Genomic DNA, 115,343 nt, shown 5'->3' on the forward strand with positions numbered 1-115,343 from the left:
GTGTCCTTCTCAACAGATTGGCTGAGCAAGTTTTCAGACCCTTATGCCGTATTGGGTGTCTCAGTGTCTGCTGATGAAAGACGAATTGCGAAACGCTATCGGGCCGTTGCTAAACAGCTCCATCCTGACCGCTATCTCAATCAAGATCCAGACATTCGCGAGTTTGCGATTCAGCTATTAACGAAACTGATCAATCCGACCTACCAAAAGGTCAAGCAGGACAAAGGGCGGGCAGAGCACTTGGCCATGCTGCGATTTCAGGTGCGACGGTCGGTGCGTCAACAGTCACTTCAGCCTAAGACTAAGCTCGCAATCAAGCTGCTTAACGTACCGCAAACGGAAGCGGATGTGTTCTATGAGCAGGCCGTCACTCAGCTCGCTAGTCAGCAATATGAGGACTTCGACCAGTTTGAAGTCGTTACTCACGCTTTGGCCGAACTGAATCTGGTCTATCTCAAGGTCAAAATGGGCGATCCGATTATTCGCCCCAAGCGCTCTGGCCTGATAGCGAGTCCACAAACTACCCTGTCAGGTATTCAAGCTGAGGATAAGCCCACTGACGAAAAGCCGCTTGAAGATTACGCTAAACGCCACTATGAACGCGCTGTTGTCTATGCTAAAGGCCAAAACTGGTCAATGGTGGTGCAAGAGTTACGAGATGCGATTCGACTTGAACCGAAGCGCAGTTCCTATCACGCGCTGCTAGGAGTCGCTTATCTTAAACAGCGGTTAGATGGTATGGCCAAGGTTCATCTGCGGCAAGCCCTCAAGCTTGATCCATCGGATCGGCTGGCCCGTAAATATGCACCGATGGTGGATTTAAAGCCGGAGGCAATCGTAAACAATCAAACTAATCCAGCCTCAAATGGTTCAGCCAAGTCATCATCCACAACGCAATCTAGCCAGGTTCAGCCTCAGGAGAAGAAGTCTAAAGGTGGATTTTTCAGCAATCTGTTTGCCCGATTATCGAAGTAGGTTTCCCCTTGTTTCCTTACCCTTACCCGATTAGGTAGGGATATCTCGCCTTGGTGAATGGGCCGGAAATTCGTACATTATTAGAAAGACAGAAGCTGCGATCGCACTATTTTAAGAAACACACGAGATAGCAATGGGATTCTTCGACTCTGAAATTGTCCAACAGGAAGCCAAACAGCTTTTTGAAGATTATCAATCCCTTGTGACCCTAGGGGAAGACTACGGTAAGTTTGACCGTGAGGGCAAAATACTCTTCATCGAGCGCATGGAAGACGTGATGGAACGCTATCGCGTTTTTATGAAGCGGTTTGAACTGTCAGAAGACTTTACGGCAAAGATGACCGTGGAGCAGCTCAAAACTCAGCTCGGACAGTTTGGCATGACACCACAGCAAATGTTTGACCAAATGAACCTCACGCTTGAACGCATGAAAGCTGAAATTGAATAGTAATCTGTCAAATTTGTGTATAACGCCTAGGAAAAGCGCTTTTTTCCTGATAAACGACCCCGTCTGCTTGCAGCGGGGTCGTTTATTGAAAGAGCACCGCATCGGATGTTCTTTGGGATGGTTCTGTTGGTGATTCGAGTGGCGTAGATGGATGAGAAACTGCGGATTGAGAGGATTCTACGGTTGAGACAGTTCGATCCGAAGTTGAAGCGGTAGGAACTTTAAGACCCAGCAGCACTAGGTCTCGCTGCACCCCATCCAGTTCGGCCACTTGCGGTAGATTGCCCCACTGTTCAAAACCAAGCCGCTGGAATAGCTTGAGGCTGGGCTGATTATGACCAAAGATAAAGCTGAGCAGCGTCGTAATCCCCAGCTTGGGACACTGTGCGATCGCATATTCAGCTAGTTTGCGACCGATTCCCTGGCCCTGATGATCCGGTGAGACATATAGGCTAATTTCCGTTGTCGCTCGATACGCGGGGCGACCGTAGAACATCTGCAAGCTCAACCAGCCGACTACCTGATCCTGATATTCCATCACCCAAATCGGGTACTCATGAGGCTGATGAGCGTGGAACCACTGCTGGCGGCTGGCAACCGAAATTGGCTCCAAGTCTGCGGTGGCTAGGCGGCTGGGAATGGCGGCATTGTAAATTGCGACAATCTGGGGCAGATCGGCTTCAACGGCATAGCGGATCTTCATAGACGACCACACTGGTTTTAGTTTGACGTTTCTACTCTAGTGTTACGAGTTTGGGACCAGTTTGATGTTGCCAATGTTGCCAATCGATCGGCTGTACATCAAATCTATCGATAAGCATTGAGAGCAATAGCGTGAAAAGCTTGCACTGCAAGCCTTTCACGCTAGTAAACTATTCCATCCGTAGGGACACGGCATTGCCGTGTCCTACCGCAAAGATTTCACCTGATTCGATCCGCGTTCCTTAGCCAAGATTAGCCAAAGGTTGAGCCATTCCAACCCCACATAGCACCGTCCGCATCGGCAAACTCAATGTAAATGCGGTTGGTTGGAACGCCCAATTTCTGGCCAATGAGATCGCAAAAATCTTGGCTCATCGCCTTCGTTTTGGCCGAACCCATCGTGCCAACGCTTTTAATTTCCACGTAGCAAACGGGATCGGTTGTGCCTGCAAACGTCATGGCAACATCGGGTTCAAACGCCGTCATAATATAAGATTCCGGCTTACCCAAGTGCTTTGACAAACTAGCTGACAGCTCTTTCAGCATGGCTTCAACGTCTGCTTTGGCTGGCGAAGAAGCTGAAGTTTGAACTTTAATCAGTGGCATAGTCCTGCAATCCTCTTAATATCAAGTCTGCGGATAAGACCTCAGTTTACTTTTTGGAGAAACGCTTGCTTAGCAAGCGTTTCTCCAAAAAGTAAATCATGGGTTTTCAGCCGGACTTCATATAGCCTACCCACCATATTGCCAGCCCGTGCTTTCTAAGAGAAGGGGATCGCCCTCACGATGCACGCCTGCTGCAATTACTTCACCGACAAAGACGGTGTGATCGCCGTGTTCAACCGAACCGACAACGCGGCATTCCACATAGCCGAGCGAGTCTTTAATGATGGGGCACCCTGTCTCGTTGGTATAAAACTCGATGTCCTCAAACTTGTTGCCCACGCGGCGTAATGGCTTGAAGAAGTTCTGTGCGACTTCTTTTTGGCCTTCTTCCAAAACACTGAGCGCAAATACACCACTGGCCTTGACCATCTCGTGCGATCGCGAATCGTTCTTGATGCAGTTCACAACCAGCGGCGGCTGAAAGGATGCCTGCATCACCCAACTAGCGGTAAACCCGTTTACCTCATCGCCATCTTTCACGCCGCAGATATAAAGGCCGTGGGGAATTTTGCGTAATATTGTTTTCTTTGCCTGTTCGTCTAGCACGGTTTTCTCTCGTTATTGTCTCTACAGGGATAGTTTATTACAGCTTTTAAGTTCGATTTATCTGTCCTAAAGCGGGGAAGCTCGGAAATCCCGTATTTAAACCGAAAAGCCGCACGTTTACGCGCGGCTTTTGGTTCAGTGGTAAAACGCTACTCTATTGGACTGAACTAAGCACCTTTTCTTCAGAAGCCTCTGGATTAGTCAATGCCGAATCCGCTTCGGATGGTGGGACGACTTGCCAGAACTTGGTCTTGTAGTCTGACCAGTTGGCCAGAATCCGCTTCGCTTTTTCGCTGCCCGTGCGCTCGGCGTGAGCTTCAATCAGCGACTTGAGCTGCTGTTCACCTGCGTCAGTGATCACCCGCTGCACATTGACGATTTCGGGGTTGACGTGAGTTGGGAATGAGCCATCTTCGTCGAGGAAGTAGGCTAGTCCGCCCGTCATACCTGCGCCGACGTTGCGGCCCACTCGACCGAGCACGACGACAACGCCGCCAGTCATATATTCACAACAGTGGTCGCCTGCACCTTCAATTACGGCCTGCGCCTTAGAATTGCGGACAGCAAAGCGTTCGCCAGCCTGTCCTAAAGCAAACAGTGTGCCGCCCGTCGCGCCATAGAGACAGGTATTGCCAATAATTACGTTTTGGGACGGATCAAAGGTGGCAGAAGCGAGGGGTTTGACGATGATCTCGCCACCGTGCATACCCTTACCAACATAGTCATTGGCGTCGCCTTCTAGACGCAGAATCACATTGGGCAAGTTGAAGGCCCCAAAACTCTGACCAATACTGCCCGTGAAGTTGAGGTTGATTTGGCCCTCAAAGCCCGTGTTGCCATACTGCTTCGCAATGACGCCAGCTAGCCGTGCGCCAACCGTCCGATCGGTATTGACGACAGCATAGGATTTCGTCACCGTACCGTGATTCTGAATCGCGGCTTGAATATCGGCATCAGCCAAAATTTCGTCATCGAGAACGGGGCCGTTGCTGTGAACATCGCCGTGATTCAACCAGTTGCGGTCTGTGCGAGTATCCGGTAGCTGGGTCAGGCAGTCGAGATTGAGACCAACAGTCTTAGTGAGCTGAGCGCCTGCCCGATGGGTCAGCAAATCAGCCCGACCGATTACCTCATTCAGCGACCGATAGCCCAGGTGAGCCAACAGCGATCGCACTTCTTCAGCAATGAAGTAGAAGAAGTTGACCACGTTGTCAGGAATGCCGGAGAACCGCTTACGCAGCTCTTCGCGCTGGGTGGCAACGCCCACGGGACAGTTGTTGGTGTGGCAAATGCGGGCCATGATGCAGCCCTCGGCAATCATGGCGATGGAGCCAAAGCCAAATTCCTCAGCCCCCATCAGTGCCCCCATCAGCACATCCCAGCCAGACTTGAGGCCACCATCGACCCGCAGAATCACGCGATCGCGCAGTTCGTTTACCAGCAGCGCCCGATGAACTTCAGTTAGACCGAGTTCCCAAGGACTGCCCGCGTGCTTAATGGAGCTGAGCGGCGATGCACCCGTACCGCCATCGTGACCGGAGATTTGGATGATATCGGCGTTGGCCTTGGCCACACCCGCCGCAATCGTGCCGATGCCAATTTCGGCAACCAGCTTGACGGAAACGGCGGCTTGAGGATTGATCTGGTGCAGGTCAAAAATCAGCTGTGACAGATCCTCAATCGAGTAAATGTCGTGGTGCGGCGGCGGCGAAATCAGGGTTACACCGGGCTTCGAGCGACGCAGCATAGCAATGTACGGACTGACTTTCTTGCCGGGAAGCTGACCGCCCTCACCGGGCTTTGCGCCTTGAGCCATCTTGATCTCAAGCTGTTTGCCACTCATCAGGTACTCAGGCGTTACGCCAAAGCGCCCGGATGCGACCTGCTTAATGGCTGAGTTGGCAGTGTCGCCGTTCTTCAAACCGTGCAGGTGTGGCAGCGTGGGTGAGTTACCGTTCTCGTCCACATCATTCAACACCTCAAAGCGGACGGGATCTTCGCCGCCTTCACCGGAGTTGGACTTGCCGCCGATCCGGTTCATTGCGATCGCAAGTGTCTCATGTGCCTCACGGGACAGTGCGCCTAACGACATACCGCCCGTGCAGAACCGCTTCATGATCGACTCAACGGGTTCAACTTCGTCCAGAGAAATCGAGTTGCGATCGCTCTTGAAGTCGAGTAAATCCCGCAGTGCCGTAATTGGCCGCTCAGCCAAATGGCGCTTGTAGACCTCGTAGTGGTCATATTGACGATTATCGACCGCTTTATGTAGCGCTTTCGCCATCTCAGGGCTGTTCATGTGGTACTCGCCACCGGGACGGTACTGCACGAAGCCCATGTTTTCTAGCTTCTTGCCCGACAGTTCCGGAAACGCTTTGCGAATAAACGAGACGGTTTCCTGCGCCAAATCTGTCAGCGTCAGACCGCCTAAGCGAGAGGTGGTGCCTCGGAAGCCCGTTTCAAGCAGATCGACACCGATACCAATCGCTTCAAAGATCTGCGCGCCCTGATAGCTAGATAGGAGTGAAATGCCCATCTTGGACAGGATCTTTAGCAGACCCGCCTCAATCGCCTTGCGATAGTTTTCCTGCGCTCCATTCAGCGTAGACAGCGGAATGCGGCCCCGCTCCATCAGCTTCTGAGTCTTGGAATCGTTCCACCAGTGACGTACCGTTTCCAGCGTCAGATAGGGACAAACGGCACTGGCACCGTAGCCCAGTAGGCAGGCAAAGTGATGCGTACTCCAGCACTGGGCGGTGTCTACGACCAGTGACGCCTTCATGCGGATTTGCTCGCGGATCAGGTGATGGTGAACTGCACCCACGGCTAGCATCGGCGGAATGTAGGTTTGTCCTGCCTTCAGCGTGGTGGTGTTGCCGTTAGCATCGACGCGATCGCTCAGTACCAAAATCTTGGCACCGGATTTCACCGCAGCCGTGGCCTGCTCACAGAGAGTTGCGATCGCAGTCTTCAATCCTTCTGGGCCTGCTTCGAGGTCAAACAGCGTAGACAGCTTCGTTGCTTTGAGAGAAGACTGGCAGATCAGATCCAGTTCCGGTTCATTCAGCACCGGGGACTTCAGCTTGATCAGATGAGCATACTCCGGATGCGCTTCGAGCAGATTGCCCCGCTCACCCAACTGCATACTGAGAGACATGACCAGCCGCTCCCGCAGCGGGTCGATGGGGGGATTCGTGACCTGAGCAAACCGCTGCTTGAAGTAGTTGTAGAGTAGGTGTGACTTCTCGGATAGAACCGCCAGCGGAATGTCGTCGCCCATGCAGAAGGTCGGCTCTTTCCCCTGCATCGCCATTTCCTGGATGATCATCTCCACATCTTCGGCGGTATAGCCAAACGCCGTTTGATGCACCAGCAAATCCTGCGATTCTAGAACAGTGGCCTCACTGAAAAGCTGAGGTTCTAGATCGTGGCGGTACTCCTTCAGCCAGTCGCCGTAGGGCTGAGCTTGAGCCACCTTTTGCTTGATATCCCAGTTTTTCAGGACTTCTAGGGTTTCGAGATTGAAGGCAATGGTTTGACCGGGGCCAAGCCGACCTTTTTCGATAATCTCAGCTTCGGGCAAATCAACTACGCCTGCCTCAGAGGAGACAACGAAGTAACCGTCACGGGTAACGCTGTAGCGAGCCGGACGCAAGCCATTCCGATCTAGCGCGGCACCGACGATCTTGCCGTCGCTGAAGGAGATCAATGCGGGGCCATCCCAAGGCTCCTGCAAACCGCTGTAGTACTCGTAGAAGTCAACGATTTCAGGATGATCGGCCAAATCGGGCTGGTTGCCGTAGGCTTCAGGTACCAGAATCATCAGCGCCGACAGCGGACTGCGCCCAGAGCGAGTCAGCAGCTCCATCACGTTGTCTAGGTTGGCCGAATCGCTGTTTTCCGGATTGACGACGGGCTTGATGTCCTCTAAGCGATCGCCCCATAGCGGATGCGCTAAATCAGCTTCCCGCGCCACCATCCAGTTGATGTTGCCGAGCAGGGTGTTGATTTCACCGTTGTGGCCCAGTAGTCGCATTGGTTGAGCCAGCGGCCACTTGGGCATGGTGTTGGTGCTAAAGCGGCGGTGATAGATGGCAAAAACGCTAGTGTAGTCAGGATTTTGGAAATCCAAGTAAAACGTGCCCAGAACCGCTGAGCGAACCATGCCTTTATAGATGATGGTGCGGCAAGAGAGGGAACAAATGTAGGTATCTTCCCGTAATCGACCTGAGCCATCCGCAGACTGCACAACTGCTTTCTCGATTTGCTTGCGGACGAGGAAAAGCTGCCGCTCCAGTTCATCTTTGTCAGTCGTTGTGCTGCGGACGAAAATTTGTTCAACTAGCGGCTGGTACTGCTTGGCCTGTACGCCCAATACATCCGGTGCAACGGGCACCGAGCGCCAGCCTAAAAAGTCCAAACCTGCATCGCTGATTTTTTGCTCAATGATGCTGCGAGCCTGCGCTGCGATCGCATCATCCATCGGCAAAAACACCATGCCCACAGCCAGCGTTTGAGTCTCGTCAGTCAGACTCACATTGCGTTCAGCTAACCATGACTGAAACAGCGACCACGGAATTGCCGTCATTACGCCTGCGCCATCTCCAGAATCGCGATCGGCGCTACAGGCTCCACGATGCTCCAAACAGGTCAACGCTGACAGCGCCTTCTGCACCAAATCATGACTGGCTCGGCCCTGCTGATCGGCAATAAACCCCACTCCACAGGCATCTCGCTCTTCCACCAACCATTTCTGGCCGGAGTAGCCTGCCTCCACCGACTGGGATATTACTGAATTGTGGTTTACGCTCGTGTTGTTCATGGAGTAGCTCATTTTATTTATCACGCTCTGCAATTATCTAGAGCCGTCTGATGGTTACAGAACAGCTCAATTGCTGTGTCCAGCTTGGGTATGGGTCATGTTCAGCATTGTTTTGCTCAACCTACACGTTCTGACAACCGCACCAGCAGGTGCTCGTCATGCTTAAGAAAGCAGTATGAAAGCAGTGTTTTAGCCTTGATGTCACTTATCCTGTTGATCAACAGCTCACTATGGATCTTTTCCTTGGAGGTTTAACAGTGAGAACCTCGCTGAGAAGAGACAAGCTTAGACCTGCACAGATGAACTCCGCAGGTTTTTCGGCTTTTTGCAGTTGGCTGTAATGTCGGTTTCTAAGGCTTGTACTGGCTAGCTCTACGATCAGTAGCTTAGAGATCTTATATAAATTGCACAGTGCTGGCAATCTATGGCTCAGTCCTCTAGCACTATGAGGACGAAACCATATTTCTATCTGTCTTGGTGTAGCTATTCAGACAGGCAGACTCACGTACAGCATTGAAACAAATGGAACTTGATTGTTGAGACTGCTGCGGATCGAGAAACCTATGGCCAGATTACTCAGATAAAAATTGTCTGGAGGAGCCACCAAGAATTGATCGAGTAGACCTCTTAATACTCTTTTTACATTATGCAACGTTTCGTTTAATTAGAAGTCATTATTTCTTGATGGGTGTTACGGTCGCTACCAATTTTCCATGTTCTGAATCACGATTTGAATAACTGCCACATAGCGGCACATTTTGCGATCGCGCACGTCTGAATTCATTAAATCCTGAGAACCATTTTCCGTGTGTTAGGAGCAAGTTTGTGGACTGGAATTTTCGTTTTGGACGCTCAAATCGTCTCACCTCATCCAAGAGTTATCGCTGGCTGGCCAATCTGTTAATCCGATTACTGTCGTTTAAGCTCACTCGGCAGCGCCAGCTTGGCTTGTTTAGCCTAGCGTTGCTCCTAACCGTACTGAGTGCAGCCGGACGTCCGGCATCCATCAACGGTGACGGGCTTAGCCGCTTACTGCCGGGACAGATTTCGCCGGGAGTTGCCCAATTGTCACTAACATCAGCCGATCCAGTCGATTCATCGCAAATCAGCCAAGTTCCGCCCGCTTCAAACCAAGGGAACCGAATTGTACTGAATGGGCAGACTTTGATCGGTAACTGGATACAGCGGGATCAGCAGTTAGGCATCTCAGATGCGGCCCTCATGCAGGTGATGGGCGTGGAACTGCTGAATAGCCAGCGTTACGACCAGCAGCCGCTACAGTGGTATTCGGATTTTGCCGATACGTCTTTATCAGCCACGACCTGGTTTGGCTCCGGCTTGCGCTACGTTGATGTTGCTTCTCTTGTGCAGCGATATGGCTGGCAAGTGCAGTCCCAGGGCAATCTATTGGCGATTCAAACGGCACCCGCCCAAATTTCAGCCGTTCGTCAAGGCCGACAAGATTGGGGCGATCGCATTGTGATCGATTTGAGCCAACCCGCCCCCTGGCAAATCGACGAGCTGCGCGGTGAAGCGACGATTACGCTAGATGCGATCGCAAATCCTCAGGTACTCAGCACCTTTGAAACCCGGCCCGGTAATTTACTCTCTAGCCTGCGCCTCTCTAGTCAGTCAGGCCGTACTCAAATTTCGCTACAGTTCCCAGCTACCGTCCGGCCCCGCCTCTGGACATTGCCCAATCCCAACCGACTGGTGATTGATGTGCGATCGGACGCCATGATTGAGCGCGATTTAGCTTGGGCACCCGGCATCCGCTGGCAGCAGAAATGGATAGCGGTTGGTTCGGCTCAGTTTCCAGTGACAATGCTGACGCTTGATCCCCAAGATCCCCATATTGAGATTCGTCCCATCCGCAGTAATCCCACTGCGGCTGAAGGGATTAGTCCACTGGTGACAATGGCCCAATCCTCTGGAGCCGTGGCTGCGATTAATGGAGGATTTTTTAATCGCAATAACCAGCTACCCTTGGGAGTTGTTCGAGACAATAATCGCTGGCTGTCTGGCCCGATTTTGAATCGCGGTGCGATCGCATGGAACGAACAGCATCAGGCGGTGGTTGATCGCTTGTCACTGTTAGAGGAAATCGCCACCTCAACTGGACAGCGCTTTCCGATTAGTCATTTGAACAGTGGCTATGTCGAAGCTGGCATTGCTCGCTATACGCCGGAATGGGGCAGTTCCTATAAAACGATGACTGATAGCGAAGTGGTTGTCACCGTGCAGCAAGGGCAGGTCACCAACAATCAATCCGCAACCGCTGCCGGGCAGGCCGTTCCGATTCCGCAGGATGGTTATTTGTTAGTCGTGCGTTCTAACGCTGCCGCTGCCCAAGCGCTGCCGATTGGCGCAACTGTGACCCCGACAACCCGCACGTATCCCGATGCGCTCGTGCAGTCACCGAATTTGATGGGAGGTGGCCCCCTGCTGGTCAAAAATGGCCGGATTGTTTTGGACGCCCCGGCTGAACAGTTCAGCACGGCCTTTATTCAACAAGCGGCTCCTCGCAGTGCAATCGGCGTTGTCAACAATCAACTGATCCTGGTTGCCGTTCACAATCGAGTCGGTGGCGCAGGCCCGACCTTAAGTGAAATGGCGCGACTGATGCAGCAGCTTGGCGCGACGGAGGCACTTAATTTAGATGGCGGCAGTTCCACATCGCTTTACTTGGGCGGCAGATTGATCGATCGATCAGCCCGAACCGCAGCCAGAGTGAATAACGGTATCGGCGTTTTTCTCCGTGATCTGCCATAGAAATAGGCGTACAAACATTACAGCCATACTGAAATCTAATGAAGCAACTGTTAAAACAGCCGCCAACCTGTGAAAACTTATTGTAGATGTGCGTTCATGTAGGAACTTAACCCCCTAGAACCTGTTCGGTGTTGCTATATTGCACTTGTCATATTAATCAGCCAATCAAATAAAAAACGATCGTGGCGCACTACCCAAAAACTGTACGTACACAACTGCCCATATACAGTTAATGTTCTAAGGAGAAATCTGTGGCTAAACCTCAAACTGTTGCTCAAAACCAGATGCCTTTGCCCGATTCTGCGATCGCAAGAAGTGTTGCAGCAACTGAACTCCGTCCTTGGGGATCTTTCACTGTCCTTGAAGAAGGCCGCGGCTATAAAATTAAGCGAATTGAGGTCAAGCCCAATCATCGGCTCAGCCTCCAGATGCATCACCATCGGAGTGAACACTGGATCGTTGTATCCGGAACGGCCAAGGTAACCTGCGCTGAAAAAGAAACTCTGTTATCTACTAATCAATCGACCTACGTGCCGCCCTGCACCGCCCACCGTCTTGAAAACCCCGGTGTAATTCCTTTAGTTTTGATCGAAGTGCAAAACGGGGAATATCTGGGCGAGGACGATATCGTTCGCTTCCAAGATGACTACGCTCGTACTAACTCTTAGATTATTTTTAGGCTCTTAAGCGGTTTGGAAGACGAGTTCGGCGCTATCACAGTACCGGACTCGTCTTTTTGGTATGAACCTGTGCCAGACAACCGCTACTTTGCTTTAAGATGGAAAAACAGTGACTTCAAAGCTGACACAAAATGTTGAAATGATCGAAATTAGCCAAACTGCCATCCAAGAGATTAATCGTTTACGCCAAAAACAAGCCCCCAACTCGGTTGTTCACATCGGTTTGTGCTCCGGTGGATGCCTGGAATGGCTGTATACGCTTGAATTTACTGAGCATGTCTCTTCAGAGGATAACAACGTTGTCGAATGCGCTAATGGCATTCGTGTTCAAATTGCCAAACAAGCCCAACCATATCTGGAGGGGCTCAAACTCGACTATTCTGAAGATCTGATGGGGGGTAGCTTTCGCTTCCACAACCCCAATGCGACTCAGCATTGCGGATGCGGTAACTCCTTTGCGATTGCACCTGTCGCTTCGAATACAGGTACCATAGACATCGATTACTCAATCTGAGCGTTACCGTCGCTACCATCGCTAGAATTGCTCTGGCTTGCTCTTTCAAAACTCCAAGCTAAGGAACAAGATTGACTTATGTTCGGTATGCTTGACAGTTTTTTTAATAAATCGCTAGAATCAACATTTGTGTATACATCTAAGCTAATTCACTTGAGGTAAACCGCACCACACTCATGCCTACTATTCAACAGCTCATTCGTGACGAGCGTCGCAAAGCGAAAAAGAAAACAAAATCCCCAGCCCTAAAAAGCTGCCCTCAGCGCCGTGGAGTATGTACCAGGGTTTATACCACTACTCCGAAAAAGCCCAACTCTGCGTTGAGAAAGGTCGCTAGGGTTCGTCTAACATCTGGATTCGAAGTGACTGCTTACATTCCGGGAATTGGTCATAACTTGCAAGAGCACTCTGTTGTGATGATTCGGGGTGGTCGTGTTAAAGATTTACCTGGTGTCCGCTATCACATCATTCGCGGCACGCTTGATACAGCCGGAGTCAAAGATCGGCGTCAAGGCCGCTCTAAATATGGTGCAAAGCGTCCTGGCTAACTTGAAGTGCAGAGGCTAACGTTACATCTGTCTTGAGCTTTATTGAACGGGACGACCCTTGAGTAAAAATCTTGAGCAAGAACTAAGTCAGGTTTTATTGATGCCTTGATAATAATTTGTTTTGCGCTATTTACTTGAGACGATGTCCTAAGGGGGTAAGCAAATTCGGTAAAGCTCAAAACAGCGCTTTCTGAGCCCAAAAACGAGTTGTTTAGCCCGACAGAATAGGAAGCTTAGCCGAAGCACTCAGTTGCATTGTTGGTTTCCCAAAAGTTTTGTTGTTAATTTTCTGACGAGTTAGTTTTAAGGTACGCCTATGTCCCGCCGTATTACCGTTCAAAAAAGAGAAGTTCCGCCCGATTCTGTTTACAACAGTCGCCTTGTTAGCATGATGGTGCGGCGGATCATGAGAGATGGCAAGAAGTCACTGGCTTCTCGTCTTATCTATGATGCTTTCAAAATCATTGAGGAACGGACTAATTCTGATCCGTTAGAGGTTTTTGAGCAAGCTGTCCGCAACGCTACTCCGCTAGTTGAGGTGAAGGCCCGCCGCGTAGGTGGTGCAACTTACCAAGTCCCGATGGAAGTTCGTTCCGATCGGGGTACTGCGTTGGCGCTACGTTGGCTAACACAGTTTTCTCGTCAGCGTCCAGGCCGAACGATGGCTAGTAAATTAGCGAATGAGCTGATGGATGCAGCCAACGAAACTGGCAACACCATCAGAAAGCGCGAAGAAACTCACCGCATGGCTGAAGCCAACAAAGCCTTTGCTCATTATCGTTACTAAACGTCGTCATCTAAATCTAGAGACTGCTTGCTCACATTGACTGAAAATTGATCATTGAGATCGATGGCTGATTGGGAAATCGTTCATTTGAACATGCCCTCAGATGTATATCTGCATGCAGCCTCAAGTAGTTAGATTGAGGACTTAAGCGTTAGGATCCTGTTGCGGCGTAGGCAAAGGAGGTAGTGTGGTGCAAAACGTCCCACTTTCACAGACTAGAAATATTGGCATCGCGGCCCATATTGATGCAGGTAAAACGACCACTACGGAACGGATTTTGTTCTATTCCGGCATCGTGCACAAAATGGGTGAGGTTCATGAGGGTACGGCTGTAACCGACTGGATGGCTCAGGAACGAGAACGAGGCATCACCATTACGGCTGCGGCGATTAGTACCCAGTGGCGCGATCACAAGATCAATATCATTGATACCCCTGGACACGTTGATTTCACCATTGAAGTCGAACGGTCGATGCGCGTATTGGATGGCGTGATTACTGTTCTTTGCTCTGTTGGTGGGGTTCAACCTCAGACGGAAACGGTTTGGCGTCAAGCTGACCGCTACAATGTGCCGCGCATCATCTTTGTTAATAAGATGGATCGCACAGGAGCAAACTTCTACAAAGTCTATGAGCAGGTTTGCGATCGCTTACGGGCTAATGCCATTCCAATTCAGCTACCAATTGGTAGTGAAGATCAGTTTGACGGAGTTGTAGACTTAGTCAGCATGACGGCTCGGATTTACAATGATGATCTGGGCCAAGATATGGTGGACACTGATATTCCTGATGAGATGCAGGATTTGGTCAAGCAGTATCGTGGCAAGCTGATTGAAGCTGTTGCGGAAACGGATGATGCTTTGACTGAAAAGTACTTGGAAGGAGAAACGTTTACCGAGGACGAAATTCGAACCGCAATTCGTAAAAGTACAATTGCTGGCAAGATGGTTCCAATGTTGTGTGGCTCCGCTTTCAAGAATAAGGGCGTCCAGCTCTTGCTAGATGCCGTTGTTGACTACTTACCTGCTCCAATTGATGTTCCACCCATTCAAGGTCTTTTGCCGAGTGGTGAAACAGCTTCGCGTCCGGCAGATGTCAATGCGCCTTTAGCCGCATTGGCCTTTAAGGTCATGTCTGACCCATATGGACGGTTGACATTTTTGCGGGTTTACTCCGGTTCTCTGAACAAAGGTAGCTACGTTTATAACGCGACCAAGCAAAAGAAGGAGCGTATCTCTCGTCTGATTGTCCTCAAAGCGGATGATCGGATTGAAGTTGATGAGCTGCGGGCGGGAGATCTAGGCGCGGCTTTAGGATTAAAGGATACGACTACCGGGGATACAATCTGTGACGATCAAGATCCGATTGTTTTAGAGTCCCTGTATATTCCGGAGCCAGTTATTTCGGTTGCGATTGAACCGAAAACCAAGCAGGATATGGAGAAGCTGTCAAAAGCACTTCAGTCTCTCTCTGATGAAGATCCAACCTTTCGAGTGTCAACAAACCCAGAAACGAACCAAACTGTGATCGCAGGTATGGGAGAGTTGCACTTGGAAATTCTCGTGGATCGAATGCTGCGAGAATTTAAAGTCGAAGCGAATGTTGGTGCTCCCCAAGTCGCTTATCGAGAAACAATTCGCAAATCTGTTCAAGTTGAAAGCCGATTTATTCGGCAAAGCGGTGGTAAAGGTCAGTATGGTCACGTCGTCATTGAGCTTGAACCCGGCGAAGCTGGCAGCGGATTTGAGTTTGTTTCTAAAATTGTTGGAGGTGTAATTCCAAAAGAGTATATTCCTTCTGCAGAACAAGGCATGAAGGAGGCTTGCGAATCTGGTATCCTAGCAGGGTACCCTGTGATTGATGTTAAAGCCACTCTAATTGACGGTTCATACCATGAGGTTGATTCCTCGGAAATGGCCTTCAAAATTGCCGGCTCAATCGCCATGAAAGATGGGGTTATGAAGGCAGCTCCTGTGCTGCTTGAGCCTGTAATGAAGGTTGAAGTTGAGGTTCCCGAAGACTTCTTGGGAGATGTTATGGGAGACCTCAATTCACGCCGAGGTCATATTGAAGGTATGAACACGGAAGAAGGTCTTGCCAAGGTTATCTCTAAGGTGCCTTTGGCAGAGATGTTTGGGTATGCTACCGACATTCGGTCTAAGACCCAGGGTCGGGGCATTTTCTCAATGGAGTTTAGCGACTACGAAGAGGTGCCTCGCAATGTGGCTGAGGCAATCATCGCTAAGAGTAAAGGGAACGCATAAGAAGAAAGGAAGGCACAATTCATGGCACGCGAAAAGTTTGAGCGGAAAAAACCCCACGTTAACATTGGCACCATTGGTCACGTTGACCACGGTAAAACAACTCTGACTGCAGCAATTACCACTGCTTTGTCAGTTGGTGGCTTTGCAAAAGCTCGTAAGTATGACGAGATTGATGCTGCGCCTGAAGAGAAGGCACGTGGTATTACGATCAACACAGCTCACGTTGAGTATGAGACTGATAATCGTCACTATGCTCACGTTGACTGCCCTGGGCACGCAGACTATGTGAAGAACATGATCACGGGTGCTGCCCAGATGGACGGTGCAATCCTGGTGGTTTCTGCAGCAGACGGTCCTATGCCTCAAACCCGTGAGCACATTCTGCTAGCAAAGCAGGTTGGTGTACCAAATATCGTTGTTTTCTTGAATAAGCAAGATCAAGTTGATGACGAAGAACTGCTAGAGCTGGTTGAGCTGGAAGTCCGCGAACTGCTGAGTTCTTACGATTTTCCTGGTGATGATATTCCCATCACTGCTGGTTCTGCGCTATTGGCTCTAGAAAAGCTGGCTGAGAATCCTAACACTGCCCGTGGTGAAAATGAGTGGGTTGACAAGATCTATGCTCTGATGGATTCCGTTGATGACTACATCCCAACTCCTGAGCGTGACGTGGATAAGCCTTTCTTGATGGCGGTTGAAGACGTTTTCTCGATTACTGGTCGGGGTACCGTTGCAACTGGCCGGATTGAGCGGGGTAAAGTCAAGGTTGGTGAGGAAGTTGAGTTAGTTGGTATCCGCGATACCCGCAAGACTACCGTAACCGGTGTTGAAATGTTCCAGAAGATTCTTGAAGAAGGAATGGCTGGAGATAACGTTGGCGTTCTGCTGCGTGGTATCCAGAAGGCTGACATTGAGCGCGGTATGGTGCTTGCTAAGCCTGGTTCCATTACGCCTCACACCAAATTTGAGTCTGAGGTTTACGTTCTGAAGAAGGAAGAGGGTGGTCGTCACACTCCTTTCTTCCCAGGTTATCGTCCTCAGTTCTACGTTCGGACAACCGACGTAACTGGCACGATCGAAACTTTTACCGCAGACGACGGCAGCGCAGCTGAAATGGTTATGCCTGGTGATCGCATCAAGATGACCGTTGAGTTGATTAACCCGATCGCAATTGAGCAGGGAATGCGTTTCGCAATCCGTGAAGGTGGCCGTACGGTTGGTGCTGGAGTCGTTTCTAAGATTCTAAAGTAACGCTTTAGTTTCCCAGATTGACTCAAAGCTAACATTTGTATGCGTATGAGGGGCACAGTCCAGTCTGTAGCCCCTCTTCGCTCCTCAATTGGGTCGGCTATTAATCAGCGGAATTGGCAAAAATAATCTCTGTACCTGGACAATTTAAGGTTTAACGTCATGGCTACTGTACAACAGCAAAAGATCAGGATTCGTCTGAAGGCATTTGATCGCCGTTTGTTAGATACCTCTTGCGACAAAATTGTTGATACGGCAAATCGCACCAACGCTACTGCAATTGGTCCTATTCCTTTACCTACAAAGCGCCGGATTTACTGCTTGCTTCGTTCTCCTCACGTAGATAAGGATTCTCGGGAGCACTTTGAAACCAGAACTCATCGCCGCATTATTGATATCTACCAGCCATCCTCTAAGACGATTGATGCACTAATGAAGCTTGACTTGCCCGCTGGGGTCGACATTGAAGTTAAGCTCTAAGTCAATTTAAGGATTAGTTACTTTGGTATTTGAGAGCCGCTACACTAGTGCGGCTCTTATTGTTTATAAGGATTATTGGTGAAGACTTCATATGGCTCTTCGTGAGATTATTTGTGCTGTTGATCAGCATCTGAGCAATGTAAAGCGCGATCGCACTTTCTATCATCAGGTCATGTAGCGGAATGTAGCCCTAGATAAGCCTTATAAGCTAAGCTATATAACAAGTAACATTTCATAACAACGTATTAATCTAATTGGGGTCTGAATTGCAACAACTGTTGTTGACCCAGCACGCATTGGCAGATTTTTAACTCAGCAATTAGGAGAATGATGGCTTTTTCATCGTCTATTGCAGTGCGAGAGCTACCAATCTTTCCTCTGCCTGAATTAGTTCTTTTTCCAGGACGGCGACTCCCACTTCATATTTTCGAGTTTCGTTATCGAATCATGATGAATACGATTCTCCAGGGAGACTGTCGGTTTGGGGTTGTCATGCTCGATCCGCAGACAGGACAGCCAGTTTCCGTGGGATGTTGTGCGGAGGTGATTCATTGCCATCGTTTACCCGACGACCGGATGAAAATCTCAACGATTGGGCAACAGCGATTTCGCATTCTGAACTATGTCAGAGAAAAGCCCTATCGAGTTGGCCTAGTTGAGTGGATTGAAGACCATCCAAGCTCTCAGAATTTACAGCCGCTTGCTGACGAAGTAGATCAGTTGCTGAGAGATGTAGTTCATCTCTCGGCCAAATTGACGGGTCAGGATATTGAACTACCCGACAATATTCCTGATTTACCGACTGAATTGTCCTATTGGGTAGCTGGTAATCTACATGGTGTTGCGAGTGAGCAACAATCACTGCTAGAGATGCAGGATACATCCGCTCGTCTGGAGCGCGAGGCAGAAATTCTAAGTTCTACTCGTAATCATTTGGCGGCTCGAACTGCACTCAAGGATGCCTTTGATTAATATGGCTACTTTGTAAGCTAATCTGTTTGGGTAGCCGGAGTTCTTGCTAGGGAAAATTAGCTGTCAAACGAGTTAGATTATGTTGGGATAACGCTGTAGCTGCCGAAAATCTTAAGGGTTTCCGTATATTGCTCCAGAATATCAAGCGTTTCTTTTACTCTCGGTTCCGTCATGTCAGCTTCGAAGTCAATAAAGAATAGATACTCACCAAGCGAGCGCTTAGTTGGGCGGGACTCGATTCGACTAAGATTGATGTGATGCTGAGCAAACATCTGTAGAACGGTAACCAATGCACCGGGTTTGTTTGCAGGTAGCGTAAACGCAATAGACGTATAGCTACCGTGATGAAAATGGTCGCGACCAATAATCCAAAAACGGGTGCAGTTATCAACGCGATCGTTGATTGGATGTGCCAAGATGGGTAGCTGATACAGCTCAGCAGCTCGTTGAGAGGAAATGGCTGCGGTTGTTGGTGCTCCAGCCAAGCGGCTCAATACTTCAGTCGTGGAATTGGCAGGGATTAATTTAGCCGATGGTAAATGCTGTTCCAGCCACTTTTGGCATTGCGCGAGCGCTTGGGGATGAGAATAGACGGTTTGGATAGCTTCAATCTGCTGAGCTTCAGAAACGAGCGCATGGGAAATGGGCAAAACCAAGGCGTGCTGAATTTTGAGATCGTCGAGTTCCCACAGTGTATCTAGCGTAAAGCTGACGCTGCCTTCAATGGAGTTTTCCACGGGGACGACCGCTAATTGAGTATCGTGTTTTGCGATCGCAGAAATAGATTGCGGAATACTAGGATACGCCTTAAGAACAAACTCTGTTTCCTCGCTAGATTGCTGTTTTAGCCAGTTAACGTACGTGATAGCTGCTGTTTCGGCATAGGTACCAGCAGGTCCCAAATGGGCAATCATAATGTGTTGATGCGAAGATGACATAGTTAGTTGGTGGTGGATTAATATTTTGTTTCAAATAATTGCCAATCTGGGTATTTCATTACGGCTTCTCATCATATTGGTTTAACGAATTGCCAGCTAATCCATGTCAAAAACCAGCTGTAGTTCAATTGCATGAGCTGCTCAAATTTTAATCAGTGGAATATGAATGATGCTTTGCACAATGCCATGCCTTTTCGTTAACAGCCTCTAGTAACGAAATCAGCTGGCTAAGCTCTATAAAGACAATAAAATGTTTGAATGCTTCACTGTGCTTCACCGTATTAATGCGGAATAGCCATTCATGCATAAATTTGGATCTTTGGTTGGAAAACAAATCAAAGCACAAAAAAGTTTTCAATCCCAAGAGCGTGCCTGTTTTCTGAGATAATTGTTAAATTTAGTTTAGCTGTCTGCGGTATTTTCACCTAATTTTCTATGTCAATTCAATTTTTTGCCTCACAATCTGTGGAGATGGGTGTTGCCCAAGAGACTATCCCTATCCAGCATTATTTGCGTCAGCCCCAACGCCTGGTTAATGCGCTCGTTGACCCATCACGGACTGAAGTACTTGGTGCCAATCAGTTTCGGCTGAAGATGCGCCCCATTCAGTTCATGATGCTCAAAATTCAGCCTACGGTCGATATGGAAGTGCAGGTGGATGCCAATGGGGTTGTACACCTGCGCTCCATCGACTGTGAAATCAGAGGGGTTGAATATATCAACCAACGCTTTAGATTGAATTTAGCAGGTCGATTGGTGCCCCATGTTCGTTCCGATCAGCATGTGGCGTTAATTGGCAAAGCAGATTTACAAGTATCCGTGGACTTGCCTCCTGCTTTTCAGTTTACGCCGCGCCCAATTTTAGAAACTACAGGAAACGGATTGCTGCGCGGCGTTTTGATGACGATTAAGCAGCGCCTGATGAATAATTTAGTGAGTGATTATCGTCGCTGGGTGCGGGTTCAGCATGAAAATTCTGGCCAAGCGGTTGCCGCTGCTGCACTGCCATCTCGTGAAGCTGGCTAAAGGCTGCTTAGCGAGGTTTCTGGATGCTGATCTTCAATCAATAAATTGAATTCACTAAATAATTAAATTATTGACAAGGCTTGAAAGAGTGGCGATGTTGCTTTGATGCGCCATAGGCTAGTAGAGCCTGACGGTGAGCTGCACTGCCATATCCCTTGTTCTGGGCAAGATGGTAGTGAGGATATCGAGTTGAAAGCCTGACAATTAAGCGATCGCGCCATACTTTAGCCAGGATGCTGGCAGATGCGATCGCAATTGAGCGTTGATCACCTTTTATCCAAGCTTCCTGAGGAATCGCCAAATTTGGTACGAGCTGGTTACCATCAATTAGGCAAACATCAGGCGCTGGCTGTAATCGCGAAATTGCCCGCTTCATTGCTAATAAGGATGCCTGCAGGATATTTATGCGATCGATTTCCCAGACGGACGCCAGCCCGATCTGGCAATCAATGGCAGCCTGCTTAATTTCCTCCACTAATGCTTCTCGCTTAGCAGGAGTAAGTTTTTTGCTATCCGTTACGCCCAAATCCATCAAACGCTGAGAATGGCAGGGCTGAAGAATAACAGCCGCTGCCACTACAGGCCCAAATAGTGCACCACGGCCAACCTCATCAACGCCTGCGAGTAGGCTATTATCTCGCAGGCGATTTGTCTCATTCATCTGTTCCCGTTGCATCAGCCCTAGTAGTTCCAGTTGCTCTGGCATTGGCTACATTTCTGCATAGTGCTCTGCAAGTTCAACCTATCCTTCTCGGCTAGCTGCCGTTTCAGTCGCCGACGAACGCCGCCGCCGCCGCCGTGTTGTTCTAGACGACGAACTGCTGCTTTCAGCTGCTTCCGGTGGCTCATCTTCACTACTGTCTAAACCGAATTCGTTTATCTCAGACGAATCTACTGTCATGTCTGAGTCGGTTAGGTTTGGCAAATCCGGTTCTGGATTTGAGGCGGATGTTTCCTCCTCTCCGTCTGCTAGTCTCGATGACGTAACATCTTCTTTAGTTTCAGCAGCGTTTATAGCAGGGGTGTTTTGTCCATTTGCCGCTGCCGGCCCATCGGTGGTGGGTGTTGCTTCACCGGGGAGTACGACGGAGACAATGGCTGACTTAGTATCAGTTGGTGTGCGCTCGCTCAAGACTAGGGGTGAAATGCCGAGCATTGCATAGACTTCCTGTTCCTCAGGCGTCATTTCAACCACAATGACTTCTGGCTCAACTCCAGCATTGCGATCGCGGCGACCGTTGCGGGAGCGACCGTTGCGTTCCGAACGGGATCTGGAACTTTGAGAAGTCTCTCGTGGTTCACGTTCTTCAACCGATTCTCTATCCCGGTCTTTTTCACGATTGGCAAACGATGGTGTAGCGCTGCTATCCTTTCCACCTCGTCCTGGTGGACTGGTCTCGCGACGGCGGCGGCGGCGGCTACTCCGATGTCCGCTGGTACTACGCTCTTGATAGCTAGGATGGTGTATCAGCTCCAATGCTTGTGGATCTTGCGTTGGATCCAATTCTAAATCATCATTCGGCTGAGTAATGGTTTCACGCATTGATACCGGGCGAGGCTCTGCTGATGGTAGCTCACGCGGCACAGCTAGTGGATCGACCACCTGAGGTTCTTCGCCGGGTAAATGAGCGATATGGCCAAGCCCACCGCAGCTCGGACAGGTTTGACCAAACAATTCGTAAATATTTTGCCCTTGGCGCTTACGGGTGAGTTCAACTAAGCCCAATTCAGACAGCTGCGCAATTTGCGGTCTAGCTTTGTCAGCGCGCAGTGCTTTGTTGAAGTGTTCGAGCACCTGGAGCTGATCGCGGCGGGAATCCATGTCGATGAAATCGACGATAATCACACCCGCGACGTTGCGTAAACGAAGCTGACGGGCAATTTCTGTGGCCGCTTCACAGTTTGTCCACAACACGGTTTCACGGGCCGTAGCGGAGCGGGTAAACGAACCGGAGTTGACGTCAATTACCGTTAATGCTTCAGTTGGCTCAATAATGATGTAACCGCCGGAGGGCAGGTCAACCCGCGGCTTGAGTGCTTCTCGAATGGCCGCATTGACCCGGAAGTATTCGAGGATAGGAACCCGTTCGCGGTGCTGATCAATCAAAACACCTTGAGGAGGGCGACCACCGTTCCAGTTGGCCAGATGCTGCTTAATTCGCTTAACGCCAGTGTGGGAATCAACCACAATACGATTTACGCCAGCGCTGTAGACATCTCGTAACACTCGCTGAACAAAATCATCATCCCGGTTTAGCAGACTGGGTGGGCGGGTAGACAAGGCTTCTTGCTGAATGCTTTCCCACTGGCGCTGTAGAAATTCCAAATCTTCAATGATGGCTTCTTCGGCTACCCCTTCGGCTTCAGTGCGCACCAGCAGCCCCATGCCAGCAGGCTTAACCAAAACGGCCAACGCACGTAGGCGACTACGTTCTGCTTCATTCCGAATCCGGCGGGACAGATTAACGCCTCGGCCAAACGGCATGAGTACCAGATAGCGTCCGGGCAAGGTAATGTTGCCAGTAAGCCGAGGGCCTTTGTTGCCCGTTGGCTCCTTCATGATCTGCACCAAAACTTTTTGTTGAGGTGCGAGCAATTCTGTGATGGATGCGGCTGAACGCTTGAGTCGTAATGGCCCTAAGTCGGTAACGTGGATAAAGCCATTGCGTTCACTATCGCCGATATTCACAAAAGCGGCATCAATGCCAGGAAGAACATTTTCTACGACACCGAGATAAATATCGCTGACTTGATGGCTTCCTTTGGCAACAATGAGTTCTTGTATTTGGTCTTCGGAGAATACAGCCGCGATTCGATGCTGCTCCGCAATAATAATTTGCTTAGGCATTCAATTTCCTCGAAATCTGATGATGAGCATCTGAACCGTGCTGCTCATGACTGCGTGTTAAGGGGGACATAATTCTTTGGCAGATAGGGGTTCAATCTAGGGGTTAAATCAATAGTGGTAAACACGCCCGATACGAACCGGAATGCACCAGTTGTGCATAGAATTTAAGTTTTCCAGCGATTCGCTATCGAGGCATTAACCCGATACTGTAACAACCTCAATCACCCCTAGAGTTTGACAACTCAGCATTGTTTCAACGTTGTTTTAAAGCTGGCGATGCATATAACCTTTTTGCCGCGAGTCAATATACGGCAAAACCAGCCTGCACGATTACCGACTTGGCAATGCCAGACACTCGTGAATCAGTGCTGAAAGCAGAAAATGTTTGCGGTTGACAGCTTTTCGTCTACAAGCGTTGCCTTATAAATCCTTTGCATACCTCAAAGGATTAAAGGTATCTAAAATAACTGGAAAGTCTGACAGAAGCTAATTTGATCCAGCACTCGCTGCGAACTGAATGTCTGACAACCTTATGACAGTTTTCGGCCTATTAGCAGCTTCTGTTTAGAGCATTATAGCGCTTGTTGTGCAACAAACAACCCTATTAATGGAATTTTCTATATTTGTTAAGCCCAGTTAGAGCGTGAGCATGAGGAGAGAGGAAGCTGGATTGAAATGTGTGCCTAAATTATTGCGTACAGCACTGTACGCAATAATTTAGGCACACATTTAAGCTCTTGAACAATTTGCGAAAGCTGCGCCAACTTGTACCGCAATGTGAGGAAATGCTCACATTGCGGAATCAATAAAATTTTGGTGTCTATTCGAGAATTAAGCGATTGCGATGGATATGCAGAAGCTGTAGCTCAATGCTAGCGGCATTTTGCAGCATATTAACCAGGGTTTCTGGTCGCAGCATCGTGCCGTCATTGCGGCAGCTACCGATGTAGCGAATCTTGACCGCATTGCGCTGAGATGCATCGCTAGCAGATTCCGAACTGGGAGACTCTAGCTGCAGATCAAATAACAGTTCCCGCAGGTTGAGAATTTTGGTTTTACCGGACTTAGTCTTCTTCTCATGTGGGATGTCCTCTGCCGCCAGAATCGATGTGATCCAGTCTGGCCAGGGTAGCGTTTCAGCGGACACAGGTTCAGCATCTTCGGTCAGCACTGGCGCAACGGTCAGCACATACTCAGCGCGGTGGAGCTGTTTGGTGGCAGAGGGTTCGCTCAAGTCAATTGACTCGACTCGATAGATGGGGATTTCATGTGGTAGTTGAGCGGCTAACTGCGATCGCACTTCTTCTGGATCACGGCATTCTGTCAGTTCGAAATCAGCGATTTCGCCCGTACTGGTTGCGCCAAGCGGTAACGCATTCGCAGGTGAAATACGGGGGCCAGGATGGAATCCGCCAGTAAACGTGATTGGAATCCCGGCTCGGCGGACGGCGCGGTCGAAGAGGCGCATCAGGTCTAAGTGCCCAATGTAGGTCATGTCCCCATGCTTGCCAAAGTAGACCCGTAGGCGTTGCGATCGCGTCTGGTTGGGGACAAAATGACCCTCAAATTTAGGAATCGGTAACGGTGGCACGACAATGTTGTGCCCAAAATCCGGGCCACAGATACCGCAGTGGGAGCAGCCTTCAAAGGAGCAGTCGGGGACAGTTGCCGCTTCTAGTGCCCGTAGCAGATCATCTTTGAGCCATTGTTTGCTAATGCCCGTATCCAGGTGATCCCAAGGCAGAGGTGCATCAATCTGGGCAAGTTGGTTAGAACTTTCTGACACTGGATCAGCAGATGCCGATTCAGGGTTGAACTCGGTATTGGACTTGGTACCGATGGGCATCAAGTTCCATTCACCCGCTTCGACTTGGCGATATTTCCAGGTTAGCCCCGCCGCATCGATAGCCTGAGCCCAAGCATCAAAGGCGCGATCGAGGCTTTCCCACCAGGAATCCATGCCTGCACCGAGTTCCCAAGCGTGGCGAACAACGGCAGACAATCTGCGATCGCCCCGTCCGACAAAATCTTCCATTGCAGAAATGCGGACATCGGTGAAATTGGCCTTGACGCCCCGCAGTTGGCGAAATTCTTCACGCAGTAGCGCTTGTTTCCGCAAAAACTCACTGGTGGAAACCGTATGCCACTGAAACGGCGTGTGGGGTTTCGGTGTGAAGTTGGAAATTGTGATGTTGAAGTCTAAGCGGCGGCGCTTGGGTAGCTGACACTCCTGCCGCAGCCAGCGCACGGTTTCAGCAATGCCAATCACATCGACATCCGTTTCACCGGGCAGGCCAATCATGAAGTAGAGTTTAACTTTGCTCCAGCCCTGCTCGTAAGCCGTTTTTACGCCGCGTAGCAGTTCTTCGTTGGTCAGACCTTTATTAATGATGTCGCGCATCCGCTGGGTGCCCGCTTCTGGCGCGAAAGTCAGCCCCGTTTGCCGTGTACCGCCGACGACATTAGCGATATCTTCATCGAAGCGATCCACCCGCTGGCTAGGTAGGGAAACCGAAATATTTTGGTGCTTCAGACGGTTTTTGATTTCCATGCCGACAGCAGGCAGTGCGAGATAGTCCGAGCAACTGAGGGAGAGCAGCGAAAACTCGTTATATCCGGTTGCCCGCATACCCTGCTCAATGGTGTCCACAACCTGATCCGGATCAACATCACGGGCGGGTCGCGTCAGCATTCCCGGCTGGCAGAACCGACAGCCACGGGTGCAGCCCCGGCGAATTTCTACCGTCAACCGATCGTGTACGGTTTGCACATAGGGCACTAATCCAATCGAGTAGGCAGGCATTGGATCGGAGACCCGCCGCAGAACACGCGCAGGCACGTCGGGCCGATTGGGATGAACCGAGCCATCTTCGGCCATGTCGTAGAACTGAGGAACGTAAACGCCGGGGACTTGCGCTAAATCGAGTAACAGTTCCTCACGACTGAGACCTGCCGCTTTACCCTGTTCTAGAACGAGACCAATTTCCGGCAGCAGTTCTTCGCCGTCACCTAACGCAATGAAGTCAAAAAAGTCGGCGTAAGGTTCTGGATTTGACGTTGCGGTCTGCCCCCCCGCAAAAATCAGCGGATAGCTGCCCGATTCCACATGCCAGCGATCGCAACTTTGTCGCTCTTTCCATGTCAGTGGAATACCAGCCAAATCCAGCATTTCTAAAATATTGGTCGCCCCTAGCTCATAGCTGAGACTAAAGCCCAGAATGTCAAACTCTTTGAGATCGCGGCGCGATTCAACGGCGAACAGCGGCGTGTTGGTTTGCCGCAGTTTGGTAGCTAGATCCGGCGCGGGCAGATAAGCGCGATCGCACAATTGGCGCGGCTGAGCATTGAGGATGCTGTAGAGAATGATGTGACCGAGGTTGGATGCACCAACTTCATAAATTTCGGGATAGGTCAGCACCCAACGCACGGCGGCACTATCCCACGGACGATGCACGGCTCCCAACTCGTTACCCAAGTAACGAGCGGGCTGCATAATCTCAGATGTCAACAGGTTCTCAACAGCAACTGTCACCAAATACTCTCCTTCACTTAACGCTCAATCAACAGACCAATCCCTATCTTAACGATTGGTTGCAGGTCTAGAAATGAGCGGTCTGGGTTTCCCGAATCGAATGATTGGCTTGGATTTGCTGGATAGAGTGATACGGAACAGAGAACGATGGCTGTCGTTAAGTTTACAGGTTCTACGTAAAAACTCGGATGGAGTCCGATGTCGTTATTACTGCCTGAATTCACCTATGAATCAGGAATTTGAATTCCGGATGCTGTGTAGGCATTGGGGCAAATCCTTAATAAAGAGCGGTAATATATGTAACTTGTCTAAAGCCAAGGCACTTTGTCGGGACATTCACGGTTTCGTTAGCCAGATTAGAAAGGTATATGATGCCAACTGGAGGTTAACTGTGGCTGTTTCAAAAGGTTTAGCAGTTGGATTGGTGGCCTTGGCCACCGTGCTATCCGCACCCTCTGCCCTTGCCGCTGGATTTTCACCAATTGAACAAGAAGGTGAAATTGATGTCGGTTTGGGGTGTATAGATAGCCAGCAATGCTTTTCGTCCAGTTCGCTCCCATTCATCGAAAGCATTATTTCGCTGACGGATGCTTCTACCGGATCTCGGAGTCGCCTGTTTATTGATACGTTATCGACAAAGAATCAGTATGGATCGTCTGTGAAGCTACAAAAGAAGGATGCTGGCACCAATCATCAGGGTTTTTGGTTCCGACCCTCTGAATACAACGAGGCAACGGGTCAGTCTGAAGAGAAAGGTCAGTTGGAAGTGGGTACGTTCACCTTCCTGTTTGAGGATCTGTTGTCAAACTTGACCATTGACTTTTTTGATACCGAATTCCTGAATTCGACAGGTGTTCTGGCGATTAACGGAGTCAACCTATCCACTCCCGATTGGATTGCGAAAGGGCCGAATGGCAACATTGGAAGTCTGACTTACCAAAACGTTCAGTCAATTACCCTGAAATTGGGTAATGATACCGTCAAAGGGACAGGCGATGGAGTCAACTTCCGGTTTTCAAATATTGAAGTGGCGGATGTTCCAGAACCCGCTACGCTGATTGGTTTGATGGGAGTTGGTGCATTGGGAACTTTGGTGACCAAGCGCCGTACCAATGCGGCTTAAATTGCGATAAGGCAGTACAGCCCCAATTAAAGCCAACGCAAAACGAAAAAATCGGTGGACTTAACCCACCGATTTTTTCGTTTTCTTAACAATTCAGCGATTTAATCGGGATGGACAATCAACGTTAGTGTAATTGACAGGTGTAATTGGTTGCGATCGCAGTTAGTCGGAACACGGATGCCGTTTTCTGCGTCGCTTGCCAAGATGTGCGGTAAAGATTTGTGAAGATAGATCTAGACCCCATCGCCTGCTGACTCAGCAAATAAGGAGGCTTATGCACGTTGTTCAACTTCTCCAACGCGCCATCTGGCCTTTCATTCAGCTATTAATGCCGTTTGGCTGTCCTGGCCAACTTAGCCAACTCAGTGGTGGACTATTCAAATGGTGGAAACGCCGACTTGCGATCGCAAGTGGATTTCTACTGGGCGTTTATCTAATTTTGGGAGCCGTTTTTCCGGCACAAAGTCAAGCTTTCATCCATTATGGGCCGTCTCAACCCGTTATCGTCGCTCAAGCTGAGGGTATGCTTCCCGTTCCCAATGCGGATGAGTCGGACGATGAGGCTGATGCAACCTCAGCAGAATCGGCTGATGCGGAGGAAGTACCGGATACAATCAACAGCCCAATCGCAGATATCAGAGAAGAAATTGGCAACTTTTTGCCGCCGACGCCTCAGGTTAGTCAGGGTGTCATTCGCTTTGATGGTCATACAGACATTATTGTGGGCGTTTCCGCTGCCTCTGAAGGGCAAAACAGACTGGCGCTTCAGCAGCGAATTCGGGAAATTCGGCAGCGTCTGTATCAAATTGCCCGCACGAATTTTGATCCAGATCAGCTAGACGTTATCGTGGCAGGCGACTCGCAAACAGGCCGGAATCCAATTGTTTATGTGAACAGCCCGGTCTTTGACGGGCCACAGTATCTAATGACGGTGACCAGTGCCGATGCCAAAGTGCTGGGTGTGGATGATCCTTGGCAGCGGGCTGATGATATTCGAGCTGAAGTTGAGCGAGGGCTGATTCGCTTCAAACAAGAGCGGCAACCGGACATGGTGCTGCGCCAAAGTGCAATGGCCGGTGGATTGCTGTTGCTGCTGGCTTTTGGGAGTTGGGGCATTGTCCGGCTGCAGCGTCGAGTGATGCGAGAACGAGCGCGGCTGAAATCGGAGAGTAAGACCCAGTCATCTCCGACTGGCCCACCCGATGTTGAAGTCGATGGCAATGGTGATGTTGCGATCGCAACTCCGAACCCATCAATAACTGGCAGCAGTAGCACCACAACTCCAGGTGAACCCCATCGGCTTACCACGGCCCTGCGGCAGCAGATGGCAACTCAGCAGCGGCGCACCGTGTTGGATATTCTGCGCCCCATTCTGCAGGTGATTCAGGTTGTACTTTGGGGGGCTGGACTCTATTTCGTTTTGGGCTTAATTCCCTATACGCGCTGGATTCAGCCGATTTTGGTTACGATTATGCCACTGCCGCTCCAGTTGCTGGCGCTGTTTTGGGGAACCAATGTGCTGATTCGTCTGAGTGCGGCCTTAGTGGATCGGTCACTTTTGGCGCTGCAAGACCGGATGGTGCTGTCCCCTGAAGCGAGTCAGCGGATGGCGCTGCGGTTTTCGACCTTTTCCCAGGTAATGCGCAGCGTAATTGCATTTTTCCTATGGGCGATCGCAACATTGATTGGCTTGTCGATTGTCGGCATCCAGGTTGCGCCCCTGATTGCGGGTGCTGGACTTTTAGGTTTGGGAATTTCCTTTGCCTCTCAGAACTTAATTAAAGATGTGATCAACGGCTTCTTTATTCTGGTGGAAGACCAGTATGGGGTTGGCGATGTCGTGGTGATTGGCGATGTGGCTGGATTTGTCGAAAATATGAATCTGCGGATTACACAGCTACGGAATGAAGAGGGACGGCTGATTACCATTCCTAACAATACGATCACGGTGGTGCAAAACCTGTCGAAGGAATGGTCGCGAGTTGACTTGATGATTGACGTGGCCCATTCTGCTGACATCGACCAAGCACTGCTGCTGATTAAAGAAACGGCTTATGAGATGACTGAAGATCGGCAGTGGCGATCGCTGATTCTCGAACCACCATCATTACTTGGCGTTGATCGGTTGGACTATCGCGGTGCAACGGTGCGGATTTGGATTAAAACCCAACCGCTGAAGCAGTGGGAAGTCGCCCGTGAATATCGCCGCCGCTTGAAAATTGCCTTTGACCAAGCCGGAATTGAAATCGCTGCACCACAGCAGTGGATTACATTCCAAAATATGCTGAATACTCACTCGCCTCGCTCAGATGATCAATCCCACACCAACGGCCATCATCAGTTGCCATCTGATGCCCAATCCGGTAGTCAAGTTCCAGACTAGTGTTCAGTCAATTAATAATTGACGGGTAAAGTCTATGTAATTTAACCCTGGCATCGGCTGTTGTAAACCGCCAATCAATCCAGGTTTCTTCGTGATTACGATTGTCCTGCCAGGCATCAACCTCGGATTTGAGCGTCTCCAAATCAGGAATACGACGATCTAAACATTGACGACTGAGAATACTCAATTCGATTTCTGCCATATTCAACCAACTTCCATGCTTGGGCGTATGACAAAAGTCCAACCGACTCAAGATTCGCTGTGCTTCTTGTGGCTCAAACGCTTTGTAGAGCGATGCGGGCGAATGGGTATTGAGATTATCTTGAATCACAATCAGTTTCTCTGCCTGAACATAATCTGAATCAACCAACGTTTTGAGCAAGTGAGCATAATCGAGTGCCGTGCGGTGCTGCGTCACTTCCACCCGCCGCCATCCCACCATTGGCTCACAAATCATAAACAGATTCGCTGTACCATTGCGTTCATATTCATAATTGAAGCGTTTGGGGTGTCCCCGTTCAGCAGGAATGGGAACCAGGGTTTCTTTGACTAATTGTTTGGTTGCCTCATCAATGCAAATCACAGGAATCTTGGGATTGTAAGCTGTTTGATACACCTCCAACACGCATTCCATGCGCCAGACAAACTCGGCTGATTGTTCAGGCGGAATTACCCAGCACTCTTGTCGCCAGGGTTGCAGTTCGTTTTTTTCAGCACTTGTCGCACACTCTCATGGCTCAGTTGCTCAACATAGTTCAACTCGACCATCTGATCTGCTAGCAACCGCAATGTCCATCGCCCCTTTCCCTTCGGAACCTCGCTACAGCGCAATGCAATCAAATGCGCCTCAACCTCGCCATTTAATTTCCGTTTTCGACCGCCACCGGGACGGCACTTCAGCGCCGCTTCCAGTCCTTCCTCGACAAATTGCTGACGCACCCGCTCAATCGTTCTGATACTCATGCCAAAGGCATCTTTAATCTCCTGGTCACGCCAACTCCCACTTGGTTGATTGCAATCTGCTTTCAGGAGAATCCGGGCATGATTGATCGTATAAGCCGCTCGTTTGCCCGTTTTAACCATTTGTTCGAGTTCTTGTCGTTCTGCTTCGCTTAAGCTTACGATGTACTTTTTGACCATGTCAGCACCTTGATTGCACTGACTTCATCTTACTCTTTTACCCGTCATCCTTTTATTGACTGACCACTAGTCGTCTGTCAAAGTAGAGATGAGGGTTGAATAACGCTAAATCGCTAAATACTGATGCCGAGGATGCTTGAATTTGCCCGATCCGTCAATCAATGCGCTCAATCATTCCGGTAGACGTTAGAGTAGACAGTAGAGAAATACGCAAATCCTCAAAAAGTGGAACCGTGGAACAAGAAGTTATCACCCTGCTATCCAGTCGTGAAATTGAAAAGATGCGGCAGGCCGGACGCTTGGCGGCTGAATTGCTCGATTATCTGGAACCTATGGTTAAACCTGGGGTCAGCACTCTTGAGCTAAATGATGCGGCTGAAGCCTGGACACATGAACATGGTGCGATTAGCGCTCCGCTTGGCTACCACGGTTTCCCGAAGTCAATTTGCACTAGCATTAACGAAGTGGTCTGCCACGGTATTCCCAGCGCCAAGGAAATCCTGCAAGATGGCGACATCATTAATATTGACGTGACGCCGATTGTCGATGGCTACCACGGGGATACGTCAAAGACCTTTTTCGTGGGCGAGCCGTCACCCGTGGCGAAAAAGCTAGTGCAGGTAACAGAGGAATGTTTGCGACGTGCAATTTCGGTGGTCAAACCGGGCGCTCGCGTCGGTGACATTGGTGCTGCCATTCAGCAGTATGCCGAAGCACAGGGATTTTCGGTCGTGCGTGATTTTGTCGGTCATGGGGTGAATCGCACGTTCCACACTGCACCACAGATTCCCCACTATGGTAAGAAAGGCACGGGGCGTAAGCTTCGCAAGGGCATGGTATTTACCATTGAGCCGATGATTAACGAAGGCACCTACGAAGTTGAAGTCTTAGATGATGGCTGGACGGCTAAGACAAAAGACCGTAAGCTGTCGGCTCAGTTTGAACATACGATCGCAGTGACGAATGATGGGGTTGAAATCTTGACTTTGGCACCTGCAAGCGTTGCCGCCTAATTCAGCACCAATCGTTGCGCGCTAGTACTTACAAGTACTCAATAAGACTTGAGTAGAGGGATTTACACCTGCGATGCGGGCTTAAATCCCTCTTTTGGATTTGTATTCAATCCTAATTAGCCCACACTGGGCACTACTTCTGGGCTGACCAGGGGAAGTTGCAATCCCTGGACTTCGGCAGCATCGCAAACGGCGGCATCGCGAATTTGTTCGCGCAGATCGGGCATGACAGCTAACGCTCTTGTCCAGTCGGGAATCTGAGCACCGTAGGGATTGGAGAAATAGCGTTCTCCGGCGTCAACAATCACCTTTTCAAACAGTTCAATCGTCACCTCTTCTTGGTGACGGTCGTAGCGCAGGTGGTTGAAGGATGCGTCTACAAAGTATTGCCGGGTAAAGTCTTGCGCCTCGCGGCGATACTTGACCCGCAGGGTATGAATGTGATCCATTGACACCACCACCTGCTCGGTTTCCGTCAGGGTGCGTAGAATTGACTGGAAAATGTCGCGGCACATTTTCTGCAAGCCATCATCGGTGCTCTGGCCGAGGGACTGGTGCTTATGCTCAAAGAAGCCTAAATCGACTTGAGCAATCCGCTTCTGCGCCACGCCGCGATAGACTTCCGCCAAGAGGCCAATTTCGAGGCCCCAGTTGCCGGGAATACGGATATTCAGCGCCAAATCGCTGGTCATGGCAAACTCGCCCGACAGCGGATAGCGGAACGCGCTCAGATAGCGTAGGTAGTTCCGATAGCCAAAGCTATCAATTAGAGCATCGAGGAGCGGAATCACAAACAGCCGCACCACCCGACCATGCATACTGCGGGGTTGATCGTCACTAATGCGGGCGTAGTATGCCTTGTTGAAGGCAATACCAAATTCCTGCTCCAGCAGCGGAAACAGCAATTTTAAGGGATAAGAACGGTCATAGGTGACGATGTCCGCATCATGAAGTGCGATCGCATCGGCCTGCAACGACGCTACGCCTAAACCCAGCCAAACGGCGCGACCTTTGCCTTTAAATTTGAGCAGATCCAAACCGCGATCGCGCAGATTTTCCAAAATGTGAGTGATACGCGGCCCATTTTCCCAAATAACTACTACGGTCTGCGGCATCGAGTCGAAGAACTGAACCGCATGGGTATACTGCTCAACCGTTTCGGCATAGAGACAAATAACGACCGTATGCACAAACTGACACTGGCTTAGCTGATCCCGGATTTTTTGCAGAGCTGGACGCTCTAATTCCTCATATAGAGCCGGAATCAGTACAGCCGTTGGTGATCGCTCACTCAGCTTGGTGACTTGAGCCTCAAGCAAGTCCAAATCACAACCTAAATCATGAATCGTTGTAATTAATTCCTGTTTATAATCCATCCACTCGCTCCGGTGCAGAACTGATAATGAATCCGCGTGTGAGAACGTGATTTTCGGCAAACTGCGATCGCTAGCCTTGCGTCAAAAGCCATATTGGGATTTTATTGCTCGATCTCGCATGTCGTTGCCGAAAATCAACCATAAACCTACTTTTTAAGAAAATATAAAACCTTTGAAATTGAAAGCTCAAATGATACAGAAGCATAAAACTGCATCAGATTTAGCGCCATCCTCTTAGAAAAACTGATAGAACAGCCAACAATAAGGGGTTGCTAGGATCGAGTAAATGGCTACAAGCCTTATGCTGCAAACTGAGCAGCTTATTTTCTGCATTTGCTCACCCTGTATTCACCATTTGTTTACCACTAGGACTTACGCACTTCAATCTACTAAAGATGCTGGTTCTAGACGATTTTTGGAGCGCGAAGCGCTCCAAAAATCGTCCAACTGCGTAAGCTCTAACCACACTGTTTAACGCTCCCAATTTGAGGTCTTATGACAAAGTCTATCCAGCCACAAACTGAAACCGTCGAACGCTATAACGCTTTTGCAATGAAGGTTCGCCCCTTTCTTGAACGGCTTTATGATGCCGCGATTGTCGATGATGTCACCCATCGCCTGTATGTCCTATTTCAAGAACATGTTTCTGTTGCTGTTGAAGAAGACTTAAATAAATGGAGCAACAACAACATTTTGCTGATTACTTACGGTGACAGCATTATCCACCCTGGTGAACAACCGCTAAAGACACTGGGTACCTTTCTCAAGGAACATCTAGATGATGTTATTACAGGCGTTCATATCCTGCCGTTCTTCCCGTACAGTTCGGACGATGGATTTGCGGTGATTGACTATCTTCAGGTCAACCCAGAATTAGGCGATTGGTCAGACATCAAACAGATTTCGGAAGATTTCAACCTGATGTTTGATCTGGTCATTAACCATGTTTCGAGTCAACACGCCTGGTTTCAGCAGTTTAAACGGGGTGAAAAACCAGGCTGTGATTATTTCATCACCATTGATCCAACTGATCCAACGATTGATGTGTCGCAGGTGGTTCGCCCCCGCAGTTCACAACTGTTGGCTAAAGTCGATACGGTTAACGGTGAGAGGCATGTCTGGGCGACATTTAGCCCCGATCAGGTTGATGTCAATTTTGCTAATCCTGATGTCTTGGTTGAATTTTTCAAAATCATCCTGTTCTACGTCCAGGCGGGCGCACGCTACATTCGCCTGGACGCAGTGGGCTTTTTGTGGAAAAAACTGGGCACGCCCTGCATTCATCTAGTGGAAACCCACATGGCCATTCGGCTGATGCGGGAGCTGCTGCAAATGATCGATCCGGGCATCGCCATCATTACCGAAACCAACGTGCCGAATCGGGAAAATCTCAGCTACTTCGGCAACCGCAACGAAGCCCACATGATCTACAACTTCAGCCTGCCGCCGCTGGTGCTGAATGCGCTGATGCAGGGGCGCTCTGACCACCTGAAAACCTGGATGATGAGTATGCCGCCTGCTCCAGTAGGCTGTGCCTATTTCAACTTCACGGCTTCTCATGATGGCATTGGGCTACGACCGACGGAAGGACTGCTGGATGAGAAGGAATATGTTGAACTGCTAGCCACGATGAGAAAATTTGGTGGTCGGATCAGCATGCGGAGCAAACCGGACGGCAGCGAAAGCCCTTATGAAATCAATATTTCACTGTTCGATGCCATGAAGGGCACAGTGAAGGGAGAAGACGAATGGCAAATTCAGCGCTTCCTCTGCTCTCAAACCATCATGATGTCGGTCGAGGGCATTCCGGCATTTTACATTCATAGTTTGCTGGCGACGCCAAATTTCACAGAGGGCATTGAACAAACGGGAATTAACCGCACAATTAACCGCTACAAATGGAACTACGAAAACCTAGAGCAAAAGCTGAGTGACCCAACCACACCACAGGCGATCGTGCTGAAGGAACTGAGCCGATTAATCAAAATTCGGCGTCAGCAAGGAGCCTTCCATCCCAATGCGACGCAGTATACGCTGCATCCGGGTAATCCAGCGCTTTTTGCCTTTTGGCGGCAGAGCATGTCTCGCGATCAGAGCATTTTCTCGGTGCATAACCTGTCGGATCAGGTGCAAGAACTGCGGCTGTCTGACCTGAATTTGGTTTGTATTGACCCCTGGTGCGATTTGATTAGCGGCGAGTGTTTTGATGATATTTATGCTGTGATTCACCTACAGCCCTATCAGTCGATGTGGATTACCAACAAGTTTGAACTATCCAGTGATTTGACCTAATTCAGAACTTGGACTGGTGGGCGATGCCCCATTCTACAGATGACTACCAGTAAAAAGAGGAGGATTTGTCGCTGTCATGCAGCGACAAATCCTCCTCTTTTTGATTTATCAGTCAAAAAATCTGATTCTGCTAATTGGACTTCGTAGACAGTATCAATAGTTGACATATATCCCACGACCGGATGATCGTTTGGGGGACAGGTTATACTACGTCACAGCATGATCACTTAGCAGGAGAGTGTATGCGAGCACTGCTAGTTTATCCACAGTTTCCAAAGACCTTCTGGTCTTATGAGAAGATTCTCGAATTGGTAAATCGTAAGGTGCTTCTACCTCCCCTGGGTTTGATTACGGTGGCAGCTATTCTGCCCCAAACCTGGGAGTTCAACCTAGTTGACCGCAATATTCGCGCCGTTACAGAGGACGAATGGCAGTGGGCCGATATTGTGATTATGTCCGGCATGATTGTCCAGAAAGCGGACATGATCGACCAAATTGCGATCGCAAAACGCTACGGTAAGCGCGTGGCAGTCGGTGGTCCTTACCCCACGTCAATGCCGCAGGACATGGAAGCGGCTGGGGTTGATTATCTAATTTTGGACGAGGGTGAGATTACCCTGCCCATGTTCGTAGATGCGATCGCGCGGGGCGAAACTAGCGGACGCTTCACCTCTGGCGGTGAAAAGCCAGATGTCACTAGCACCCCCATTCCCCGCTATGACCTGCTGGAGATGAGCGCGTATGATTCGATGTCCGTCCAGTTTTCGCGCGGCTGTCCCTTCCAGTGCGAATTCTGCGACATTATTGTCCTCTATGGACGCAAGCCGCGCACCAAAACTCCCGAACAGCTTCTGGCTGAACTGAACTATCTCTATGAACTCGGCTGGCGCGGCGGCGTGTTCATGGTAGATGACAACTTTATTGGCAACAAGCGCAACGTCAAGCAGCTTCTCGTTCAATTAAAAGACTGGCAAGCTGAGCGTCAGTATCCTTTCCGGTTTGATACCGAAGCCTCGCTGGATCTGGCCGAAGATGACGAGATGATTGATCTGATGCTGGAGTGTAACTTTGCTGCCGTGTTTATGGGCATTGAAACGCCTGACACCGACAGCCTCCAGTTGACCAAGAAATTTCAAAATATGCGATCGCCCCTGCTGGAGTCCATCGACAAGGTGACACATGCCGGTTTACGAGTGATTGCCGGATTCATTATCGGCTTTGATGGCGAAAAGCCTGGTGCCGGACAGCGGATTGTCGAATTTGCCGAGATTACGGGCATTCCCACGACTACCTTTGCCATGCTGCAAGCCCTGCCCAATACAGCGCTGTGGTATCGGCTGGAGCGGGAAGGTCGGCTGCGCGCTCAAGATGGCAACATCAATCAGACTACGCTGATGAACTTTGTGCCGACTCGCCCGGTCGAAGACATCGCTCGTGAGTACGTCAGCGCCTTCCGCCAGCTTTATGAACCAACTCAGTATCTCAACCGGGTCTATCGCTATTTCCTGAAGCTGGGTGCGCCTAGAGTTCGTCCCGCGTTTAGCTGGCCCGAATGGGTTGTTGTGCGAGCATTAACTCTCGTTTGCTGGCGACAGGGCGTTGTCCGCTCTACCCGCTGGTTGTTCTGGCATCACCTCTTCCACATTTTGATTAAGAACCCCGGTGTAGCTGAGCAGTACATCACCGTCTGCGCTCACAACGAGCATTTCCTGGAATACCGCGACATTGTGCAGCAGCAAATTGAAAGCCAACTGGCTGAGTTTGCGGCCCAAGGCGGCGATCAGCAGCCAGCGGAGCGGGATGAGTTGGTATCTGCTTAGAGGTTTGGCTGTTCGTAGTTTGGGGTCTATTGCGAAAACCCCGTTTGTGGGGGCGGCTTGCCCCCCGCCCCCGCTGGGAGACGGTTGCGTCCCCCAGACCCCCTCCAAAAAAGCTAACGTGTTGAGTGCCAACAGATGCCTGTTGGGGGTAATAGGTTTGGCGGAACGCCAAACCAAAGATAGTCTTCACAAGTAACGCCCGATCCACCCCGGCAAAGCGAAGCGATTTAGTCTCACTCACCGATCACTTCGTCCGGGGGGGCCTGGGGCGTCGGAACGCACCAGTGGGGGAGCCTGAGGGGGCTAGTCCCCTCAGAACCACCCTTTCCAACCAACAACCCCAAAACCACCTCACCGCTCACCCTTCAAAACCATCTAACAATCCATCAAAACCATTCAGAAAATAATCCAAAACCATTACTCTGGTTACAGAGTACACAACCGCCCATGCCATCTAAACCATGACCCAAACCACCACAAAATCCATCATTACCGTCGAACTTCCCCAAAACCCCTACGACGTAGTGATTGCCAATGACAGCGTTCAACAGCTGGGTCACTGGTTATCCCAACCCCAACTGCGCCTGGGCAAAAAGATCCTGCTTGTCTCCAACCCCATGATCTTTAAGCACTATGGAGAAACTGCGATCGCATCTCTCAAACAAGCTGGCTTTGACGTCATTCACCACCTCATTCCCCCTGGCGAGCGCTACAAAACCGTCAGCTCCATCCAAAAAATTTACGATATTGCGCTGGAACATCGGCTGGAGCGCTCCTCAGCAATGGTTGCTCTTGGTGGTGGTGTCGTTGGTGATATGACCGGATTCGCTGCCGCCACCTGGATGCGGGGCCTCGCCGTCGTCCAAGTTCCCACCTCCCTGCTGGCAATGGTTGATGCCTCCATTGGCGGCAAAACGGGTGTTAACCACCCTCGTGGTAAGAACCTGATCGGAGCCTTCCACCAGCCGCGACTGGTGCTGATTGACCCGCACGTTCTCACCACACTCCCTGCACGAGAATTTCGGGCTGGCATGGCCGAGGTGATTAAGTATGGCATTATCTGGGATGCTGACCTGTTTGAGCAAATGGAGCAGACGAAGCGATTAGATCAGCGACGCTATGTTCCCGATAGCCTGATTCAGGAAATCCTCACTCGCTCCTGCCAAGCTAAGGCTGATGTGGTGGCTCAGGATGAAAAAGAAGGCGGTCTGCGCGCCATTTTGAACTACGGTCACACCATCGGTCACGCCGTTGAAAGTTTGACGGGCTACCGCGTGGTGAATCACGGTGAAGCCGTCGCCATAGGGATGGTTGCGGCGGGTCAAATTGCTGTCGAACTCAATATGTGGCAGCAGGCCGACGCTGATCGCCAGTATGAGCTGATTAAAAAAACGGGCTTACCGACCGAAGTGCCCGCCATGCTCGATATTGACGACATTCTAGACAGCCTCAAATCCGACAAAAAAGTCAAAGATGGCCGCGTTCGCTTTGTCCTACCCACCCAGATTGGCGCAGTTACCATTACCGATGAAGTCCCGGAGACGGTGATTCGGGACGTTTTGAAAGTGATCCAAACCCAGTAATATTTCGTCAGCGTCCAGAAGCGTCAGCGTCCAAGAAATGGATTTTTATTTGTGAAAGTCTTGCTATGGGGGCTTTTACAAAAACTGATGGATTTTTAATTTAACGTGATAGAACTCCACTCATTTTTAGACAGGAGCAAGCGCCATGAGTGAGCGCGTCATTATTACCAACGATGAACTGTTGAAGTTTCAGGCTCAGGTCGCGGAGCTGCCAGGTGCGATCGCAGTTTTTGAAACTCTCGCCGATTGCGAAGGCGACCTGGAAGATGCTGCCATTTCCGTGGCGCTCCAGGTTGGCCAAGAACCCGATCATTCCGATGGCTGGCTGAACGATACCGCCAAGAGTTGGCGACATGTTCTGTGTCAGCCTGATGTGCGATCGCACTTGGCTCAAAACGAAATTAAGCTGCCCGTGGAGACTCTGATTGAACAGTCTACGCTGCCTGCTCGTTTGGCGATGCTGGTGGCCGTCCATGCGGTCAAGCTGGACTTACCTGACTTTTGCCAAGCCTTTGAGCAAGCGGAGTGATAGAGACGGGGTGGGGCGATGGCCGCATGTATCAGGAGCGTGGGAGAACGGGAGCGGAGGAGCAGGATAACGGCGAAGTAGTGTGAATTTATGTAAACTATAGGCGGAAACGGCTCCATCGCCTGTTTTCTCAGTTGCTATTACATTGATTCATTAATCTATGGTTTCTCGTCGCCGTTTGCTTCAGGCTGTTTTAGCCCTTTGCTTCAGTGTTTTCAGTTTTGGGATGGCATCACCCGCCTATGCGCTGGGTGGTGAGCAGCTTCCCCTCGGTTCTCCTGCACCAGATTTTACGCTGCCGACCAGTACCGGAGATGGCACGGAGAGCCTGTCTGACTATCGGGGACAGTGGGTGGTGCTGTACTTCTACCCCAAGGATTTTACGTCCGGCTGCACCCTAGAAGCCCAGCGCTTCCAGCGAGATTTGCCGAAGTATATGGAGCGAAATGCTCAAATTCTGGGCGTCAGCGCTGACGATGTGGATTCCCATAAAGAGTTTTGCGATGCCGAGGGCCTACGATTCCCGCTGCTGGCCGACACCGATGGAGCCGTCAGCAAAGCCTATCGCTCCTGGATGGGCTATGTGTCGCTGCGTCATACCTATATCATTGACCCTGAGGGCAATCTGCAAGCCCGCTTTTTGGGTGTACGGCCTGCCATTCATAGCACTGAAGTTCTGGCCAAGCTAGACGAATTGCAGTCTGCTTAACGGAAACAGCGCCAAAGTAACACGAATAAAAAGAGAACGTCCCGCTCACCGATTGAGCGGGACGTTCTCTTTCTAAGGATTAACAACGGTTTTTACTGAAAACCTGCCAGCACCAAAAATCCACCACAAACCAGCGCCAGGATGGAGAGTACTAAACCTGCATTCCAGCTTCCTTTCCAAGAATAATTTTTCTCTGGCATACGTATCACCTGGTTACATCTATGTGACGCATTGTTACATATGGCATTAGTTTGTGCATTATCCGTAAGTCAGAGGTCAAAGATGCTAGGTCTTCGTGCTCATGGAAAAGTTTTCCACAGGCTGATTGGGGAAACGATACTCGAACCTGCATAAAAAGGTGCATACAAAGTTTTCCACAGGCTGGCTGTATTTTTCCGTGCTGAATTGAGCGCGACATGGAACAGCGCTCAATGTCGCGTTTTGATGTTTTCTACTCCAAACGACCAGCAACCAGCACCAGAAAAGTGACCCCTACTCAAGCAGTTTGCTTGGGGACAAAGTAGGGAAAATGCATGGCAGGCAGGCGATTGACTCTGCTCAACCTAAAAATTAGCAGATGCAAATACACACAAGATTTAACAAAACCCATAGGTTTTCGCAAAATTTGCAATTCTTATCTTTTGCCAGGTTTTTCCCCACGAATTCCACATCTTTTCCACAGTACTCCCCAAAGTTTTCCACAGTTTTCCACAGGTTTTCCACAGGCGAGAACGGAGTGATGCCTACTTGCTCAATTCCTGGGGATTACTAGATTACATTCCAAGTCATCTGAAAAAACGCTGATTTTGTTAAGTAGTGTAACAAAATAAAGGCTGAAACCCTTGATTTCTCGTTGGGGTCTTTTCGAATAGAACAGCTTCTTAAAATTTTGCAATATTGACATTTGCCTGAGAGATTCCGAGAATGATGCGACCTGCTTTGTTAGGCAGGCATCCAAATTGGCAACTCAACCTGTGCATTTTGTCTCGGGGTCACGTTGGATTTTCTGGTCAATTGAGCACCTTGTGTGTGAATGGGGCCGGTTGAATGCAACGCAATGGCCTGCGACGGCAGACAAACCGTACTGGGTCGAGTCAGTTTGGTGTGTATTGGGCTGCAAATTTGCAGATTGAGGCAAATCGAAATTGCTCGAAAACTGCTGAAAATCATGTGATCATTTGCGCCCAGATGGTCTAACCTGTGTCCATCATCTTGTCAATCGAGGCGTTTCTTCCTACAAACCTATGAAATTTCTGCATTATCCAAACTTAGGTAGGCCCATCAAACGCACTTGGCGCATCTGACGCGTTTGGCACTGGGCCACAATCCGTAAAGTCTTGTAAATTCCACGTTCAACTCAGCAATTGATTTAAGCAAGAGGTGTCCTAATGAACGCAACCGTGAGCATTTTGGCTGAAATTCCTGAAGAACTACATGATTCCCTGCGCAGCTTTTTGGAGAGCCATCCCACTTGGGATCAAGACCGCGTTTTCTCGGCTGCTCTGTCTCTGTTCCTGCTGCAAAATGGCGAATGCGATCGCAGGGCGTCGCGCGTCTACCTAGACAGCTTGTTTAAGCATGCGGTTTAACGGGTAAGCCCGTAAATCCAGGTTTTGGTACGGTAAGTGGAACATTACTGCTTCCGGCCAGAATCTGGGTTCTGTGAAGGATGTAGAGGGCTGTGAGGGTTATAAGGGCTGTAAAGGGCTATAGAGGATTTTGAAGGGGACTGATTTTGCGATTGCGCTTGTCTGTCATCAGCATGATCAACTTATACAGGCGTACACATTCCCTCAGCCTTATTTTGAGCAATATGCGGATTGCGCTGATATTGTGCGATCGCAACAAGCGTAAACAACAAAAAAAGGGACAATCATCGATTGCCCCTAGAGAACCAGTTTTACCCGGACGGAAAAGTTACTTATGCGGCTTGCTTCGCCGCTTCGAGCTGTTCAGATACAAATGACCAGTTGACGAGATTATTCAAAAACGTGTCAGCATAATTGGCCCGACCGTTTTGGTAATCAAGATAATAAGCGTGCTCCCAGACATCCATTGTTAGTAACGGCGTTTGACCGTCCACGATGGGGTTCACGGCGTTGGGCGTGTTGACCACCTTCAGCTTGCCGCCGTCTAGCACCAGCCAGGCGTAACCGCTGCCGAATTGGCCCGTGCCAGCAGATTTGAACGCTTCTTTGAACTGATCAAAGCTGCCAAAGTCGGACTTGATTTTATCGGCTAGTTCACCTGAAGGCGTGCCGCCGCCGTTGGGACTCATGCAGTTCCAGTAAAACGTGTGGTTCCAGGCTTGCGCGGCGTTATTGTGCAGCCCCGTCATTTTGGGATTGTTGTAAGCGGCTTTGATCACCTCTTCTATGGATCTATCCGCCATGCCTGCGTCCTGAACCATGCTGTTGTAGTTGTTGACATACTTGGCATGGTGCTTATCGTGGTGAAATTCCAGCGTTCGGGATGAAATATGCGGCTCTAGCGCATCGTAGCTGTAGGGCAGATCGGGAAGTTGGTAAGCCATAATTGCTGTCCTCTCTTGATCTAATGTCTCTTGCACATATGCCTTTTGCAGGCGTGAATTGTTATGCGGCTAGGTTGCACAGTAATTCACACAAGAGTTCTTACTCATAGGGTGAGAGATTTGGGCTATTCATCCCCCCTTCAGAAGAAAGAGATTGGCAGTTCTTTGTTCAAGTCTATTGATGGATGGAAGAACCGCGATTGGCTATCAAGCGCATTTAGCGTGGCTTGATGAAATGTGCCAGGCGCTGAATTCGGCAACTAATATTTCAACTTAATCCGCCTAAATCTGTAGCTTTTACTACAACGGACAGCAAAACCGGAGCAGTATACCAGAACGAAACAGAGTAGTGGTATGTAGGCCATGTTCTGGTAAATCCACGCTTTGCGTGTCATCTACCAAAGGTCAGAATTGGTCTTCATGAACCGATTCTGGAGCGATACGCACCAGATCGGTTGTGTTGAGTTATATCGAGTCCGTGTATAGGAACCCTGTTTATTTTTTTGGAAATGCTTGCTCACCAATCATTTCTCAAAGAATAAACAATGGGTTTTTAACCGGATTTCTATATTGGACGCCATTGAGCAAGGTTGAACGAAGTATGTCTACGCCAGATCCGGTTATGTCTGCGGTTGAGCCAGAAATATCTGAAAACGCTGAAGGTTGGCACGTGAAGCCGAGTGCCGTGTTTTCCGTTGAAGAATTGGCCGAGCTGAATGCGAAGTGCGATCGCAAAGGCTGGCAGCAGTTGATCACTCATCTCAGCGTGATGGCGATTAGCGGTGTCGCCTGGAGCTGGAGTTTGAGCCAGGGGTTCTGGTGGCTGTCGGTTCCGGCGGTAGTGGTTTACGGCTTTAGCTTGGCTTCCATGTTTGCCCCAGTGCATGAGTGCGTACATCGGACGGCATTCGCCAATCAGCGGGTGAACGATGTCGTGGCCTGGTTGGCGGGCATTCTGTCGTTATACAACAGCACGTTTTATCGCCGCTATCACAAGTGGCATCACCGCTACACCCGCGTGTTGGGTAAAGATCCTGAATACGAAGATCTGCCGCCGACCAATTGGGTGTCTTACCTCTGGATTCTGAGCGGCATTCCCTGGTGGATGGGCAAGGTGCAGGGACACTGGCGGATGGCAACGGGCAACTTTGAGGGCTGTCCCTATATCTCCGAGGCGGCAAAAGGGGAAGTGATCCGCTCGACTCGCTGGCAATTGGCTTTGTATGGAGTTGCGATCGCACTTTCTCTAGTTTTCCAACAGCCTTGGTTTCTGCTCTACTGGCTGCTGCCGCTGGCGGTGGGTCAACCGATTCTGCGGTTTATTCTGCTGGCCGAGCATACAGGCTGCACCCAGGACAATAATCCCTTGACCAATACCCGCACAACGCTGACGCTGTGGCCGTTACGGCTGCTGATGTGGAACATGCCCTTTCACGCCGAGCATCATCTCTATGCGTCGATTCCGTTTCACGCATTGCCCCAGGCACATACGAAGCTGGCTGGAAAGCTGACCCATGTGGCACCGGGCTACGTGGCCGTGAATCGTCAGATCGCCAGTCAGTTCGGCAACTCGCTGGGTACGGCGGCATGAGCAGTTCCGCAGGCGTTTGGATCGCGCCAGACTTCCCGCTCCAGTGCGGCGTGACACTGCCGCAGGTGCGCGTGGTGTATCAAACCTACGGCGAATTAAACTGCGATCGCACCAATGTCATCCTCTACCCTACTTCCTACGGGGCACAACACACTGACATTGACTGGCTGATTCAACCGGACGGCATTCTCGACCCAACTCAGTGGTTTATCATCATCCCCAATATGTTCGGCAATGGCCTCTCCAGTTCGCCCAGTAACGGTGATGTGGACGGTGTCGCCGAGCAGGGCATTTACTTTATGCACTGGGATAACGTCACGGCCCAAGAGCGACTGCTGCGGGAGGTGTTTGGCATTGAGCAACTGGCGCTGGTCTACGGCTGGTCAATGGGAGCGCAGCAAGCCTATCACTGGGGCGCGCTCTACCCGGAGCGCGTGCAGCGAATCGCGGCTTTGTGTGGCACGGCGCGAACCACGGATCATAATCGGATTTTCCTCGACAGTTTGCGATCGGCGTTGACTGCTGATCCAGCTTGGAATGGTCAGAGCTTTGACGGTGTACCGGAAAAGGGATTTCGCACCTTTGCCCGCATTTATGCCAGTTGGGCAGCATCACAAGCCTACTACCGGGAGGGCATCTACTACCAACTGGGCTACGAGTCGCTGGACGACTACCTCTGGCAAGCCTGGGAAATGAACTACCGCAAACGCGATCCGCGCAACCTAATCGCCATGCTCGATACCTGGCTGCGCTGCGATGTCGGCAACAATCCGGTTTATCAGGGGGATTATGAACGAGCGATGCAATCCATTCAGGCCAAAACGCTGGTCATGCCCGCCACCACCGATCTGTATTTCACACCGGAAGACTGTGCAGCCGAGGCCAAACTAATTCCCAATGCCACCTATCGACCAATTCCCTCGATCTGGGGACATCGCGCAGGCAACCCCTACCAAAATCCCGAAGATGCCGCTTTTATTCGACAGGCTGTGCAGGAATTACTAAGAGATTAACTACTTCTTTACGCTTCGTGATTTGGTGTGTTGTCTTAACAGCAATATGTCTTACAAGAACCACGATTCAAGTTATAAGTTATTATGTACCACTCAAGTCGAGATGAGCGCGCCAGAATAAATTATGGGAGTTCGATATCACAACATTGTGCTTCAAGGTGTTACCCAGCAGGAACTAGCCGATTATTTAGCTCAATTCTCCTTTGATTGCTACATCTCACCACCATTTAACGGGTATACGGCTTTATATGAGATGGCAATGTATGAGAATTACTCATTTGGCCTTTCCCACATATTTGCTACTTCTCGACAGTTACCAAAGCTGATTAAAAAAGCAGGTCAGCTAGATCGCTTGATACATCAGTATAATGAGCCGCATCTTGCTACATTGGCTTGCTTAACATCTCATCTTTCTGCTCGATTTTCATGCTCTGCACTTGCTGTTCTAGCAGATGGAGATTGGGCATTTTTTTGGTATCACTTGTCCAGAAACGGAATAATGCTAGATGAATATACAACTCGTTCTGGTTCAGATTGGCGACCTGGTCGAGGAATCAAAGATTTTTCAAAGGATCTTTCAGTTGATACACCTAAAGGTGGAGATGCCCACAAGCTATGCAGCGCCTTTGGTCGAGAACATTGTGTGCAAGATGTACATACTATTTTGCAAAAGCCTCCAGATTATGAAAGTTTTTGGCGAGAAGAGGAAAGAGAAGATCGATATTTAGCTTTGTTAAAAATGGATCGCTATGACTGTTCATTACGTCATGAAGCACTTGCGAGAGCGTTAGGAATGCGACCTTGTTGGGTGGTTGGTATGGACTATTTATGTTGTGAAGGTGGCGGTGACTTTTGGGCTGTCTATACAGATGTAGCAGAAGACATCGATCCATCCGAAGAAGATGCACTTGATATGGTTAAGCACTTGCCATAATTTTTAGATAGAAGAGATAGCCTCTACAGCCCTCTATTCTGCCTTCTCGGTGCGTTTTGCTTCATTCAACACACTCTACTGATTGCTAAAATGTTCTTCTACTTCTTGTCTTAAAATATCATCTGTTCGACTTGCAAGATAGTTATAGATATTGGGTTTACCCTGATCAGCAGCCCAAAATAGCGCCGTTTCTCCTTGAGTAGTCTGTGCATTAATATCAGCTCCAGCATCAATAAGAAGCTTAACAATATCAAGTTGATCAGTACAGGCTGCGTACATCAAAGGCGTCCAATCGTCTTCATCTTTTTCATTGACATCTATTCCAGCATTAATCAGTAATTGGACAATCTGGACATCTTCAGTATCGATAGCATCTGCTAAGTATCCACGTCCTAATAGTGCCTCATGAGCATTACCTTTGTGAGATAGATACTCTAGAAGCTCAGCAATTTTTTCTAAATCTCTTGACTCAATTGCATTTTCTATGTCTCTATGAAAAGACATTTTCTTCTCCTTTTATTAAAGAGGTTGATTTTAAGTGCGATCGCAGTTTTGTAGTATACGCTTCTATCAGAAAAACCACCGTTAAATATTCTGATTAATATCACCAGTAAATATTGGGAGCAGACGAATGCAAAATTGATTTCTCGATTCCCTCTATAGCCCTTTACAGCCTTACCTATCCACCCATCCAACCCATCCACTCATCCACCCCAAACCCATGACCCAACCCCTCTCCCACCTCGCCCGCGAAAAAAATATCCGCTACTTCCTGATCTCCTTCACCGATCTGTTTGGTACCCAACGCGCCAAGCTTGTCCCTGCTGCCGCAATTGACGAGATGGCCGCTAGCGGAGCAGGATTTGCCGGATTTGCCACCTGGCTAGACATGACGCCTGCCGATGCCGATATGTTTGCGGTGCCCGACACCACCAGCCTGTTTCAACTGCCCTGGAAACCCGATGTCGCCTGGATGCCAGCGGATTTGTTTACACCGAGGATGGATGCGATCGCACAAACGCCGCGCATGGTGCTTCAGCGAGTCCTCCAGCAGGCGCGAGACATGGGCTACAGCGTCAAAACGGGAGTGGAATGCGAGTATTTTCTGCTGTCACCGGATGGCGAAGCGCTATCTGATCCCCACGATCGTCAAGTGAAACCCTGCTATGACCAGCAGGCGCTGATGCGGCGGTTTGATGTGATTGCGGAAATCTGTGATGCCATGTTGGCGCTGGGTTGGGGAGCCTACCAGAACGATCACGAAGACGCCAACGGTCAGTTTGAGATGAACTGGATGTATGCCGATGCGCTGGTCACGGCGGATCGGCATGCGTTCTTTAAGTACATGGTCAAGTCCATTGCCGAAAAGCATGGTCTGCGAGCCACGTTCATGCCCAAGCCGTTCGCGCACCTGACCGGGAATGGCTGCCACACTCACCTCTCAGTGTGGGACACCAGCGGCACAACGAATCTATTTCACGATCCAGAAGGCGAACTAGGTCTGTCGTCACTGGCCTACAACTTCATTGGCGGCGTACTGCATTCAGCATCAGCGCTTTGCGCCTTTACCAATCCAACCATTAACTCCTACAAGCGGATTAATGCGCCCACCACCCTGTCCGGGGCAACCTGGTCGCCCAATACCGCCAGCTACAGCGGCAACAATCGCACCCATGCGATTCGGATTCCTGATGCGGGACGGTTTGAGCTGCGGCTGGCTGATGGTGCGGCTAATCCCTATTTACTCGCAGCGGCGCTGATTGCGGCAGGACTGGACGGCATCGCCCAGAAGCGCGACCCTGGCCCCCGCTGTGACAACAACAACTACACCGAGCCGCTACCACAAGGTTCAGCTCAACCTCTGCCTGCCAATCTATTAGATGCCTTGCGGCAGTTGGAGCAAAATACCATCTTCCAGGATGCGATGGGAGCAGAGTTTGTACAGTCTTATCTCAAGCTCAAGCATCAGGAATGGAACAGCTACCACGCTCAAATTACGCCTTGGGAACGGGAAACGACGCTGGATTGTTAGAGAGGTTAGGTATAGCTCTACGGGCATGGCTCGCTAAGGCGCTAGGGTAACCCAACAAAACTGTTGCTGGTGTTGGGTTTCACGTTGTTTGACCCAACCTGCCGAGGAACTGAAGATTCAGCGTTTTACGCTGTAATAAAGCAGCAGTACACCGTTGGGATAAATTTTGCTGTCGGTCAGATCTAACGCCGTTTGCGGAATCACGTCAGCGAATAGCGGGATGCCTGCACCCATCAGAAAGGGATTCAGTTTGAGAATGAGCTGATCAATGAGATGGTTAGCAAACAAGGTGCTGGCCAGATTTGCGCCACCGCAGAGCCAAATGTCCTTGCCATCTTCCGCTTTTAGCTGTCGCACCACCTCAATGGCCTGATCTGAAACCAGTTCAACGTTGGCGTCTGGACTTTCCGGCACGCTGCGAGAAAAGAGGTACTGCCGCAGATGCGCATAGGGACTGGTGACGCCTTCCTTGAGACCAACTTCATAGGTTTTGCGCCCCATCAGCACCGTATCAAACCGCTGATTGTCGCCGTCAACGCCCATCACCTCACGCAGATGGGAGGGAACCGTTTCAGGAAAAGTGGCAAATAAATCAGCAAAATAGTCCTGATCCTGCGAAAATCCATCATGGGAGCCATCGGTATGCGCAATGAAGCCATCTACGCTGCAAGCGACGTAATAAATCAGGTTTCGCATTTGGCCCTCCCTCACTACACAAGCTTGAGCAGCCACTTGATATTACTGCTTGTCGTGGTGTTGAATATCAAATCTGTGTATAGGAACCCAATTTATTTTTTGTGAAACGTTTGCGGAGCAAATGTTTCACAAAAAATAAATCATGGGTTTTCAACCCGACTTGGATATAAGCCATGATTTTGGATGGACTACCGACTATTTTTGAACGGCTGTGAAACCACCATCTACGACTAAATTGTGGCCCGTCACGAAGGCTGCGCCATCGGAGCAGAGCCAAACGACGGCCTCGGCGATGTCTTCGGGTGCGCCAATTCGCTGGAGCGGGATGCCAGCAGCCACCTGATCCAGCATTTCAGGCGGTGCGCCTGCCCACAAGTCTGTTTTCACTGCGCCAGGGCTGACCGTGTTAATCCGAATTCGATCAGCCGAGTACTCAGCGGCGGCGGCACGGGAAAGGGCAATCACGCCAGCTTTGGCGGCTCCGTAGGCTCCGTATCCGGCAACTCCCAACAGTGCGCCTTGCGAAGACGTGTTGACGATCGCACCTGCGCCTGACTGCTGCATGACCGGAATCTCGTACTTCATGGACAGCCAAACCGACTTGAGATTCACGTTCATCTCAAAATCCCAGTCGGCTTCCGATAGCTCTGTGATGTTGCCAGAGGTGCCAGAACCCGCATTATTAAAGGCATAGTCCAGCCGACCATAGGCGGCAACGGTCTGCTGAATCATCTTCTCCACATCCGCTGCTTGGGTAACATCGGCTGGCACAAATATGGCATTGCCACCCGCTGCCTGCACCAGTTGAACCGTTTCTTCTCCCTGGTTCACGCGGCGGGCGACGACGACAACGCTTGCGCCTGCTTGGCCAAATGCGATTGCAGTTGCCCGACCAATTCCCGAACTTGCCCCAGTTACAATTGCAACTTTGCCAGCCATTGAAGTCATACTGTTTGTCCTTAACCCACAGATGATTGCAGAGATAATTCGGTAAGAGTATTACTAAAAGCTGAATAGTGATTGTTGTATTTCATACGAAATAAGTATGAATAAAATTAGAGTATGAATAAAATCAAAGCCCAATAAAATTGGGAAGAACTACAATTTTTAGATTTAGTTCATTTGATTAATATTCGTACACCCACCTATAGCAGCATGCGATCGCAGAAAGGACTCTGTCTTATGCAGGTGTAAATACGAAAATATTCTTCATAGCCTTAGTAAAGCATCTATCAATATGAGCGTCGAATTACTAAGGATCAGATATGAATGACATTCACCCAATAAAACTCAAACAAGCTGGGCTTCTAGGTATTATGGGCGGCAGCTTATTAGCTGGATTTTCTGTTTTTGCTCCTCAAGCCTCGGCTCAAATTAACCCCTGTCCGGGCATCTATTACGAAGAGCCTTACAGCTTATATGTAGCTAGCCCAGAAGGATGTCCACCCAATGCGCGGGCCGAAATGCTTCAGGCTCAACCAGGTCAAGGCGGTACCTATCCGTCTCAGGACGATACGATGTTGGGAACCGGCTCTAATCCGATGATTCGCCAGCCCAACATGCAGAACTATCCTTATGAGCAGGACTGGACCACTACTGCATCTCCAATTGCTCGCGTAGAGCCAACGAACGGTACGGTTAATATTCAGTTGATGAATTCAACTAATATTCCCATTTATTACGAGGTGACTGGAGAAACTGGGCGTCGCATCATTGCCGCTCAAGATGAAGTCTATCTGCAAAATATTTCTTTGCCAGCAACTATCACGGCTGTCCGAACTGATGATGGTCTATTACAAGTCATTCCAGAACGGAATGATGAGGGTATCTTAGAGCTTTCACTAGAGGAAGATCCCACGTTTGATGACACCCAAGGCGTGATTCGCATCCAATCGGATGGACAAGTATTTGTGAACTAAGCCGTTTTTTCGTTTGAAGCTTAGGACGATCTGAAGCCTACAGCCATCTTAAATTGATGATGAACAGGCCGCCCCAACGGGGTGGCCTGTTCATCATCAATTTAGTTCATCAGCTATTTAACTTGATATCACCTAGAAGATAGATTTAATTTATATTCTGTCTGACTACAATCCCTTCGGTCATCGCAGTTGAGTTATGACGTGTGATTGTGACTTGAGAATTGCGATCGCATCATGCCATTCGATGTCACTTAATGAGGTGAAATAGGCTTTATGCGGGATATGCCAAGCGATCGAAGCATAGACAGCACGTTAGCATTAGCATCGGAGGGATACTGTTTCATCTCTAATCGCTGCGATCGCTATCAGTCTGAGATTTTTCAAACGCGGCTGCTGTTGCAAAAAGCGATTTGCTTCCGAGGAGAAGAAGCGGCCAAAGTTTTTTACGATACCAGTAAATTTTCACGCCAGAATGCCGCGCCAAAGCGAATTCAGAAAACGCTGCTGGGTAAGGGTGGTGTTCAGGGTTTAGACGGTGAAACCCATCGACAGCGCAAGCAGATCTTCATGTCGCTGATGACGCCGGAGCACATGGCTGAACTGACGGAACTGACGCAGCAACAGTGGCAGGCTGCGGCTCAAGCCTGGGAAACGTGCGATCGCATTGTGCTGTTTTATGAGGCCCATAAAGTTCTCTGCCGTGCGATTTGTGCTTGGTCAGGTGTGCCGCTGCCTGAAGCAGACGTTGAGCAACGATCAGCCGATGTGGCGGCCATGATCGACGGATCGGCTGGTTTTGGGCTGCGCCACTGGCGAGCTAGGCAGGGGCGTGAAAAGTCCGAACAGTGGATTAAAAAGCTGCTGGAGCAGATCCGCGCCCGTGAACTAGACGTGCCGGAAAACAGCGCCGCCTACGCGTTTGCTTGGCATCGTGACACCAACGGCAATTTGCTCGATAAACATGCGGCAGCCGTTGATTTATTAAATGTTTTGCGCCCCGTTGTTGCGATTTCGCGCTACGTTGTCTTCGCGGCTCTGGCACTCCATCAACATCCAGAATGCAACACTAAACTGCAAACTGAGGACGATTACATAGAGCTATTTACGCAAGAAGTTCGCCGCTATTATCCATTTTTTCCATTCGCCAGGGCTTACACTCGCCACGCTTTTGACTGGCATGATTATCATTTCCCCGCAGGAACACAGGTTTTACTGGATTTATACGGCACCAATCATGACCCCACTATATGGGAAGATCCAGAAAAATTTCAGCCAGAACGCTTTCGACACTGGAATGGCAGCGCCTTTAATTTCATCCCGCAAGGTGGTGGTGATCACTACGTCAATCATCGCTGTGCTGGCGAGTGGATCACGATTCAAATTATGAAAATGACCCTAGATTTTCTGGTTAATTCCATCACTTACGACGTACCCGAACAAAACTTAGATATTTCTTTATCACGGCTACCTGCTCTACCGAAAAGCCGATTTGTCATGACGAATGTGAAACGAAAACTTGCAACTTGATTGATCTGCCCACAAATTCCTAAGTTTTCAGTAAAACACGTAAGCCCCCCTGGGAGAAACCAGAGAGGCTTAGTCGGTGCATTCGAAGTTGTTTTGAAATGCGTGGGTGAAAGGTTGTAAACGAGAGAGTTAAGCGCCTGCGGGAGCAGTAGGAGCGTCGAGTTGGGCCAGAGCATAACGTGCGATCGCAAGACTGAGTTGGGCCTTTTCCACGCCAGAGAGTTCTGTCCAAGCCGCGAACCGAACGGAGCGCAGCGCCACTTCCATTTTGGCTTCAGACTCTTGACTCCGCATGGCAAATGCCATCGGACGAGCCATAATCTGTAGGTCATCCAGATCCCACTGAGGCAGAATTGACTGTACGCAATGCGCCAGTTGTTCTTCCAGTGGACGAGCCGATTCAACCAGATCGTGAACCCGCTGGGCAATAGTTTGCAGAAGCGTCTGCGGCATCCGCTCAGCAAATTGTTTTTGGAGCGCTTCTTCCAGCCATGATGCCTCAATTTTGGCTGAGAGAGCATGCCACTGCTGAGACAATTCTGTTGCAGATAATTCTTCGCAGAGATAATCTAACTCTGCATCCAAATCTGCAAAATAATTATCAGCTTCTGGTGCATTCGGCAACCAAGGATAAGAGCGATCGGCTGTAAATAGACGTTCAATTAGCGCCTTTTCAGCTTCAGTTTGGACGTTGTTGGAATCAGAGGTGTAGTTGTAAGTCATGTTGCTTCTCCTGAATGCACCGACTAGATCTAACTGTTAATTAATGACCAAGTGACAAAAATAAAAAGAGCGAGATCTGATCAGAAACCCAATACGTATTTGTTAGTGGAAGGTTCCGGTTGGAACTTAACCGTGTGTTGTATGTCTGTAACTACATCTAGGTTAAGCAGCGTTCCGTAAATAATCAGCTAAGAAACTCCGATTTTTGTTTATGGCCTAATTTGAGCCATAGCATAGCGTGTCCGAGCCAGTTGGTAAATCGTCTACTCAGACGAGTCTATGTTGATCCTGAAGAGGATATTGTTCCCAACCTTACTCTTCCTCAACGACGAATTCCCAGACTTTGCCTTGGGAACTGCCGAATTTGAGCTGAGAGCCAGAGGGCAACATCACTTCCTGCCGATGGATACGCTGCCATCCTTTGGCGCTACGGATATAGGTACCGTAGTTGGAAAAGTCGCGGATGAAGTAGGTGGCCTGACCCTGCGCATTGGTGTTGTTATGGCGGTAAAAGATTTCAGCATGCTGGCGTGACACCCACTGCTCATCGTCAATCACCAGATCGTTTTCCGGACGCCGCCCAATTTGCATTTGGCCACCGTAAACCGTCCAGACTTTATTGCGATTACCCACCAAGCGCACCCAGGCGCGGCTTGGGCGATGGTTGATCGAGGTCGGCGAATCGATCGGAATACGGGTAGGCTCGTCCGCTCGTGTAGCTGGCACAACGAGCTGCCCATCAAATTCTGGATGCATGTAAAGAACGGGCAGCGTCCAAGCAGGGTGATTAAAGCGGTATAAGGTCAACAAATGCTGACGGGCAATCGCCATTGCCTGATCGACGGTGTGTCGTTTGGCCAGCGATTGGGCAAACACCTGAATAAAGCTGAGTGCTTCTTGATCTGCGATCGCATCTCGCATGCCAACAACCGCTGGCACGCCCTGATGGATTAGCACCTCGGCCAAGCTACTGCGCGGAATAGCCTGCTGATTCTCATGACTGCGATCGGGAATCGCTCCCCAGCAGGCGTTAAACACTGCCAGCTTTACCTGACAGCGGGTGAGTACCTGCGCCAGTTCTGTGCCGTTCAGCGTGGAATTAGCCTGGAGAAACAGCAAGCCGCCATCCGCAGCGGGCATGCCATGTCCAGCGTAGAAAAAGATGTTGTATCGGCCCCGCTCCAGGTATTCCGTTAGCTTAGCCGCTGAGGGTTCAACCAGCGTATCGACCTGGCAGGGCACGGCATTGGTGAAGAACGACTCGCCGGGAATTTGGGTGTGATGTTCCAGCAGTTGCTTCAGCATGGAAGCCTCTTGATCCAGGCTGAGCACTGCCGACTGCTGCGCCGTTACGTCTTGATCATGCCCTAGCACGAGCAGAATCCGCAGTTCTCGGTCAAGCGGACGCGTTTGCAGCGGATCAACGGCACTGGTCAAGCGGCTAAACAGGGTGTTCTGGCTGAGAGAAACGGCTTGCACACCCGCTTGCGCCTGCATAATCTCCCAGGGCAGAGCGGTCAAATGCGGATCGCGAATATCCAGCCGCAGCCGCATGGGCATTGACTGGCCAAAAGCAATACCCTGGCTCTTGGCTAAACTATTTTGAATTTCGCCGCTGAAAATCCACTTCCACAGATGAATGCCCAGATTTTGCATCAGCCGCCCTGTGTAGTTGAGCTGCGGCCCTTCTGCGGCCTCGCTATTGGGCGTTGTTGCCATCACCACCTGCGGCACAAAGGAGGATGGAATGTGAGGCACCTTGGGCAACTCACGGGTCGTGAAGATTTCTTGCCATGCCTGCACGGCCTGCATGAGTTCATCGGTCAAGGTGCAGTCGCGCAGCGCATAGCAGTCGCTAAAAGGTGCTTGAGTGACCCAAATGGCGTAGCGATTTGGCTCACCATCGGTTTGGTGGGAGAGGCAGTCAATGGCTAATTCCAACGTAGGAAAGTCAGTTGGAGACATTTGGGCGAATAGCTAATATGAGAATACTGGGCTGATGAGATGGTAGATGACAGTGCTCTATGACAATGCTCTATCAGTGTATCGGGTTCAGTTGTGGGTTGAACGCGCGATCGCAGAATTACACTGCTCAGATTGCCCAAATTCCCAAATTTATCTACATCTATGCTGTGTGTCAAACAGGAGTTGAATCACGCTTCAGACACAGTCGCAACTTGGCCAATATCCTCCGGATGTAAATCTGCATGAACCACTTGCCCGTCGCGGAACCAGACAATGCGCTGGGTAAGCCGTGCCACTTCTGGTTCGTGGGTCACCATCACCACCGTCATGCCGCTGTGGTTGAGTTCGGCAAAGATATCCATCACTTCCTGGGTGGTCTGGGTATCCAGCGCACCCGTTGGTTCATCGGCCAATAAGAGAACGGGGCGGTTGACAATGGCACGCGCGATCGCAACTCGCTGCTGCTGTCCACCGGAAAGCTGGCTCGGTTTGTTATCGAGGCGATTGCCGAGGCCAACTCGGGTGAGGGCTTCAGCAGCGCGTTCTTGCCGTTCGGAGCGAGGCACCCCGGCATAAACCATTGGCAGCATCACGTTTTCGATGGCTGTGAGCTGGGGCAGCAAGTGAAACTGCTGGAAGACGAAGCCAATTTTTTGATTGCGAATATGCGCCAGTTCCTGGTCGTCCAACTGCGCCACGTCAACGCCGTCCAGGAAGTAGCGTCCCGCACTGGGTCGATCCAGGCAACCGATTACGTTCATGGCCGTGGACTTACCGGAACCGGACGGCCCCATGATTGAGCAGTATTCGCCCGCCGAAACCACTAAGTTGACGTGGAAGAGGGCGCGCACTTCGGTGTTGCCAGAGCCGTAGATCTTTGAGATATCTTCGAGGGAGATGATGGTTTGAGGCATGGGAACGTGAAACGCTATATTTTGCAGGTGGTGTTGCTGTTGGCAACGGTTGTGCCAGGCACGGTCGGCATGGTTATCTTTGGCTACTATGCCCTGGTGGATTGGGATGCGTTGCAGGCGGCTTATGTCAACTTCAGCGATGCGGTGCAGAGTTCCTCAACGTTTGAGACGATTTTTGCAGCAGAGGCTCAGCAAAATATTCATCGCGTTAATCTATTTGCCGATGGCGTATGGACGCTGCTGAGTGCCATTCTAGCCGCCATTGGCTGGCTGGGACTTTACCTAGGTGCTGTGGGTTTGCCTCGAAAGCGCGATCGCAGATCAATCCATTAATCGATGGGTTCGAGATCTGTAAGGGCGGGTTTAGCCGTCAAGTGATGGGTCTCAATCGAAATGGATCAACAAAACCCGCCCTTACGGGGTGTGAATCACAGAATCGGGATGTGAATCACGGGATATCGACCACCAATTATGCACTTCTCAGCGCCACAATCGGGTCGAGTTTAGCGGCCTGCTGTGCTGGGACAACACCAAAGAAGAGGCCGATGCCGCCAGAGACAACAACCGCAACCGCGATCGCATTGGTGGAAACTCCGGGATTGAACGGTGTCGCCACGCCAATGGCCAAACTGCCGCCCACGCCGATGAAGGTACCCATCAGGCCACCCACGGCAGAGAGAATCACTGCCTCGATCAGAAACTGCACCAAAATATCCTGGCTGGATGCCCCAATCGCTTTGCGGAGGCCAATTTCCTGAGTCCGTTCCCGCACGGAAACTAGCATAATGTTCATGATGCCGATGCCGCCGACCAGCAGCGAGATACCTGCGATCGCAGCTAGCATAGCGGTCAATGCACCCGTAATCGTCCCCGTAAACTCCAGGAGGTCTTTCTGGCTGCGGACGGAAAAATCATCTTCATCGGTGATGTTGTGGCGCAGGCGCAGCAGGTTCGTAATCTGGAATTCAGCAGCGCCCATCTTGCTTTCTTCGGCGACGGAAACGGCCAGATAGGTCAGCTCAACACCATAGGGTGACGTGCGGCCCACAATCCGCTCCGAGAGCGTGGTCAGCGGCACCAACACGGTATCGTCATAGTTGACGCCGCCCAGAGATGAGCCTTTTTCTTCTAGAACGCCGATTACTTCAAAGCTGACGTTTTTCACGCGAATTCGCTGACCGACGGCTTCCTGTTCCTGGAATAGGCGTTCTGCGAGGGAGGAACCCAGAACGGCAACGGGCGCACTGCGGCGCATATCGTCTTCGGTGATGAACTGGCCTCGCTCAACGACAGTGTTGCGGACGACCGGAAAGCCAGGGGTGGTGCCGACAATGGTTTCAGTGGCGCTGCGGTTACGGTAGGTGATTAGCCCCCGGTCGTTATACTCGGGCGCAACGCCGCGTATGGAAGCGACCTGGTCTTCAATTGCGATCGCATCTGCTAGCACCAGGGTTTTCGGCACGTTGAACGTGGCTCGCTGGGTTTCCTGATTACCGGGCACGACAAACAGCACATTGGGGCCGAGGCTTTCAATTTCCTGTGCCACAAAGTCCTGCGCCCCTTTCCCAATGCCGACCATCGCAATCACGGATGCGTTGCCGATGATGATGCCCAGCATGGTCAGGGTGCTGCGGAGCTTATTGGCGGTGAGGGTCTTGACCGCCATGTTGAGACTTTCGCGGAGATCCATAGTTGGGGGAGAGTGAGTGACTTGAACAGTTGGTGAGAGATATAGGTAGAGTACTGTAGCGTCAGCGTCATGCACCGTCGCCCAGCTTATTCCTCTGCTGCATCGTCAGCCGGACGGGTACCAAATTTAAGGTTTTCCAAATCCTGGCCGGGGGGCAAATCGATTAAAACGCGATCGCCCGCTGCCACACCTTCAAGAATCTGAGTTTGACCATCTACCGTTTGTCCGGTCACAATCGGCTGAAAGCGAATATCTGTCTCATCTTCATTCGGCACCAGTACGCCTTTCTCGCCGTCAATCGTGACGATGGCAACCGACGGCACCAGCAGCGCCTCGTCTACCGGATCGCCTAAGAACGTCACGTCCACGTTCATGCCGGAGCGGAGCTGATCTTGGCCTGTCAGTAAGTCCACCCGCACCTGAAACAGCGTCACGGTTTGCCGCACAATCGCTTCCGGAGCCACTAGGTGAACTTCACCCGTGAACACTGCATCAGGAAAGGCATCGGCAATAATTTCTACTTTCTGCCCTGGCTGAATCTGGCCAATATCTTCTTCGGGCACTTCGGCAATAATTTCCAGTCCCTGCGCGATCGCAACCACTGCCGTAGAGGTAGCCGAACTTGCCTCTGATGCAGAGGTGGTGGGCGTTACAAATGCCCCTTCAGTGGCGTATTTCTGAGTGATAATGCCGTCAAAGGGAGCGCGAATGTAGGAATCTTCAAGTTGTACTTCTACGGCCTGCTGGCGGGCTTGGGCTTCAGCCAGTTGGGCTTCATTACGGCGAATAGTTTCTTCCCGGCTGCCGCTCTGGACTAAATCCAGCCGCTCTTGGGCATCTCGCAGCGTCGCTTGGGCCTGAGCGAGACTGGCGCGGGCGCTGTCCGCTTCGTTACGAGCCGCGTCCAGATCATCCTGTGCGATCGCACCTTCGTTCACCAGATACTGACTGCGATTCAGCCGCGATTCAGCTAATTGCACACGGGATTGGGCAGATTCTACCTGCCCTTGCGCCTGACGCACCCCTGCTTCGGCCTGCGCTACTTCTTGAGGACGGCTACCGGATCGGGCTTCGTCTAACTGGGCCTGGGCTTGGGCCACAGATGCTTCCGCTTGTCGCAACTGGGCTTGAATATCCTCGCTTTCCATGCGGGCAACCACTTGGCCTTGGCTGACGCGATCGCCCTGTTCAACGTAGAGTTCAGCCACTCGACCAGCGGTTTTGGGGCTAATGTTGACACTCTGCACGGGCTGCACTGTGCCGCTGGCGGTAATGCGCAGCGTAATCGATTCCGCTTCAACGGGCACCGTGAGTTCAGTCACATCTAGCGGCTGAGCCTGATTGCGCATGATGGCAATGGTGCCAGCAGTCGTCCCAATTAGGCCAACGGCGACGAGGCCGATTATCCAGGGAAGCGGGCGTTTAACTTTGCCAATAAGGGGGAGCTGCATAGTGGAGGACATAAATTGCAATGGGAAAGATGCACGATCTCGATACGTTTATACGGTAACGAGATTTCGCGGTGAAATGGAGCTGAGCAGTACAAATTCCAAACTGACTGGTATGTTAATTATAAAATTTGCGCCCGCTGAAAATCCTGAATTGCAGGTAGGGGTTTCATCCCACTGCTAGAAAATTTGAGAGGTTAGGAGTGATGAGGAATGATGGCGCTTTGAGACTTAGAAATCTAAGCCGGAGCGCACCTGTTTAACTCGCAACCAGAGGCCAATGGTAATCTGCTTAGCAATCCAGTAGGCCACCGTGATGATCACAAACGTGATAAAGATGACCAGAATGGGTCGTTTGCTGGTCAGAGTATCCAGTGTGCCCAGTAGGACAGTATCGGGACTGGTCACTAAATCCCAGCTATTGAACCGCAGGAAGCGACCCAGATAAATCCCCACAGCGACCAGCGCATGAATCAACAGTTCTGAAACGGTGACGTACTGCTTGGCTCCTTCCTTCACTAAGTAGTGGCTTTGATTCATCACCGATACGACATAGGCCTCAAAGCCCGCCAGCATGGCAAAGGCATGTAGCGGCACAAAGATAATTGTCAGCACCCACACCGAATAGCCATCGCGGATCGCGTCCATCAGGTGAATAATGTCCGTCAGCATGTAGGGCGCGTTGGGCAGAAAGGCGACAAATACGACGTAAGCAATCCACCATAACAGCGATCGCACAATTCGCTTGCGGCGAAACAGCCAAAAACTGAGCACAAAGGGAATGTAGGCCAAGAACAGATTCCAAAGAATCCAGCCGCTGTGACGATCAAAAATTTCGAGTGAATCCTTCAGAATATAATCCATACTGTCCTAACCTTTTGTTAAAGTCCTCCTGATCTGTTATGGCACATGGATCTTGTTGACTGCGAGATTTAGTGATTGAAGAATTCAATAATTTTTAGAGTCAGGACTGGTAGTGCGGTGGCGTCGCACCATCAGTCCTGACTCCACCTGACTCTAAAAATTGTTCCCGTTTGAGAACTACACAACCTGTTTTGGGCATTTTGAAGATAGTTCAGCGATAATTCAGCGGAAGGAAAAGTACCATGCTTGTGATTAGCTGTGGAATGATGCGGTCGGGATCGACGCTGCAATATCAGCTGGCGGTGGAGCTGTTGCAGCGGGCCGGACGAGGCGAAGGAATTGGTGAGGTACGCAACACGACCTGCCAGGATCTAGAGGCGCAAACCCACGGTCATGTGCATGTGGTCAAGGTTCACAAGCGACAGTTGCTGGCTGGGGTGTCGGATGCGATCGCAGATGGCTATGCCACGGGTCTTTACATTTCGCGGGATATTCGCGATGTGGCGGTGTCGCTGATGAATATGCGCCAGATTAGCTTTGAGCGGTTAATGTTTCGCAGTGGTGAAGTGGAGCAGGCTCTGCGGGACTATGAGGCATGGACAGCACTACCTGGAATTTTGATTTCCCAGTACGAGGTGATGATGGCCGATCTCGATCAGGAAGTGCAGCGGATTGCGCGTCATCTCAATATCGACATTTCACCGGAAACGGCGGCGGAAATTGCTGACAAGTACGACCTGAAGCGGCAGCAAAAGCGGATTCAAGCCTGGAAAGCTGACCCCAACTACGACGCCAGTCAGCACGACCCCAATACGCTGCTGCATCACAATCACATTCGCTCTGGTGAAACCCAGCAGTGGCGGACGGTGCTGACGCCGATCCAGATTGCCTATTTGGAATACATGGCCGGAGACTGGTTGCGATCGCAAGGCTATGAACTCAGCCAACCCCAGTGGCGTCAACAGCTCAGCCGCGCTGTCTTCCTAAAAGAAAAGGTGCGGCGCAAGTGGAATGCTCTATCCCGTCGCTGGTCTGCTCGAACAGCTTGAGGTGGCGATGGCTGCTATAAAATCTGAGACAGGAATTTTTGCGATCGCTCTTCTTTGGGATTGTTGAAAAACTCTTCTGGCGTGGCTTCTTCAACCAGAACGCCGCTATCCATCAGCACCACCCGGTCGGCCACTTCTCGGGCAAAGCCGACTTCGTGGGTGACGCACACCATTGTCATGCCGGAGGAGGCTAGTGTCCGCATTACGTCTAATACTTCTCGCACCATCTCGGGGTCAAGCGCCGAGGTCGGTTCGTCGAACAGCATGATTTTCGGTTCCATCGCTAGAGCCCGTGCGATCGCAACCCGCTGCTGCTGACCACCGGATAGCTGGCCCGGATATTTCTGCGCCTGTTCCAGGATGCCAACCCTTTCCAGGAGCTGCATGGCTTTTTCTTCGGCCCGCTTTTTCGGCCAGCGGCGCACCCAAATGGGTGCCAGAGTGACATTTTTCAGCACGGTCAGGTGGGGAAACAGATTAAATTGCTGAAACACCATGCCCACTTCGCGCCTTACCGTGTCGATGTTCTTCAAATCACGGGATAGATGAATTCCATCAATCACAATGCTGCCTTTCTGGTAGGTTTCCAGGGCGTTAAATGTGCGAATGAAGGTGGATTTTCCAGAACCAGATGGCCCCATAACGACGACGACTTCGCCTTTGGTGACGGTTAGGCTAACTCCGCGCAGCACGTGAAAATTATTGTCGTACCACTTCTCCACGTCCGTCGCAACGATGATTGGTTCGCCCATACCTCCAGTCGTTTCAGATTGAGCTTGAACTTGTGTCATGGTGTTTTTCCTACCCGTATGAATACGTTGAATCAAAATGATGCAGTTTTAAATAGCTGCGAGATCGCTGGATTGGTTATATCAACTCATGTTGACCGCATTTTAGCCTGATGACTGTCGGCCAAAGCGCAAGTGTGAAGTTATATGCAGTCCGGTTACGCGGACTTGATATTACGTTTGCCTCCAGTTCTGCTGACACCTTAGAGCAGGTTAGCCGAGGCCATTGTTATATAGATGACAAACCCTTGGCCGAACAAGGTCTCAGCTAACTTCAGCCGCTCTAGTTGAGTTGCAGCTTATAGCCATTAGGTCGAGTGCTAACTTTTTTGATTTGCCGCCTATTTCCCTAGCGCTGTCCGGTATTCAACTGTTTTTCGATTTGACGACTGCCGAGTGCCATTGCATAGCAGCAGACCCAGTAAATCAGCGCCACGAAGGTATACACCTCGGCGTAGCGACCCAAAAATTGCGGGTTAGCCAGGATCGACTGCGAGATGCCTAAGAGTTCGACTAGACCGACAATCGCTAGCAGCGACGTGTCTTTGAACAAGCTGATAAACTGGCCCACAATTGTGGGAATTACGGCTTTCAGTGCCTGCGGCAGGACGATCAGCAGCGTGACCAGTGCGCCATTGAGACCCAAGGCACGAGCCGCTTCTGACTGTCCGCGTGGAATGGCCTGTAAACCACCGCGCACGTTTTCCGCCAGATAAACTGCCGCAAAGATGGTCAAACCTGCGATCGCACGTAGCACCCGATCCGGTGGTTGCGATCCGGGAGCCAGTACCAGCGGTAGCATCACCTGAGCCATAAACAGAATCGTGATCAGCGGCAGGCCCCGAATCACCTCAATAAACGCAATACAGACCCAGCGCACGATCACGAGATCACTTTGTCGCCCCAGCGCCAGTAAGACCCCGAACGGAAAGCACAGCACGATACTGGTGACGGCGGTCAGCATGGTTAGCACAAAGCCGCTTAGATCCTGCAATCGTACTGTCCTCATACCGGGCAGCAGACCCTGGAGCAGAACCAAGCCAAGGATATACGCCACCAGCCACACCAGCGTCAGCCAGCCGCCAATCCCTTCAACTCGCTGTGCGATCTCATATCCGCCATAGGCCGTTGCGGCTAGCAGGACTACCATGCCCAGCAGGATCAGGCCACCGGGTACGCTGAAGCCTAGAATTACGCCAATGCTAAGGGCGGCCAAGACGACCAGCACGGCTAAGCTGGTGGTGTTAAACAAGCGAATATTGCGGCTCAGTACGCCCCAGGTCAGCCCACCCGCTACGGTAAATGCGCCGACGGTAGCCCACAGCCGCCAGGTCAAATCGGCAGGATAGCGTCCGGCCAGCATCAGTCGAATATTGCGCTGAATCACTTCCCACTGCGCCACGCCAAACACCCACTGCACAATGCCGATGGCTAGCCAAGCCAGCACCACCACCGAAACGATGGTTAGTACAGTGTTGAATGGCGAGTTAAATAGGTTGCGTCGCGCCCACTTCACCGGAGCAACCTGACTTTTGGGTGGCGCGGCGACTGTTCCCGGTTCTGGCTGAGAAAAGGTCATGATCTATAACGAGTTCAAAATCAATCAATTTATCGGAGCGGATTGTAGGGGCGGGTTTAGCCATCAAATTGTGGCTTTGAACCAAAACTGGATCGCAAAACTCGCCCCTACACAATGTTGGTTTGAATTTAGAGACCTGTATTCAGCTAGCGCTCCTTGAGCTGTACTGACTGATTAAATACATTCATCAGTAGCGCAATGATCAGGTTGATGATCAGATAGGTGGACATCACAATCAGGATCATTTCTACCGAGCGCCCGGTTTGGTTGGCTGTGGTATTGGATACCGAAAAGATGTCGTTGTAGCCAATTGCGATCGCAAGACTGGAGTTCTTAGCCAGGTTTAAATACTCACTGGTCAGCGGTGGGATCATCACCCGCAGCGCCTGAGGGAAAATCACCAGCTGCATGACTCGATTGGACTGTAAGCCCAGTGCCCGTGCGGCTTCCCACTGTCCTTTTGAAACCGACTGAATGCCAGCTCGCACCACCTCTGCGATAAAGGCAGCGGTGTAGAGTACCAGTCCAGTCAGCAAAGCCGCAAATTCTGGTGATAGATTGAGTCCTCCGGTCAGGGATGTTCCTTCCAGCACCGGAACTTCCCACTGTAGGCCAAAGATCAGGCAGATCACTAAAACCGCCAGCGCAATATACTGGGCGATGTTCAACGACTGCGGCGACGTGCCCGTTTGCTCCATCAGCTTCATCCGTCGTCGCCAAATGACGACCAGTGCGATCGCACTAGCAACCAGCAGCAGTAGCGCTAAGCCTGTTCGCAGCGTATAGAGCGGCCACAGTAGATCGACCCCACGCTGGGTCAGGTAGAAACCTGGCACGCTGATGGGGGCTTCAATCGCTGGCAGATTCAGAAAAACGGCAAAGTACCAAAAGAAAAGCTGAAGCAGCAGCGGCGTATTGCGAAAAATCTGCACGTAGATGCTCGAAATTTGCTGCACAAGCCAGTTATCGGACAGTCGCGCAATCCCGGAAATAACGCCAACCACGGTGGCTAAGATGATGCCCAAAATCATCACGCGCAGTGAGTTGAGCAAACCCACCAGCAGCGCTCTGCGATAAGGATCGGTGGGCGAATAGGGGATGGCCGTATCGCCAATGCCAAAGGATGCGGCTCGGTCTAGAAACTCGAAGCCAAAGGGAATATTGAGCCGCTGATAGTTAATGGCGAAATTGGTCGCCAAAATCGCAAAAATGACGGCAATGATGGCCAAGATAATCACTTGAATGGCAATCTTGACGATCCGCTCGTCTCGCCAAAGGGGAATTTTTTCCTCGGTCGTTATCGGATCATGTGTCATGGGTCATCGTTGGTGCACAAAAGCAAACAGGGCAGACCGAGTGGTCTACCCTGTTAGAAGTTTTAGCGGAACGGTGGAGAATACATCAGTCCTCCCTCGGTCCATAGCTCATTGGGGCCACGCTCTAAATCGAACGGTTCACCAATGTTGCGCTCGTAAATTTCGCCATAGTTGCCTACGGCCCGAATTGCCCGCGCCGCAAAGTCGTTGGGCAGACCCATGTCTTCACCCAAGTTCCCTTCCAGACCCAGGAAGCGCTGAATATTGGGATCTTCGGTGTTCTGGAACGTATCAATATTTTCTGAGGTAATGCCAAATTCTTCAGCCTGAATCAAAGAATAGACAACCCACTTGACGGCGTCAGACCAGTTGGTATCACCGTTGACCACCGCCGGGGCCAGCGGTTCCTTAGACAGGACGACATCCATCACCACATGGTCATCAGGATTGGGCAGCGTGGTGCGGCGAGCCGTAAGTTGGGAACGGTCAGAGGTGGCTCCCTGGCAGCGACCGCTGGCATAGGCCGCATAGAGGGCATCCTCATCGTCAAAGACAACGGGCGTATATTCAACGCCGCGCTTGCGCATTTGGTCGGCCAAGTTCAGCTCGGTGGTAGTGCCAGCCTGCACGCAGATCGAAGCGCCTTCTAAATCTTCTAAAGTCGTGAAGCCAGAGGCTCTGGATACCAACATGCCCTGACCGTCATAGAAGACTGTGGGCGCAAACTCTAAACCAACGGACGTATCGCGGCTAATGGTGTCGGTGGTGTTGCGGCTCAGGATATCGACTTCACCCGTTTGCACCGCTGTGAAACGTTCTTGAGCACTCAGGTTGCGATATTCAACCGCATTGGGATCGTCAAACAGGGCTGCCGCGATCGCACGGCAAACGTCAACATCTAGACCCGAATATTCACCGCTTTCGTTCACGAAGCTAAATCCGGGTAGCTGTCCATTAACGCCGCAGACGAGAGTGCCACGAGATTGAACCGAGTTGAGGAGGCTGCTACCACTACCTCCTTCTTCACCTTCGGTTGAGGTTGTACCACCACCGCCACAAGCGGTCAGGGCAGCCATCAAGCCAAAGGTGAATAAAAAACGTAAGCTCCGGTTTTGCATAGGTATTTAGTAAGCTTTTAAGACAAGAACAAATGTAGTACAGCTAGTGTAGTACACCTGAGTTAGTGCTATTCACAATACGAAACACTATAAGGCTGCGATCGCACGGCCACAGCACAACTTATAGAAAATTCGCTCTTATCTTAGTCGCAACACGTGGTTTGAAGTGTAGTCTCACGAGCAGACAAAACCGATGTGAATCGAGTAGACAGTTCGAGTAAACAGTGCCAGTGAGGGCTAAGCCGCCAGCCGCTGGTCGGCGATGTCCCGAATCAGTGAGAGCTTGGAGTAGAGATAAGCTGCTAAAGTCCCTTTTTCGTCTGCACTTAGGGGATAGCTGACTTGGGTCTCTTGGATAAGCCACTGTACTAAGCCTGTGTCATCCAAATTCAACAGTGTATGAGTATGAGCTGATTCAATCTGCATCCACAGCTTTCTCAAGATTAAAGGATCCATTGTTTTACCTCTTCTGCGTTCTTCTACGTATTGAGCAAGCAGGTCAGTAGTATTGAGCGAGCAGTTCCTATTTCTCACCATACACACTGAAGAAGAGAATGGTCTGAAATGTCAAATAGTATGAAACAAGAGTTACTAAAACCTCAAATTATTGACGTACAACTTGATTAAGAATTGCTCTACTTTTCTGAAACTTCAAATGTCAGTGTTATTGAGATATCTTCAAGAAATATTAAAGCTGCTAGGCAGCAGCAGTTTATAACAAGTAGCAGCCTTATCCTGTTGATACTGTATCGATGCTCCCATGACAGGAGGTACTGAAATCTCCTGTTCGCGATGGTTTCGGCGCTTTCTTGATCTCAGTGACACTATGAAAGCCGTCAATGTAAAGAACGAGTTTGGAAGATAGCGAGACGAAAGAAATTAGCGTTGCAACGTTTTATTGATCAGACTATTTACAAAGGCCTCTGCTGAAAGATAGATTTATGGCAATTACTTGCTGCCAGGTAAATTAATTCCTGTTGAAGAGTATCTGATCAAGCGCGGAAAACTGTATCTATTGCTACAAATAGTTTTCTATAGTTCTATATAGATTCCTGATCGGTTTTGAAGCTGATTTCTGCATTAATGTGTGAAGTCATTGGATTGCTGCTAAATGCGCGATCGCACGTTATCTGCTCCAGTTTTCTTGTCGCAAAATAAACTTTTTGATCATTGGTTTACAATCCGTTTTGATTAGTTATGCCGATTATGATTTCAGGTCAAGTTGCGATCGCAGCCACCAATCCATCCATCAGCTCCCTTGCTCTCCTCCCACTCTCCTCCCGCTCCCCTACTCAACACCTCACAGCTTTAAAAGAGAACAAGCACGGCTCAGCCGTGCCTGTTCTCTTTTAGCTATGTGTAACCGGGCGATCTACTCCACGTTATCCTTCACACCTTTGACAATCCGGGACAACTCTGACTTCTCATCAACGCTGACCCGACTCGGAGAACCGCTGATAATCCGCTCAAAGTTGCGGAACGAGTCTTTGATCTCTGGCCCCTGTTCGGTAATCGTATACTCGCGAATGCCCTTGTCGTGCCACGATCCCCGCATCTTGAACACATTGATCGCCCGCGACATCTCACCCCGGATCTCAACGTACTGCAACATCAAAATCGTGTCGGTAATCGTTGAGATATGGGAATCTGTGATTGAGTGGGCACCCATGAACTGGTCAGTGGTATTGGTGAAGAAGCCCGTAATCTCCTCCTGCTTCGCAAAGCCCGTCACGCCGATGATGAACTGCCGAAAGGCGTTGTTGCTGACCCCTCGTGCCAGCGCTGATAAGGAATCAATGGCAATGCAGTTAGGCTTAAAGTGATCAATCTCTGACTTGATCATCTGTAAGTGATCTTCTAGTCCTGCCGACTCTGGATAGGCGCAGAGAATTTTCAGCAAGCCCTTGCGCTCCAGCTCCTCAAATTCGATCCCCCAGGAATAGGCGTTGCGAGAAAGCTGTGCCCGCGACTCTTCGTAGGCGAACAGAATGGCCCGCTCACCTCGATTGCAAGCATCTTGAATGAACTTACTAACCAGCAGGGTTTTGCCCGTACCCGTTGCGCCCGTGGCCAGAATGATGGAGTCCTTGAAGAAGCCACCGCCACACATTTGATCCAGCGTTTTGACGCCAGAAGAGACGCGCACATTGGACGATCGCTGCGTAAGCCGCATGGCACCCAATGGAAAAATACTGATCCCTTGATTCGTAATCGTGAACGGGTATTCCCCTTTCATGTGGGTTGTGCCCCGCAGCTTGAGAATCTCAGCCGTCCGTCGCCGCCGCTCTCCTTCAAGGACGTTGCGCAAGATCACGACGTTGTCGGAGACAAATTCTTCAACCCCAAAGCGGGCAATTGGGCCGTATTCCTCGACCCGCTCTGTGGTCATGATTGTGGTGGCACCCACCTGCTTCATGCGGGCAACTAGGCGAAAAATCTCGCGCCGAACGACGGATGCCGCATCGTACTGCTGAAAGACTGCTGTGACTGAATCGATAGACACTCGCCGCGCCTTGTACTTCCGAATGGCGTAGTGAATCCGCTCAATCAGCGCCGACAGGTCAAAACTGCCGACCACATCCTGTCCTTCTGGATCGGGTGATGCATCCAGAATAAACAGCTTGCCGTCATCGATCAGTTTTTGCAGATCCCAGCCAAAACTGTAGGCGTTCTTGATAATATCGGCTGGAGACTCCTCAAAAGTGACAAATATGCCGGGTTCATCGAATTGGGAAATGCCATTGTAGAGAAACTGAACGGCAATCAGTGTTTTGCCCGTGCCCGAGGTGCCGCTAACTAGGGTTGTACGACCCGTTGGGAGTCCACCATGACTAATGTCATCGAACCCCTCGATCATCGTGCGGATCTTCTGCACTCCTTTTGCTTCTAGCTGGCTACCATTCGAATTAGGCTGACTCATGGCTGGATGGACTCAATACAATCAATCAAATCTAGAGCGAACGAGCAATCAGAGGCTCTAATGATCCTGTTTATGGACATGCTTGTGGACATCGACCAACCATTTGAAAACCTTTTGTACAAGTAATCAAGGCAAATCATGCCCATGTTTTGGATGTCTCGTCAACAAATGTTAAGTGAGCGCAAACACTGGTGCAACAATCTATTGATCTAGCAAATAGTTAAGCAGATTGGCAGAATTCATCTTGGCCGAATCTCATGATAGGTCAAAGGCCATGCCAATACCCATTGGAACACGATTTGGTGCGAATCTGGATCGATAACCGAGTTTTTAGCAACTGAATAATTTTCATCTAGACTGCTATAGCTCGTTTGCTTCATCGTCACGCAGTTCTTCATAGAGCAGGTCGAGGCCGATGAGGACTCGTTCGCGGTCAGATAGGTCGCCAATAATTTTGCGGACGGGTGGCGGCAGAATTTTGGATAGGGTCGGTGTCGCGAGGATTTTGTCTTCTTCTGCAAGCTGGGGATTTTTCAACACATCAATTACTTTCAACGCATAGACACCCTGAAACTCCTGTTCCAGAATGTTGTTGAGTGTTTTGAGTGCCCGAATCGAGTTGGGCGTATTGCCTGCCACATAAAGCTTCAGCACGTAGGTTTTTTTCAGAGTATTCATAGTTTGGCAGCACGGATAATCGATGTGACTAGTTAGAAATCGTGACAGAATATCATTCACTCAATTTATTCACTCAATGTAGACGCTTTCCACGAGTAATCTCGCGAAGCGTTAGGGTCTTTTACGGATTGCTCTAAAAACTTGATTGATGAGCTTGACTTCCGATGATGATGAGTGATGACGAAAGGTTGCGATCGCAGATTATCCTAATCCGCAGATCATCCTAATTCATCAGGCTTGCATGCGGGTTCATTGTTACCGCCGTTATCGCCAGGTTATCACCAGCTCGTGATTAGGACTCGCGCGGAATTGACCGTCGGTACATCTCACAGAGGTGGGCAATCACATCAATCAGCGTTAGCCGATAATCCATCAAAATTTCCTCGCTGCGGCCCTCTAGCTGGAGCTGTTTCGAGAATTCGTCCATCAGCTCCATATGAATTTCGACGATCTGAGAAACTGACACATCTGCAAAGAAGGCCGTGTTGATATACTCATCGATATGCTGATTCGTCTTTTCGCTGTCAGAAAAATAGGTCAATACGATCTCACGATAACGCCGACTGAGATCTGACAAGAACTCTTGGCGTTCATCGGGACTCATATGTCGCAGGAAATACTGGGGATTTCGTTTGTAGTACACACCAAGATAACCAAGCCGCTCCTTCAATTTAGAAGCTAGACGTCGTTGTTGTAGAACCAGGGACGTTTGCTGTGTTGCGCCTAAGCTAGCGCTGAGATGAGGCAACAGTTGGCTAGAGGGCAAATCTAGAAACTGGTCGATTGCCCGATGGATGCCCGCCTCCAGTGATTGCGGTTCTAATTGCTGAATCAGCAGCAAACCATCGTGATAGTGGGTGCGTAATGTCTCAACGGTCGGATTTGTGGTCTGCGAACTGGGGCGAGCGTGGGTACTGACATCGGTGCTGGAGCTTTGATTGGATCGGGCATTTTCATAGTCGGATGTTTGAGCTATTCGGGCATCTGCTTGAACGTTCAACACCACGATCGGCAAGAGTACGTGACGTGCCTTGAGGTCGCTCAACAACGCCAACAAATCAGGAGAGTTTTCTAGTACTAAGCAGTCAATATGATGTAAGTTGTCCTCCGTTAGACCCATCAGTTCCGACTGAGACCCTATGAAGTCCAACGTATGTCGCTGATGGTCAAGATGCTCAATTAACAACTGAGAGAGCGCATCAGAGTAAATAAAAATGCATAGTGAGAGCTTAGATGACAAAATCTTACAAAACCTAACGTAGACAGATTCCGCGATCGCGGCACATCTAGTCTAGATGAAACGATCTTGGAGTAAATACAGAATTATTTAATATTCATTGTAGTCGGAAAACTCTGCCAATCTGGAGCGCGAGTCAGATTGAATCCTGATTTAAAGGTGGAGAGGTGCCCACATGCTACGCTGCACCCGAGATGCGCCGTTGTGTCTGCTGCGGCAACGGCAAAATCGATGGGAGTCCTCACGGGAGGCTGGATTCTTAAATGTTCTACTGTTTCTGGGCGATTTAGTTATCTAGGTGTTTCCATAGGGTAGGTAGCAAAGCTCAAGCCAGTTTTCTAACGCTCCGCTGGGAATACGTTATCTACGGATGCTTAAACAACCTATCGGGATTTGAATAAGGTTTAAGTCTATCTGGCAAATATCTGACAAGGATGGCAAGCAGGATTAGGATAAACGGGTAGTAATAGTTTTCATGGGCTTGTCTGTGAGCAGCGGAAGTATATATCGGCTAGAGCTAGGCTAGATCTGCTTAATCTAACTTAATCTGCTTAATCTGATCGATATTTAACTGCGCTTAATCAGATGAATCGATAGTGTTAGATGGCGAGTGTTAGATGACGAGTCTTAGATAACAAGTCGGGTCTAGATCGCGCTGCTCGAAGTGGTTCTCTAGGTCGTGAAATCTCTAGGTGGTGAGCTGAAGTAAACTGACAAGTCGCAGTGAGGGGATCCTGCGATCTCAACTCTATCTGGTGCGCTGCCTAATGCACGTCAATGATTCGCCTAATCTAAGCTGCTTATCTAAATCTAATTTCTAATTCACTGGCGGAATTAATAACCGTCTGGATGTTCTGGGGCTAGATTGACAACTGCTATGACATTGCCCAACCTACGGCAATTTATTGAACCCGTTCCAAGCTGCTATCGGCATGACTGTTTGGAGCAGGTTTTTCAATGGCTGCAATCCGACGGAGTGCAAAACTCCGCCTTTAATACGGTTGTCATTCTAGATGCTGATCATTACCCGATTGGCACCATCCGCCCCCTGTCCTTGGTCACATGGCTGATCAATCACCTGCCGTCGTTCAGCGATTGGCATATTACTCTTGAGCAGTTTATCGCCACTCAGGCTCAACCAAACTTGATTCAGCCAGTTACGGTGGTTTCGGTGGCCTTACCGATTAGCCAACTGCCGATTCACGACCTGCCGCCTGATACGGCCCATTTGGCCGTGGTGGATCAGAATGATCACTATTTGGGGCTGGTAAATCTCACGCGGTTGATCCAATCAACCCGCGCTGAACTCAATCAGCCGTCCTGGTTGCCGCCCAAGCGTTCGTCTGGACAAGTCAAAGCACGGCAGGCTTCGCAGCCGCTACCGATTGGCTATGAGTCAATCTCGTTACAAACTGAGGCGCTCGAAGCCCTCAGCGACCACGAGCCGTGGGTACAGATCTTTGACCGTGTCCCCATTCCGCTCATGCTGCAAACTGAGCATGGGCAGGTACTCAAGCGGAACCGAATTTGGCGATCGCAAGTTGGCGATGTCACCTATGCGGCAGCAATTCATCCAGAGGCCATTCCGTCGCCCCAGTTTTCTAACTCACCCGAGCATCGTCCCTCAACGCGATCTGATCAGCGAGCGGACGATTCATCCGGCATCCACTTATCCCAACCTGTCCAGCCGTCATCGACCGCTAAACCAACTCGTTCTACATCGATGCCGGAGCCGGAGCGGACATTTCTGACCACTAGCAGTACCACTAGCAGCACGACTAGCATGACCGCAGGGTCTGCTACTGCCCGCCAGATCCCTGACGGCTTGCCCGTGGGCTATTGCCAATTGGAAGCCGAAACTAATACTCACCTGTGCGCCTGCCTTAATCAAGATGGCGAGGTGCATGTTTGGCGATTCGTGCGGATCGATTTGGGCTTTTCGGCGCAGCAGCTCCTGACAGTAGCGGATCAGATGCCGCTGATATCAGCTGCTTTGGCGTCCTCTACTGTGTTGCCTCCCCCCTTAGCTACTCAAATCGGCGATTCCCAGGTGCAACAGCACCATCAGATCGTAAATGAGACAGAATTGCTGCCGCTTTCGAACGCACTTCTATCGGAGCGGGTCTGGCTCGTGGTGGCGCAGGATACGACGACTCAGCGGCAGTTGAGCCAAGAACTTGCGGCCAAGAATGCTGATTTGGTACAGCTCAATCGGTTTAAGGACGAGTTTTTGGCCTGCATTAGCCATGAGCTGAAAACGCCGTTGACGGCTGTGCTGGGTCTGTCGCATCTGTTGAAGAATCAGGCTTTGGGGCAGTTGAACCAGCGACAGGCTCGCTATACCCATTTGATTCATGAAAGCAGTCGTCATCTGATGGCGATTGTGAATGACATTCTCGATTTGACGCGGATTGAGACAGGACAGCTTGACTTAAATTTTGTGCCGATTACGCTGCGAACGGTTTGTGACAAGGCAATTCGGCAAGCTTACAGTATGGTGCAGCTTGTCGCTCCACAAAGTTCAACATCGGCATCCTCCGCGCCTCCTGTGGGCCAGTCTGATCCAGCGGCTGCTACGTCCTTAGAGGCAGAAACCGGCAGTGCGCGATCGCAACAGATCATCCTCGACATTGATCCCAAAATTCACACCATGTATGCCGATGAGCTGCGGCTCCAGCAGATGTTGACTCACCTATTGAGCAACGCGCTGAAGTTTACGGAACTTGGCGATCAGACTGGGCTGAGAGTTCGGCTATGGGACGGCTGGATTGCTTTTACGGTTTGGGATACGGGAATTGGCATTCCTCAGAAAAAGCAGCATCTGATTTTTCAGAAGTTTCAGCAGCTTGAGAATCCTCTGACTCGTCAGGTCGGTGGCACCGGATTGGGATTGGTTTTAACCCAGCGGCTGGCGCGGCTGCATGGGGGAGATGTGACGTTTACGTCTACCGAGGGCGAGGGCAGCGAGTTTACGCTGCTGCTGCCGCCTGCACCACCTCAGGAGCAGCTCAATCTCAACCTGGACTTGGCGATGGCGATTCATCAACCGTCGCCTAATCGGCTAGTGCTGATTGTGGAAGCCGTGCCGCGATTTTTAGAAGACCTGCATGAGAAAGTGGCCCAGTTGGGCTATCGAGTTGCGATCGCACGATCTGGCCCAGAAGCTCTGGAAAAAATTCGTCGCTTACAGCCGTGCGCCATTTTTGTGAATCCACTGTTGCCGATGCTGTCCGGTTGGGATCTGCTGACGCTGCTTAAGACAGATGAAGATACCTGTCGGCTACCCGTAATCATGACCGGGACACCTGTGGAAGAGGAACAGGCGATCGCTTGCGGAGCGGATAGCTTCCTCACGCTGCCTGTGCAAACGACTCTGTTGCAAACTGTGCTCGATCGGCTGGAGGAACCGGAGGAGCCGAACGAGAGCCTGAACAATCTACAGGGAATTACCGCGCTGTATCTGGGGGCAGACTTGACGCTGACCAATCCGGCGGCCTATCCAACGTCGCTCAGCGGTCAGCTCAATCAGTTGCTTCATACCCACCACTGCCACGTGCTGGAGGCGGATGATCTAGATCAAGCTGAAATGCTAGCGCGGGTCTGGAAACCCAATGTGCTGCTGATTGGTACGCTGTCGGTTGATCCGCTGGTCTACCTACAGCAGCTCAGCGACCACGAATTTCTGTCTACGCTGCCAATTGTGCCGCTGACGCCAGAGTTTGCCACGGTAATCGATCAGGTGCCCCAACTGCGGCTGTTCCCCTATCAGCCCAATGCGATCGCAACTTCCATTTCGGTTCATTTGGACGGCAAAGCCCTATTGCGAACGATTCAAACCGCTGTCGGACTGACCCATCAGCCCCATATTTCTCTGCTTGATCCCGCAATGCTCAGCGCTAGCCAACCAGATTCTGTTAAGGATGTGACTGAACATTCAGGTCGCGATCGCACCGTTCATCCCAATACCGCTAGCCCAACTCATGCGGCAAAAATCGATGCGGCTAAAGGTTTGGTCACCCTGGCCCATTATTTGCAAGCCTCAGGCATTCAGGCTCAAATTGGTCAAACTTGGCAGTCCGTGGAGCAGCAGGTTTATCATCACACTACCGATCTGCTGCTAATTTCACTTCAGCCCAACTGGAGCCAATCCAATCTGCTGCATAAACTGAGCCAATTCCGACAGAGCAAAAACTGTCCGCTGATTTTGGCCATCATGAGTTCTGCGATCGCATCTGACCAAGAAGGACAGGAAAGCTTGACCGAGCTGCGTCGTCTTTGTCAGATGATCGTACCGGCTTCCATCCCGGTGCGAGAGTTGCTCAATCAAATTCATCAGCTCTTGAGTCACGGTTACGGAACTCAATCAGTTCCAAATGATGCCGAAACAATTCATAATAAAACCCCAGAATAGGATTAGCCGATACGCATTGCGTACCGGCTAATCCTATTCTGGGGTTTAGAATGCTGCTACTATTCTGCTTTGGCATCAAAGTCGAGGGATGCCGAGTTGATGCAGTAGCGTAAGCCCGTTGGCTGAGGGCCATCCGGGAAAACGTGCCCTAAATGCGCATCACATTTGGCACATAGCACCTCGGTGCGGCGCATGAAAAAGCTGTTGTCAGTCTCTTCCGCCACGTTTTCGCCTTCAACCGGAGCCCAGAAGCTCGGCCAGCCCGTGCCAGAATCAAACTTTGTCTCTGAGCTAAACAAAGGAGTACCGCAGCAGACGCACTTATAAGTACCCGATTCCTTATTATCGTGATACTTGCCGGTGAAAGCCCGCTCGGTTCCTTTTTTGCGTGTTACCTTGTACTGCTCAGGCGTGAGCTGCTCTTTCCATTCAGAGTCTGATTTTTGAAGCTTGGTTTCCATAATGTTTGGTTAGTATCTCCGTCTGTAATGTTTATCGTAACGAAATGTTATGGCGAAATCAGGTGCGGGTTTCCACCAGCAATCTACCGAATGCTCTACATGTTGCCGCTGATAGCTTAAAATTCCGTCGCTGATAGCTTAGATTTTTATGAGTCCTTTGCCCACGTTCCGCTTCTCAACCGATTTGCTTGGTCATTACCGCTGGCTGAGTCAGCAGGACTTAACCGTTATCGATGTCGAAACTACGGGTTCGCGTCCGCCCCACCACCGCGTGATTGAGATCTCAGTTCTGCGCACCAATTTGCGAGACGGCATTCTGGATCAGCAAACCCACCTGCTTCAACCCGGTGTAACCATCCCAGAACGAATTGTCCAGTTTACGGGCATTACCCCTGCTATGTTGACCAATGCCGCTACGCCGGAGCAGATTTGGCCTAGCTTATTGCCCTTGCTCTCCAATGGCATTCTTACGGCTCACAATATTCAGTTTGACTACAGCTTTTTGCAGGCCGAATATAGTCGGCTTCAACTGGCTTATCACCGTGATGACGCTGATCTTTTTTGTACTGTACGCCTTGCTCGGCTGATGTTGGCTGATTTGCCTTCCCGCAGCTTGCCCGATCTCGTTCAACATTTCCAGTTCCCAATTGCCAAATCCCATCGCGCTGCTGCTGACACGCTAGCCTGCTGGTACCTTGCACAGCACCTGCTCACCCGTATTCAGAACGACAATGAGCAGACCCTCTTGGACTGTATTGGGCAAGAATGGCTGCCGATTCAAATGGTTACGCCTCTGTTTGGCTGCTCTCGCCGTAGGGCAAAGGCCATGCTTGAAGCGGCTGGTGTGCCGACTCGATCTTCTCGTCGCCGCAAAGCGCCGATGTATCGGCGGCAGGATATTGAGCAGTTTTATTGGCAGCGGCAGGAGGGGCTGGCTGCGTCTGGGGAGGAGCAGTTGGTGGGAGGGTAGGTTGGGAATGGGGTTGGAGGTGGATTAGGACGTTAAACGTTCACTTTTTATTTCTTGATTGTCTAAAAATATTTAAAGAGGCGCTATAAGGTGGATGGGACTTAGGTTGTAAGTCCTTGTATGTGGTGCTTAATGTTTATAGGTTTTGTCTGTTCTCATCTGAGGTTCGGTTAAAACCCGATGGTTTCTTTTCTGTGAAAGCTGGGCTGAACCAAGCTTTCACAGAAAAGAAATTGGGTTCTTATACACGGACTTGGATATTTGCAGCAATGTTGAGGACGTTCTTGACATTGTGTATATTCAACACTTACACTTGGTGTATATTGAACACGAAGGCTATGGATAACCAGTTTGAAATTATTGGCGGTTCTGTTCTCGGATGGGAGCATCGGCGGATAGGCCGCAATAATCAAGATGCCTATCACTGGCTGGTGGCTAAAGAGGTAATCGTGGCGCTGGTTTGTGATGGTTGCGGCAGTGGTGCCCATAGCGAAGTGGGAGCGAAGGTTGGGGCTCAGCTGGTAGCCCAGGCTTTCCTCTCGGTGTTGAAGCGGCTGAATCCTGCTACCGAGGCGGAGTTTTGGATGCAGGTGCGGCAGATGGTGCTACTGCAGATTCATGATTGGATTTCGGCAATGGGCAGTGAATATCTGCATACGTTGCGAGATTACTTTCTGTTCACGACTGTTGGGGCACTGATCACACCCGCGCAAACCTGGATCTTTTCCATTGGTGATGGTGCGATCGCACTGAATGGTGAACTCACTCCGCTTGGCCCTTTCCCGGACAATGCTCCGCCCTATTTGGCCTATGGTCTGATTCAAGACTATGTTGAAGGACTGACGCCGGAGGATTTGCGGTTTCAGGTGCATCATCAGGTTGCAACTGCCGAGGTGCAGTCAATTTTGCTCGGTACGGATGGCGTTTTGGACTTGGCGGCCCTGGGAGATTCACTGCTGCCGGGGAAGGAGGAGCGAGTTGGCCCGATTGCTCAGTTTTGGCAAGAAGACCGCTATTTCAAGAATCCACTCCGGGTCAATCGTCAGCTAGCCATGATGAATTATGAAGCAGTGCAGGTGGACTGGGAGTCGCTTACGCTCAATCGGCGCGGCGGTTTGCTCCCGGATGATACGACGCTGATTGTGATTCGGCGTAAAGCTTAGAGACTATCCACCTCTCACCCATCCACCCCAAAAGGAGGTACCTATGCTTGGTGCGATCTCAGGTGACCTAATTGGTTCTGTTTATGAATTCAGTCCGATTAAAACGAAGGATTTTAAACTGTTTTCTCCTGGCTGTGGCATTACTGATGATTCGATTTTGACAATTGCGATCGCAGATGCCATTCTGCACGATGGCGATTATCAGGACAAGATTCAGTCTTATGCTCGCCGCTATCCGAATCCGACGGGTAGTTATGGTGCTCGGTTTTCGAAATGGATTTGGTCGGATGATCCGCAGCCCTACAACAGTTGGGGCAATGGTTCGGCGATGCGGGTGAGCGCGGTTGGCTATGCGTTTGATGATTTGGATACGGTGCTGCATGAGGCAAAGCAAACGGCTGTTGTGACGCACGATCATCCAGAGGGTATCAAGGGGGCGCAAGCGACGGCGGCGGCGGTGTTTCTGAGTCGTACAGGTCAATCTAAATCTGAGATTAAAGCCTATATCGAACAGACGTTTGGCTATGATTTGAGCCGATCGCTGGATGAGATTCGCCCGACTTATGAGTTTAATGAATCCTGTCAAGGGACGGTGCCGGAGGCGATGACGGCGTTTTTGGCATCAATGGATTTTGAGGATGCGATTCGGAATGCGGTGTCGCTGGGCGGTGATTGCGATACGTTGACCTGTATTACGGGCGGCGTGGCGCAGGCGTTTTATGGCGGTGTGCCGGATGCGATCGCAACTCAGGTTTTGGGTCATCTGGATGATGATTTGAAGGAAATTACCGTTAGGTTTATGGGGCGATTTTGCGCATAGATGCGACCTCCCGTAGGGGCAGGTTTTGCACTTAACTGATGGGTTTATCGCTAACGTTTTGCTTAAACCTGCCCTTACCCTCGTCAGAATAATTCTGATGGTTATGAACGTTGCTTCTGAGGGGACTAGCCCCCTCAGGCTCCCCCACTGGGGCATTCCGCCGCCCCAGACCCCTACGGACGAGGTGATCGGTGGGTGGTGTTACAGCGCTTCGCATCGGTGAGGTCGCAGGGGCGTTATCTGTTGTGTCCCAGCTTGGCGTTCCACGCCAAGCAACTGCAACACCTATAAACTTGTCCCCCATTCTTCTTTTCCACTTCTACTATCTTTCTACTGCTTTACGCCTCACTCCTCGCTCCTCTCGCCTCACTTCATTCCCTCTACAGCCCCCTTTCTCCCCCACTTCCCCACTTCCCCACTTCCCCACTCCCCCACTTCCCCTTTCCTACCTATCCACCCCTTCACTCCCATGCTCTTCCTCAATCACAAAAAACTCACTCTCAAACCTCAGCAGCTTCTCGGCAAGGGTGGCGAGGCAGAGGTGTATCGGCTGGGTCGTCAGCAGGCGGTAAAGCTGTTTAAGTCTCCGGATCATGCGGATTTTCGGGGGCAGGTGCAGGAGCAGCAGGCGGCGCGGAATCGAATTGCGGTGCATCAGCAGAAGTTGCCGCTGTTTCCGGGGAATTTGCCGGAGCGGGTGGTGGTGCCGATGGATTGGGTGCGGGATGATCGGCAGCAGATTGTGGGCTATACGATGCGGTTGCTGACGGGGATGGAGCCGCTGCTGCGGTTTTGCGATCGCAATTTCCGGCAAGCGATTCCCCATCAACGGGTGGTGCAGATTTTTCAGGATTTGCACGATACGGTGTCGAAGCTGCATTTTGCGGGTGTGGTGATTGGCGATTTTAATGACCTGAATGTGCTGGTGCGGGGGACGGAGGCGTTTCTGATTGATGCGGATTCGTTTCAGTTTGAGCCGTTTACCTGCGGTATGTTTACGGCTCGGTTTGTCGATCCGCTGCTTTGTGACCCGCAGGCGAATCAGCCGCTGTTGCAGCGCCCCCATACGGAGCAGTCGGACTGGTATGCGTTTACGGTGATGCTGATGCAGTCGCTGCTGTTTGTTGATCCGTTTGGTGGGATTTACAAGCCCCAGGATGCTAGTCGGCGGGTGCCGCAGGCGGCGCGATCGCTGCATCGAATTACGGTGTTTCACCCGGAGGTGAAGTATCCCAAGCCTGCGCTGCCCTATGACCGTTTGTCGGATGAGCTGCTGCACTATTTTCAGTCGGTGTTTGAACGCGATCAGCGGGGCGAGTTTCCTCGACAGTTGCTTGATAACTTGTGCTGGACAACCTGTTCAATTTGCAATACGGAACATGCGCGATCGCACTGTCCGGTCTGCGCCCAGTCCCAACCGGGAGCGGTGGTTTCGGTCACTGTCGTGCGTGGTCAGGTAACGGCGACGCGCCTGCTACAAACCGAGGGATTGATTCAGTTTGCGACTGTAGCCGCAGGCCAGTTGCAGTGGGTGCTGTGGCGACAGGGGCAGTTTCAACGGGAGGACGGTTCTGTCATAACCACGGGTAATTTGCAGCCCAATCTGCGCTGGCGCATCCAGGGTGATAAAACCCTGGTCAGTCAAGCGGGACAGGTGATGGTGTTGCAGGCCGGCCAAGTCGTACAGCGGCTAGCGGTGGATAGTTTTGGTGCGATCGCACAATTTGAAACCTTACCTACGCATACCCGCAACACTCAGCCTTTATCCAGCGGTACATCCGAAGTCGCTGTCGTCTGGCTCCAGCAGGGGCAAATGTTACGCACTGACCGCTTAGGCGCAACCGTCATGGGAACCGTCTTGCCCGAACGAACTCAAATCTGGTGCGGCTCCACCTTTGGCTTCGGCTTCTACCAGGCAGGCGATTTAACTGTCGCATTCGTCTTTGATCTTGACCGTTCCGGCCTCAACGATCGCGTTCAACTGCCCACCTGGCGCGGTCAGCTCATCGCCGCCAACTGTGCCTTCAGTTCTGACTACGGCTGGCTGTTTCTGATCACACAGACACAAGGCCAACTCCAGCGCCACTGTATGGTTATCCGCCGCGATGGTCAGGTTATAGGAAGTGCGATCGCAGTTGATTCCACCCAACCGGATCACTGGTTAATGCTGGTCGGGCAATCTGCCATTGCCCAAGCCCCCTGCCCCTTCTGCCCCGTCGCCCACTTCCTCCTACTCGCCACTGACGACGGCATCATCCGCATTGAAGTCTATAACGGTCAACTGATCCAAACCCGCACCTTTCCCGACACCGAACCCTTCGTCGATACCAGTACCCAACTCCTCCCCGCCCCCGATGGACTTTACGCGGTTCGTGCCCATGATATTCAGCATTTGAAGATGAGCTGATAAGAAAGTGAGGCGAGAGCGATTATCTTAAAAGTCAAGTCGAAAGGAGGTCAATTACGTCATAGCAGCCTCCGGTGGTTGCCAGTGCGTGCCGTGCTTGAGCATGGCATTGAGGATCGTCAGCAGCTTGTGCATAGCGGCAATGCGGGCGACTTTGGCTAACTTGCCACGCTGTTGCAGCCGCTCATAAAAGGCTTTGATGACAGGGTTGTAACGAACTGCAACTAGAGTGGCCATGTAGAGCATCTGCCGAACGGGTTTGCGGCCACCAAAGATCGAGCGCTGCCCTCGCTTTTGCCCACTATCGCGATTGAGCGGAGCCACCCCAACGAGAGCGGCAATTTGACGGTGTGAGAGCGTTCCTAGCTCCGGCAGCAGAGCCAACAGGGTGTTGGCAACCACCTGACCGACACCTGGAACAGAGGTCAGTTGAGCCTGGTGCTGCTGCCACTGTTGGTTGTGTTCCACTTGCTCATCAATCGCTTGGTCAAGGTCGCTGATGCGGTCTTTGAGCCAGTCGATATGGGCTTGAACGTCTTCCTGAGCGGGACCTCGCAGTCCAGCTAAACGGTTGCGCTCCATGGTGAGCATCTCCACTAATTGGCGGCGACGGGTCACCGCATCCTGTAACTGTTGGTGAGCCTCACTGGCCAACGGTCGTAGCGGAGGCTGCATCGCTTCGCCAAACCAGGCGAGGATCGCCGCATCGATTCGGTCGGTCTTAGCCAGTTGATTGGCAGCTCTGGCAAAGTTGCGAGCTTGCTTGGCGTTGATCACCGCTAGTGCATAGCCCTGCTGCTGTGCTGCAAGCGCGATGTGTCGCTCATAGCCACCTGTGGCTTCAACGATGATGCGACCCACCTGCGACGGCTTGGCCAACCGACGGGTTAAATCCTCAATTCCCTCACTGCTGTTGCTCACTCGGAAGTTCTCTCCAGACGGTCTAACATAAACATCCAGCCACCGTTTACACACATCAATGCCGACCCACTGCTTGACGGCTGATGACCTTGAGTCGGTTGATTGCGCGCACATAGTACTCTCCTTGTAGCGAATTCTAGATGGACGATACACACAACTCAGCCTTGCGTCATTCGGGATCTCTTTGTCCCTGCCGATGATCCGAGTTTGGGGTATCAAGTTGAGAGGCGACCCTGGCTCTCGCACGATGTCTCGCATCTCAGGAGGGTCGGTCTACCTCTCTTCTCTCAACATACAAGGAGTGAGGAGTGAGGCGCAAAACTTCTTTACCCTCCTTGGCTTGTACCAATTTCTAGAAAGCCAGAGATATTTAATTCCTGACCCAGTTCCTTCAACTTTGTTGTAACCCCAAACTTCTTATCCTTTTACTTCTTACTCCTCTCGCCTCACTTTTCCCTTTTACCTTTCATAACCCTTAATTCACCGACACGGAGAACCAACCATGACCACCCTCACCCAACTCCCCATTCCCACTTTCTTTGACCCTCAAACCGTTGGCGAAGTCTGGCGTGTGCCTTACCAAGAGCGTGCCGCTCAGGCTAAAGACTGGAGTAAAAAACATGGCCTAACCCCTGCCGCCAAGGATAAGACGCGCATCTGCTTGATGGCGATCGATGTGCAAAATACGTTCTGCATTCCTGATTTTGAACTGTTTGTTGGTGGCCGTTCCGGTATGGGCGCTGTCGAAGACAATATTCGCCTCTGCCAGTTCATCTACCGCAACCTGGGCCTCCTGACCGAAATCGCCCCGACGATGGACACCCACACGGCCATGCAGATTTTCCACGCTGAATTCTGGGTGAATGACGCAGGCGAAAATCCTGCCCCGATGATGATGATTCATGCCGATGATGTTAAGCAAGGCAAATGGAAAGTTAATCCTGCGATCGCACATAGTCTCGCCCAGGGTAACTATATGGCGCTGCAAAATTATGCCCTGCACTACGTTGAACAGCTAGACACTGACGGCAAATATCCGCTGACGATTTGGCCCTATCACTCGATGCTGGGCGGCATTGGCCACGCTCTGGTTTCCGCTGTGGAAGAAGCCTGCTTTTTCCACAACATCGCTCGCAACAGCCAAACCAATTTTGAAATCAAAGGCGGCAATCCCCTGACTGAAAACTACTCGGTACTGCGTCCTGAAGTGCTTGAAGACGCCAGCGGTCGCCCCATTGCCCAGAAAAACTCTCGCTTTATCCAAAAGCTGCTCGACTTTGATGCAGTTGCGATCGCAGGACAAGCCAAAAGCCACTGTGTCGCCTGGACGATTCAAGATTTACTGGACGAAATCAATGCCAAAGATCCCACTCTTGCCAAAAAGGTTTACCTCCTGGAAGACTGCTCATCCCCGGTCGTTGTCCCCGGCATCGTAGACTTCACCGACCAAGCCGAACAAGCATTCCAACGCTTTGCCAACGCCGGAATGCACCTCGTCAAATCCACCGACGACATCACCTCCTGGCCCAACCTCGATTTGTAGGGTGGACACCGCCCACCATGCCAAAATATCAGTGGTTCCGGAGGTTGTCCCATGACGCAAGCCCAGCCTCAACTTGATTAGTACTATGTCTACTCAGAAAATAACAATTGAGCTACCAGATTTATTGCTACAGCAGTTAAGGCGAGTAGCTGAAGTCACTCATCAATCTTTAGATGTTGTAATTACTCAAAGTCTATCGGGTAATCTTCCACCTTCTGTTGACCATGTTGAAGTTGAGCAACAGGCTGAATTGTTGACTATGCAAACATTTACGGTTGATCAACTACAAGCAATAGCTCATGCCACTATTCCAATTGATCAACAGCATCGCCATGAGTTTTTGCTCGAAAAGAATCAGCAATCAGCTCTTGCTGAAGATGAACGCCAAGAATTAACACAGCTGAGGGCAAAAGTTGATCAGCTAATGCTCAAAAAAGCTTATGCTTGGGCAGTTTTAAAATGGCGCGGAGAACGTATTTTGTCTTCAGGACTTATCAACTCAAAGAGCTGAGAGTTCTAAAACTCTCAGCTCTTTGAGCTTTGCCCAATTCTGACACTACTTCATCGGTCATATTTGAAAGCTACCAAAGTGAAGGTTATAGCACCTCCTGCTGTAAGCGCGAGTGTACAGAATGACACCTCAGTAGGTAAGCCCATTGGAACAAATGCAATCAAGATTTGGGATAGCCCAAAGCCACTTACTCCTCCTAAACCCCCAAAACCTGTTTTTGCCAACAATCCTTTCATACTTTTTGTGTTTATGGATGATCTTCCTTTTCATAGTGCCCATTCTGCGTTAGAAATCCACATTAGCTCAGTTGGTTAAGTTTGATTTTTAGAGCTTGTACATCGTGGACGGTATCAAAATGTAGATTTAAATCTAATCATTGGAACCAAGTGTTATTACGTAGATGAATTCAGCATGCTTTTATGACAACTTTGGTTTGAACGTCTGATTTGAGCTAACGCTAATAATCAAATCTACTCTTATAGCTGCATTCACTGAGGTTAGGACGCTGTGTGCTTGAGAACAGACTCCATAGCGTCCCGTAAACTGGAACATTGGGCTAGGTGTTTGCGAATGCGGCTCTTTAACCAGGCCCAACATTTCTCAATGCGATTAAGGTCAGGCGAATAGGGAGGCAGATAAACCAGATGACACCCTGCGGCTTCAATCAGCTGAGCAATGCGCCCCCCGTGATGAAACGTCGCATTATCGAGAATGACCCACTGGTGAGGAGACAACGTGGGAATTAAGCAGGTCTCTAGCCACAGTTCAAACACCGTTCGGTTGCAGCTTCCTTCAACCGTGAACGGAGCGATGAGGTCTTGGCCACAATATCCGGCAATCATATTGATGCGTCCAGAGCGGTGCCCCGACTTGAGGGCATAGCAGCGTTCCCCGACCGGAGCATAGCCATAGCCATAGTTATCCCGCTCGTCCATGCCAGATTCATCGACATACACCAGATGGCTGGCTTTGGGATCGCCCAGTTCAGCTATGAAGGCAGCTCGTTTGGCTTCATCTCGTTGGACGTAGCCATATGTTTTTTTTTACGAGAATGTCGGATGGTTTGCAGGGCCCTGGAAATCGTGGGTTGGCTGATGTCCCCCTCCCAAAGCTCGGCTAGTTCGCTCTGGGTTTTATCACGATGGGCTTTGACAAACTCTTGAAACCTCGACCAGTCTCCGATTTTTGCGGTGTTAGCTGAGACGACTCTCGCTTTCGGACTCACATCTCCGGTTTCAGCTTTGCGCTTCAACCACAAGTTAATCGTATTGCGGCTGATGTGAAACAGTTGGCTGGCCTCACTTTTCTTGAGACCGTCTAATTCAATGGCTTCAATCACTTTGCGCCGAAAATCATCACTATAGGGTTTGGCCATCACCACACCATACGCGAGAAGGGTACCTCTAGTTTATGTCCTAACATCAGTGAATACAGCTATAGAAGCTTATATTCAACGAGTTAAGCTTTCTAACCACAACACTTCAATTCATACACAGCTTGTCGAGGCGATCGCACTTTTTCTTGAAACGCGATCGCACTCACAGAATCCGTGTGTCTACTTTCACCATCAACCATCAACGTAACCATCAACTATTAACCCTATTCCCAAAAGGTAACTACTATGTCCCAATCCGCTAATCTCAATCAACTCTTCCAATCCGCCCACCAAGAAGGCTTACTCTCACCCGCCTCCATGCAGGCGCTCAACGTATTTGATATTGGTGCTCAGATTCAAGCTGGGCTGGGTGTTCACGTGGACGATGTAATGTCTAGCGAAGTTGTCCTTGTCACCATCATGCCGGATGACTCTGGTTCAATTCGCTTTGGGGGCAATGCGGCCACGGTGCGAGCGGGACACAATACGGTTTTGGATGCGCTGCAAAGTTCGCCTCAGAAAGACAGCATTCTAATTCACAATCGCTACTTAAACGGGACAGTACTCTATCCGTACTGTGCGGTTGACCAAGCGGTGCGAATGGATACTCAAAATTACGATCCGAATCAGGGAACTCCCTTATACGAACAAACCGTCGTATTGCTGGGTACGGTGATTGCGAAAGTGCAGGAATTTGCGGACAATGGTGTGCCAGTCCGCACAGTAACGCTGATTATTACTGATGGGGCAGACGAGCATTCCGGTCGCACCACGGCAAAGCAGGTCAAAGCTATTGTGCAAGATATGCTGCGTGCTGAAAATCACATCATTGCGGCGATGGGCATTGACGATGGCTACACGGACTTTCGGCAGGTGTTTCAGTCGATGGGGCTGCGGGACGAGTGGATTCTGACACCAGGGAATAGTCAGAAAGACATTCGGCAGGCGTTCCAGATTTTTTCGCAATCGGCAGTGCGCGCCAGCCAAAGTGCGGGCAGCTTCAGCCAAACTTCACTGGGTGGATTCGGTAATCCGTAACAACCATTCTCGAAACTGGCACAGGGCGAGATTACCCGTAGGGGGTAGTTCTGTGGAACCGTAATTTTGCCGTAGGATCGACACTGTTTCCAGGATATACATGAAGTTTCGGCATTTTGTAGTCCGTAATCCAGCGTGACCACCTCAAAAATTGCCACAATATTACCGAGATGCTGAGTTCAGACTGCGTAGTTTTATCTATGACATTCACTCGAACTCATTTAGCATCTACCTGAAATCGGAGTTCCCTCATGCTGCCCCCCGTTCCTGTGCAATCACCGTCATCATCCTCGTTATCTGTTTCCACTTGTATCAAAGCTAAGCCATATCCCAAAACCATCCAACCGACCTCCCAGCCTGTTCCGGCAGTGGAGTTTGTTCAAATTAGTTTTGAGGCACTATCGGCATTTGATCGAGTAACCACTCAGTTTGAGTCTTTAGGTGTGCGGTTTCACAATGCGATCGCACTTAAACCCTCTAATCCCGTTTTTCCTCAAGATGAGGAAGCGTGTGTGTTGCTGCCAACGGGCAATAACACCTCGCTCACGCTGGAATTTCTTCAGCCGATGGAGTGGGTAGAGGTTCACGTATCCAGCGTTCAGTCTGTGCGAATGCGCGGCATGGATGCCTCTGATACCTCCATTTCTGAGGCTGGTGATGCCTATGACTACTGCAATCTAGGTGCCCATCCTTGCCATGAGCTGCCACACCAGTGCCTGCGAGTTGCAGCTGCCGGATTATCGAAAGTGGTGATTGAATCGAATACGCCACTGACGCTTAACAATATTGCCTTTGGCCGCTAAATATTAAAGCTTTAATGTTGCCCAACCTCATATCTTTATACGAAGTTCGGTGAAAATCCGGTGATTCATTTGTTATGGAAGGCTGGCTTGACTATCCTTTCATAACAAATGAATTGAATTCTTATATAGCCTTTCCTAGGCTACTGAGGTACAAGTTATTGTTTGAAAGCCACGCGAAGCGTGGCTTTCAAACAATAACCTCCCTTTACTAGCGCAAGAAGCGCTATATGCAGACTTGGATATTCGGTCTAAGTGCAAGATGTGAGCAACTCTACATCGGGTGAGTGTCTGACATATCGGTGGTGTCTGACCTCATAAATGTCGTGGCGATCATTTCTTCCTTACGCTGTGATTGATAGACCCGATAAACAACCACTGCGACTCCTGCTATGATGCTGGTTGCCAAGGGTGCAGCGAGCGGTATCCAGCCGTTTTGGGTAAACAGAATGGCGCTCGTGCCCACGATGACGATCAGTAAGCTAGTGCCACCCAGGGCTAAAACGATCGGTCGGCGTAAACTCCACGCTAAGCTGCCACCTGCGATCGCACATAGAGCCATCCAGCCAATTTCAGCCCAATCCGGCCAGAACCAATACAATGCTGCTTGTTCAGACTCCAGGGCGGCGGACAGGATTTGGCTCACCATTTGGGCATGAACCGTCACGCCGGGCATTTGCAACTCGGTGTCGCGGCGTCCGGCAGTATAGGGCGTATAGAACACATCTTTACTGCTAGGAGCGGTGGTACCAATCAGCACCGCTTTACCTCGCACCCAGTCAGGCGGCACATTGCCAGCTAGGACTTCGCTGAGGGAAATGATGCGGGTCGCCTGATTGGCAGAGCGGTAGTGCAGCAAGAGCTGATAGCCCATAGAGTCTACGTGCTGATAGCCGCCGGAGGAGGAACGGAGCTGATCAAAAACGGTTTCTTGGAGCTGAAGCAAATCGGGATTCTCAGCGTGGTTTTGCGGCAGGATATTGTCGGCTTCTAGATACTCCAGCGCCACCCGCAGCGAAAAGGAAAAAAGAACCTGATTCTGATGGGTGGCAAACATCAGGTTGCGCCGCACCACGTTGTCGGTGTCGATAGGAATATCGTTAAAGCCGACTCGTGAAGGAGGAACGACCTCGGGCGGTGGAATTTCGAGCTGATCGCCCTGATTGCCAATGTTCGCGATCGCAATTACATTATCATCGGCAAACTGCTCCATCAGGGCTTCGTGACCGGGTTCCTGGGGCAGTTCCCGATACAGATCCACGCCAATCACGCGCGGATCGTACTGCTGTAGGGTTGCGATCGCATCGGCAATGCTCTGGTCAGACGGCGTGGCTCGCTGGAGTTCCCGCAAGTCGGCTTCGGTAATCTCGACTACCAGCAGCCGATCATCAATGCCCAGATCCGGCTGTAGTCGCACCATCTGGTCATAGGCCCGCAGTTCCAGCGGCTCAAACCAGCCGAGCTGTCGCGCTCCGGCACAGAGTCCCAGTGCTGCCGCACTTGCGATCGCAACGACGCGTACACCTTTTACCAAGCGCTGACGCGGTGTTTCGAATGCGGAGATCTGGGTCCAGTCCAGTTCCACTGGCTCTCGAAATGACGGGTCGTCCGGCAATTCATCCAAACGCTTCAGATCGTTCAGCACCTCTTTGGCAGACTGATAGCGTCGCGAGATCTGCGATCGCGTCATCTTTTTCAGCAGCAGCTTCAATCCTTCGCTGATTGGAGCATGCTGTTCCCACAGAAGTTCGGAGGTGCGTGGATCTTCCGATAGCTCTTGCGGCTGATAGCCGGTCAAGGCTTGAATCACCGTGATGCCCAGCGCATAAATGTCGCTACAGTAGCGCGGGCGACCTGCCAGCTGCTCGTGGGGCGTGTAGCCTTGGGTGCCAATGCCGACAGTGTAATCGGTTTGGCTATCGGTGCGGGTCGTTAGCTGGGTTTGAATTTCCTTGACTGCCCCAAAGTCAATCAAAACCAGCTTGCCGTCGCGCCGCCGAATGATGTTGCCGGGCTTGATGTCGCGGTGAATCACATGATTGTCATGCACAAAGCTCAAAACAGGCAGTACGTTTTCCAGCAGCCGGATGGCCTGTTCCTCACCTAGTTGAAATCCGCCTGCCAGTTCTTCGCTGAAGGGATAGCCGTCAATAAATTCCTGAACGAAATAAAATTCGCCATCTTCTTCGAAAGAATCGACTAACGCCGGAATCTGGTCATGCTGTCCCAGCTTGCGGAGTGCTTCCACTTCCGCATCAAACAATCGGCGGGCAACCTGCAAGAATTCTGGATCTTGGCTGCTGGGGCGCAGATGCTTGACGACGCAAATCGATCGCTCAGGGTGCTGTGTGTCTTCGGCCACATAGGTTTGACCAAATCCACCAGTCCCTAGTATTCGCAGTATTTTATAGCGTCCGGAGAGCAAGGCTTCCAGCATAAGCAACGGGCACTTAACGTTCTTAGATCTTGGCACGACTCGCCCATTGGCTGGGAGAGTTTTGTCATTTTGATGAAAATTAAAGCTCCGCTTAAGAGAATCAATGATTTGCAGGCAAAAATTGAGCCGATTGACCTGAACCATGATGGAGCCTCACCAAGAACTTTAACCAGGAACTTCATGGCGAGAATATGTCTGAGCGAGCGGAGTTATGCAGTGGGAAGGGAATAGATATACACTAAAGCGCTGATAGCTTGGCAAAGTTGAGAAGGTGAAACAACCGTTGATTTCCGGAAAAACAAAGCTCCTTGGCATTATTGGCAGTCCCGTTACCCATTCGATGTCGCCAGCGATGCAAAATGCCGCGATCGCACATTTAGGGCTTGACTATATTTACGTGCCGTTTCCAGTTTTACCGGATCAGCTTGAGGATGCGATCGCAGGTTTCACGGCAATTGGTGTTCAAGGCTTTAATATTACAATTCCCCACAAGCAGGCGATTATCCCTTATCTCACTGAGATCTCAGATGAGGCGAAAGCGGTCGGCGCTGTCAATACCGCTTGGCAGACGGAACAGGGCTGGAGCGGCACCAACACTGACGTAATTGGCTTTTTGGCTCCACTGCGATCGCTGGATTGGGATTGGCGCACCGTCACTCCCATTGTCCTGGGTAATGGGGGGGCGGCTAGAGCAGTCGTTGCCGGATTTGCGAAGCTGGGCTGTTCGAAATTACACCTGGTGGGTCGCAGTGCGGAAAAACTCGATCAGTTTGTAGCAAGCTGGCAATCCTCACCGCTACAAATTGAGTTGGTGGCCCATACCTGGGATGCGCTGGACGAACTTGTTGCGATCGCATCTCTGATTGTTAATACCACGCCCATTGGCATGCATCCCAACACTCAAGCCTCGCCGCTATCTGATGAGCAAATGCAGCGTGTGCCTAGCAGCGCCATTGCCTACGATTTAATTTATACCCCTAGCCCGACCCAGTTTTTGCGACAGGCTGCAGCTCAGGGTTCACAGGTGATCGATGGGACGGAGATGCTAATTCATCAAGGTGCAGCGGCGCTTGAGCAGTGGGTCGGCCAGCCCGCACCGATTGATGTGATGCGGCAAGCTCTCCATCAGCAACTGCACGCCCATTAAGGAAACCTTAAACAAGACCTGCAATATGCTCTGAGAAAACTTAAATGGCGGTTGCATCTCTTAATATTTTGCAACTTTTAATTTTACTTTTACGTAAAAGTACAAGATACTCAGTGATTAAGTTCCTGATTGATCACAAGCCTTCCATGAATATACGCAGGCAGTAGTATTAATCATTACTGCTGGTTTCGTGGTTTAGGCGATAGGTTGATGTCGCCCTGCAAAGCTGCGTTCTGACTGTTCAGTTCTAGCTTTGAAATTAAGGGAATCAGCTCAATCTTGTGATTCAGTCTCGCTATTTAAGAACACCATGTAGTTTTTTGCTATACAGTCCGACAATCAATTTGGTCGCTCACGCGCTCAATTGGTTATCAGATGTGGCGATACCGATCTGCTGATACAGATCCACGTTATATAAACCCCACCCTTTCAAAATTCGCGCCGTTAAAATTCGCGATTGTGTTGCGGTTAGTTCACCCCGCTGGCCGCAGTGAGTGATTCCAACGAGTGATTGAGCAACAAGGTGCTGCTCTGACTTGCGAGTCCTTTGATTGGCCCTCTTAATCGGCTCTCAGCAACTGCATCCGTTGCAACTGAGGCTAGAGATGTATCGTCTCTACCTCGTGCTTTGCGTGTTTACGTTTAGCTAGTTTGGCTTGGCTAGTTTTGGTTAGCTGTTGTTCCTGCCAATTCGTCCCTGTTTTTCTGTTTGGATGAGGATTTTAATGTTATGACCCCAGCGATCGCATCTACGGTATTTCGCAAGTCTGCCGTAACGAAACAACGCTCCTTTGCCCGACTCTGGGCCCGCAAATACGTCATTGCCGTGTCGAAGGGTGACAATGCTGCTAACATCGCTTCAACTAAAACCTTGGCCGAGGCGACGTCGCGCCTTGGTCGGGCTGAAACAGCAGCACACTTGAAAAAGCATTTGCGGTTAGCTAGCGCTCAAGCCTGGACGGCAACGGAAAATCTGCTGTCTCACGAAGTTTTGCGCCATCGGATTAATCCGGATCTGATTAATCCCGTAGAAATTGCGGCAGATTCACGGGAGCTGTTTGAGCAAGCGCTGGACGCCTACGAAAATCGGATTACGCCTCATCGGATGTCTGTGGGCATGAGCAACGCCTGCGGCAAGATGCGCGCCAAGTATACGGCTGATGATCCACGGGCCATTGGTTTTGTCAGTATGCAGTTTCACTACACGGGCATGAAGCTGCTGGAATATCTCACCCCAGTGGAGAAGTCGCTGTTTGAGCCTTATCTCAAGGTGATGGACGATCATATGTATATGCCGCTGCGGGCGGCCTACGAAGCCGCTGCCGATTATGAGATGGATGCGCCAGAACTAAAAGCGGTGCAAAATCTGCTGCCCTTGATTACGCCAGTCGCCAAGACGATCTGCGATCGCGTTCGTCGCCTCTATCCAGGTTATGAAACCTACAGCGGCGCATTGGATTCCCGCGTCGTTAATATTTCCAGCATTCGCGATGCTGAGATGTTCCAGGTATACCTCTGCCTTTGTGTCTTGCAAAACAGCTTTGTCTCGGTTCAGCAAGAGCTGTTCCCCCTCTGCGTCATGCTCTATCCGTCGCTGAAGGTGAAGTGGTCGCTGGTGCAGGAAATGCTGCGTCTACTGGGTCAAGAAATGCTGGTGCAACTCGATCCAGAGGACATGGCGGTCTTTTTGCCTCACCTGCGGACGCTGACGGAAATGTTTGCCGATGACGTGTTTGATATTGCCTAAGCCCTGATTTTCCTTGTCCAGATGCGTTCAAGTACAGTCTCCAAGCACGGCCATGCCGTGCTTTTTTGTTTTAGGCTAAGGAATGAGATGATTTATCCCTAATTCATGGAAATTACTACCGACACCACCAACACCCTTGACCTGATTACGGTCGGCCTTGCGATCGCAATCATCATCGGCGGTTTTCTGATGATGTTTACCAACATTTGGACAACCAAGCGCAACACATCCAATAAAAATCGATAATTTCTGAATTTGATATGGCACACCTCCTGGCATTCGCTTTGGCACGCGGATTAGCAATTGCAGTCGGCTTGGGCAGCTTTGCCCTCTACATGACCGCTTTCTTCTTCCCAGAAGTGCATCGTAAGCCTGACCTGGTTTGGAGCGGTGTTGGCTTGCTGTATGCCGTGGTGCTGTGGTTTTGTGCGGGGCAAATTGAAGGCGCGCTACTGCTGGGCCAAATCGCTGGTGTGGCGCTGCTGGTCTGGCTCGGTTGGCAGGTGCTAACGCTGCGCCGGATTAAAACGCCCATTCAGCAGCAAACGTTGCCAGGAGCCTCTTCTCAAGATTTGACGCAGGTGGCACTCGGTCAAGCCAAAGCCGCCGCTGATAACTTTTCGATTGCTGAAACAGCAACTGCGATCGCAGGTATCACCTCTAGCGCCATTGCCGCTGCCAGAGGCAAATCCCAGCCCTCTCAATCTACGCCTCAAGCCTGCCCGATCAATACCTCGGCGACCCAAGCGCGATCGCAATCTTCCCCACGTCCCGCCAGCGCTCAGCCTGCTCAGCCTATCAAGCAGCCTGAGCCTGAGCCGCAGTCACCAATTGCGCCGCCGAGTGTTTCTGTACAGTCTAAAGTGCGATCGCAACCGTCTGAGCGCCAAGCTACTCCGGTTGAAACGACGGGTAAATCTGAACAACCTGAGCAGGTCACATCTGGACAAGCCGCTCAAACCGCTCAAACTGTGCCGCCTGCAGTGACAGATGTGACAGGCAAAAACATTACGAATAAAGACGCTATAGACGAAGAGATTCTCCAGCCAATTGTCTCGCCGCCTGTCGAGTCCACGACTGCCGCTACACCAGCAGCAGCTTCCACCACAGCCGCCGCCGCCGCAGATGAAGAGTGGGGCAACTGGATGGAAGACGAGGATTTCGGCGAGTCAACCGCCGAAACCGTCACGGTTGCGTCAGTTCAAGCTGATACTGTCACCCAGTCGTCCCCGACCGTGGATCGTTCAGCATTTGATCCCGCTCCAGCATCCACACCCGTAAACCAACCTGCTGCTCCGTCCCAAAACCAGAGCAAGAGCAAGTTAGGACTATTAACCGACTGGGTTGGCGGACTGCTGCCCTTTGGCAAAAAGAAAAAATCGCAGCCGATGGTGACGCTGCCGCCCCGCGAGTCATCTTTACCTCGTTCTCCAAATGCGGCTCAACCGAAGTCATCCCAGCCGATGCTGACCATTCCACGCCGCGAGTCATCGCTCCGCCGACCTAGCCCACCTACACCGGATGCCGCTACAGCAGCACCATCGACTGCCGGAGAGACTCAGGAATCTGCGATCGCACCTGCTTTGTCCCAAACTCCACCTCTCAGCGATGACGCAAATGGCGTAACAGTCAATCCTGAAGCAGTAACAGATACCAGCGCAACTCAAACGCCTCCTCAGCCTAGCCCAGAGGAAATCTTGATTCCCGAAACCCTGCCGTCCGATGAGGAAGCCTGGGGCCGATTGTCTGCGATCGCAAATCAAGAGGACGATGCCCTAGCAGAAGCCGTCTTAATTGAAGATGCGACTTCGACCGAGGCACCAGTATCCGAAATCTTAGAAGTAGCTGAAGACATAGCTGAAGAAATAAAGGAATCTGCGGAATCGAGTACGGATGCGAATCTTAAGACCGATATCGATGAAGCGATAGATGCGGCAGATACGGTAGATACGACAGATACGACAGATGCGACAGATGCGACAGATGCGACAGATGCGACAGATGCGATCGCAGATTCCCCTCCTGACTCAGTATCCTTGGCAGACACAAATTTGACCGTTACGCCCGAATCGACTGACGATGAAGCGCCAGAAGCATTAGACGCTGATGACTCTGAGCTAACGGATAGCCATGCTATCGATCACCTGGAGGTGGATCAGGCTGATGAGTCTAACGACGAGCAGACTGCTGAGGTTGACTTATCTGAGGCTGCTCCCGATTTACAAAACGAGCAGCCCGACCAGTCACTAGCTACAGATGAACTGCAATCATCGCCAGCCGAGCCAGGAACATCAGGAGCAACAGTTGATGTCGAGGCCGACGCAGGCGATCCGGAAAATGAGGCTCACTCAGACGAGCTAGTGACCGAGTCTGTTGAGGTCGTCGCTGCAGCCGATGGTGATCGCGGCGATGAGACTGATGATCAACCTGACAATCAGTCTGACGATTCTGCTGATGAGGATGACGCAGGTGATCAGGCAGCGGCGGCTGAAACTGACGCTACAGAGGCGCAATCTACAGAGGATCACGATTCTAATACCGATCCCCCAGCCTTGAAGCGACCGAATCCACCGTCCCAAGACCTACTGGACGATCTTCAGCGCCAGCACTATACCGACTACGGACGCGAGTAGTTCAGTAGACTTTATCGGAAATTGTTGTGTAGCGCGGCTAAGCCGCCCTACACAACAATTTCCAACCCCAAAAACTTTATTTCCAATAAAGTCTAGTATCTAGTACCTAACCTAGTACCCAGCACTTGAAAGGGAGAAGTGAAGCGAGCGGAGTGAAAGGACTGTAAAAGGTTGTAGCGCTTAGAAAAGCAGGAGGGTCGCTGTCGTGTGCCCTGTGGCTATGTGGCTATTAAACTGATTTTGTGGCTACTGATTGGGACTGTAAAGCGGCTAACCACTGGGGATAGCTTAAGGAATGGGCTGGTTCTAGGACTAGCTTTGTATCGATTCCTTCGAGTTTGTTATCAGCAAAAATTGAGGGACAGACCTGGTCAAAGACCGACGCCACGGTATCTACAGTGCCAAACGCTTCTATCCCTAAGCTAAACCAGCGTTGATCGAACGCAATGACCTCTGCAATTTCGACACTACAGCCCGCACGATGTTGCTGATCAAAGCTATCGCCAGATGTGGAAAATGCGATCGCAGTTTCCATCCCGTTTTCAGTCGCCCCGTTATCAGCTAAATAATAGGTTTTCGACTGCCGCGTTTTCGCAACCGCAATCCACTGCTCTTTTTGGTCGAAGCGTTTTTGGATGGTCGTTGCCGCTTCTGCTAACGGAAAGCTCCACTTTATCCACTGCCCAACGTGGCCGTGAATCGATGGGGAAAGTAATTGGATACCGCGATCGCAAATTCGCTGCTTCACTTCAATTTGGCCTTCGCGCAGTTTGATGCTCAAGTCAATGTGCTGTGGTAAACGAAGGTACCAATCGGTGCGAGATTCAACGGTTGGCTGGAAATCACGGGTTGGATAGTGATGATTCCGCTCCACCCACCAATCTCTGACGGGGGCTGGAATCTGATGCGGCCAAAACCACCGCGCTTCCATACTGGGCTGCATACACTTTGAGGGGAAATCTGATTTTTCAATTTGTAATCAGTATAAAAATCCCTCACTCAAACCTCATGGCTCATGAGGATGAGACTTAATCAGGATTAATAGCGCGGAATCGACGCATCGACCTTAATGGCATAGGCATCAATTCCTCCCGTTAAATTGCGCACATTAGTGAATCCTTGATTGATTAACCAGTACGTCATCTGAGCCGACCGTATGCCGTGATGGCACATGACAATGGTTTCCTGCTCCGCATCCAGTAGGGAATGAATATGTTCTGACCAGTTTCCATATTCACTCAGCGGCAAATTGATAAACCCATCAATCGCGGCTAATTCAAGCTCCATCGGTTCTCGGACATCCACCAGTTGGGGCGGAGCTTGGGGTGGTTCAATAGCAGCCAGTCGCTGGGCGAAGTCTTCAACGCTGATTTGAGGGAGATCTTCGGCGTACATAGTTGGACGAGTTGAACGAGTTGAACGAATAGTTGCGCAGGTGTGAAATAACCAGTTATTACCGAATGGTAGCTAAATTTTGCAGATGTTCCAGGATACTTCTCGATCTGGTAGTCCGCAAAACGGTTTTTGAGTGTGTGGACACCGCCCACACACTCAAAAATTATTACTTGAATGGCAATAAAGTTTTTGGGGTTGGAAATTGTTTGGTAGCGCGGCTTCGCCGCGCTACCAAACAATTTCCGATCAAGTCTATTATCCAAATGTAGTGACTTATCAACGGATTGATGAGACCGTCACCGCAGAGTATTACAGTATTCACTGGGCATACCGTTGCGTCATTTCCGATCGTTAACGACTCGCTATCGACTCGTTAACGGCTGGCTGGCCGCATAACTGGCTAATGGCTGGGCGGTGTTGCTCCAACTGCCGCTCATGGTTCGACTTATCCCGATGAAGGTTCGCTCATTTTTCTCCATCCTAATCGCGTTCGTCCTGATTCTGTTGCTCTCCGGTATTGGCGGAGCCATTTGGATTACCACACAGAGCCCACTGTCCCTGTTGAAAGGCGGTGGCGTCAGCACTACGCCCGCTGCAACAATGTTTGTCTCTCAGCAAGCGCCGCTGATGGTGTCGCTGTTGGTCAATCCTGAACGGCTGATTACCGCGCGCCAGGTGTTTACTCGCCCCGGCCAGCGACGACGCGCTGCTAAAGAAATTGAGCGCTTGCGTCAAGGTGTCTTATCTGGGTTTGACCTCAACTATCGCACCGATGTGCAGCCTTGGCTTGGCGACGAGCTAACTTTAGCTGTGACGACACCGGATTTGGATCGAGATCGCGCCAATGGTACACAGCCGGGTTATCTACTGGCACTTTCAACCATTGATCCGGTGCGATCTCAAGAATTTTTGCGCCTCTTTTGGCAGCAGCAGGCCGAAGTGGGAACGGATCTGGTATTTGAACAATATGCGGGTGTGAAACTGATCTATCGGCAGGAAGCTGTAACCAATCCCAATCGGTCTCGTTCCGTTGCGGTTGAGGGGACAACGGAGGGCGCACCAGAGACGCAGCCGGGCCTTGCAAGTGCGGCGATTGGCGATCAGTTTGTCTTGTTTGCCAACCATCCCAAGATTTTGCGGGCTGCGATCGCAAATGTGCAGGCTCCCGATTTGAGCTTGGAGAAAAGTGAGGTTTACCAAGCGCAGCTTCAGGATTTACCGGAGCAGCGAGTCGGGCTGCTCTACGGTAACTTGCCGGAACTAGCTGACTGGTTGGGCAAGTCGATTTTTCCGACTGATGTAGCCACTGTGAGCACTGCAACCGAGCCGAAATCGACTCAATTTGACCGATTGATCGCCTCGATCGGTCTCAGTTCCAGCGGTTTACAGCTGAACAATGCACTACTCACAGCACCCGGAGAGGAGCTTGAACGCGAGCGTCCGGCCCTGGCACAGCCCTCGGAGTTGCTGCGCTATATGCCGGCTGATAGTCTTTTGCTGACCAGTGGCCGCAATCTAGGCGAAGACTGGCACAAGGTCTCAGATAGCTTGCAGGGCTATACCCGAACGAAAGCGCTGTTGGAACAAGTCATTACGACTCTCAAAACCCGCTGGAATTTAGATGCGGAAACTGAGCTATTCAACTGGACACAAGGCGAATTTGCCTTTGGTCTTCGTCCCCGGACTGACTCAGCCCAGTCGTTTGACTGGATACTCGTCACTGAACGCCAGTCTGATGCAGTCATTGAAGGCATTCAGCATTTGGACGAACTGGCGACTCAACAGGGCTACAGCGTTGGTCAGGTTGATCTCGCTGATCGCGCTGTCACTGCTTGGACACAGCTTTCCACCGTACCCTCCAGCCGCCGCCAGACCAGCTCACAGGTGCTGCAAGCATCGGTCGCAGGGGCTCATGTCCAGGTGGGCAACTACGAGATTCTGGCCAGTTCTCTTGCGGCACTGGAAGCGGCACTACAGGCGAATGACCAATCCGTGCTGACCCAGGCCGATTTTGGCCGTGCGATCGCAAATCTAGACACTCCTAATGATGGCTATGTCTATCTCAATTGGCCCAGTCTCAAGCAGCGGTTAGCGAAACGTTCACCACTGTTCCAAGTCCTGGATTCTCTCGCACAGCCGCTGACTAATCATTTAGAATCGGTCACGCTGAGTACCTACGGTCGCGATCGCAACCGACAGCCCAGCGGCATCTTCCTTCATCTCACCGACGAATAACGCGCAGGTTGGGCATCGTTCACCTTACTTGATTAAATCTGCGTTATTTCACTGCGATATGAAGCCAGTTAACAACAACGGCAACAGCAACAGGACAGCGATAATGGCGACTAACGTCCCTGGCTCAATCTTCACGAGATTGGGATCGGGTTTATTGGGATTTTGATTAGGATCAGACATATTAAAGAACGGCTTCATTCGCCGTTAGCGTCCTACAGTTTGATCCCAGCATAGTGCAAGCGTCGAAACATTCGCGATTAACGATTTTCCGTCTGAGCTTTACCATAGAACGTATATGTATCACCTAGCACAGGCGTTACTGACCGACCCAAAGCTTTAAACGTATATTTTTTATTCCGCTATGCCTATCGATATTCAGCTTATTCGCACGGGTGAGCTACGACAGTTACCCGGTGCCAAATTAGACGACGAGGATTTATCTGGCCTTGATTTATCAGATATTCATCTAGCGGGTGCCAGTCTAGTTGGTGTGAACTTTGACCGATCCGTTTTGCTGCGGGCTCATTTAGAAGGTGCCAATTTAGTCGGCTCGTCGTTTGTTGATGCCGACCTGCGTGCCAACCTCTGGGGGGCCAATCTCATGCAAAGTGATCTCAGTGGAGCCGATTTGCGGGGAGCCAACCTGCGGGGGGCCAATCTCATGGGCACTAACCTGACGCGCAGCACATTTTCCGGTGCGTTTCTCAGCGGCGTTAATCTGATGGGGGTTAGCCTCATCGGGGTTGATTTTCGGGGTGGTGATCTGCGGGGCGCTAACTTGAGTGGTGCCAATCTGCGGGGAGCCGATTTGAGTCGGGCCGATTTACAGGGCGCTTTGCTGAGTGAGGCCAACTTGGAAGAGGCCGATCTACGCGGTGCGAATCTAGCGGGTGCTTCGTTTGTCAATGCCAATCTGCTTTGTGCAGCGCTGGACGGAGCCAAGGTTAATGGTGTGGACTGGTCAGGTGCTTGTTTGACCGGAACAAACGTGTTGGTGGCTGACTAATGATCGGGGGATCGGGGCGACTGGCTGTTGACGGGCGGTGATTCCACTGGCCGTCATATTGATATCTGCCGCAGGCAAGGCGGATGAAGCGCGATCGCACATGTCATATTGCTATTGCAGGGAATTCGCGAAATCGGCAATGGCTTTTAAGTAGGATTCTTGTCCAGGCTGATAAATTCTGACGTGGTCAGCTCCAGAAATCAGAAACAGATGCTTCGGTTTTGGGGCAGCCGCATATAGAGCTTGACTCATCTCAAACGGCACAACCGAATCCTGTTCACCATGTAAAAACAGAACGGGAACTTGCAGTGAGCCAATTTTAGAGCGTGAATCGAATTGCTCTGTCAAAATCAGATTGACTGGAATCATGGATGAAAAAGGCTTTTGTCGAACGGCTTCAGCCATTGAAGTGAATGAGCTTTGCATAATTAGGCCGCTGGCTTCGGGGTGCCGAATGGCTAAGTCAAGTGCGATCGCACCTCCCAACGACTCACCGTAGATCAGGATTTGCTCAACGTGCTGATCATGCGGGTCTTTCTATTGATTTCTATAAGTCATTCGGCGTTGACCCGATCAACAGGCTCAGCTCACAGGATTACGCAAATACCACCGTGCGATTGCCGTAGACCAATACTCGATGCTGAAGATGAAGCCGCACAGCACGCGATAGCACCAGTCGCTCTAGGTCTTTACCTTTGCGAATGAGTTCCGCTACATCATCGCGGTGACTGATGCGGGTGACATCCTGCTCAATGATGGGGCCAGCATCTAGATCTGAGGTGACATAGTGCGCTGTTGCGCCGATGATCTTGACGCCACGCTGATGCGCTTGGTGATAGGGCTTAGCACCCACAAAGGCAGGCAGAAACGAATGGTGAATGTTGATGACCGAGGGAAACTGCTCAACAAAGTCAGCGCTCAAAACCTGCATGTACTTAGCCAGTACGACTAAATCAATCTGATACTGGCGCAGCAGATCGAGCTGTTTTGATTCTTGTTCGGCTTTGTTGTCAGCCGTGATGGGTAAACAGTGATAATCAATGCCAAACTGATCGGCAATTGGCTTGAGATGGGGATGATTGCTGATAATTAATGGAATTTCGGCATTGAGTTCGCCTGATTTGTAACGCCAGAGCAGGTCATACAGGCAGTGATCTTGACGACTGACCCAAATCGATAGCCGCGGTTTAGTATCAGAAAAGTGCAGGTGCCAATCTGCTTGCAGTGGTTTTGCGATCGCATTAAACGCAGGCCCAACTAGCTCTCGGTCGAGATGGAAATCATCCAACTGCCATTCAATTCGGGTCAAGAACAAATCGGCGGCCAAATCGGTATGGTGATCGGCATGAATAATGTTGCCGCCGTTAGAGTAAATAAAGCTGGAGATTTTAGCGACTAATCCTTGCTGGTCGGGGCAAGACACCAGGAGCGTGGCAGTTGCAGTCATCGGATAAACCTTGGTTTGAGTGCGGATCTCCTACGGTACGCTGTCCCAAGCTTGGGCCATAATCTCGCTGAGGACTTGGCGAACCGACGGCTCAAGCAAACTGTCATCAGCCAGCACCTGCGCGGTGACATCCGCTAATGACTGACCTTGCGATCGCGCAATGGAAATCACACCTGCGATCGCAGTGGCGACAACATCATCATTAACGGGCTTACTTCTGAGTGCTTCTATTCCGTCGAGGCTATCTGGGATGGGATAATTCATGGCTGTTGGTCAAATCGGACACTTGCCGTTACAAAATATGAGAGAGCTGTAATCTTTTGTAAAACATGCTTGGTGATTAGCAAGAATACCGTACTTTTTACCGTTGTCAACTCCACTTAGCTCATTTCTTGAAGTTAATTTAATATCTTCCGCATGAAAGAAATTTTGTATTTAGAGGTGCCGACTCCCGACACTGACATCGTCAAGGATTGGCTCTGGCATCAGTTCACCCCCAGCGTCGGAACAACCGTTGCTCGACCAGACGGCATCCGCTGGAGATTGGTTGCAACAGCGGAAGAGGCCAATAGCCAAGACTCACGGGAATCTACAGCAAACCCTCAAGCACTACCGCCAGAACTCTCGATTTTCGTCTGGACCGTGCAGCGGACGACCTACCTTAAAGTATTTCGCTGGGCGAATCAACCATTGCCGCAGGAATCTGTCGTAATCCAGCAGTTGACTACACAAATTCGGCAGGCATTTCCTCATCAATATCCCGAACCACCAGCGGTTGACCTATCGCAGCAATCTATTTTTGAAGCCTTAGCGGAGCGCTACCCCAAAACGGTTCGTTACTTTCAGCGCATGCCGAATGGAGAAGCTGACTTGACGCGGGTTTACTGGTGGGAACAGCGCTGGCGCAAATCGGTGCGCCAACCCCAGCAGCCAACTCCAGTCGTTTTTGCTCAGTCGGAGCCAAATCCCAAGACCCCGGACTATGACCTAATTTATGTCGGTGGAGCACTGGGCGTCATTCATGCAGCAGTGATGGCACAGCTTGGGTATCGCGTGCTGCTGATTGAGCGATTGCCCTTTGGCCGAATGAACCGCGAGTGGAATATTTCCCGCAACGAGTTTCAAAGCCTGATTGACCTCGGCTTATTTACGGCAGCCGAATTTGAAACGCTAATTGCCGCCGAATATGTCGATGGCTTCCACAAGTTTTTTGATGCCAACAATCCGCCCCAGTGTAAAGCGCCTGTTTTACATACGCCAACGGTGCTCAACGTGGCGCTGGATGCGGAGAAGCTGCTGCGGCTCTGCGGTGACAAGCTGTTGGCTGCGGGCGGCACAATCTGGGATGAAACCGATTTTAATCGAGCCGATATCCATCCCAACTTGGTGCAGGTCGAGACGGAACATGGCCCCACCGGGGAGGTTCGCACCGCTTACGGTCGGTTACTGGTAGACGCAATGGGAACGGCCTCACCAATTGCGTGGCAACTGAGCGGCAAGCGCACGTTCGATAGCGTATGTCCCACAGTGGGAGCCTGCATTTCCGGCGGTTTTGAGCCTGGGGTTTGGGATACGCAGTATGGAGATGTGCTCAACAGTCACGGTGACATCTCGAAGGGACGGCAGTTAATTTGGGAACTCTTCCCGGCCAAGGGGGATGAGCTGACGATTTACCTGTTCCACTACCACCAGGTGCATCCCGACAATCCCGGTTCGCTGCTGGAAATGTACGAGGATTTTTTCACCATCCTGCCGGAGTATCGCCGCTGTGATATGGAAAAGCTGACTTGGCGGAAAGCAACATTTGGCTATATTCCCGGTCACTTTAGCTTGAGCGATCGCGATCGCAAAATTGCCTTTGATCGTCTGATTGCAATTGGCGATGCTGCTTCCTTGCAGTCTCCACTAGTCTTCACAGGTTTTGGCTCACTGGTGCGCAACCTGTCTCGTTTAACGAATTTACTGGACACAGCCCTGCGACACGATTTAACTCAAGCGAAATATCTCAATAAAATTCGCGCCTACCAGAGCAACATTGCCGTCACCTGGCTGTTCTCTAAAGGCATGATGGTGCCAACGCACCAGTTTCTGCCGCCTGAGCGGATCAACTCCATGTTGAATACGTTCTTTGGCATCTTGGGTTCAGAGCCGTGTAACGTCGCCGAAAGCTTTATTAAAGACCGAGCTGGCTGGATCGACTTTAACCGGATGGCGCTGAAAGCGGCTTGGCAAAATCCGGCTCTCCTGCAGTGGATTTGGGAACTGGCTGGCCCTTGGGTTATGCTGCGCTGGGTGTTTAGCTACATTGACTACACTCGCAATGCCCTCGTTAGTCGGCTGTTGCAGTGGTTGCCGATCTTTCTACACATCAATCAGCCCTGGCTTGAAAAAGTCTTTCCAGCCCTCTGGTTTAGCTGGCTCGCCCGCAGCTATGCCATTACTTACGGCATCGGTCGCCCACCCGTTGCTCCAGTCAGCGCGATCGCACAATCCACCACTGCCCAATCACCACCCAAAGAAAAAGATCAAGATACGGCTAGGCCAAGCGAACCGTCGCCAAAAGTGCGATCGCAAACGATGAAGCCATCGTCTATGGCGAAATCAGCGCCTCAGGACAGCAGTCAGTAACTTGAGACTAAATGAGATTCTTAAGAAAATTGAGCAGTGTTCTCTGTAAATTTCCGGAATTGATAGGCTGAAAGCCTGGATCTCTGATTAGAGCAACATGCATTACCGAAAACTGCCAACACTTGCCAAAACTGTTGTTCTAAATGGTTGAGGAGAGTAGCTGCCCTCGCCTCTCAACAACCATCTGCACACAGCGGGGTTTATGTCTCAATCATGCAACGCTTCTACAACTGCGTCTCACTGCCCATTATTACTGGACTGCTTATTGCAGCATCTTTGACCTCTGCACAAGCCAAGCCAGCTTCCGACCAGTATTTAGCCAGCATCCCGGAAGGAGCTTCACCTTCAACTACCACTCTCCCTGGTGCAACTCGTGCAACTCATGAAGAAGACTTGAATCCATCAACTGATTTACGGAGCCTGCCGACGGGCAGCGGTTCTCCTAGCTCTAGGCGTCATCCAGGAGCGACTCGTGGTGGTCACGCTACAACCACAGCGTCTCAACTTTGTGTGAATGATTTAGCAGAAGGCGCAATCGCACCAGAGTTTACGTCTCTTGACATGATGTCGAGCGCAAGTGCCGGGCCTAGTTTGTCCACACTACCGACTGTGGCGACTCCTAGCGTTTTGAATAGCTTATCTGCGATCGCAGCATCAACGTGGCAACTCCACCCGACTTACCAACTGAGTCAGAGTCTGGCTCCATGTGAGTGATGCCAGTTCTGGTATTTGGCACTCCAGAAGGTTCAGTGCTGGGGTTGGGGACTGGGTGTTAGGGGTTGGGTATCAGGTACTAGGTGCTGAGAAACCTAAACACTCGCTTCACTCCTGACTCCTCTCGCCTCGCGTCGTTAAAACCCGATCTGTAGCCAGAGTTCATAAAACGAGAGTGGGGATTTGCCACGTGCAGCAGATCCCCACTCTCGTTTTTGTGATCAGAGCTGACAGTCAGTGATTATAAAGCGCTGTAAACATTATTTATTTCCTGGGGGTTCTGTGTTACTAAGTTTAGGTACAATGATGCACCGATGCAGCGATAATCTTAAGTCAATCGGGCATCGTATCATCTGCAACACTTTTTAGACTAACGTTTTCTAGTCTTAAGGTTGTTCAATCTCACTACTGATGGCTCTCGTCTTTTAAGTACAAATATACCATATTCCGGTAGGAAATTGGTTCGTCCTATTTGTCTTATTTGGCTTAGATAGATGGGCGCTTCGGGATGTCGTACCGTTCAGGTTATTCACAATGAGTGACGCCCCTTTTTCTCCGAATCATGCTGATCCTTCCCGCGATCCTCACACCGAGCAAGATGGCCTAGACCCAACATTGGGTTCTGCTGCTCCGGCGGATGATGCACAGGAGCAAGGATGGGCAGATTGGCAAACTGTTCAGTTTCCGGATGCTCTTAACGTTGAGGCGCTGGAGCAGGAGGAGGAAGTGGCGAAACCGACTGCACGGGCCAATCCCAAATCCGCCAAAGCCAAATCGGCTAAAAATCCGCCAACAGATCAACCCCAGGTAAAAGCAGAGCCACCTGCGATCGCACCTGAAGATGACGATACAGAGGCTGATGTCATCGAACCGGATTGGCGACCTCACGTGAAATCTCGGCAAACTATCGAGGTCTCAGCCCAAGCCATTGACGAGCAGGCGATTGAAGCGCCAGCGCCAGAGTCGGTTGTCGATGATCAAATTGAAGAATTATTAACGCTGATTCGTGAACTGAATGAATGTAACGATGCGCTGTTGAGTCGGGTGCGGCATTTGGAAGATGCGCTGACTCAGTGCCAGTCGGAACTGGATCGGGAAGTCATGCGATCGCAACACTCAATTCAGCAGCAGCAGGAGCAAGAGCTTGCCCTAGTTGCCGCCCAGCAAAGAGCCGCTCAAAGTGCAGATGAACTAGAGTTTGTCCAGCAAACGGTGCAGCGTCAGCAGATTCAAATTGAAACGCTGGAAGCGCAGCTTGAAACCAGCCAGCAGCGGGTGGCGGAGCTAGAGCGGGAATGTGCCCTAGTCCAGCAAAAGCAGCAGGAGCAGTACCACCAGCTCCAGGAATCCAAACAAGCCTGCCAAGATCTGCGATCGCGGCTGCAGCGGCAGCAGCGTTATACCTTGCAGTACAAAGTGGCGCTGAAAAAGTGTCTCGACGTACCGCCGCCACGCTATCAAAGTGCTGGAGAAACCTTTACTACGGCTGATGCTCCCACAGGCTTTATGCCCAAGGTGTCTGAAATTCAGCCTTGGTCATCCACACAGCCATCTGACACGCAGCCATCGGATGCCGACTATGCTCAGCAACCTCCAGCAGAGAACACCTCTGACTTGTTGGCCTGGATGCAGTCCAATCCTGCCTTAACTCATCTGTTTAGGGATGAAGACGAAACGCTAAACTCCCCTGCGAATTGGGAAAATGATCTGATCGCTCAAACCATCGATCTAACGGCTATTCAGGCCGACGACCTGTTTGACCAACCCATTACACCCGATCCGGTCGTTGAAGCAGACATGACCAATACTGCGGAGACTGACGCTATCCATTCTGAAGCGGAATCGGTTGCGGATATGTTCAGACCTCAGCCAACTTCCATTAGCTATGACGTAAAGCATTTGACCCGCAGACAAAGCAGCTCAAGCTCTGCCGATGAGGACAGACCTGCGGCGACTCAGGCTCCAGAATCGCCATCTGATGGTGTTGCCGCCGATGCCCAGCTAAACAATGTACAGCCAAACAATGTACAGCCAAACGCGGTACCGCGTCCTCCCGTGGAAGCCGAAGATGCGCTATGGGAAGATCTAGCGCGCTTAATCGATGCCTCAACTGAAGAAGAAATTGCGATCGCAGATGAAATTGTCTTTGAAGATGGCGAGTTTACCGACGCATCGCTGAACAGTGATGAGGAATCAGCACTCTTTGAGCCAAATGTAGAGCTGAGTTCTTCACCACCGACTCAGGCTGAAGCCGTAGCCCAGTACCTCGACAGTCAAGCACCTCAGGATTTTCATACTGCTCCATCTGCCGACCATGAGCAACCAGACCTGAGTGAATCAGCCCCAGCAGCTAGCCAGGAACAGGAGCCAACCAATTTCTTAGAAGAGCAGCATCACAACCCATCTCAAATGGCTGACTCAACTTGGACAAAATCTTTTGCACCCCAAGCTAATTGGCCGTCTCCAGTGGTTTATCCGCTACGGGCTCAAAAGCCGCGCCGCAAATCCCTAGCCTCGGTTGAGCTACCTTCTTTTCCTAAAGCCGCTCATTAACCGTAAATCAACCTAGATCCAAAAAAAGGATGTTGGTCACTGCGAGACGACGACCAACATCCTTTTTCGGGTTTTTCTATAGCGCTTCTTGCGCTAATCAAAGGGGGAGTTATAGCGGTTCTAGATAAGAACGAGAGAGGAGAGTGCCTCAGAATGAGGCACTCTCCTCTCTCGCTTTCTCACTCTTAACTGAAATCGCTATATTTTTTGGAAGCCGCGCGGAGCGCGGCTTCCAAAAAATAACTTGTACCTCAGTAGCCCAGGAAAGGCGATATAGAAATCCGAACACAAGTCCAATTGATAGCCAGAATCATGTTGGTTGGGGCGTTGTTATGGCGCGGTGAAACTACGTCACAACAACGTCTGTCCTAACAGGGCTGACTACAGCGATACGGGCCAAAACCTTAGGGTTTGCATAGGTGGCTGCTCGTTAGAGATAAGTTCTAAGATGCATCTTGTTGAAAATTAGTAAAACCATTGCTAAATAATGATTTCAGCTCTCTGGAATCAGATTTAGGAACCGTGAAGATGGAGATATGCTAGTGATGGTAAATTAGGATTTCCGCATCAATTCTCATCAAATTTCCTATGATGCTAATGATGCTATCAATCACTGGTATGTACCCTGTTGGTTGGTTGGCATAGCCAGATTATGAATACTCGGGAACAGAACGTAACGTTGCTGACATCCGGTACCCTATTGTGCGATCGCTATCGAGTCCTGCGTCCGTTGGGGCAGGGTGGATTTAGCCAAACCTATGAAGTTGAAGATTGTGCAACTTGCGATCGCGGCAGCATCAAAGTCCTGAAAGTGCTGCTGGAAAGCTATCCCAAGGCGGTTGACCTGTTTCAGCGGGAAGCCAAAGTTTTGAGTCAGCTTTCCCATCCTGGTATTCCGAACGTTGAACCCGATGCCTATTTCACATTTGAGGCTACCCATGCGGCGGATTTGATGAATATCCCGCAGCTCTTGCATGGCCTGGTGATGGAAAAAATTCCCGGCCTGGATTTGCAGCAGTGGATGATGAGTCGCAACATGTCGCCCATTTCGCAGTCTCAGGCGATTAACTGGCTGCGGCAACTGGCGGAAATTCTGGGTTTGATTCACAACCAGCAGTATTTTCACCGCGACATCAAGCCCTCCAATATCATGCTGAAGCCCGACGGGCAACTGGTGCTGATTGACTTTGGCGGAGTGCGGGAAATCACCGAAACGTTTCTCCGCCAGCAGGAAGACGACTTTACGGGTACCCGATTGGCCTCACGCGGCTATGCGCCACTGGAACAGATTGATGGTCGCGCTGTTCCCCAGTCCGACTTTTTTGCCCTCGGTCGCACCTTTGTCTATTTGCTCACGGGAAAATCGCCCACGGCCATGCCGTCTAATCCAGCTACGGGCCAACTGGTTTGGCAGGAGAATGCGCCGCTACTGTCGCGATCGCTAATTGATCTGATCGACTGGCTGATGGCTCCCTTCCCAGGCCAGCGTCCCCAAAGCGCCGACGAAATACTGGATGCGCTAGATACCATTGCCCAGCTAGATGCCACCAGCGAACTACCTCAGCGTCCTAAAGCACCCCCATATGAGTCAGTTGATGCCACACAGCCACCTTGGTCAGAGGTTGATGAGTTTGACGCGGCACCCGATACGCGTTTTCCGGTGCCGCCTCTACCGCTTTGGCTGAAACTGTTGATGATGGCAGGCTGGAGCAGTGCCGCGGCAGGCCTGCTGATTGTGGCGCGACTGATGGGGCTGCTTCAACCACTGGAGTTTGCGGCCTTTGACCAGTTTTTGCGCTGGCGTCCGACTGAATCTAATGCTGAACAAACCGTTGTGGTGGAAGTGACCCAAGCTGATATTCGTCAGTTGGGTGGCGAGTATCCTCTGCATGACGACACTATGCTGGAAACCTTACAGACACTAGAGCGCTACGCCCCCAGCATGATCGGCATTGATATCTATCGCGATCGCCCAGAAGGAGAGGGGCAGGCTGAGCTAATTCAATACATTCAGCAGCACGATCAGGTTGTACCAATTTGTGCCCATCCAACGGGTGAAGATGATGCAGGCACAGCTTTTTTAGAGGGAATTTTGCCGGAGCAAGTTGGATTTGCGGATATTGCCCTCGACTCTGATGAAAGAGTGCGTCGGCATTTGCTGGCAATGCCGCCCCAGGCGGATTTTCTCTGTCAGGCATCCTACGCAATCAGCACACTCTTGGCATTCACCCACCTGGAACAGCAGGGCTATGAGCTGTTTCCAGGGCTGAATACCTGGCAGGTGGAGCGCCCCGCTGATCAGACTCAAACAAGCGAGGCGATGACAATTCACCTGTTGCGATCGCGACCTGGTTTCTATGCCAATCGGCAATCCGTGGAAGGACATCAAATTCTGCTGAACTATCGGGCCGTCGAGAATCTCAGTGCTGCAATTCCCCGCGTGCCGCTGACCGATTTGCTAGCTGGCACAGTTGCACCCGATTTAATTCGTGACAAAGTCGTGATCATTGGCGTCACGGATCCGACGGTTAATGATGACTTTCGCACCCCTTATGGAGAGAATCTGCGCGGCGTTTTGCTCCAGGCCGAACTGACCAACCAGCTCATTGCAGCCGTAGAGGATGGCCGTTCACTCCTGCAGTTTTGGCCGCGCTGGGCCGATTGGCTGTGGATCTTGGCTTGGGCGGGTGTTGGTGGCGGACTTTGGCTGTGCAAAACGCGATCGCAGTTGGCCCTTTCTGCAAGTGGCACAGTGGTTCTTTTATCCGGATTAAGCTGGTTTAGCTTGATAAGTATAGGGGTGGTTGTGCCAGTTGTCCCCGCAACTTTGGCTCTCGGCTTGGCCCTCAGCGGCAAGTTCTTATTAAAGGCCATACACTCCTATCGTTAATTTTTTGAGCATTTCAGTTTGTTTAACGTTTAAAGCCCCCGGAGATTACCATGTCTTTTTGCACCCAATTAACTCGTGTATTTGCCAAATTTTTCTCTTCATCTAAAAATGGTGCCGCTTATCCTCAAAACTCAAACGGTAATGCAGATTCTGAGCAGCCAAACTCTCATGTAGACGATGAGTCGGCTCCTGAAATTATGACGATGGGATTGCGCCCTATCCCACGGAATTCTCGACGCCCACAGGGCAGACGCGGACGGGCTGGTTCTTGGTAACTTGATTTATAGCGGTTTTAGATAAGAACGAGAGAGGAGAGTGCCTCAGGATGAGGCACTCTCCTCTCTCGTTTTCTCACTCTTAACTGGAATCACTATACAAATAAAAATATATAGGTCAATAACTTTGATTCAACACTTTTATCTAAAACGGGGAGATGTTCACAAGACATCTCCCCGTTTTAGATAAAAGTATATTCAGATTCCCTAACTTAAACAGACTTAATCACCTATTGCTGCACCGAATGTGAGTGGGCCTACTACACCTTCTGTATTAGTGCTTGGAGTTCCATAACGTTGAAGTTTGACGACTGCTTCATGAGTCAAGGGGCCAAAGATACCGTCAACTGCGCCACGGTAAAATCCCTTGGATTTTAATCCTGATTGAAGCTCTTCTGCTCCAGTATCGCTTTTACGTAAAAACCTGCCGGTAAAATGTGTTGGCCATTCCCGCGCATCAGCTAAGGCGCTCCATGTCATCTCTCCTACAACTCCGTCTTGTTCTAGCCTTTTGTTTTTTTGAAATTGTTGAACAGCGGCCTGGGTTTTCGGCCCAAAAACACCATCTACTGCACCCAAGCTACTGGAGGTTGCACCTCCTCGAAAAAGGAGCAAATATTGTAAATCAACAACTTCAGCTCCACGAGAACCTGTTCTTAATACAGTGGTTGTGGCTGTCATGTTTCCTGTTCCTTGTATAGGGGGCATATATACTAGGACTTACGTAATTGAATGATTTTTGGGGCGCTTATCGCCCCAAAAATCATTCAAGATCCAAGCTTTTCGTTCGCTGTACGTAAGTCCTATATACGTTTGTGGTCTGCTCTTGACGTTCGCCAAGATGACCGACCTACTAGTAGTAAACAGGCTGATCTGTAATGAAGCAATAGAGGTTTAGGAACTTAAGATCAGGAGTTTAAGGAGGACTGAAATTGACCTATGCTTGTGGCGCTAACTACTATGCGTAACTAAGACTCTAGCCACAATTTCTACTCTAAAAAATAAGAATCGCCAAAATCCTAAACTTCCTTATCTTTGTATACTTACCTATGCTGATTTTGGATTAATTTTGGACAAGACCGAATATTTTAATGTTGTTGATGCTGGCACTGTGCGATCGCACATTATCTATACGCCGCTACGATTTTTGTTTCATCGCTAGATACAGAAAGAAAATTAATCCGTTGGCGGCGGCAGTTCGTCCAGAATGGTGAAGCGGACGTGATTGATTGCTAGCTCACCGATTTTGATGCCCAGATCCTCAATTCCGGGCACTCGGATTTTCTCAAAGGGCACGTCCCGACTCATTTCGATGTGGTACCAAGGCAGCGCCATGAAGAATCGCGTCGGGTAGGGGCCGCCCTCCTGAATATCATCGACGTTTGATTCCATTGGCACCCAACCATAGCCAGGGATAAAAAACTCAATCCACACGTGGTTGAAGTCCGGCTGGAGCGGTACCCCACGTCGATCGGGAGGTGGAGGGCACTTATAGCGGCCAACGGTGCGGCAGGCAATGCCGTTCAGCCGCATCAGCGCTAGTAAAAGACCGACGTACTCGCCACAGGAACCTGTGCCTCGGCGCAGCACCACGTCAGGCGTGTCAATATGGGGCTTGATACCGTAGGAAAGCTTGTCGTAGACATAGTCCCGAATGCTGAGCACCTGGCGCAGCAGGTTGGTTTCCGAGCCAATTGCATCACGGGCGGCATCGCGAATAATTGCCTCATCCATCGACAGCTCGTCGTCATCGACCAAGTAATTGGCCTGATACTCACTGGATAGCGGGGGATGCCGCTCGACATCGCTGGGCACTAGCTGGTAGCGAATGCCGCGCACTTCCAGCAGTGCCCGCCAGCCAAATAGTCCGGCCCGAGGCGTGTGAAGCTGGTCGAATTTGAATAGGGCAACGCGCTGTCCATCCACCGTTTCTTCGGTGTAGGGCATCCCCACAGGTTCAACCCACCGCACCCGCTGCCGATCGGAGTTCATCGGCATGGCGATTCGCCATTCTAAGTTGTCTAGTCTCACCTCATCCAGGGCGGACAGTTCCTCCACATAGGTCATCTCAATCAGATAGCCGTTGGAGAGGGTGTGCTTTTTTGCAGGATCGTACTTGAAATGCAGCGGATAGATGAAAGTGCGATCGCGGAATGCCAGTTCCAATGTTTGTCCTCGCAGATTGGGATTGTCGCGAATATAGGGTTCTTCTCCGGCATGGGCAATGTAGAACGTACCCTGATTGCCCGTAAATCCGGCTGGAATGGCGATACCCGTGGGATTGTCGTAGGGCGTCATGATCGTGAAGCGAATATCTCCGGTTGCCCGATCCAAACAGTAAACCGTTTGCTCGGTGCGATCGCAGACCCAGAGATCTTCGTTGGAGATCGCCAGATTTTCTTCACCGATGCCGGGAGCGGGAATTTGGGTGATCCGCTGACCATTCTCGCGGTTGAAAATAATGATGTAGCCGATGCGCTGACAGGCGACGTATACCGTTGCATCCCAGACTGCCACGCCTTCGAGGGGATAGGGCATGGTGACAAAGGGTTCCGGCTTTAGATCGGGAAAGGTGCAGCGATAAATAGTGCGATCGCTGGTAAACCAAACTTCGTTTTCCCAGACCGATAACCCAGTCGCGCCAACCCATTCATGGGCCGTATGTTCGTTGAGAATTTTTGTATTGTCCGTTGCGCGATCAATTTCAAACAAATAACCGTGAACCGAATCAACGGCGATCAGCTTGTCCCCGACCCAGGCAATACCGTGCAGTGCATAAGCACCAATCGGTCGAATGGTGCGACAGGTAATATCATCCTCAACAGTTGACTGGGGGGACGATGTCAAAGATGGATCGGAATTGGTCAACATAAAGCCAGCAGCGCGTCAAAAGCATCATCTCATCATAATCAAAAGTGCTTTCTTGCCAATGTGCAAGAGCAACATTCTCTGAGCATGACACGCTTGGGCTGAATTACGCATCTCTACGGAATTGGAGTTGTCTCTAGCAAGCGGCTGACAATTGCCGACGATCGCTGCCCTCCTGTAGGTATCATGCGGTGACTGAGTACCGGATGAGCCAATCGTTTGACATCATCGGGCAGGGCGTAGTCTCGATTTTCCAGAAAAGCCAATGCTTGAGCGGTTCGGTAGAGGGCAACGCTACCGCGTGGACTGACACCTAGCGTCACCGCTTCATCGACGCGGCTGGCGCGAATCAGATCCAAAATGTACTGCTGAAGCGATGTTTCGACTTTGACCTGAGCGCACTGCTGCCGTAGTGCCGTAATTTCTTCTAGTGAAATACAGGGCTTTAGTTCCATCGGCGTAATATTGCCCTGAAGCTGCTGAAGCATCTGCAATTCTTCCGCTTCACTGGGATAGCCCAGGGAGAGCGAGAGGGCAAAGCGATCCATCTGCGCTTCGGGTAATGGGAAGGTGCCCTGATATTCCACGGGATTTTGCGTGGCAATCACGAAAAAGGGAGCGGGTACACGGCGGGATTGACCGTCTGTTGTCACCTGCTGCTCTTCCATCACTTCGAGCAGGGCTGACTGAGTACGAGGCGTGGCCCGGTTAATTTCATCCGCCAGCAGCACATTGGCAAACACTGGCCCTGGCATAAACTGAAATTCACCTGATTGGGGATTCCAGATGTTAGTCCCTGTAATATCGCTGGGTAGCAGGTCAGGCGTACACTGCACCCGCTGAAACTTACCGTCAATAGAGCGCGCTAGAGATTTAGCCAGTAGCGTTTTGCCAACGCCAGGGACATCTTCTAGCAGCACATGGCCGCCCGCTAAAATCGCCACGAGGACGAGCCGAATCGCTTCCTCTTTTCCCACAACGGTTTGGTGCAAGTTCGCGATTAGCTGCTCAACTCGATCTCTCATGACGCACGTTCCAATCAGTTTCAAAGGGGCTTTGCAAATGGGACTGCCTTAGTCTACCCATCTAATTTGCGATCGCGCACAGACAGCCCATCTCTGGCCCGCTGGCAATCCTGCTGAATTTGCTGCTTGAGAGCATCCAGAGAAGCAAATTTCTGCTCAGGCCGTAGGAACTGCTCTAGGCTCACCGTCAGTGTCTGATTGTACAAATTGCCTGACCAGTCCAGCAGGTGCACCTCAATCGTGCGCTGAATGCCCTGGACAGTTGGCCGATGGCCGATATTCATCACCCCTGGAATGGGACTAATTTGGTGGTGATCGAGTTCCAGATACACTTGAGTGCTGTAAACCCCATCGCGGGGCAGGAATTTCTCGGATGGTAATTTTAAATTAGCGGTCGGAAAACCAATCGTACGACCAAGCTGCTGGCCTTTGACGACGCGACCTGTCAGGGTATAAGGACGGCCCAGTAAGCGGTTGGCTCGCTCAAGCTGTCCCGCCTGTAAAGCCTGGCGGATGGCAGAACTGCTAATCCGCTCATGCTCTTCTAATTGCAGCGGCACGGTATGAACGTCCACGCCCAGCGCAGTAGCAAACTCAACCAAATCAGCCACTTGTCCAGCACGGCGATGACCAAACCGAAAATCCATGCCCACG

The 115,343-nt window shown here is 50.7% G+C and carries 92 protein-coding genes (2 of these 92 only partly in view); 49 read left to right on the plus strand and 43 right to left on the minus strand.

Going from position 1 to position 115,343, the window contains the following annotated elements; translation table 11 throughout:
- On the plus strand, positions 1-975 hold the 3' portion of the coding sequence (locus AC286M_RS10865) for a J domain-containing protein (RefSeq protein WP_488204403.1). The gene continues 9 nt to the left of window position 1, outside the view; the window shows 975 of its 984 coding nt (coding positions 10-984); its start codon lies beyond the left edge, outside the window; the stop codon is at positions 973-975.
- 133 nt (positions 976-1,108) lie between these two features.
- The gene (locus AC286M_RS10870; protein ID WP_488204404.1) at positions 1,109-1,423 is read left to right on the plus strand and encodes a DUF1825 family protein; all 315 of its coding nucleotides are present in this window, start codon (positions 1,109-1,111) and stop codon (positions 1,421-1,423) included.
- Positions 1,424-1,505: 82 nt separating this feature from the next.
- Here AC286M_RS10870 and AC286M_RS10875 read toward each other — a convergent pair whose 3' ends face one another.
- The 4 genes from AC286M_RS10875 to gltB all read right to left on the minus strand — a co-directional run bounded on the left by AC286M_RS10875 (position 1,506) and on the right by gltB (position 8,159).
- Positions 1,506-2,126 (minus strand): GNAT family N-acetyltransferase, encoded by a 621-nt coding sequence (locus AC286M_RS10875; protein WP_488204405.1) that lies wholly within the window; start codon positions 2,124-2,126, stop codon positions 1,506-1,508.
- Positions 2,127-2,377: 251 nt separating this feature from the next.
- Positions 2,378-2,731 carry a phenylpyruvate tautomerase MIF-related protein gene (locus AC286M_RS10880; RefSeq protein WP_488204406.1) on the minus strand — a complete coding sequence of 118 codons (354 nt, stop codon included), beginning with the start codon at positions 2,729-2,731 and terminating at the stop codon, positions 2,378-2,380.
- 126 nt (positions 2,732-2,857) lie between these two features.
- A complete protein-coding gene (locus AC286M_RS10885; protein ID WP_488204407.1) occupies positions 2,858-3,337 on the minus strand; it encodes a flavin reductase family protein in 480 nt (159 codons plus the stop codon).
- 154 nt (positions 3,338-3,491) lie between these two features.
- On the minus strand, positions 3,492-8,159 hold the full coding sequence (gltB, locus tag AC286M_RS10890) for a glutamate synthase large subunit (protein ID WP_488204408.1): 4,668 nt from the start codon (positions 8,157-8,159) through the stop codon (positions 3,492-3,494).
- Between the two features lie 825 nt (positions 8,160-8,984).
- Here gltB and AC286M_RS10895 point away from each other — a divergent pair.
- The 9 genes from AC286M_RS10895 to AC286M_RS10935 all read left to right on the plus strand — a co-directional run bounded on the left by AC286M_RS10895 (position 8,985) and on the right by AC286M_RS10935 (position 18,423).
- Positions 8,985-10,931 carry a phosphodiester glycosidase family protein gene (locus AC286M_RS10895; RefSeq protein WP_488204409.1) on the plus strand — a complete coding sequence of 649 codons (1,947 nt, stop codon included), beginning with the start codon at positions 8,985-8,987 and terminating at the stop codon, positions 10,929-10,931.
- Between the two features lie 284 nt (positions 10,932-11,215).
- On the plus strand, positions 11,216-11,599 hold the full coding sequence (locus AC286M_RS10900; RefSeq protein WP_488208828.1) for a phosphomannose isomerase type II C-terminal cupin domain: 384 nt from the start codon (positions 11,216-11,218) through the stop codon (positions 11,597-11,599).
- A gap of 121 nt (positions 11,600-11,720) precedes the next feature.
- The gene (locus tag AC286M_RS10905; RefSeq protein WP_488204410.1) at positions 11,721-12,125 is read left to right on the plus strand and encodes a HesB/IscA family protein; all 405 of its coding nucleotides are present in this window, start codon (positions 11,721-11,723) and stop codon (positions 12,123-12,125) included.
- A gap of 176 nt (positions 12,126-12,301) precedes the next feature.
- On the plus strand, positions 12,302-12,673 hold the full coding sequence (gene rpsL, locus AC286M_RS10910) for a 30S ribosomal protein S12 (protein WP_488204411.1): 372 nt from the start codon (positions 12,302-12,304) through the stop codon (positions 12,671-12,673).
- Positions 12,674-12,989: 316 nt separating this feature from the next.
- Positions 12,990-13,460, plus strand: a complete 471-nt coding sequence (gene rpsG / locus AC286M_RS10915; protein ID WP_488204412.1) for a 30S ribosomal protein S7 — start codon at positions 12,990-12,992, stop codon at positions 13,458-13,460.
- A gap of 190 nt (positions 13,461-13,650) precedes the next feature.
- A complete protein-coding gene (gene fusA / locus AC286M_RS10920) occupies positions 13,651-15,723 on the plus strand; it encodes an elongation factor G (RefSeq protein WP_488204413.1) in 2,073 nt (690 codons plus the stop codon).
- A 21-nt stretch (positions 15,724-15,744) separates the two neighbouring features.
- Complete coding sequence (tuf, locus tag AC286M_RS10925; protein ID WP_488204414.1) at positions 15,745-16,974, plus strand: elongation factor Tu; 1,230 nt, start codon at positions 15,745-15,747, stop codon at positions 16,972-16,974.
- Positions 16,975-17,133: 159 nt separating this feature from the next.
- The gene (gene rpsJ, locus AC286M_RS10930; protein ID WP_488204415.1) at positions 17,134-17,451 is read left to right on the plus strand and encodes a 30S ribosomal protein S10; all 318 of its coding nucleotides are present in this window, start codon (positions 17,134-17,136) and stop codon (positions 17,449-17,451) included.
- Between the two features lie 330 nt (positions 17,452-17,781).
- Positions 17,782-18,423: an LON peptidase substrate-binding domain-containing protein gene (locus tag AC286M_RS10935; protein ID WP_488208829.1), complete on the plus strand. Its 642-nt coding sequence runs from the start codon at positions 17,782-17,784 to the stop codon at positions 18,421-18,423.
- Positions 18,424-18,500: 77 nt separating this feature from the next.
- Here AC286M_RS10935 and pheA read toward each other — a convergent pair whose 3' ends face one another.
- Entirely contained in the window at positions 18,501-19,361 is an 861-nt protein-coding gene (pheA, locus tag AC286M_RS10940) for a prephenate dehydratase (protein ID WP_488204416.1), read from the minus strand.
- Positions 19,362-19,796: 435 nt separating this feature from the next.
- Between pheA and AC286M_RS10945 the strand changes: the two genes are divergently transcribed.
- Positions 19,797-20,387: a DUF1997 domain-containing protein gene (locus tag AC286M_RS10945; RefSeq protein ID WP_488204417.1), complete on the plus strand. Its 591-nt coding sequence runs from the start codon at positions 19,797-19,799 to the stop codon at positions 20,385-20,387.
- Between the two features lie 67 nt (positions 20,388-20,454).
- Here AC286M_RS10945 and AC286M_RS10950 read toward each other — a convergent pair whose 3' ends face one another.
- From AC286M_RS10950 to AC286M_RS10960, 3 genes are all read right to left on the minus strand, one after another.
- Positions 20,455-21,093: a ribonuclease HII gene (locus tag AC286M_RS10950; RefSeq protein WP_488204418.1), complete on the minus strand. Its 639-nt coding sequence runs from the start codon at positions 21,091-21,093 to the stop codon at positions 20,455-20,457.
- A gap of 36 nt (positions 21,094-21,129) precedes the next feature.
- Positions 21,130-23,235, minus strand: a complete 2,106-nt coding sequence (gene rne / locus AC286M_RS10955) for a ribonuclease E (RefSeq protein ID WP_488204419.1) — start codon at positions 23,233-23,235, stop codon at positions 21,130-21,132.
- Positions 23,236-24,055: 820 nt separating this feature from the next.
- A complete protein-coding gene (locus AC286M_RS10960) occupies positions 24,056-26,767 on the minus strand; it encodes a TIGR03960 family B12-binding radical SAM protein (protein ID WP_488204420.1) in 2,712 nt (903 codons plus the stop codon).
- Positions 26,768-27,158: 391 nt separating this feature from the next.
- Here AC286M_RS10960 and AC286M_RS10965 point away from each other — a divergent pair, with 391 nt between their 5' ends.
- On the plus strand, positions 27,159-27,890 hold the full coding sequence (locus tag AC286M_RS10965) for an LEVG family PEP-CTERM protein (protein ID WP_488204421.1): 732 nt from the start codon (positions 27,159-27,161) through the stop codon (positions 27,888-27,890).
- Between the two features lie 124 nt (positions 27,891-28,014).
- On the opposite strand, the gene AC286M_RS10970 is transcribed toward AC286M_RS10965, so the two are convergent.
- On the minus strand, positions 28,015-28,170 hold the full coding sequence (locus AC286M_RS10970; RefSeq protein ID WP_488204422.1) for a hypothetical protein: 156 nt from the start codon (positions 28,168-28,170) through the stop codon (positions 28,015-28,017).
- Here AC286M_RS10970 and AC286M_RS10975 point away from each other — a divergent pair.
- A complete protein-coding gene (locus tag AC286M_RS10975) occupies positions 28,165-30,273 on the plus strand; it encodes a mechanosensitive ion channel family protein (RefSeq protein ID WP_488204423.1) in 2,109 nt (702 codons plus the stop codon). The two genes, AC286M_RS10970 and AC286M_RS10975, sit on opposite strands and share 6 nt — an antisense overlap.
- 7 nt (positions 30,274-30,280) lie before the next feature.
- Here the strand turns inward: AC286M_RS10975 and AC286M_RS10980 are convergent.
- A protein-coding gene (locus AC286M_RS10980) for an IS630 family transposase (RefSeq protein ID WP_488204380.1) occupies positions 30,281-31,413 on the minus strand; the annotation gives its coding sequence in 2 pieces (ribosomal slippage) (positions 30,281-30,987 and positions 30,987-31,413; 1,134 coding nt in all).
- Between the two features lie 233 nt (positions 31,414-31,646).
- Here AC286M_RS10980 and map point away from each other — a divergent pair.
- On the plus strand, positions 31,647-32,426 hold the full coding sequence (map, locus tag AC286M_RS10985) for a type I methionyl aminopeptidase (protein ID WP_488204424.1): 780 nt from the start codon (positions 31,647-31,649) through the stop codon (positions 32,424-32,426).
- 116 nt (positions 32,427-32,542) lie between these two features.
- Here the strand turns inward: map and AC286M_RS10990 are convergent, their stop codons facing one another.
- Complete coding sequence (locus AC286M_RS10990) at positions 32,543-33,802, minus strand: glycosyltransferase family protein (RefSeq protein WP_488204425.1); 1,260 nt, start codon at positions 33,800-33,802, stop codon at positions 32,543-32,545.
- Between the two features lie 495 nt (positions 33,803-34,297).
- Here AC286M_RS10990 and AC286M_RS10995 point away from each other — a divergent pair, with 495 nt between their 5' ends.
- The 6 genes from AC286M_RS10995 (at position 34,298) to AC286M_RS11020 (ending at position 42,324) form a co-directional block, all read left to right on the plus strand.
- Complete coding sequence (locus tag AC286M_RS10995) at positions 34,298-36,094, plus strand: alpha-amylase family glycosyl hydrolase (RefSeq protein ID WP_488204426.1); 1,797 nt, start codon at positions 34,298-34,300, stop codon at positions 36,092-36,094.
- A gap of 242 nt (positions 36,095-36,336) precedes the next feature.
- A complete protein-coding gene (locus AC286M_RS11000) occupies positions 36,337-37,914 on the plus strand; it encodes a B12-binding domain-containing radical SAM protein (RefSeq protein ID WP_488204427.1) in 1,578 nt (525 codons plus the stop codon).
- A 461-nt stretch (positions 37,915-38,375) separates the two neighbouring features.
- On the plus strand, positions 38,376-39,497 hold the full coding sequence (gene aroB, locus AC286M_RS11005) for a 3-dehydroquinate synthase (RefSeq protein WP_488204428.1): 1,122 nt from the start codon (positions 38,376-38,378) through the stop codon (positions 39,495-39,497).
- Positions 39,498-39,642: 145 nt separating this feature from the next.
- The gene (locus AC286M_RS11010; RefSeq protein WP_488204429.1) at positions 39,643-40,026 is read left to right on the plus strand and encodes a hypothetical protein; all 384 of its coding nucleotides are present in this window, start codon (positions 39,643-39,645) and stop codon (positions 40,024-40,026) included.
- 160 nt (positions 40,027-40,186) lie between these two features.
- Complete coding sequence (locus AC286M_RS11015; protein WP_488204430.1) at positions 40,187-40,735, plus strand: peroxiredoxin; 549 nt, start codon at positions 40,187-40,189, stop codon at positions 40,733-40,735.
- Positions 40,736-42,123: 1,388 nt separating this feature from the next.
- A complete protein-coding gene (locus AC286M_RS11020; protein WP_488204431.1) occupies positions 42,124-42,324 on the plus strand; it encodes a DUF2811 domain-containing protein in 201 nt (66 codons plus the stop codon).
- Positions 42,325-42,656: 332 nt separating this feature from the next.
- Here the strand turns inward: AC286M_RS11020 and AC286M_RS11025 are convergent, their stop codons facing one another.
- A complete protein-coding gene (locus tag AC286M_RS11025; RefSeq protein WP_488204432.1) occupies positions 42,657-43,268 on the minus strand; it encodes a superoxide dismutase in 612 nt (203 codons plus the stop codon).
- A 601-nt stretch (positions 43,269-43,869) separates the two neighbouring features.
- On the opposite strand from AC286M_RS11025, the gene AC286M_RS11030 reads away from it, so the two are divergent.
- From AC286M_RS11030 to AC286M_RS11040, 3 genes are all read left to right on the plus strand, one after another.
- The gene (locus AC286M_RS11030) at positions 43,870-44,859 is read left to right on the plus strand and encodes a fatty acid desaturase (protein ID WP_488204433.1); all 990 of its coding nucleotides are present in this window, start codon (positions 43,870-43,872) and stop codon (positions 44,857-44,859) included.
- Positions 44,856-45,872: an alpha/beta fold hydrolase gene (locus AC286M_RS11035; RefSeq protein ID WP_488204434.1), complete on the plus strand. Its 1,017-nt coding sequence runs from the start codon at positions 44,856-44,858 to the stop codon at positions 45,870-45,872. The genes AC286M_RS11030 and AC286M_RS11035 overlap by 4 nt, the downstream gene beginning before the upstream one ends.
- 124 nt (positions 45,873-45,996) lie before the next feature.
- The gene (locus AC286M_RS11040; protein ID WP_488204435.1) at positions 45,997-46,806 is read left to right on the plus strand and encodes a hypothetical protein; all 810 of its coding nucleotides are present in this window, start codon (positions 45,997-45,999) and stop codon (positions 46,804-46,806) included.
- A 75-nt stretch (positions 46,807-46,881) separates the two neighbouring features.
- Here AC286M_RS11040 and AC286M_RS11045 read toward each other — a convergent pair whose 3' ends face one another.
- Positions 46,882-47,310: an ankyrin repeat domain-containing protein gene (locus AC286M_RS11045; protein ID WP_488204436.1), complete on the minus strand. Its 429-nt coding sequence runs from the start codon at positions 47,308-47,310 to the stop codon at positions 46,882-46,884.
- Between the two features lie 217 nt (positions 47,311-47,527).
- Here AC286M_RS11045 and glnT point away from each other — a divergent pair, with 217 nt between their 5' ends.
- Positions 47,528-48,838 carry a type III glutamate--ammonia ligase gene (gene glnT, locus AC286M_RS11050; protein WP_488204437.1) on the plus strand — a complete coding sequence of 437 codons (1,311 nt, stop codon included), beginning with the start codon at positions 47,528-47,530 and terminating at the stop codon, positions 48,836-48,838.
- 117 nt (positions 48,839-48,955) lie between these two features.
- Here glnT and AC286M_RS11055 read toward each other — a convergent pair whose 3' ends face one another.
- Both AC286M_RS11055 and AC286M_RS11060 read right to left on the minus strand, forming a co-directional pair.
- Entirely contained in the window at positions 48,956-49,534 is a 579-nt protein-coding gene (locus tag AC286M_RS11055) for a dihydrofolate reductase family protein (protein WP_488204438.1), read from the minus strand.
- Between the two features lie 195 nt (positions 49,535-49,729).
- Positions 49,730-50,482: a glucose 1-dehydrogenase gene (locus tag AC286M_RS11060; RefSeq protein WP_488204439.1), complete on the minus strand. Its 753-nt coding sequence runs from the start codon at positions 50,480-50,482 to the stop codon at positions 49,730-49,732.
- Between the two features lie 317 nt (positions 50,483-50,799).
- Here AC286M_RS11060 and AC286M_RS11065 point away from each other — a divergent pair, with 317 nt between their 5' ends.
- Entirely contained in the window at positions 50,800-51,453 is a 654-nt protein-coding gene (locus tag AC286M_RS11065) for a hypothetical protein (protein WP_488204440.1), read from the plus strand.
- A gap of 282 nt (positions 51,454-51,735) precedes the next feature.
- A complete protein-coding gene (gene cypC / locus AC286M_RS11070; RefSeq protein WP_488204441.1) occupies positions 51,736-52,980 on the plus strand; it encodes a CYP152 family fatty-acid peroxygenase CypC in 1,245 nt (414 codons plus the stop codon).
- A gap of 129 nt (positions 52,981-53,109) precedes the next feature.
- Here the strand turns inward: cypC and AC286M_RS11075 are convergent, their stop codons facing one another.
- From AC286M_RS11075 to AC286M_RS11085, 3 genes are all read right to left on the minus strand, one after another.
- Positions 53,110-53,703, minus strand: coding sequence for a hypothetical protein (locus AC286M_RS11075; protein WP_488204442.1), 594 nt, complete (start codon positions 53,701-53,703; stop codon positions 53,110-53,112).
- 312 nt (positions 53,704-54,015) lie between these two features.
- Positions 54,016-55,668: a CHAT domain-containing protein gene (locus tag AC286M_RS11080; RefSeq protein ID WP_488204443.1), complete on the minus strand. Its 1,653-nt coding sequence runs from the start codon at positions 55,666-55,668 to the stop codon at positions 54,016-54,018.
- Between the two features lie 188 nt (positions 55,669-55,856).
- Positions 55,857-56,582 carry an ABC transporter ATP-binding protein gene (locus AC286M_RS11085; RefSeq protein WP_488204444.1) on the minus strand — a complete coding sequence of 242 codons (726 nt, stop codon included), beginning with the start codon at positions 56,580-56,582 and terminating at the stop codon, positions 55,857-55,859.
- A gap of 6 nt (positions 56,583-56,588) precedes the next feature.
- Here AC286M_RS11085 and AC286M_RS11090 point away from each other — a divergent pair, with 6 nt between their 5' ends.
- Entirely contained in the window at positions 56,589-56,915 is a 327-nt protein-coding gene (locus AC286M_RS11090) for a hypothetical protein (RefSeq protein ID WP_488204445.1), read from the plus strand.
- A 136-nt stretch (positions 56,916-57,051) separates the two neighbouring features.
- Here the strand turns inward: AC286M_RS11090 and AC286M_RS11095 are convergent, their stop codons facing one another.
- The 3 genes from AC286M_RS11095 to AC286M_RS11105 all read right to left on the minus strand — a co-directional run bounded on the left by AC286M_RS11095 (position 57,052) and on the right by AC286M_RS11105 (position 60,584).
- A complete protein-coding gene (locus AC286M_RS11095; protein ID WP_488204446.1) occupies positions 57,052-58,272 on the minus strand; it encodes an ABC transporter permease in 1,221 nt (406 codons plus the stop codon).
- A gap of 86 nt (positions 58,273-58,358) precedes the next feature.
- Positions 58,359-59,723, minus strand: a complete 1,365-nt coding sequence (locus AC286M_RS11100) for an efflux RND transporter periplasmic adaptor subunit (RefSeq protein ID WP_488204447.1) — start codon at positions 59,721-59,723, stop codon at positions 58,359-58,361.
- Positions 59,724-59,951: 228 nt separating this feature from the next.
- Positions 59,952-60,584: a DUF1361 domain-containing protein gene (locus AC286M_RS11105; RefSeq protein ID WP_488204448.1), complete on the minus strand. Its 633-nt coding sequence runs from the start codon at positions 60,582-60,584 to the stop codon at positions 59,952-59,954.
- 242 nt (positions 60,585-60,826) lie between these two features.
- Here AC286M_RS11105 and AC286M_RS11110 point away from each other — a divergent pair, with 242 nt between their 5' ends.
- A complete protein-coding gene (locus AC286M_RS11110; RefSeq protein WP_488204449.1) occupies positions 60,827-61,633 on the plus strand; it encodes a sulfotransferase domain-containing protein in 807 nt (268 codons plus the stop codon).
- Positions 61,634-61,647: 14 nt separating this feature from the next.
- On the opposite strand, the gene AC286M_RS11115 is transcribed toward AC286M_RS11110, so the two are convergent.
- The 8 genes from AC286M_RS11115 to AC286M_RS11150 all read right to left on the minus strand — a co-directional run bounded on the left by AC286M_RS11115 (position 61,648) and on the right by AC286M_RS11150 (position 71,272).
- Entirely contained in the window at positions 61,648-62,424 is a 777-nt protein-coding gene (locus AC286M_RS11115) for an amino acid ABC transporter ATP-binding protein (protein WP_488204450.1), read from the minus strand.
- A gap of 346 nt (positions 62,425-62,770) precedes the next feature.
- A complete protein-coding gene (locus AC286M_RS11120) occupies positions 62,771-64,000 on the minus strand; it encodes an amino acid ABC transporter permease (RefSeq protein WP_488204451.1) in 1,230 nt (409 codons plus the stop codon).
- 146 nt (positions 64,001-64,146) lie between these two features.
- Positions 64,147-65,316, minus strand: coding sequence for an amino acid ABC transporter permease (locus AC286M_RS11125; protein WP_488204452.1), 1,170 nt, complete (start codon positions 65,314-65,316; stop codon positions 64,147-64,149).
- Between the two features lie 62 nt (positions 65,317-65,378).
- The gene (locus AC286M_RS11130) at positions 65,379-66,392 is read right to left on the minus strand and encodes an amino acid ABC transporter substrate-binding protein (protein ID WP_488204453.1); all 1,014 of its coding nucleotides are present in this window, start codon (positions 66,390-66,392) and stop codon (positions 65,379-65,381) included.
- Positions 66,393-66,671: 279 nt separating this feature from the next.
- The gene (locus AC286M_RS11135; protein ID WP_488204454.1) at positions 66,672-66,890 is read right to left on the minus strand and encodes a hypothetical protein; all 219 of its coding nucleotides are present in this window, start codon (positions 66,888-66,890) and stop codon (positions 66,672-66,674) included.
- Between the two features lie 916 nt (positions 66,891-67,806).
- On the minus strand, positions 67,807-69,354 hold the full coding sequence (kaiC, locus tag AC286M_RS11140) for a circadian clock protein KaiC (RefSeq protein ID WP_488204455.1): 1,548 nt from the start codon (positions 69,352-69,354) through the stop codon (positions 67,807-67,809).
- Between the two features lie 360 nt (positions 69,355-69,714).
- Positions 69,715-70,032 carry a circadian clock protein KaiB gene (gene kaiB, locus AC286M_RS11145; RefSeq protein WP_488204456.1) on the minus strand — a complete coding sequence of 106 codons (318 nt, stop codon included), beginning with the start codon at positions 70,030-70,032 and terminating at the stop codon, positions 69,715-69,717.
- A 292-nt stretch (positions 70,033-70,324) separates the two neighbouring features.
- Positions 70,325-71,272 carry a circadian clock protein KaiA gene (locus AC286M_RS11150; RefSeq protein WP_488204457.1) on the minus strand — a complete coding sequence of 316 codons (948 nt, stop codon included), beginning with the start codon at positions 71,270-71,272 and terminating at the stop codon, positions 70,325-70,327.
- Between the two features lie 172 nt (positions 71,273-71,444).
- Between AC286M_RS11150 and AC286M_RS11155 the strand changes: the two genes are divergently transcribed.
- Positions 71,445-71,567: a hypothetical protein gene (locus AC286M_RS11155; protein ID WP_488204458.1), complete on the plus strand. Its 123-nt coding sequence runs from the start codon at positions 71,445-71,447 to the stop codon at positions 71,565-71,567.
- Between the two features lie 579 nt (positions 71,568-72,146).
- Entirely contained in the window at positions 72,147-75,680 is a 3,534-nt protein-coding gene (locus AC286M_RS11160) for an ATP-binding response regulator (protein ID WP_488204459.1), read from the plus strand.
- A 59-nt stretch (positions 75,681-75,739) separates the two neighbouring features.
- On the opposite strand, the gene msrB is transcribed toward AC286M_RS11160, so the two are convergent.
- Entirely contained in the window at positions 75,740-76,141 is a 402-nt protein-coding gene (gene msrB / locus AC286M_RS11165; RefSeq protein ID WP_488204460.1) for a peptide-methionine (R)-S-oxide reductase MsrB, read from the minus strand.
- A 148-nt stretch (positions 76,142-76,289) separates the two neighbouring features.
- Between msrB and AC286M_RS11170 the strand changes: the two genes are divergently transcribed.
- The 4 genes from AC286M_RS11170 to AC286M_RS11185 all read left to right on the plus strand — a co-directional run bounded on the left by AC286M_RS11170 (position 76,290) and on the right by AC286M_RS11185 (position 81,501).
- Positions 76,290-77,111: a 3'-5' exonuclease gene (locus tag AC286M_RS11170; RefSeq protein WP_488204461.1), complete on the plus strand. Its 822-nt coding sequence runs from the start codon at positions 76,290-76,292 to the stop codon at positions 77,109-77,111.
- A 338-nt stretch (positions 77,112-77,449) separates the two neighbouring features.
- The gene (locus tag AC286M_RS11175) at positions 77,450-78,274 is read left to right on the plus strand and encodes a protein phosphatase 2C domain-containing protein (RefSeq protein WP_488204462.1); all 825 of its coding nucleotides are present in this window, start codon (positions 77,450-77,452) and stop codon (positions 78,272-78,274) included.
- 43 nt (positions 78,275-78,317) lie between these two features.
- On the plus strand, positions 78,318-79,094 hold the full coding sequence (locus AC286M_RS11180) for an ADP-ribosylglycohydrolase family protein (protein ID WP_488204463.1): 777 nt from the start codon (positions 78,318-78,320) through the stop codon (positions 79,092-79,094).
- Between the two features lie 469 nt (positions 79,095-79,563).
- Positions 79,564-81,501: a hypothetical protein gene (locus AC286M_RS11185; RefSeq protein ID WP_488204464.1), complete on the plus strand. Its 1,938-nt coding sequence runs from the start codon at positions 79,564-79,566 to the stop codon at positions 81,499-81,501.
- Positions 81,502-81,555: 54 nt separating this feature from the next.
- On the opposite strand, the gene AC286M_RS11190 is transcribed toward AC286M_RS11185, so the two are convergent.
- Positions 81,556-82,536 (minus strand): IS110 family RNA-guided transposase, encoded by a 981-nt coding sequence (locus AC286M_RS11190; RefSeq protein WP_488202946.1) that lies wholly within the window; start codon positions 82,534-82,536, stop codon positions 81,556-81,558.
- 388 nt (positions 82,537-82,924) lie between these two features.
- Between AC286M_RS11190 and AC286M_RS11195 the strand changes: the two genes are divergently transcribed.
- The gene (locus AC286M_RS11195; RefSeq protein WP_488204465.1) at positions 82,925-83,965 is read left to right on the plus strand and encodes a cysteine hydrolase family protein; all 1,041 of its coding nucleotides are present in this window, start codon (positions 82,925-82,927) and stop codon (positions 83,963-83,965) included.
- A gap of 85 nt (positions 83,966-84,050) precedes the next feature.
- Positions 84,051-84,476 carry a hypothetical protein gene (locus tag AC286M_RS11200; RefSeq protein WP_488204466.1) on the plus strand — a complete coding sequence of 142 codons (426 nt, stop codon included), beginning with the start codon at positions 84,051-84,053 and terminating at the stop codon, positions 84,474-84,476.
- A gap of 497 nt (positions 84,477-84,973) precedes the next feature.
- Here AC286M_RS11200 and AC286M_RS11205 read toward each other — a convergent pair.
- Positions 84,974-85,851 (minus strand): IS630 family transposase gene (locus AC286M_RS11205; RefSeq protein WP_488204467.1). Its coding sequence is split into 2 segments (ribosomal slippage): positions 84,974-85,519 and positions 85,522-85,851, totalling 876 coding nucleotides; the frame shifts between segments, so codons are not numbered across the junction.
- A gap of 246 nt (positions 85,852-86,097) precedes the next feature.
- Here AC286M_RS11205 and AC286M_RS11210 point away from each other — a divergent pair.
- Both AC286M_RS11210 and AC286M_RS11215 read left to right on the plus strand, forming a co-directional pair.
- Positions 86,098-86,889, plus strand: a complete 792-nt coding sequence (locus AC286M_RS11210; protein ID WP_488204468.1) for a hypothetical protein — start codon at positions 86,098-86,100, stop codon at positions 86,887-86,889.
- Between the two features lie 251 nt (positions 86,890-87,140).
- Positions 87,141-87,692: a hypothetical protein gene (locus AC286M_RS11215; protein WP_488204469.1), complete on the plus strand. Its 552-nt coding sequence runs from the start codon at positions 87,141-87,143 to the stop codon at positions 87,690-87,692.
- Between the two features lie 271 nt (positions 87,693-87,963).
- Here AC286M_RS11215 and AC286M_RS11220 read toward each other — a convergent pair whose 3' ends face one another.
- Positions 87,964-90,126, minus strand: coding sequence for a CHASE2 domain-containing protein (locus tag AC286M_RS11220; protein ID WP_488204470.1), 2,163 nt, complete (start codon positions 90,124-90,126; stop codon positions 87,964-87,966).
- A gap of 271 nt (positions 90,127-90,397) precedes the next feature.
- On the opposite strand from AC286M_RS11220, the gene AC286M_RS11225 reads away from it, so the two are divergent.
- The 4 genes from AC286M_RS11225 to AC286M_RS11240 all read left to right on the plus strand — a co-directional run bounded on the left by AC286M_RS11225 (position 90,398) and on the right by AC286M_RS11240 (position 95,653).
- Positions 90,398-91,273, plus strand: a complete 876-nt coding sequence (locus tag AC286M_RS11225) for a shikimate dehydrogenase (RefSeq protein ID WP_488204471.1) — start codon at positions 90,398-90,400, stop codon at positions 91,271-91,273.
- Between the two features lie 730 nt (positions 91,274-92,003).
- Positions 92,004-93,020 (plus strand): hypothetical protein, encoded by a 1,017-nt coding sequence (locus AC286M_RS11230; RefSeq protein ID WP_488204472.1) that lies wholly within the window; start codon positions 92,004-92,006, stop codon positions 93,018-93,020.
- 105 nt (positions 93,021-93,125) lie between these two features.
- Entirely contained in the window at positions 93,126-93,266 is a 141-nt protein-coding gene (locus tag AC286M_RS11235) for a hypothetical protein (RefSeq protein WP_488204473.1), read from the plus strand.
- Between the two features lie 14 nt (positions 93,267-93,280).
- Complete coding sequence (locus tag AC286M_RS11240) at positions 93,281-95,653, plus strand: Ycf66 family protein (RefSeq protein ID WP_488204474.1); 2,373 nt, start codon at positions 93,281-93,283, stop codon at positions 95,651-95,653.
- A 229-nt stretch (positions 95,654-95,882) separates the two neighbouring features.
- Here AC286M_RS11240 and AC286M_RS11245 read toward each other — a convergent pair whose 3' ends face one another.
- Positions 95,883-96,584 (minus strand): hypothetical protein, encoded by a 702-nt coding sequence (locus AC286M_RS11245; RefSeq protein ID WP_488204475.1) that lies wholly within the window; start codon positions 96,582-96,584, stop codon positions 95,883-95,885.
- 107 nt (positions 96,585-96,691) lie between these two features.
- Positions 96,692-97,048: a rhodanese-like domain-containing protein gene (locus AC286M_RS11250; protein ID WP_488204476.1), complete on the minus strand. Its 357-nt coding sequence runs from the start codon at positions 97,046-97,048 to the stop codon at positions 96,692-96,694.
- 435 nt (positions 97,049-97,483) lie between these two features.
- Here AC286M_RS11250 and AC286M_RS11255 point away from each other — a divergent pair, with 435 nt between their 5' ends.
- Positions 97,484-99,283, plus strand: a complete 1,800-nt coding sequence (locus AC286M_RS11255) for a DUF3352 domain-containing protein (protein WP_488204477.1) — start codon at positions 97,484-97,486, stop codon at positions 99,281-99,283.
- Between the two features lie 48 nt (positions 99,284-99,331).
- On the opposite strand, the gene AC286M_RS11260 is transcribed toward AC286M_RS11255, so the two are convergent.
- Complete coding sequence (locus AC286M_RS11260; protein WP_488204478.1) at positions 99,332-99,463, minus strand: hypothetical protein; 132 nt, start codon at positions 99,461-99,463, stop codon at positions 99,332-99,334.
- A 181-nt stretch (positions 99,464-99,644) separates the two neighbouring features.
- Between AC286M_RS11260 and AC286M_RS11265 the strand changes: the two genes are divergently transcribed.
- The gene (locus AC286M_RS11265; RefSeq protein ID WP_488204479.1) at positions 99,645-100,289 is read left to right on the plus strand and encodes a pentapeptide repeat-containing protein; all 645 of its coding nucleotides are present in this window, start codon (positions 99,645-99,647) and stop codon (positions 100,287-100,289) included.
- Positions 100,290-100,400: 111 nt separating this feature from the next.
- Here AC286M_RS11265 and AC286M_RS11270 read toward each other — a convergent pair whose 3' ends face one another.
- From AC286M_RS11270 to AC286M_RS11280, 3 genes are all read right to left on the minus strand, one after another.
- A complete protein-coding gene (locus AC286M_RS11270) occupies positions 100,401-100,775 on the minus strand; it encodes an alpha/beta hydrolase (protein WP_488204480.1) in 375 nt (124 codons plus the stop codon).
- Positions 100,776-100,884: 109 nt separating this feature from the next.
- Positions 100,885-101,736, minus strand: coding sequence for a formyltetrahydrofolate deformylase (gene purU / locus AC286M_RS11275; protein WP_488204481.1), 852 nt, complete (start codon positions 101,734-101,736; stop codon positions 100,885-100,887).
- Between the two features lie 30 nt (positions 101,737-101,766).
- Positions 101,767-102,000 (minus strand): hypothetical protein, encoded by a 234-nt coding sequence (locus AC286M_RS11280; RefSeq protein ID WP_488204482.1) that lies wholly within the window; start codon positions 101,998-102,000, stop codon positions 101,767-101,769.
- 153 nt (positions 102,001-102,153) lie between these two features.
- Between AC286M_RS11280 and AC286M_RS11285 the strand changes: the two genes are divergently transcribed.
- From AC286M_RS11285 to AC286M_RS11300, 4 genes are all read left to right on the plus strand, one after another.
- Positions 102,154-104,364, plus strand: coding sequence for an NAD(P)/FAD-dependent oxidoreductase (locus tag AC286M_RS11285; RefSeq protein ID WP_488204483.1), 2,211 nt, complete (start codon positions 102,154-102,156; stop codon positions 104,362-104,364).
- A gap of 213 nt (positions 104,365-104,577) precedes the next feature.
- The gene (locus tag AC286M_RS11290; protein ID WP_488204484.1) at positions 104,578-105,078 is read left to right on the plus strand and encodes a hypothetical protein; all 501 of its coding nucleotides are present in this window, start codon (positions 104,578-104,580) and stop codon (positions 105,076-105,078) included.
- A 534-nt stretch (positions 105,079-105,612) separates the two neighbouring features.
- Complete coding sequence (locus AC286M_RS11295; RefSeq protein ID WP_488204485.1) at positions 105,613-107,631, plus strand: hypothetical protein; 2,019 nt, start codon at positions 105,613-105,615, stop codon at positions 107,629-107,631.
- A 652-nt stretch (positions 107,632-108,283) separates the two neighbouring features.
- A complete protein-coding gene (locus tag AC286M_RS11300) occupies positions 108,284-110,521 on the plus strand; it encodes a CHASE2 domain-containing protein (RefSeq protein WP_488204486.1) in 2,238 nt (745 codons plus the stop codon).
- Positions 110,522-111,018: 497 nt separating this feature from the next.
- Here AC286M_RS11300 and AC286M_RS11305 read toward each other — a convergent pair whose 3' ends face one another.
- From AC286M_RS11305 to AC286M_RS11320, 4 genes are all read right to left on the minus strand, one after another.
- A complete protein-coding gene (locus tag AC286M_RS11305) occupies positions 111,019-111,477 on the minus strand; it encodes a peptidoglycan-binding domain-containing protein (RefSeq protein ID WP_488204487.1) in 459 nt (152 codons plus the stop codon).
- A gap of 495 nt (positions 111,478-111,972) precedes the next feature.
- Positions 111,973-113,643, minus strand: a complete 1,671-nt coding sequence (locus AC286M_RS11310; RefSeq protein ID WP_488204488.1) for a transglutaminase domain-containing protein — start codon at positions 113,641-113,643, stop codon at positions 111,973-111,975.
- Positions 113,644-113,780: 137 nt separating this feature from the next.
- A complete protein-coding gene (locus AC286M_RS11315) occupies positions 113,781-114,689 on the minus strand; it encodes an AAA family ATPase (RefSeq protein WP_488204489.1) in 909 nt (302 codons plus the stop codon).
- Between the two features lie 53 nt (positions 114,690-114,742).
- Positions 114,743-115,343, minus strand: the 3' portion of a protein-coding gene (locus tag AC286M_RS11320; RefSeq protein ID WP_488204490.1) for a bifunctional riboflavin kinase/FAD synthetase. 575 nt of this gene lie beyond the right edge of the window; 601 of the gene's 1,176 nt are visible here — the last part of the coding sequence; its start codon lies off the right edge, out of view; it ends in the stop codon at positions 114,743-114,745.

The sequence above is a fragment of the Thainema salinarum CENA647 genome (genome assembly GCF_057732415.1).

Excerpts from the sequence above, each read along its gene's own strand:
- AC286M_RS10870 (WP_488204404.1), top strand. The coding sequence starts at position 1,109 with ATGGGATTCTTCGACTCTGAAATTGTCCAACAGGAAGCCAAACAGCTT.
- AC286M_RS10875 (WP_488204405.1), bottom strand. The coding sequence starts at position 2,126 with ATGAAGATCCGCTATGCCGTTGAAGCCGATCTGCCCCAGATTGTCGCA.
- AC286M_RS10880 (WP_488204406.1), bottom strand. The coding sequence starts at position 2,731 with ATGCCACTGATTAAAGTTCAAACTTCAGCTTCTTCGCCAGCCAAAGCA.
- gltB (WP_488204408.1), bottom strand. The coding sequence starts at position 8,159 with ATGAACAACACGAGCGTAAACCACAATTCAGTAATATCCCAGTCGGTG.
- AC286M_RS10900 (WP_488208828.1), top strand. The coding sequence starts at position 11,216 with ATGCCTTTGCCCGATTCTGCGATCGCAAGAAGTGTTGCAGCAACTGAA.
- rpsL (WP_488204411.1), top strand. The coding sequence starts at position 12,302 with ATGCCTACTATTCAACAGCTCATTCGTGACGAGCGTCGCAAAGCGAAA.
- rpsG (WP_488204412.1), top strand. The coding sequence starts at position 12,990 with ATGTCCCGCCGTATTACCGTTCAAAAAAGAGAAGTTCCGCCCGATTCT.
- tuf (WP_488204414.1), top strand. The coding sequence starts at position 15,745 with ATGGCACGCGAAAAGTTTGAGCGGAAAAAACCCCACGTTAACATTGGC.
- rpsJ (WP_488204415.1), top strand. The coding sequence starts at position 17,134 with ATGGCTACTGTACAACAGCAAAAGATCAGGATTCGTCTGAAGGCATTT.
- AC286M_RS10935 (WP_488208829.1), top strand. The coding sequence starts at position 17,782 with ATGGCTTTTTCATCGTCTATTGCAGTGCGAGAGCTACCAATCTTTCCT.
- pheA (WP_488204416.1), bottom strand. The coding sequence starts at position 19,361 with ATGTCATCTTCGCATCAACACATTATGATTGCCCATTTGGGACCTGCT.
- AC286M_RS10945 (WP_488204417.1), top strand. The coding sequence starts at position 19,797 with ATGTCAATTCAATTTTTTGCCTCACAATCTGTGGAGATGGGTGTTGCC.
- AC286M_RS10950 (WP_488204418.1), bottom strand. The coding sequence starts at position 21,093 with ATGCCAGAGCAACTGGAACTACTAGGGCTGATGCAACGGGAACAGATG.
- rne (WP_488204419.1), bottom strand. The coding sequence starts at position 23,235 with ATGCCTAAGCAAATTATTATTGCGGAGCAGCATCGAATCGCGGCTGTA.
- AC286M_RS10975 (WP_488204423.1), top strand. The coding sequence starts at position 28,165 with ATGCACGTTGTTCAACTTCTCCAACGCGCCATCTGGCCTTTCATTCAG.
- AC286M_RS10990 (WP_488204425.1), bottom strand. The coding sequence starts at position 33,802 with ATGGATTATAAACAGGAATTAATTACAACGATTCATGATTTAGGTTGT.
- AC286M_RS10995 (WP_488204426.1), top strand. The coding sequence starts at position 34,298 with ATGACAAAGTCTATCCAGCCACAAACTGAAACCGTCGAACGCTATAAC.
- AC286M_RS11000 (WP_488204427.1), top strand. The coding sequence starts at position 36,337 with ATGCGAGCACTGCTAGTTTATCCACAGTTTCCAAAGACCTTCTGGTCT.
- aroB (WP_488204428.1), top strand. The coding sequence starts at position 38,376 with ATGACCCAAACCACCACAAAATCCATCATTACCGTCGAACTTCCCCAA.
- AC286M_RS11010 (WP_488204429.1), top strand. The coding sequence starts at position 39,643 with ATGAGTGAGCGCGTCATTATTACCAACGATGAACTGTTGAAGTTTCAG.
- AC286M_RS11015 (WP_488204430.1), top strand. The coding sequence starts at position 40,187 with ATGGTTTCTCGTCGCCGTTTGCTTCAGGCTGTTTTAGCCCTTTGCTTC.
- AC286M_RS11020 (WP_488204431.1), top strand. The coding sequence starts at position 42,124 with ATGAACGCAACCGTGAGCATTTTGGCTGAAATTCCTGAAGAACTACAT.
- AC286M_RS11025 (WP_488204432.1), bottom strand. The coding sequence starts at position 43,268 with ATGGCTTACCAACTTCCCGATCTGCCCTACAGCTACGATGCGCTAGAG.
- AC286M_RS11030 (WP_488204433.1), top strand. The coding sequence starts at position 43,870 with ATGTCTACGCCAGATCCGGTTATGTCTGCGGTTGAGCCAGAAATATCT.
- AC286M_RS11035 (WP_488204434.1), top strand. The coding sequence starts at position 44,856 with ATGAGCAGTTCCGCAGGCGTTTGGATCGCGCCAGACTTCCCGCTCCAG.
- AC286M_RS11040 (WP_488204435.1), top strand. The coding sequence starts at position 45,997 with ATGGGAGTTCGATATCACAACATTGTGCTTCAAGGTGTTACCCAGCAG.
- AC286M_RS11045 (WP_488204436.1), bottom strand. The coding sequence starts at position 47,310 with ATGTCTTTTCATAGAGACATAGAAAATGCAATTGAGTCAAGAGATTTA.
- glnT (WP_488204437.1), top strand. The coding sequence starts at position 47,528 with ATGACCCAACCCCTCTCCCACCTCGCCCGCGAAAAAAATATCCGCTAC.
- AC286M_RS11055 (WP_488204438.1), bottom strand. The coding sequence starts at position 49,534 with ATGCGAAACCTGATTTATTACGTCGCTTGCAGCGTAGATGGCTTCATT.
- AC286M_RS11060 (WP_488204439.1), bottom strand. The coding sequence starts at position 50,482 with ATGACTTCAATGGCTGGCAAAGTTGCAATTGTAACTGGGGCAAGTTCG.
- AC286M_RS11065 (WP_488204440.1), top strand. The coding sequence starts at position 50,800 with ATGAATGACATTCACCCAATAAAACTCAAACAAGCTGGGCTTCTAGGT.
- cypC (WP_488204441.1), top strand. The coding sequence starts at position 51,736 with ATGCCAAGCGATCGAAGCATAGACAGCACGTTAGCATTAGCATCGGAG.
- AC286M_RS11075 (WP_488204442.1), bottom strand. The coding sequence starts at position 53,703 with ATGACTTACAACTACACCTCTGATTCCAACAACGTCCAAACTGAAGCT.
- AC286M_RS11080 (WP_488204443.1), bottom strand. The coding sequence starts at position 55,668 with ATGTCTCCAACTGACTTTCCTACGTTGGAATTAGCCATTGACTGCCTC.
- AC286M_RS11085 (WP_488204444.1), bottom strand. The coding sequence starts at position 56,582 with ATGCCTCAAACCATCATCTCCCTCGAAGATATCTCAAAGATCTACGGC.
- AC286M_RS11095 (WP_488204446.1), bottom strand. The coding sequence starts at position 58,272 with ATGGATCTCCGCGAAAGTCTCAACATGGCGGTCAAGACCCTCACCGCC.
- AC286M_RS11100 (WP_488204447.1), bottom strand. The coding sequence starts at position 59,723 with ATGCAGCTCCCCCTTATTGGCAAAGTTAAACGCCCGCTTCCCTGGATA.
- AC286M_RS11105 (WP_488204448.1), bottom strand. The coding sequence starts at position 60,584 with ATGGATTATATTCTGAAGGATTCACTCGAAATTTTTGATCGTCACAGC.
- AC286M_RS11110 (WP_488204449.1), top strand. The coding sequence starts at position 60,827 with ATGCTTGTGATTAGCTGTGGAATGATGCGGTCGGGATCGACGCTGCAA.
- AC286M_RS11115 (WP_488204450.1), bottom strand. The coding sequence starts at position 62,424 with ATGACACAAGTTCAAGCTCAATCTGAAACGACTGGAGGTATGGGCGAA.
- AC286M_RS11120 (WP_488204451.1), bottom strand. The coding sequence starts at position 64,000 with ATGACCTTTTCTCAGCCAGAACCGGGAACAGTCGCCGCGCCACCCAAA.
- AC286M_RS11125 (WP_488204452.1), bottom strand. The coding sequence starts at position 65,316 with ATGACACATGATCCGATAACGACCGAGGAAAAAATTCCCCTTTGGCGA.
- AC286M_RS11130 (WP_488204453.1), bottom strand. The coding sequence starts at position 66,392 with ATGGCTGCCCTGACCGCTTGTGGCGGTGGTGGTACAACCTCAACCGAA.
- AC286M_RS11135 (WP_488204454.1), bottom strand. The coding sequence starts at position 66,890 with ATGGATCCTTTAATCTTGAGAAAGCTGTGGATGCAGATTGAATCAGCT.
- kaiC (WP_488204455.1), bottom strand. The coding sequence starts at position 69,354 with ATGAGTCAGCCTAATTCGAATGGTAGCCAGCTAGAAGCAAAAGGAGTG.
- kaiB (WP_488204456.1), bottom strand. The coding sequence starts at position 70,032 with ATGAATACTCTGAAAAAAACCTACGTGCTGAAGCTTTATGTGGCAGGC.
- AC286M_RS11155 (WP_488204458.1), top strand. The coding sequence starts at position 71,445 with ATGCTACGCTGCACCCGAGATGCGCCGTTGTGTCTGCTGCGGCAACGG.
- AC286M_RS11160 (WP_488204459.1), top strand. The coding sequence starts at position 72,147 with ATGACATTGCCCAACCTACGGCAATTTATTGAACCCGTTCCAAGCTGC.
- msrB (WP_488204460.1), bottom strand. The coding sequence starts at position 76,141 with ATGGAAACCAAGCTTCAAAAATCAGACTCTGAATGGAAAGAGCAGCTC.
- AC286M_RS11170 (WP_488204461.1), top strand. The coding sequence starts at position 76,290 with ATGAGTCCTTTGCCCACGTTCCGCTTCTCAACCGATTTGCTTGGTCAT.
- AC286M_RS11175 (WP_488204462.1), top strand. The coding sequence starts at position 77,450 with ATGGATAACCAGTTTGAAATTATTGGCGGTTCTGTTCTCGGATGGGAG.
- AC286M_RS11180 (WP_488204463.1), top strand. The coding sequence starts at position 78,318 with ATGCTTGGTGCGATCTCAGGTGACCTAATTGGTTCTGTTTATGAATTC.
- AC286M_RS11185 (WP_488204464.1), top strand. The coding sequence starts at position 79,564 with ATGCTCTTCCTCAATCACAAAAAACTCACTCTCAAACCTCAGCAGCTT.
- AC286M_RS11190 (WP_488202946.1), bottom strand. The coding sequence starts at position 82,536 with ATGTGCGCGCAATCAACCGACTCAAGGTCATCAGCCGTCAAGCAGTGG.
- AC286M_RS11195 (WP_488204465.1), top strand. The coding sequence starts at position 82,925 with ATGACCACCCTCACCCAACTCCCCATTCCCACTTTCTTTGACCCTCAA.
- AC286M_RS11200 (WP_488204466.1), top strand. The coding sequence starts at position 84,051 with ATGTCTACTCAGAAAATAACAATTGAGCTACCAGATTTATTGCTACAG.
- AC286M_RS11210 (WP_488204468.1), top strand. The coding sequence starts at position 86,098 with ATGTCCCAATCCGCTAATCTCAATCAACTCTTCCAATCCGCCCACCAA.
- AC286M_RS11215 (WP_488204469.1), top strand. The coding sequence starts at position 87,141 with ATGCTGCCCCCCGTTCCTGTGCAATCACCGTCATCATCCTCGTTATCT.
- AC286M_RS11220 (WP_488204470.1), bottom strand. The coding sequence starts at position 90,126 with ATGCTGGAAGCCTTGCTCTCCGGACGCTATAAAATACTGCGAATACTA.
- AC286M_RS11230 (WP_488204472.1), top strand. The coding sequence starts at position 92,004 with ATGACCCCAGCGATCGCATCTACGGTATTTCGCAAGTCTGCCGTAACG.
- AC286M_RS11235 (WP_488204473.1), top strand. The coding sequence starts at position 93,126 with ATGGAAATTACTACCGACACCACCAACACCCTTGACCTGATTACGGTC.
- AC286M_RS11240 (WP_488204474.1), top strand. The coding sequence starts at position 93,281 with ATGGCACACCTCCTGGCATTCGCTTTGGCACGCGGATTAGCAATTGCA.
- AC286M_RS11245 (WP_488204475.1), bottom strand. The coding sequence starts at position 96,584 with ATGGAAGCGCGGTGGTTTTGGCCGCATCAGATTCCAGCCCCCGTCAGA.
- AC286M_RS11250 (WP_488204476.1), bottom strand. The coding sequence starts at position 97,048 with ATGTACGCCGAAGATCTCCCTCAAATCAGCGTTGAAGACTTCGCCCAG.
- AC286M_RS11255 (WP_488204477.1), top strand. The coding sequence starts at position 97,484 with ATGGTTCGACTTATCCCGATGAAGGTTCGCTCATTTTTCTCCATCCTA.
- AC286M_RS11260 (WP_488204478.1), bottom strand. The coding sequence starts at position 99,463 with ATGTCTGATCCTAATCAAAATCCCAATAAACCCGATCCCAATCTCGTG.
- AC286M_RS11265 (WP_488204479.1), top strand. The coding sequence starts at position 99,645 with ATGCCTATCGATATTCAGCTTATTCGCACGGGTGAGCTACGACAGTTA.
- purU (WP_488204481.1), bottom strand. The coding sequence starts at position 101,736 with ATGACTGCAACTGCCACGCTCCTGGTGTCTTGCCCCGACCAGCAAGGA.
- AC286M_RS11280 (WP_488204482.1), bottom strand. The coding sequence starts at position 102,000 with ATGAATTATCCCATCCCAGATAGCCTCGACGGAATAGAAGCACTCAGA.
- AC286M_RS11285 (WP_488204483.1), top strand. The coding sequence starts at position 102,154 with ATGAAAGAAATTTTGTATTTAGAGGTGCCGACTCCCGACACTGACATC.
- AC286M_RS11290 (WP_488204484.1), top strand. The coding sequence starts at position 104,578 with ATGCAACGCTTCTACAACTGCGTCTCACTGCCCATTATTACTGGACTG.
- AC286M_RS11295 (WP_488204485.1), top strand. The coding sequence starts at position 105,613 with ATGAGTGACGCCCCTTTTTCTCCGAATCATGCTGATCCTTCCCGCGAT.
- AC286M_RS11300 (WP_488204486.1), top strand. The coding sequence starts at position 108,284 with ATGAATACTCGGGAACAGAACGTAACGTTGCTGACATCCGGTACCCTA.
- AC286M_RS11305 (WP_488204487.1), bottom strand. The coding sequence starts at position 111,477 with ATGACAGCCACAACCACTGTATTAAGAACAGGTTCTCGTGGAGCTGAA.
- AC286M_RS11315 (WP_488204489.1), bottom strand. The coding sequence starts at position 114,689 with ATGAGAGATCGAGTTGAGCAGCTAATCGCGAACTTGCACCAAACCGTT.